The organism is Aquincola sp. J276 (assembly GCF_024700035.1).
In the GTDB taxonomy this organism is placed as follows: domain Bacteria; phylum Pseudomonadota; class Gammaproteobacteria; order Burkholderiales; family Burkholderiaceae_C; genus Aquincola; species Aquincola tertiaricarbonis.
In genome coordinates this window covers 3,103,257-3,214,044 of record NZ_JAJONC010000001.1, presented here as the reverse complement: position 1 = coordinate 3,214,044, position 110,788 = coordinate 3,103,257, and the positions used below count along the sequence as shown (strand labels likewise).

110 protein-coding genes, 5 tRNA genes and 4 pseudogenes (2 of these 119 only partly in view) are annotated in these 110,788 nt (G+C 68.6%); 24 read left to right on the top strand and 95 right to left on the bottom strand.

Going from position 1 to position 110,788, the window contains the following annotated elements:
- On the bottom strand, positions 1-870 hold the 5' portion of the coding sequence (locus LRS14_RS14875; RefSeq protein ID WP_046110805.1) for a DUF6279 family lipoprotein. Its footprint begins 15 nt before the window's first position; the window shows 870 of its 885 coding nt (coding positions 1-870); the start codon lies at positions 868-870; the stop codon falls past the left edge of the window.
- Between the two features lie 19 nt (positions 871-889).
- Here LRS14_RS14875 and glmU point away from each other — a divergent pair, with 19 nt between their 5' ends.
- A complete protein-coding gene (gene glmU / locus LRS14_RS14870) occupies positions 890-2,260 on the top strand; it encodes a bifunctional UDP-N-acetylglucosamine diphosphorylase/glucosamine-1-phosphate N-acetyltransferase GlmU (RefSeq protein ID WP_046110804.1) in 1,371 nt (456 codons plus the stop codon).
- Between the two features lie 55 nt (positions 2,261-2,315).
- Here glmU and LRS14_RS14865 read toward each other — a convergent pair whose 3' ends face one another.
- Genes LRS14_RS14865 through tsaB form a run of 3 tightly spaced genes read right to left on the bottom strand, consistent with a single transcriptional unit; the run spans position 2,316 to position 4,369 of the window.
- The gene (locus LRS14_RS14865) at positions 2,316-3,122 is read right to left on the bottom strand and encodes a uracil-DNA glycosylase family protein (RefSeq protein WP_257800005.1); all 807 of its coding nucleotides are present in this window, start codon (positions 3,120-3,122) and stop codon (positions 2,316-2,318) included.
- Positions 3,112-3,612, bottom strand: a complete 501-nt coding sequence (gene rimI / locus LRS14_RS14860; RefSeq protein WP_046110802.1) for a ribosomal protein S18-alanine N-acetyltransferase — start codon at positions 3,610-3,612, stop codon at positions 3,112-3,114. The genes LRS14_RS14865 and rimI overlap by 11 nt, the downstream gene beginning before the upstream one ends.
- A gap of 13 nt (positions 3,613-3,625) precedes the next feature.
- The gene (gene tsaB, locus LRS14_RS14855) at positions 3,626-4,369 is read right to left on the bottom strand and encodes a tRNA (adenosine(37)-N6)-threonylcarbamoyltransferase complex dimerization subunit type 1 TsaB (RefSeq protein ID WP_257800004.1); all 744 of its coding nucleotides are present in this window, start codon (positions 4,367-4,369) and stop codon (positions 3,626-3,628) included.
- Between the two features lie 100 nt (positions 4,370-4,469).
- On the opposite strand from tsaB, the gene dacB reads away from it, so the two are divergent.
- Positions 4,470-5,948, top strand: a complete 1,479-nt coding sequence (dacB, locus tag LRS14_RS14850; RefSeq protein WP_257800003.1) for a D-alanyl-D-alanine carboxypeptidase/D-alanyl-D-alanine-endopeptidase — start codon at positions 4,470-4,472, stop codon at positions 5,946-5,948.
- 45 nt (positions 5,949-5,993) lie between these two features.
- On the opposite strand, the gene LRS14_RS14845 is transcribed toward dacB, so the two are convergent.
- Genes LRS14_RS14845 through purE form a run of 4 tightly spaced genes read right to left on the bottom strand, consistent with a single transcriptional unit; the run spans position 5,994 to position 9,618 of the window.
- Positions 5,994-6,944, bottom strand: a complete 951-nt coding sequence (locus LRS14_RS14845; RefSeq protein ID WP_257800002.1) for an SGNH/GDSL hydrolase family protein — start codon at positions 6,942-6,944, stop codon at positions 5,994-5,996.
- 28 nt (positions 6,945-6,972) lie between these two features.
- Entirely contained in the window at positions 6,973-7,980 is a 1,008-nt protein-coding gene (locus LRS14_RS14840; protein WP_257800001.1) for an L-threonylcarbamoyladenylate synthase, read from the bottom strand.
- 10 nt (positions 7,981-7,990) lie between these two features.
- Positions 7,991-9,157 carry a 5-(carboxyamino)imidazole ribonucleotide synthase gene (locus tag LRS14_RS14835; protein ID WP_257800000.1) on the bottom strand — a complete coding sequence of 389 codons (1,167 nt, stop codon included), beginning with the start codon at positions 9,155-9,157 and terminating at the stop codon, positions 7,991-7,993.
- Positions 9,154-9,618: a 5-(carboxyamino)imidazole ribonucleotide mutase gene (purE, locus tag LRS14_RS14830; RefSeq protein ID WP_046111182.1), complete on the bottom strand. Its 465-nt coding sequence runs from the start codon at positions 9,616-9,618 to the stop codon at positions 9,154-9,156. The genes LRS14_RS14835 and purE overlap by 4 nt, the downstream gene beginning before the upstream one ends.
- A 98-nt stretch (positions 9,619-9,716) precedes the next feature.
- Here purE and LRS14_RS14825 point away from each other — a divergent pair, with 98 nt between their 5' ends.
- Positions 9,717-10,658: a tetratricopeptide repeat protein gene (locus LRS14_RS14825; RefSeq protein ID WP_046110799.1), complete on the top strand. Its 942-nt coding sequence runs from the start codon at positions 9,717-9,719 to the stop codon at positions 10,656-10,658.
- 22 nt (positions 10,659-10,680) lie between these two features.
- Here LRS14_RS14825 and LRS14_RS14820 read toward each other — a convergent pair whose 3' ends face one another.
- The 3 genes from LRS14_RS14820 to fba form a co-directional block, all read right to left on the bottom strand.
- The gene (locus tag LRS14_RS14820; RefSeq protein ID WP_257799999.1) at positions 10,681-11,793 is read right to left on the bottom strand and encodes a hypothetical protein; all 1,113 of its coding nucleotides are present in this window, start codon (positions 11,791-11,793) and stop codon (positions 10,681-10,683) included.
- A 19-nt stretch (positions 11,794-11,812) separates the two neighbouring features.
- Positions 11,813-12,715, bottom strand: a complete 903-nt coding sequence (locus LRS14_RS14815; RefSeq protein ID WP_257799998.1) for a phosphoribosylaminoimidazolesuccinocarboxamide synthase — start codon at positions 12,713-12,715, stop codon at positions 11,813-11,815.
- A gap of 76 nt (positions 12,716-12,791) precedes the next feature.
- Complete coding sequence (gene fba, locus LRS14_RS14810; RefSeq protein ID WP_046110796.1) at positions 12,792-13,856, bottom strand: class II fructose-bisphosphate aldolase; 1,065 nt, start codon at positions 13,854-13,856, stop codon at positions 12,792-12,794.
- A gap of 207 nt (positions 13,857-14,063) precedes the next feature.
- Here fba and LRS14_RS14805 point away from each other — a divergent pair, with 207 nt between their 5' ends.
- Complete coding sequence (locus LRS14_RS14805; RefSeq protein ID WP_198156826.1) at positions 14,064-14,825, top strand: YdiY family protein; 762 nt, start codon at positions 14,064-14,066, stop codon at positions 14,823-14,825.
- Positions 14,826-14,921: 96 nt separating this feature from the next.
- Here the strand turns inward: LRS14_RS14805 and pyk are convergent, their stop codons facing one another.
- From pyk to def, 9 genes and pseudogenes are all read right to left on the bottom strand, one after another.
- Positions 14,922-16,352, bottom strand: coding sequence for a pyruvate kinase (pyk, locus tag LRS14_RS14800; RefSeq protein ID WP_198156825.1), 1,431 nt, complete (start codon positions 16,350-16,352; stop codon positions 14,922-14,924).
- Between the two features lie 41 nt (positions 16,353-16,393).
- On the bottom strand, positions 16,394-18,721 hold the full coding sequence (locus LRS14_RS14795; RefSeq protein ID WP_257799997.1) for an NADP-dependent malic enzyme: 2,328 nt from the start codon (positions 18,719-18,721) through the stop codon (positions 16,394-16,396).
- A gap of 162 nt (positions 18,722-18,883) precedes the next feature.
- A pseudogene (locus LRS14_RS14790) lies at positions 18,884-20,069 on the bottom strand (phosphoglycerate kinase).
- A 63-nt stretch (positions 20,070-20,132) separates the two neighbouring features.
- Positions 20,133-20,462: an AzlD domain-containing protein gene (locus LRS14_RS14785; RefSeq protein ID WP_046110791.1), complete on the bottom strand. Its 330-nt coding sequence runs from the start codon at positions 20,460-20,462 to the stop codon at positions 20,133-20,135.
- Positions 20,459-21,220: an AzlC family ABC transporter permease gene (locus tag LRS14_RS14780; protein ID WP_046110790.1), complete on the bottom strand. Its 762-nt coding sequence runs from the start codon at positions 21,218-21,220 to the stop codon at positions 20,459-20,461. The genes LRS14_RS14785 and LRS14_RS14780 overlap by 4 nt, the downstream gene beginning before the upstream one ends.
- Before the next feature lie 34 nt (positions 21,221-21,254).
- On the bottom strand, positions 21,255-21,638 hold the full coding sequence (locus LRS14_RS14775) for a hypothetical protein (RefSeq protein ID WP_257799996.1): 384 nt from the start codon (positions 21,636-21,638) through the stop codon (positions 21,255-21,257).
- A 108-nt stretch (positions 21,639-21,746) separates the two neighbouring features.
- Positions 21,747-22,589, bottom strand: coding sequence for a zinc metalloprotease HtpX (gene htpX, locus LRS14_RS14770; RefSeq protein WP_046110788.1), 843 nt, complete (start codon positions 22,587-22,589; stop codon positions 21,747-21,749).
- A 67-nt stretch (positions 22,590-22,656) separates the two neighbouring features.
- The gene (gene fmt / locus LRS14_RS14765) at positions 22,657-23,619 is read right to left on the bottom strand and encodes a methionyl-tRNA formyltransferase (protein WP_257800487.1); all 963 of its coding nucleotides are present in this window, start codon (positions 23,617-23,619) and stop codon (positions 22,657-22,659) included.
- Positions 23,620-23,630: 11 nt separating this feature from the next.
- Positions 23,631-24,140, bottom strand: a complete 510-nt coding sequence (def, locus tag LRS14_RS14760; protein ID WP_046110787.1) for a peptide deformylase — start codon at positions 24,138-24,140, stop codon at positions 23,631-23,633.
- Positions 24,141-24,384: 244 nt separating this feature from the next.
- Between def and LRS14_RS30700 the strand changes: the two are divergent.
- The 3 genes and pseudogenes from LRS14_RS30700 (at position 24,385) to LRS14_RS14745 (ending at position 27,245) form a co-directional block, all read left to right on the top strand.
- Positions 24,385-25,562, top strand: a pseudogene (locus tag LRS14_RS30700) (LysM peptidoglycan-binding domain-containing protein).
- Positions 25,563-25,572: 10 nt separating this feature from the next.
- Positions 25,573-26,703: a DNA-processing protein DprA gene (gene dprA / locus LRS14_RS14750; protein ID WP_257799995.1), complete on the top strand. Its 1,131-nt coding sequence runs from the start codon at positions 25,573-25,575 to the stop codon at positions 26,701-26,703.
- Positions 26,704-26,792: 89 nt separating this feature from the next.
- The gene (locus LRS14_RS14745) at positions 26,793-27,245 is read left to right on the top strand and encodes a DUF494 family protein (protein WP_046110784.1); all 453 of its coding nucleotides are present in this window, start codon (positions 26,793-26,795) and stop codon (positions 27,243-27,245) included.
- A 24-nt stretch (positions 27,246-27,269) separates the two neighbouring features.
- Here the strand turns inward: LRS14_RS14745 and LRS14_RS14740 are convergent, their stop codons facing one another.
- From LRS14_RS14740 to rpsL, 39 genes are all read right to left on the bottom strand, one after another.
- A complete protein-coding gene (locus LRS14_RS14740) occupies positions 27,270-29,642 on the bottom strand; it encodes a DUF1631 family protein (protein WP_046110783.1) in 2,373 nt (790 codons plus the stop codon).
- A gap of 39 nt (positions 29,643-29,681) precedes the next feature.
- A complete protein-coding gene (gene secF, locus LRS14_RS14735; protein WP_046110782.1) occupies positions 29,682-30,713 on the bottom strand; it encodes a protein translocase subunit SecF in 1,032 nt (343 codons plus the stop codon).
- Between the two features lie 11 nt (positions 30,714-30,724).
- On the bottom strand, positions 30,725-32,611 hold the full coding sequence (secD, locus tag LRS14_RS14730) for a protein translocase subunit SecD (RefSeq protein WP_046110781.1): 1,887 nt from the start codon (positions 32,609-32,611) through the stop codon (positions 30,725-30,727).
- 56 nt (positions 32,612-32,667) lie between these two features.
- Positions 32,668-32,994 carry a preprotein translocase subunit YajC gene (gene yajC, locus LRS14_RS14725; protein ID WP_046110780.1) on the bottom strand — a complete coding sequence of 109 codons (327 nt, stop codon included), beginning with the start codon at positions 32,992-32,994 and terminating at the stop codon, positions 32,668-32,670.
- 123 nt (positions 32,995-33,117) lie between these two features.
- Positions 33,118-33,194 (bottom strand) — tRNA-Met (locus LRS14_RS14720).
- 90 nt (positions 33,195-33,284) lie between these two features.
- Entirely contained in the window at positions 33,285-33,683 is a 399-nt protein-coding gene (gene rplQ / locus LRS14_RS14715; protein WP_046110779.1) for a 50S ribosomal protein L17, read from the bottom strand.
- Between the two features lie 68 nt (positions 33,684-33,751).
- Positions 33,752-34,744 carry a DNA-directed RNA polymerase subunit alpha gene (locus LRS14_RS14710; protein WP_046110778.1) on the bottom strand — a complete coding sequence of 331 codons (993 nt, stop codon included), beginning with the start codon at positions 34,742-34,744 and terminating at the stop codon, positions 33,752-33,754.
- Between the two features lie 157 nt (positions 34,745-34,901).
- Complete coding sequence (gene rpsD, locus LRS14_RS14705; protein WP_046110777.1) at positions 34,902-35,525, bottom strand: 30S ribosomal protein S4; 624 nt, start codon at positions 35,523-35,525, stop codon at positions 34,902-34,904.
- Between the two features lie 135 nt (positions 35,526-35,660).
- A complete protein-coding gene (gene rpsK, locus LRS14_RS14700; RefSeq protein WP_046110776.1) occupies positions 35,661-36,065 on the bottom strand; it encodes a 30S ribosomal protein S11 in 405 nt (134 codons plus the stop codon).
- 35 nt (positions 36,066-36,100) lie between these two features.
- The gene (gene rpsM, locus LRS14_RS14695; protein ID WP_046110775.1) at positions 36,101-36,466 is read right to left on the bottom strand and encodes a 30S ribosomal protein S13; all 366 of its coding nucleotides are present in this window, start codon (positions 36,464-36,466) and stop codon (positions 36,101-36,103) included.
- A gap of 29 nt (positions 36,467-36,495) precedes the next feature.
- Complete coding sequence (gene rpmJ / locus LRS14_RS14690) at positions 36,496-36,609, bottom strand: 50S ribosomal protein L36 (protein WP_009548427.1); 114 nt, start codon at positions 36,607-36,609, stop codon at positions 36,496-36,498.
- A gap of 10 nt (positions 36,610-36,619) precedes the next feature.
- Positions 36,620-36,838 (bottom strand): translation initiation factor IF-1, encoded by a 219-nt coding sequence (infA, locus tag LRS14_RS14685; RefSeq protein ID WP_009855680.1) that lies wholly within the window; start codon positions 36,836-36,838, stop codon positions 36,620-36,622.
- Between the two features lie 13 nt (positions 36,839-36,851).
- On the bottom strand, positions 36,852-38,162 hold the full coding sequence (secY, locus tag LRS14_RS14680; RefSeq protein WP_046110774.1) for a preprotein translocase subunit SecY: 1,311 nt from the start codon (positions 38,160-38,162) through the stop codon (positions 36,852-36,854).
- Between the two features lie 27 nt (positions 38,163-38,189).
- Positions 38,190-38,621 carry a 50S ribosomal protein L15 gene (gene rplO, locus LRS14_RS14675; RefSeq protein WP_257799994.1) on the bottom strand — a complete coding sequence of 144 codons (432 nt, stop codon included), beginning with the start codon at positions 38,619-38,621 and terminating at the stop codon, positions 38,190-38,192.
- Positions 38,621-38,803, bottom strand: coding sequence for a 50S ribosomal protein L30 (gene rpmD, locus LRS14_RS14670; protein ID WP_046110772.1), 183 nt, complete (start codon positions 38,801-38,803; stop codon positions 38,621-38,623). Before rpmD ends, rplO begins: the two co-directional genes overlap by 1 nt.
- Positions 38,804-38,825: 22 nt before the next feature.
- Positions 38,826-39,344 (bottom strand): 30S ribosomal protein S5, encoded by a 519-nt coding sequence (rpsE, locus tag LRS14_RS14665; RefSeq protein WP_046110771.1) that lies wholly within the window; start codon positions 39,342-39,344, stop codon positions 38,826-38,828.
- 19 nt (positions 39,345-39,363) lie between these two features.
- On the bottom strand, positions 39,364-39,735 hold the full coding sequence (gene rplR / locus LRS14_RS14660; RefSeq protein ID WP_046110770.1) for a 50S ribosomal protein L18: 372 nt from the start codon (positions 39,733-39,735) through the stop codon (positions 39,364-39,366).
- A gap of 14 nt (positions 39,736-39,749) precedes the next feature.
- Complete coding sequence (rplF, locus tag LRS14_RS14655) at positions 39,750-40,283, bottom strand: 50S ribosomal protein L6 (protein ID WP_046110769.1); 534 nt, start codon at positions 40,281-40,283, stop codon at positions 39,750-39,752.
- Between the two features lie 12 nt (positions 40,284-40,295).
- Positions 40,296-40,688 carry a 30S ribosomal protein S8 gene (rpsH, locus tag LRS14_RS14650; RefSeq protein ID WP_046110768.1) on the bottom strand — a complete coding sequence of 131 codons (393 nt, stop codon included), beginning with the start codon at positions 40,686-40,688 and terminating at the stop codon, positions 40,296-40,298.
- 24 nt (positions 40,689-40,712) lie between these two features.
- The gene (gene rpsN, locus LRS14_RS14645; RefSeq protein ID WP_046110767.1) at positions 40,713-41,018 is read right to left on the bottom strand and encodes a 30S ribosomal protein S14; all 306 of its coding nucleotides are present in this window, start codon (positions 41,016-41,018) and stop codon (positions 40,713-40,715) included.
- An 8-nt stretch (positions 41,019-41,026) separates the two neighbouring features.
- A complete protein-coding gene (rplE, locus tag LRS14_RS14640) occupies positions 41,027-41,596 on the bottom strand; it encodes a 50S ribosomal protein L5 (RefSeq protein ID WP_046111180.1) in 570 nt (189 codons plus the stop codon).
- A gap of 69 nt (positions 41,597-41,665) precedes the next feature.
- The gene (gene rplX, locus LRS14_RS14635) at positions 41,666-41,983 is read right to left on the bottom strand and encodes a 50S ribosomal protein L24 (RefSeq protein WP_046110766.1); all 318 of its coding nucleotides are present in this window, start codon (positions 41,981-41,983) and stop codon (positions 41,666-41,668) included.
- 26 nt (positions 41,984-42,009) lie between these two features.
- Positions 42,010-42,378, bottom strand: coding sequence for a 50S ribosomal protein L14 (gene rplN / locus LRS14_RS14630; RefSeq protein WP_011831006.1), 369 nt, complete (start codon positions 42,376-42,378; stop codon positions 42,010-42,012).
- Positions 42,379-42,601: 223 nt separating this feature from the next.
- The gene (locus tag LRS14_RS14625) at positions 42,602-43,123 is read right to left on the bottom strand and encodes a peroxiredoxin (protein WP_257799993.1); all 522 of its coding nucleotides are present in this window, start codon (positions 43,121-43,123) and stop codon (positions 42,602-42,604) included.
- Positions 43,124-43,212: 89 nt separating this feature from the next.
- On the bottom strand, positions 43,213-43,512 hold the full coding sequence (gene rpsQ, locus LRS14_RS14620; RefSeq protein WP_046110764.1) for a 30S ribosomal protein S17: 300 nt from the start codon (positions 43,510-43,512) through the stop codon (positions 43,213-43,215).
- A complete protein-coding gene (gene rpmC / locus LRS14_RS14615) occupies positions 43,509-43,709 on the bottom strand; it encodes a 50S ribosomal protein L29 (protein WP_046110763.1) in 201 nt (66 codons plus the stop codon). The genes rpsQ and rpmC overlap by 4 nt, the downstream gene beginning before the upstream one ends.
- A 14-nt stretch (positions 43,710-43,723) precedes the next feature.
- Positions 43,724-44,140, bottom strand: coding sequence for a 50S ribosomal protein L16 (gene rplP / locus LRS14_RS14610; protein WP_046110762.1), 417 nt, complete (start codon positions 44,138-44,140; stop codon positions 43,724-43,726).
- A 2-nt stretch (positions 44,141-44,142) separates the two neighbouring features.
- Complete coding sequence (gene rpsC, locus LRS14_RS14605; protein WP_046110761.1) at positions 44,143-44,979, bottom strand: 30S ribosomal protein S3; 837 nt, start codon at positions 44,977-44,979, stop codon at positions 44,143-44,145.
- A 9-nt stretch (positions 44,980-44,988) separates the two neighbouring features.
- The gene (gene rplV, locus LRS14_RS14600) at positions 44,989-45,318 is read right to left on the bottom strand and encodes a 50S ribosomal protein L22 (RefSeq protein WP_046110760.1); all 330 of its coding nucleotides are present in this window, start codon (positions 45,316-45,318) and stop codon (positions 44,989-44,991) included.
- A 12-nt stretch (positions 45,319-45,330) separates the two neighbouring features.
- Positions 45,331-45,606 (bottom strand): 30S ribosomal protein S19, encoded by a 276-nt coding sequence (gene rpsS, locus LRS14_RS14595; RefSeq protein ID WP_046110759.1) that lies wholly within the window; start codon positions 45,604-45,606, stop codon positions 45,331-45,333.
- Positions 45,607-45,623: 17 nt separating this feature from the next.
- Complete coding sequence (gene rplB, locus LRS14_RS14590) at positions 45,624-46,448, bottom strand: 50S ribosomal protein L2 (protein ID WP_046110758.1); 825 nt, start codon at positions 46,446-46,448, stop codon at positions 45,624-45,626.
- The gene (rplW, locus tag LRS14_RS14585; RefSeq protein WP_257799992.1) at positions 46,448-46,768 is read right to left on the bottom strand and encodes a 50S ribosomal protein L23; all 321 of its coding nucleotides are present in this window, start codon (positions 46,766-46,768) and stop codon (positions 46,448-46,450) included. Before rplW ends, rplB begins: the two co-directional genes overlap by 1 nt.
- Positions 46,765-47,385 carry a 50S ribosomal protein L4 gene (gene rplD, locus LRS14_RS14580; RefSeq protein WP_257799991.1) on the bottom strand — a complete coding sequence of 207 codons (621 nt, stop codon included), beginning with the start codon at positions 47,383-47,385 and terminating at the stop codon, positions 46,765-46,767. Before rplD ends, rplW begins: the two co-directional genes overlap by 4 nt.
- Positions 47,385-48,065 carry a 50S ribosomal protein L3 gene (gene rplC, locus LRS14_RS14575; protein WP_046110755.1) on the bottom strand — a complete coding sequence of 227 codons (681 nt, stop codon included), beginning with the start codon at positions 48,063-48,065 and terminating at the stop codon, positions 47,385-47,387. The genes rplD and rplC overlap by 1 nt, the downstream gene beginning before the upstream one ends.
- Positions 48,066-48,250: 185 nt before the next feature.
- Complete coding sequence (gene rpsJ, locus LRS14_RS14570; RefSeq protein WP_046110754.1) at positions 48,251-48,562, bottom strand: 30S ribosomal protein S10; 312 nt, start codon at positions 48,560-48,562, stop codon at positions 48,251-48,253.
- Positions 48,563-48,645: 83 nt separating this feature from the next.
- Positions 48,646-49,836 (bottom strand): elongation factor Tu, encoded by a 1,191-nt coding sequence (tuf, locus tag LRS14_RS14565; RefSeq protein ID WP_046116152.1) that lies wholly within the window; start codon positions 49,834-49,836, stop codon positions 48,646-48,648.
- A 116-nt stretch (positions 49,837-49,952) separates the two neighbouring features.
- Positions 49,953-52,055: an elongation factor G gene (gene fusA, locus LRS14_RS14560; protein WP_046116049.1), complete on the bottom strand. Its 2,103-nt coding sequence runs from the start codon at positions 52,053-52,055 to the stop codon at positions 49,953-49,955.
- Between the two features lie 81 nt (positions 52,056-52,136).
- Complete coding sequence (gene rpsG / locus LRS14_RS14555) at positions 52,137-52,607, bottom strand: 30S ribosomal protein S7 (protein ID WP_046116048.1); 471 nt, start codon at positions 52,605-52,607, stop codon at positions 52,137-52,139.
- A gap of 163 nt (positions 52,608-52,770) precedes the next feature.
- Positions 52,771-53,148: a 30S ribosomal protein S12 gene (gene rpsL, locus LRS14_RS14550; protein WP_046116047.1), complete on the bottom strand. Its 378-nt coding sequence runs from the start codon at positions 53,146-53,148 to the stop codon at positions 52,771-52,773.
- Positions 53,149-53,339: 191 nt separating this feature from the next.
- Between rpsL and LRS14_RS14545 the strand changes: the two genes are divergently transcribed.
- Positions 53,340-53,768 (top strand): putative toxin-antitoxin system toxin component, PIN family, encoded by a 429-nt coding sequence (locus tag LRS14_RS14545; protein WP_257799990.1) that lies wholly within the window; start codon positions 53,340-53,342, stop codon positions 53,766-53,768.
- Between the two features lie 69 nt (positions 53,769-53,837).
- Here the strand turns inward: LRS14_RS14545 and rpoC are convergent, their stop codons facing one another.
- From rpoC to trpE, 19 genes are all read right to left on the bottom strand, one after another.
- Entirely contained in the window at positions 53,838-58,064 is a 4,227-nt protein-coding gene (rpoC, locus tag LRS14_RS14540) for a DNA-directed RNA polymerase subunit beta' (protein ID WP_046116045.1), read from the bottom strand.
- Positions 58,065-58,082: 18 nt separating this feature from the next.
- The gene (gene rpoB / locus LRS14_RS14535) at positions 58,083-62,207 is read right to left on the bottom strand and encodes a DNA-directed RNA polymerase subunit beta (RefSeq protein ID WP_257799989.1); all 4,125 of its coding nucleotides are present in this window, start codon (positions 62,205-62,207) and stop codon (positions 58,083-58,085) included.
- Positions 62,208-62,510: 303 nt separating this feature from the next.
- The gene (gene rplL / locus LRS14_RS14530; RefSeq protein ID WP_046116043.1) at positions 62,511-62,888 is read right to left on the bottom strand and encodes a 50S ribosomal protein L7/L12; all 378 of its coding nucleotides are present in this window, start codon (positions 62,886-62,888) and stop codon (positions 62,511-62,513) included.
- 42 nt (positions 62,889-62,930) lie between these two features.
- On the bottom strand, positions 62,931-63,461 hold the full coding sequence (gene rplJ / locus LRS14_RS14525; RefSeq protein WP_046116042.1) for a 50S ribosomal protein L10: 531 nt from the start codon (positions 63,459-63,461) through the stop codon (positions 62,931-62,933).
- Positions 63,462-63,729: 268 nt separating this feature from the next.
- Positions 63,730-64,437 (bottom strand): 50S ribosomal protein L1, encoded by a 708-nt coding sequence (gene rplA, locus LRS14_RS14520; RefSeq protein ID WP_257799988.1) that lies wholly within the window; start codon positions 64,435-64,437, stop codon positions 63,730-63,732.
- A 1-nt stretch (position 64,438) separates the two neighbouring features.
- A complete protein-coding gene (gene rplK / locus LRS14_RS14515; RefSeq protein WP_046116040.1) occupies positions 64,439-64,870 on the bottom strand; it encodes a 50S ribosomal protein L11 in 432 nt (143 codons plus the stop codon).
- 127 nt (positions 64,871-64,997) lie between these two features.
- Positions 64,998-65,579: a transcription termination/antitermination protein NusG gene (gene nusG, locus LRS14_RS14510; RefSeq protein ID WP_257799987.1), complete on the bottom strand. Its 582-nt coding sequence runs from the start codon at positions 65,577-65,579 to the stop codon at positions 64,998-65,000.
- A gap of 16 nt (positions 65,580-65,595) precedes the next feature.
- On the bottom strand, positions 65,596-65,982 hold the full coding sequence (gene secE, locus LRS14_RS14505) for a preprotein translocase subunit SecE (protein ID WP_257799986.1): 387 nt from the start codon (positions 65,980-65,982) through the stop codon (positions 65,596-65,598).
- 149 nt (positions 65,983-66,131) lie between these two features.
- Positions 66,132-66,207 (bottom strand) — tRNA-Trp (locus LRS14_RS14500).
- 13 nt (positions 66,208-66,220) lie between these two features.
- Positions 66,221-67,411: an elongation factor Tu gene (gene tuf / locus LRS14_RS14495; RefSeq protein ID WP_046116152.1), complete on the bottom strand. Its 1,191-nt coding sequence runs from the start codon at positions 67,409-67,411 to the stop codon at positions 66,221-66,223.
- A 44-nt stretch (positions 67,412-67,455) separates the two neighbouring features.
- A tRNA-Thr gene (locus tag LRS14_RS14490) sits at positions 67,456-67,530 on the bottom strand.
- A 54-nt stretch (positions 67,531-67,584) separates the two neighbouring features.
- A tRNA-Gly gene (locus LRS14_RS14485) sits at positions 67,585-67,658 on the bottom strand.
- A 48-nt stretch (positions 67,659-67,706) separates the two neighbouring features.
- A tRNA-Tyr gene (locus LRS14_RS14480) sits at positions 67,707-67,792 on the bottom strand.
- Between the two features lie 15 nt (positions 67,793-67,807).
- Positions 67,808-68,494, bottom strand: coding sequence for a uracil-DNA glycosylase (locus tag LRS14_RS14475; RefSeq protein WP_257800486.1), 687 nt, complete (start codon positions 68,492-68,494; stop codon positions 67,808-67,810).
- A 44-nt stretch (positions 68,495-68,538) separates the two neighbouring features.
- Complete coding sequence (gene trpC, locus LRS14_RS14470) at positions 68,539-69,327, bottom strand: indole-3-glycerol phosphate synthase TrpC (RefSeq protein WP_257799985.1); 789 nt, start codon at positions 69,325-69,327, stop codon at positions 68,539-68,541.
- A gap of 1 nt (position 69,328) precedes the next feature.
- Entirely contained in the window at positions 69,329-70,363 is a 1,035-nt protein-coding gene (gene trpD / locus LRS14_RS14465) for an anthranilate phosphoribosyltransferase (protein ID WP_257799984.1), read from the bottom strand.
- Positions 70,364-70,388: 25 nt separating this feature from the next.
- Entirely contained in the window at positions 70,389-71,396 is a 1,008-nt protein-coding gene (ltaE, locus tag LRS14_RS14460; protein ID WP_257799983.1) for a low-specificity L-threonine aldolase, read from the bottom strand.
- Positions 71,393-71,965, bottom strand: a complete 573-nt coding sequence (locus tag LRS14_RS14455) for an aminodeoxychorismate/anthranilate synthase component II (RefSeq protein ID WP_046113379.1) — start codon at positions 71,963-71,965, stop codon at positions 71,393-71,395. Before LRS14_RS14455 ends, ltaE begins: the two co-directional genes overlap by 4 nt.
- Position 71,966: 1 nt before the next feature.
- A complete protein-coding gene (gene trpE / locus LRS14_RS14450) occupies positions 71,967-73,442 on the bottom strand; it encodes an anthranilate synthase component I (protein ID WP_046113378.1) in 1,476 nt (491 codons plus the stop codon).
- A 299-nt stretch (positions 73,443-73,741) separates the two neighbouring features.
- On the opposite strand from trpE, the gene LRS14_RS14445 reads away from it, so the two are divergent.
- On the top strand, positions 73,742-75,805 hold the full coding sequence (locus LRS14_RS14445) for an ATP-dependent helicase (protein ID WP_257799982.1): 2,064 nt from the start codon (positions 73,742-73,744) through the stop codon (positions 75,803-75,805).
- A 3-nt stretch (positions 75,806-75,808) separates the two neighbouring features.
- On the opposite strand, the gene LRS14_RS14440 is transcribed toward LRS14_RS14445, so the two are convergent.
- Complete coding sequence (locus tag LRS14_RS14440) at positions 75,809-76,810, bottom strand: questin oxidase family protein (protein WP_257799981.1); 1,002 nt, start codon at positions 76,808-76,810, stop codon at positions 75,809-75,811.
- A gap of 81 nt (positions 76,811-76,891) precedes the next feature.
- Between LRS14_RS14440 and soxR the strand changes: the two genes are divergently transcribed.
- A complete protein-coding gene (gene soxR, locus LRS14_RS14435) occupies positions 76,892-77,377 on the top strand; it encodes a redox-sensitive transcriptional activator SoxR (RefSeq protein WP_046113375.1) in 486 nt (161 codons plus the stop codon).
- Here the strand turns inward: soxR and LRS14_RS14430 are convergent.
- The 6 genes from LRS14_RS14430 to LRS14_RS14405 all read right to left on the bottom strand — a co-directional run bounded on the left by LRS14_RS14430 (position 77,364) and on the right by LRS14_RS14405 (position 82,650).
- Positions 77,364-78,215, bottom strand: coding sequence for a LytTR family DNA-binding domain-containing protein (locus tag LRS14_RS14430; RefSeq protein ID WP_257799980.1), 852 nt, complete (start codon positions 78,213-78,215; stop codon positions 77,364-77,366). The genes soxR and LRS14_RS14430 overlap by 14 nt on opposite strands.
- Positions 78,212-79,594 (bottom strand): sensor histidine kinase, encoded by a 1,383-nt coding sequence (locus LRS14_RS14425; RefSeq protein ID WP_257799979.1) that lies wholly within the window; start codon positions 79,592-79,594, stop codon positions 78,212-78,214. The genes LRS14_RS14430 and LRS14_RS14425 overlap by 4 nt, the downstream gene beginning before the upstream one ends.
- A gap of 334 nt (positions 79,595-79,928) precedes the next feature.
- Entirely contained in the window at positions 79,929-80,504 is a 576-nt protein-coding gene (locus LRS14_RS14420; RefSeq protein WP_046113373.1) for a YceI family protein, read from the bottom strand.
- A gap of 53 nt (positions 80,505-80,557) precedes the next feature.
- Positions 80,558-81,139 (bottom strand): YceI family protein, encoded by a 582-nt coding sequence (locus tag LRS14_RS14415; protein ID WP_257799978.1) that lies wholly within the window; start codon positions 81,137-81,139, stop codon positions 80,558-80,560.
- 12 nt (positions 81,140-81,151) lie between these two features.
- Entirely contained in the window at positions 81,152-81,697 is a 546-nt protein-coding gene (locus LRS14_RS14410) for a cytochrome b (RefSeq protein WP_257799977.1), read from the bottom strand.
- Between the two features lie 59 nt (positions 81,698-81,756).
- Positions 81,757-82,650 (bottom strand): NUDIX hydrolase family protein, encoded by an 894-nt coding sequence (locus LRS14_RS14405; RefSeq protein ID WP_257799976.1) that lies wholly within the window; start codon positions 82,648-82,650, stop codon positions 81,757-81,759.
- A gap of 119 nt (positions 82,651-82,769) precedes the next feature.
- Between LRS14_RS14405 and LRS14_RS14400 the strand changes: the two genes are divergently transcribed.
- Positions 82,770-82,973 carry a hypothetical protein gene (locus LRS14_RS14400; protein ID WP_257799975.1) on the top strand — a complete coding sequence of 68 codons (204 nt, stop codon included), beginning with the start codon at positions 82,770-82,772 and terminating at the stop codon, positions 82,971-82,973.
- Positions 82,974-83,092: 119 nt separating this feature from the next.
- Entirely contained in the window at positions 83,093-83,956 is an 864-nt protein-coding gene (locus tag LRS14_RS14395) for a DMT family transporter (protein WP_310740833.1), read from the top strand.
- 20 nt (positions 83,957-83,976) lie between these two features.
- Here the strand turns inward: LRS14_RS14395 and putA are convergent, their stop codons facing one another.
- A complete protein-coding gene (gene putA / locus LRS14_RS14390; RefSeq protein WP_257799973.1) occupies positions 83,977-87,717 on the bottom strand; it encodes a trifunctional transcriptional regulator/proline dehydrogenase/L-glutamate gamma-semialdehyde dehydrogenase in 3,741 nt (1,246 codons plus the stop codon).
- A gap of 119 nt (positions 87,718-87,836) precedes the next feature.
- Between putA and LRS14_RS14385 the strand changes: the two genes are divergently transcribed.
- A complete protein-coding gene (locus LRS14_RS14385; RefSeq protein ID WP_046113368.1) occupies positions 87,837-88,766 on the top strand; it encodes a LysR family transcriptional regulator in 930 nt (309 codons plus the stop codon).
- Between the two features lie 24 nt (positions 88,767-88,790).
- On the opposite strand, the gene LRS14_RS14380 is transcribed toward LRS14_RS14385, so the two are convergent.
- Together LRS14_RS14380 and LRS14_RS14375 are read right to left on the bottom strand one after the other, a co-directional pair.
- Positions 88,791-89,966 carry a branched-chain amino acid ABC transporter substrate-binding protein gene (locus LRS14_RS14380; RefSeq protein ID WP_257799972.1) on the bottom strand — a complete coding sequence of 392 codons (1,176 nt, stop codon included), beginning with the start codon at positions 89,964-89,966 and terminating at the stop codon, positions 88,791-88,793.
- Between the two features lie 51 nt (positions 89,967-90,017).
- Positions 90,018-93,583, bottom strand: a pseudogene (locus tag LRS14_RS14375) (indolepyruvate ferredoxin oxidoreductase family protein).
- 176 nt (positions 93,584-93,759) lie between these two features.
- On the opposite strand from LRS14_RS14375, the gene LRS14_RS14370 reads away from it, so the two are divergent.
- From LRS14_RS14370 to LRS14_RS14360, 3 genes are all read left to right on the top strand, one after another.
- Complete coding sequence (locus LRS14_RS14370) at positions 93,760-94,314, top strand: Lrp/AsnC family transcriptional regulator (protein WP_046113366.1); 555 nt, start codon at positions 93,760-93,762, stop codon at positions 94,312-94,314.
- A gap of 31 nt (positions 94,315-94,345) precedes the next feature.
- A complete protein-coding gene (locus tag LRS14_RS14365) occupies positions 94,346-95,221 on the top strand; it encodes an EamA family transporter (protein WP_257800485.1) in 876 nt (291 codons plus the stop codon).
- Between the two features lie 143 nt (positions 95,222-95,364).
- On the top strand, positions 95,365-95,787 hold the full coding sequence (locus LRS14_RS14360; protein ID WP_046113364.1) for a globin domain-containing protein: 423 nt from the start codon (positions 95,365-95,367) through the stop codon (positions 95,785-95,787).
- 7 nt (positions 95,788-95,794) lie between these two features.
- Here the strand turns inward: LRS14_RS14360 and LRS14_RS14355 are convergent, their stop codons facing one another.
- The 3 genes from LRS14_RS14355 to apaG form a co-directional block, all read right to left on the bottom strand.
- A complete protein-coding gene (locus LRS14_RS14355) occupies positions 95,795-96,970 on the bottom strand; it encodes a murein transglycosylase A (RefSeq protein ID WP_257799970.1) in 1,176 nt (391 codons plus the stop codon).
- Positions 96,971-97,457: 487 nt separating this feature from the next.
- Positions 97,458-99,569 carry a site-specific recombinase gene (locus LRS14_RS14350; protein ID WP_046113362.1) on the bottom strand — a complete coding sequence of 704 codons (2,112 nt, stop codon included), beginning with the start codon at positions 99,567-99,569 and terminating at the stop codon, positions 97,458-97,460.
- A 16-nt stretch (positions 99,570-99,585) separates the two neighbouring features.
- Positions 99,586-99,954: a Co2+/Mg2+ efflux protein ApaG gene (gene apaG / locus LRS14_RS14345; protein WP_046113361.1), complete on the bottom strand. Its 369-nt coding sequence runs from the start codon at positions 99,952-99,954 to the stop codon at positions 99,586-99,588.
- 141 nt (positions 99,955-100,095) lie between these two features.
- On the opposite strand from apaG, the gene LRS14_RS14340 reads away from it, so the two are divergent.
- The 6 genes from LRS14_RS14340 to LRS14_RS14315 all read left to right on the top strand — a co-directional run bounded on the left by LRS14_RS14340 (position 100,096) and on the right by LRS14_RS14315 (position 106,234).
- On the top strand, positions 100,096-101,244 hold the full coding sequence (locus LRS14_RS14340) for a hypothetical protein (RefSeq protein ID WP_257799969.1): 1,149 nt from the start codon (positions 100,096-100,098) through the stop codon (positions 101,242-101,244).
- Positions 101,220-102,935: an XrtA/PEP-CTERM system TPR-repeat protein PrsT gene (gene prsT / locus LRS14_RS14335; RefSeq protein ID WP_257799968.1), complete on the top strand. Its 1,716-nt coding sequence runs from the start codon at positions 101,220-101,222 to the stop codon at positions 102,933-102,935. The genes LRS14_RS14340 and prsT overlap by 25 nt, the downstream gene beginning before the upstream one ends.
- 138 nt (positions 102,936-103,073) lie before the next feature.
- Positions 103,074-103,904 carry an exosortase-dependent surface protein XDP1 gene (xdp1, locus tag LRS14_RS14330; protein ID WP_257799967.1) on the top strand — a complete coding sequence of 277 codons (831 nt, stop codon included), beginning with the start codon at positions 103,074-103,076 and terminating at the stop codon, positions 103,902-103,904.
- Between the two features lie 92 nt (positions 103,905-103,996).
- Positions 103,997-104,677, top strand: a complete 681-nt coding sequence (rpe, locus tag LRS14_RS14325) for a ribulose-phosphate 3-epimerase (protein WP_257799966.1) — start codon at positions 103,997-103,999, stop codon at positions 104,675-104,677.
- 128 nt (positions 104,678-104,805) lie between these two features.
- Positions 104,806-105,516, top strand: a complete 711-nt coding sequence (locus LRS14_RS14320) for a sulfite exporter TauE/SafE family protein (RefSeq protein WP_257799965.1) — start codon at positions 104,806-104,808, stop codon at positions 105,514-105,516.
- Between the two features lie 13 nt (positions 105,517-105,529).
- Complete coding sequence (locus tag LRS14_RS14315) at positions 105,530-106,234, top strand: helix-turn-helix transcriptional regulator (protein WP_046113358.1); 705 nt, start codon at positions 105,530-105,532, stop codon at positions 106,232-106,234.
- Between the two features lie 12 nt (positions 106,235-106,246).
- On the opposite strand, the gene LRS14_RS14310 is transcribed toward LRS14_RS14315, so the two are convergent.
- The gene (locus LRS14_RS14310; RefSeq protein WP_257799964.1) at positions 106,247-106,741 is read right to left on the bottom strand and encodes a hypothetical protein; all 495 of its coding nucleotides are present in this window, start codon (positions 106,739-106,741) and stop codon (positions 106,247-106,249) included.
- Positions 106,742-106,894: 153 nt separating this feature from the next.
- On the opposite strand from LRS14_RS14310, the gene gph reads away from it, so the two are divergent.
- Together gph and LRS14_RS14300 are read left to right on the top strand one after the other, a co-directional pair.
- Positions 106,895-107,572 (top strand): phosphoglycolate phosphatase, encoded by a 678-nt coding sequence (gph, locus tag LRS14_RS14305; protein ID WP_257799963.1) that lies wholly within the window; start codon positions 106,895-106,897, stop codon positions 107,570-107,572.
- A 15-nt stretch (positions 107,573-107,587) separates the two neighbouring features.
- On the top strand, positions 107,588-108,529 hold the full coding sequence (locus LRS14_RS14300; RefSeq protein WP_257799962.1) for a LysR family transcriptional regulator: 942 nt from the start codon (positions 107,588-107,590) through the stop codon (positions 108,527-108,529).
- Here LRS14_RS14300 and LRS14_RS14295 read toward each other — a convergent pair.
- From LRS14_RS14295 to LRS14_RS14285, 3 genes and pseudogenes are all read right to left on the bottom strand, one after another.
- Positions 108,501-109,475, bottom strand: coding sequence for a tripartite tricarboxylate transporter substrate-binding protein (locus tag LRS14_RS14295; RefSeq protein WP_257799961.1), 975 nt, complete (start codon positions 109,473-109,475; stop codon positions 108,501-108,503). The genes LRS14_RS14300 and LRS14_RS14295 overlap by 29 nt on opposite strands.
- Before the next feature lie 28 nt (positions 109,476-109,503).
- Positions 109,504-110,305, bottom strand: a pseudogene (locus LRS14_RS14290) (HpcH/HpaI aldolase/citrate lyase family protein).
- On the bottom strand, positions 110,302-110,788 hold the end of the coding sequence (locus tag LRS14_RS14285) for an MmgE/PrpD family protein (protein WP_046113354.1). 872 nt of this gene lie beyond the right edge of the window; only the last 487 of its 1,359 coding nucleotides appear in the window; its start codon lies beyond the right edge, outside the window; its stop codon occupies positions 110,302-110,304. The pseudogene LRS14_RS14290 and the gene LRS14_RS14285 overlap by 4 nt, the downstream one beginning before the upstream one ends.

Below are 110,788 nucleotides of genomic sequence, written 5' to 3'. Positions count from 1 at the left end.
CGCGGCCGCCAGCGCCCGCGCATCCGACTCCCAGCCACGCAGCTTGTCGCGGGCATGGCGTCGCTGCTCGGGCGTGGTGCTGTTGTGCAGCTCGGCCATCCAGGCGCAGTTGTAGTCGACCAGCTTGCGCTGGTAGGCCGCATAGGCCGGGCGCGGCGAGCGCATCCAGCGGCCCATCAAGGCCTTGACCTCGGCCTGCGCGGCCGCTGCCGGCTGGGTGCGGCCCTCGGCGGTGAGGGTGCGCAGCGTCTGCAGCGTGTCGCGCTGGCGGGCCAGGCGTTCCTGCTGCCACAGCTCCGCGTCGTAGGGTGAAGCGGCCAGGGCCTTGGCCACGCGCTCGCGCTGGGCGGCATCCAGCCGGCCATAGAGCTTTTCCAGCCGCTCGACGGTGCGCTCCTGCAGCTCTTCCAGGCGCTCGGCCGGATCGGGCTGCAGGTATTCCTCGCGAAATTCCTTGTTGTTGCGCTCGTAGCGCTTCTCGATGTGGCGCAGCTGTTGCGGCCGCAGCGTCACGGCCAGCTCCGCAGCGGGTGCCACCGCCTGCATCAGCGCGGCCTCGGCGCGCTGGCGCAGCTCCGGCTCCCAGCGGCAGAGCGCGGCGCCGGTGGTGTTGTCCATCGCCTGCGCCTGCATGCGGGCCAGCATGCCCGCGTACTCCGGCAGCTGCGTGCTGCGATGCCAGCGGAACCAAGCGTCGATGGCGTCACGGGTGCGCGGGCCCTGCTCGTCGTCCAGGTCGGCATAGCTGTTGATCCACCAGGAGGTCCAGCCCGGCGCCTGGTTGTAGGCCAACTGCACCACGGCGCAGCCGGTGAGGGCGAGTGCCAGCAGGCTGGCACCGATAATCCGCGACCACTTACGCCACGGCATCACAGAGCACGGTTCACGCATGACTCTCCACATCGTCATCATGGCTGCGGGCAAGGGCACCCGCATGAAATCCGATCGGCCCAAGGTATTGCACACCCTGGCCGGACGCAGCCTGCTGCAGCGCGTGCTCGACACCACCGCCACGCTGCAGGCCGAACATACGCTCGTGATCGTCGGTCATGGCGCCGACCAGGTGCAAAAGGCAATTGATGTGCCCGCCGTGCGCATGGTCAAGCAGGAACCGCAGCTGGGCACCGGCCACGCCATCCAGCAGGTGGTGCCCGAGCTGCCCGACGAAGGCACCACGCTGATCCTCAACGGCGACGTGCCGCTGATCCGCGCCGAGACAGCCCGCGCGCTGGCGGAGGCCTGCGGCGGCCAGCGGCTGGCGCTGCTGACGGTGACGCTGGCCGACGCCACCGGCTATGGCCGCATCGTGCGGTCGGCCGATGGCGGCAGCGTGCAGGCCATCGTCGAGCACAAGGACGCCACGCCCGCGCAGCGCGAGATCCGCGAGGTGTACACCGGCATGATGGCCGCGCCCACCGCCTGGCTGAAGCGTGCGGTGATGGCGCTGGACAACCAGAACGCGCAGCGCGAGTACTACCTGACCGACATCGTGAAGATGGCCGTAGCGCAGGGCGTGCCGGTGGTGGCGTCGGCCGCGGCGGCCGAGATCGAGGTGCGCGGCATCAACAGCCCGCGAGAGCTGGCGCAGCTGGAGCGGCTGCACCAGGCGGCGCAGGCCGATGCGCTGATGGAAGCCGGTGTGCGCCTGGCCGACCCCGCGCGCATCGACGTGCGCGGCACGCTGCACTGCGGCCGCGATGTGGAGATCGACGTCAACTGCATCTTCGAGGGCGAGGTGACGCTGGGCGACGGCGTGCGCATCGGCGCGAACTGCGTGATCCGCAGCGCCCGCATCGAGGCCGACGCGGTGATCCACCCCTTCACGCACGTCGAGCAGGCCCAGGTGGGTCCGGGCTCACTGATCGGCCCCTATGCGCGGCTGCGGCCGGGCGCGGTGCTGGGCACCGAGGTGCACATCGGCAACTTCGTGGAAGTGAAGAACTCGACGCTGGCCCATGGCGCCAAGGCCAACCACCTGGCCTACCTGGGCGACAGCACCGTGGGCGAGCGGGTGAACTTCGGCGCCGGCTCCATCACCGCCAACTATGACGGCGTGAACAAGCACCGCACCGTCATCGGCAACGACGTGCACGTGGGCAGCAACTGCGTGCTGGTGGCCCCGGTGACCCTGGGCGACGGCGCCACCATCGGCGGCGGCTCCACCATCGCCAAGGACGCGCCGGCCGGGCAGCTGAGCGTCTCGCGCGCGCGTCAGCTCACGGTGCCGGGCTGGAAGCGCCCGGCCAAGCTGCCGAAATAGGCCGCCGGCGGCCGGGCGGCAGCGGCGAACGCGCCCCCTTGCGGGGCCGCGAGCGTCAGCGAGCTTGGGGGCCCCGTTCCATCACCTCGGCGGCCAGGCAAAGGTCGTCCCAGGAGCGCGCCTTGTCCATCGGCTGGCGCAGCAGGTAGGCCGGGTGATAGGTGACCACCAGCGGCACGCCCTGGTACTGGTGCACCTGCCCGCGCAGCTTGCCGATGGGCTCGTTGCTGCGCAGCAGCGACTGCACCGCGAAGCGCCCCATCGCCAGGATGACCTTGGGCTGCACCAGGGCGATCTGGCGCTGCAGGTAGGGCTCGCAGCGGGCGAGTTCCTCCGGCTCCGGGTTGCGGTTGCGCGGCGGCCGGCACTTCAGCGTGTTGGCGATGAACACCTGGCGTTCGGGCGGCGCCTCCTCGCGCGTGAGGCCCAGGGCCATCAGCATGCTGTCGAGCAGCTGGCCGGCCGGTCCGACGAAGGGTTCGCCGCGCAGGTCCTCCTGCTCGCCGGGCGCCTCGCCGATGATCATCCAGTGCGCCCGCGTGTGGCCCACGCCGAAGACGGTGTGGCGCCGCGATTCGCACAGCGCGCAGGCGGTGCAGCCGGCCACCATCTCGCGCAGCGGCTCCCAGTCGAGCGTGTCGATGGCGGACGGCATGCGCATCGGTGGCTCGGCGGATGCCGGGCGTGGCGGGCGGGCGATGGCCGGCACGGGCGGGGGCGCGTCGGCCACCGGCGACTGCGGCGGGTCCGATGCCATGGGCTCGTCCTGCAGCAGCACATCCGCCGGCGCGGCCTGCGGCGGCTGCACGAACACGCGCACGCCCATTTCGGCCAGCATGGCCCGCTGGCGTTCAGTCCACATCGCGCGGCTCCACGGCCAGGGCCATGACGAAGGCGTCCTCCCGCTGGCCATGCGGCGCGGGGTAGTAGCCCTTGCGCTGGCCGATGTGCAGGAAGCCGGCGCGCTCGTACATCAGCCGCGCCCCGTCGTTGCTGGTGCGCACCTCCAGCAGCAGCGTGGGCAGGCCGGCGGCACGCACCTGGGCCACCACCTCGTCGAGCAGCGCCTGGCCATGGCCGCGGCGCTGCCAGCGCGGCGCCACGGTGATGTTGAGCAGGTGCACCTCGTCCACGCCCTGCATGGCCACGCTGTAGCCGATCAGCTCGCCATCGGCCGCCTGCAGCACGGTGGCGCTGTAGCCGGCGGCCAGCGAGTCGATGAAGTTGCCGCGCGACCACGGGAAGGCGTAGGCCTGCTGCTCGATGGCGGCCACGGCGTCCAGCAGGGGCACCGTCATCGGGCGGAACTGCAGCGGTGCTTGCGGCTCGGCGGCCTGGAGGCGTGCGCTCATCGCGGGGCTTTCCTCATGCCAGGGCGGCCTTGGCGGCCTCGCGCTCGGCCGTGGTCTGCGCCACCTTGTCGCGCAGGTACAGCGGCAGGGCCAGCGCCGGGTCGATGGCCTCGCCGGCATGCCAGGCCTGCTGTGCCAGCCGCAGCAGCGCAGCGGCGCGGTCGCGTTCGGCCGGCACGCAGGTGGCGCCGGTGGTGGGCAGCTGGTCGGCGAAAGCTACTAGCGCCGAGCCGGCGATGCAGGCGGGCGGCTGGTCCCGCCACTGCGCGGCCAGCAGCGCCAGCGGCCACAAGGCGGGCGGCTGCACCGTGTGCCAGCGGCCATCGGCCCAGCGGTAGGTGGCGGCGTATACCTCGTTCATGCGCGCATCCATCGCCACGGTGATGGTGTCGGGCGCGCTGCTGCCGAGCTGCGCGCGGGCGTCGTCGGCCACGATGGCCAGGCTGTCGATCGGCAGCACCGGCCTGGCCGCACCCAGCGCCAGGCCCTGCGCCACCGCGCAGGCGGTGCGCAGGCCGGTGAAGGCGCCGGGGCCGCGGCCGAAGGCGATGGCATCCATCGCACCGATGCGCGTGCCCAGCCGCGCCAGCAGCACCTGCACTGCCGGCAGCAGCCGGGCGGAGGCGAGCGCGCCGCCCGGCTCGTCCAGCCCGGACTGGCGGCCGGCGGCCTGCGCGGCCACGGCCAGGCGTTCGGTGGAGGTGTCGATGGCCAGCAGGGCAGGCGAGGCGGCGGTGGCCTCGGCGTGCGGGGGCACGCGGTGATGGGCGACGACGACATGGCGCCCAGTGTAGGTGAACCCCCGTGGCGCCCGGCACCGCGGGGGCACTCGCCGGGGTGCGTGCGATGATCCCCGCATGCCTTCCCAAACGCCCTGCCCGCGCCGATCCGCAGCGCCCGCGCGGGCCTGGCTGGTAGCCTGCTGGCTCGTGCTGGGGGCGCCGGCCCTGGCGCAGTCTTCGGCCGTGCTGCCACCCGAAGCCGCTGCCGTGCTGCAGCGTGAACGCATTCCGGCCGAGGCGCTGTCGGTGGTCATCGAGGAGGTGGGTCCGCCGCCCACGCCGCAGCCACGCCTGCGCTGGCAGGCGGAGCGGGCGGTGAACCCGGCCTCGCTCACCAAGCTGCTTACCACCTACGCCGCGCTGGACCTGCTGGGCCCGGCCTGGGCCTGGCAGACGCCGGTGTGGATCAACGGCGAGGTGCAGGACGGCGTCCTGACGGGCTCGCTCATCCTGCAGGGCCGAGGTGACCCCAAGCTGGTGCTGGAACGCCTGTGGCTGCTGCTGCGGCGGGTGCAGCAAGCCGGCGTGCGCGAGATCCGCGGCGACATCGTGCTGGACAACGAAGCCTTCGCGCCGCCGCGCATGCAGCCGGCCGACTTCGACAACGAGCCGCTGCGACCCTACAACGTCCGGGCCGATGCGCTGCTGCTGAACCAGAAGACGGTGAACTACCGCTTCGTGCCCGACCTGCCGCGCGGCGTGGTGCGCATCACCGCCGAGCCCGCGCTGGCGGGCACCCGCGTGCAGGCCGAGGCGCCGCTGGCCGCCACCGGCGCCTGCGGCGACTGGCGCGCCGCCCTCAAGCCGCGCTTCGACGAGCCGGCGCAGGTGCGCTTCGAGGGCCGCTACCCCGCGGCCTGCGGCGAGCGCCAGTGGCCGGTGGCCGACCCCGCGCCCGAGACGTATGCGGCCCGGCTGGTCGCCCAGCTGTGGGCCGAGGCGGGTGGCCGCCTGACCGGCAGCGTGCGCCATGGCCCGGCGCCCAGCGCCACGCCGCCCTCCTTCGTGTTCGAGTCGCCGCCGCTGGCCGAGGTGGTGCGCGACATCAACAAGTTCAGCAACAACACGATGGCGCAGCAGCTCTTCCTCACGCTGGGGCTGGAGCGCGGCGGCCAGGGCACGCCCGAGGCCGCGCGGCTGGTGCTGCAGCGCTGGATGGCCGAGCGCCTGCGGGTGGACGCCACGCCGATGGGCGAGCTGCTGATCGACAACGGCTCGGGCCTCTCTCGCGAGACACGGCTGACGGCGGATGTCCTTGCGCGGCTGCTGCAGGCCGCCTGGCGCAGCCCGGTGATGCCTGACCTGGTGGCCTCGCTGCCGGCCTCGGCCACCGACGGCACGCTGCGCCGCTCCCAGGTGGCGGCCGGTCGCGCGCACCTGAAGACCGGTTCGCTGCGCGACGTGGCCGGCGTGGCCGGTTACGTGCTGGGCGACAGCGGCCGGCGCTACCTGCTGGTGGCCATCGTCAACCATCCGAACGCCGCCGCCGCGCGGCCCGCCTTCGATGCGCTGGTGCAGTGGACGCTGCGCGACGCCTCCGCGGCCACGCCATGAAAAAGGGCCGCTGACGCGGCCCTCTTGATCCAGCCGGCGTGCCGGTCAGAACGGGTTGTTGTTCGAGCGGTAGTAGGCCAGGTCGCCCAGGCGGTCGTGGAACTCGATGCCGGGGCGGATGCTGTCGGCCCACAGGAATTCGGTCACCGGGTCGCCCGAGGTCACCTCGGGGATGACGGTGGTGCTGGTGCAGTTCGGCAAGTCCACGGCGCACACGCCCTTGACCACGTTGCTCAGGCGGTAGCTGCCGGGGTAGCGCACCATCTGCTGGGTCTCGATCTCGCCGAACACCAGGCCGATCATGCGGCCGTCCTGGATCAGGGCCAGGCGCATCGCCAGGTTGTAGGCGGCCACCAGCTCGGTGAGCAATGCCTGGCGGTCCGGCGACTCGGCGCCGGCGGCCGTGGCCGCCGCCTTCTCGGCGATGGCGAACGGCGTCAGGCCCAGGTCGGGGATCGTCACCACCTGCACCCGCGGGCCGGCCTCGGCGATGGAGTTCACCAGTTCGCCCCAGCGCGTGCCGCGCGTGCGCAGCTCGGCCAGGATGGCTTCCTTGCTCTTGGCCGGGTACAGCGCGTACTGCTCCAGCACGTCGTGCGTTCCCACCATCACGGTGGTCAGGTCGTCGTCGGTGAAGGTGCTGCTGATCTCGCTGATCTGCCGGGCGAAGTCTTCCACCTTGGCGTTGACGGTGGCCTTCATCACGCCGTTGTCGGCCGCACCGGCTGTGCGGCAGCCGGGGAACGACAAGCCGAACTCGGCCGCCACGATCTGCGTCCACACCGGGTAGGTGCGGCATTCCTGGTCGGTGGTGTCGCTGGTGGTCGCCAGGTTCACGCTGTACTTCTTGCCGTCGGCGGTGACCAGGCTCTGCTCATCGCCAAAGGCGATGATGCGCTTGGGCTTGAACTCGTCCACCTGACCACCACCGCACGCGGACAGCAGCGCGGCCACGGCCAGGGCAGCAGCGCCGCGCCATACAAACTTGAAATTCATCGGTTCTCCGTTGAGAAGGGTGCGGGGTTCATTCGGCCGCGGCCCGTTGCAGGCGGTCGCGCACGCCGTCCCATTCGGGCCCGGGTGGCGGTTGTTCCACCCAGATCAGCGAGACGCCGGCGGCGTCCAGTTCGCGCAGCGTCGCAAACAGCTGCTGCGCGGCGCGGGCGGCGTCGTCCGGCATGCGCCGGTGAAGCACGGCAGCGGTGCCGGCGGGCACGGTGCGGGAATATACCGCCAGCGTTTTGCCGCCCGGTGTGCGGGTGTTGCCGGCCTTGGCGGCCTGGCCGAACACCTGCAGCGCATCGCGCAGCGCCGCCGCCGGCATGAGCCGAACCTTGGCCTGCGGTGCGTAGTGCGATGCCAGCGTGCCCGAGGCGCGCGGCGCCGCCGCATCAGGCGCATGAAGGCGCTGGCCGGCAGCCGCCTCGATCTCCGCCGCCGTGAGCATGCCGGGGCGCAGCAGCACCGGCATGCCGCGGGAGCAATCGACGATGGCCGACTCGATGCCCACGCCGCAGGCGCCGCCGTCCAGCACCGTCATGTCGTCGCCGAACTCCGCAAGCACATGCTCGGCCGTGGTGGGGCTGACGCGGCCGAAGCGGTTGGCGCTGGGCGCGGCCACGCCACGCACGCCCTGCTCCGCCGCGGCCCGCAAAAGCGCCTGGGCCACCGGATGCGCCGGGCAGCGCAGGCCCACCGTGGGCTGGCCGCCCGCGGCCGTGGCGGCGATGCCCTCGGCACGCGGCACGATCACCGTCAGCGGCCCGGGCCAGAAGCGCTCGGCCAGGCGCTGCGCCAGCGGCGGCCAGTGCCCTGCAAAGGCGGCGGCGCCGGCCACGTCGGCCACATGCACGATCAGCGGATGGCCGGTGGGCCGGCCCTTGGCCGCGAAGATGCGCGCGGCAGCCTCGTCCACGTCGGCCCGGGCACCCAGGCCGTACACCGTCTCGGTGGGAAAGGCCACCAGCTCGCCAGCGGCCAGTCGCTGCGCCGCGGCCTCGATGGCCCCTGGTGCCTGCGCGTCCAGTCGCATCACGTGGCCATCAGAAGGGCGCCAGGCCCAGCACGGCGGAGGCCTGCAGCGCCACGCGGCGTGCCTCGTCCGCGGTGGCGGCGGTCACCGTCAGGTGGCCCATCTTGCGGGCGCGGCGGGGCTCGGCCTTGCCGTACAAGTGCAGGTGCACGCCGGGCAGGGCCAGCACCTCGGCCCAGGCCGGCTCACGCTGCGCGCCGGCGGCGTCGAACCACAGGTCGCCCAGCAGGTTGAGCATGATGGCCGGCGAATGCAGGCGCGGCGTGGCCAGCGGCAGGCCGCACAGCGTGCGCACCTGCAGCTCGAACTGGGACAGGTCGCAGGCGTCGATGCTGTAGTGGCCCGAGTTGTGCGGCCGCGGCGCCATCTCGTTGGCCACCAGCCGGCCATCGGCCAGCACGAAGAACTCGACGCACAGCACGCCGACATAGTCCAGCGAGGCCGCCACGGCCTGCGCGCATTCGATGGCCTGCTGCTGCAGCGCGGCCGGCACCTCGGGCGCCGGCACCTGCGTCACCGCCAGGATGCCGTCGCGGTGCAGGTTCTGCTGCACCGGCAGCTGCACGCAGGCACCGTCCGCACCGCGCGCCAGCACGACGCTGATCTCCCGGTGCAGCGGCAGCATCTGCTCCAGCACGCAGGGCGCATGCTTCATCGCGGCCCAGGCGGCGGCCAGCTCGGTACGGTTGGCCACGCGCGCCTGGCCCTTGCCGTCATAGCCCAGCCGCGCGGTCTTGAGAATGCCGGGCAGCAGTTCGTCGGTCACCGCCGCCAGCTGCTCGGCCGATTCGATCACCGCATACGGCGCGCAGGGCACGCCGCAACGCTGGAAGTGCGCCTTCTCGGCCGCACGGTCCTGGCACACGGCGACGGCCGCCGCAGCAGGTGCAACGAAGCGCTGCGCGGCCAAGGTCTGCAGTGCCTGCGCTGGCACGTTCTCGAACTCGGTGGTGATGGCAGCCGACAGCGCCGCCAGCTGCGCCAGGCCTTGTTCGTCGGTGTAGGCGGCCAGCACATGGTGTTGCGACGCCTGGCCGGCGGGGCTGCTGGCGTCGGCCTCCAGCACCGCGGTGGCATAACCCATGGCCTGCGCGGCATGCACGAACATGCGGCCCAGCTGGCCGCCGCCCATCACGCCCAGCGTGGCGCCGGGCAGCACCTGCGTGGCAGCGGTCACTTCAGCTCCTGCGTCATCGCGCGGGCGGCTTCGGTCTGGCGTGCCCGGAAGGCCTCCAGCCTGGTGCGCAGCGCGTCGTCGCGGGTGGCCAGCATGGCCACCGCGAACAGCGCCGCATTGGCCGCGCCGGCGGTGCCGATGGCGAAGGTGGCGACGGGGATGCCCTTGGGCATCTGCACGATGGAATGCAGCGAATCGACGCCCTGCAGATGGCGGCTGGCCACCGGCACGCCGAGCACCGGCACCACCGTCTTGGCGGCGAGCATGCCAGGCAGGTGGGCGGCGCCACCGGCCCCGGCGATGATGGCCTGCAGCCCGCGCGCCTGGGCGCCTTCGGCGTAGGCGAACATGTCGTCGGGCATGCGGTGGGCCGAGACGACCCGTGCTTCGTGGGGAACGCCGAACTCGGCGAGAATCGCGGCCGCGTGTTGCAGGGTTTCCCAGTCGCTGCTGGAACCCATCACCACACCGACCACGGGCGCTGCGCTGTTCAAGGGCCGCTCCGTGGATTGCAGGAAGCCTTGAATTGTAGGCGTGCGCATTCACCTCTCCCGTTGCCATGATCGACATCACGCTCCAGAACTTCGAGGCCGACCTCATCCAGGCATCCATGCAGCAGCCCGTGCTGTTGGACATCTGGGCGCCGTGGTGCGGCCCCTGCCGCACGCTCGGCCCCCTGCTCGAGAAGCTGGAAGTCGCCTATGCCGGCCGCTTCACGCTGGCCAAGCTCAACAGCGATGACCAGCCCGAGATCGCCGGCCAGCTGAGCCAGGCCTTCGGGGTGCGCTCCATTCCCTTTTGCGTCATGTTCCACCAGGGCCAGCCGGTGGACGGCTTCGTGGGCGCGCTGCCCGAAGCGCAGATCCGCGAGTTCCTCGACAAGCACGTGCCCTCGGTGGACGCGCTGGAAGCCGAGCAGGAGACCGAGGAAGCCGAGGAACTGGCCGCCGAGGGCGACACCGATGCCGCGCTGGCCAAGCTGCAGCATGCGGTGGCCATCGACCCCGGCAACGACGCGGTGCGCGCCGACTATGTGAAGCTGCTGCTGGAGAACGGCCTGGTGCCGCAGGCCCGCGCCGCGCTGGAGCCGGTGGCCAGCAAGGCCATGGTCGATGCACGCATCGCCGCGCTGGGCCACTGGCTGGCCGCCGCCGAGAAGGCACCGCAGGCGCGTGGTGCCGATGCCCTGGCCGCGGCCATCCAGGCCAACAAGCGCGACTTCGAGGCCCGCTTCGAGCTGGCGCAGACGCACTTCGCCGCCGGCCGCTTCACCGCGGCGATGGACGAGCTGCTCGAGATCATCATGCGCGACAAGGCGTGGTCGGACGAGCTGGCGCGCAAGAACTACGTGGCCATCCTGGAGCTGATGACCAAGCCCGCGCCCAAGCCGGCCGCGGCCGAAGCCAAGGGCACGCTAGAAGTCACCGGCAAGATCGCCGCGGCGCCCTCCGATCCGGTGGTGGACCAGTACCGCCGCAAGCTGAGCATGGCGCTGTTCTGACGGCGCCGCGCCCTGCCACTGCTCATGCAGTGGCGGGGTCGATGTCCTTCAGGCCCTCATCCAGCAGCGCCACCAGGCGCTCCTGCTCACCGCGGTGGGCCTGCAGGTCGCTGCGGGCGCGCTCGCGCAACAGCGCGGCCTCGCGCGCCTGGCCCAACCGTTCCATCACCTGCGCCAGCCTCGCCTGCGCCAGCGCGCGGTCGTCCAGGTCGCAGGGTTGGCGCAGGCTGGCCTCGGCGGCCTGGGCATCGGCCGCGGCCAGCCTGGCATCGCCCAGCTGCAGCCGGCACCACGCACGGTCGGCCAGGAAGCAGGGCTTCATGCGCTCCAGGCCCTCGGCCATCGCCGCATCGAAATGCAGCTCGAACAGCGCCAGCGCCTGCGGCCAGCGCTGGTCGTGCGTCAGTAGCTGCGCCTGCATCATCGGCACCAACGACACCAGCGCCGCGGTGCCGATGCCGGCATCGAAGCGGGTGATGGATTCGCTGCTGAGCAAGGCCTGCCGCGTGGCCTCGGGCGACGGCTCGCCGAACATGGCCGTCAGGCGCGCCTGGTTGCCCCGCAGCGAAGCCTGGTTGTGCATCAAGGCCGAGAGATGGGCCTCGTCGCCGTCGGCGGTGGCATGGAAGTGCGAGCGGGCATACCAGGGCAACGCCCGCGATTCGTCGCCCGCGAAGTGGTAGGCATAGGCCACCACCAGGCAGGCCCGCGATCGGGCCGAGTGATGGTCGGGCGCGGCACCGGCCAGGGCCTCGTGCACATGCTGCACCATGCGGCCCATGTCGTGGTTGGCGACGTCCATGTGGGCCAGCCAGGCGGCACTGAGCGCACGCAACGGCGCCAGGTGCGCCGCGCCGGACAGCGCATGCGCACGCATTACCCGGTCGCGCGCGGAGGTGGACAGGTGGCTGTAGTAGTCGTTCAGGCCTTCGGCCAGGCTGAGCCAGGCGCTCACCGCCGCATGCGGCCGCCACGCGAACTGCGTGTGCAGCGCATCGACCAGCACGCGCGCCTGCGCCAGATGGCCCTGGCGCGCGAGGAAGCAGGCGCGCTCGGCCTTCAGGCAGGCCACCTCCACCGGATTGCGCGCCTTCGCGATGGCGGTGTCGAGCCGGGTGAGGAGGCGGGAGCGCATGACGGCCACGCGCTTCGCCTCAGCCGGCGTCGACGAGACGCCGATAGGCTTCCTGGTACTTGTCGGCGGTCCTGGCCACCACATCGGCCGGCAGCGCCGGCGCCGGCGCAGTCTTGCCCCAGGGCTGGCCGTCCACTTGCGCCTGCTCCAGCCAGTCGCGCACGAACTGCTTGTCGTAGCTGGGCGGGTTGATGCCCTCGGCGTAGCTTTCCACCGGCCAGTAGCGCGACGAATCGGGCGTCAGCACCTCGTCCATCAGCGTCAGCGTGCCGTGTTCGTCCAGGCCGAACTCGAACTTGGTGTCCGCGATGATGATGCCCTTGGTGAGCGCATAGGCCGCTGCCTCCGTGTACAGCTGGATGGCGACGCGGCGCACCGCCTCGGCGCGATCGCGGCCGATGACGTCGATCATCTTCTCGAACGAGATGTTCTCGTCGTGCGTGCCCATCTCGGCCTTGGTGGCCGGCGTGAAGATGGGCTCGGGCAGGCGGCTGGCGTTCTTCAGCCCGGCGGGCAGCTTCACGCCGCACACCTCGCCGGTCTTCTGGTATTCGGCCCAGCCGCTGCCGGCCAGGTAGCCCCGCACCACCGCTTCGATGGGCAGCGGCGTCAGGCGCTTGACCAGCATCGAGCGGCCCTGGACCTGTGGCACTTCTTCCGGCGACACCACGCTTTCCGGCGCCTCGCCGGTGAGGTGGTTGGGCACGATGTCCTTGAGCCGCTCGAACCAGAACAGGGCCATTCGCGTGAGCAGCTCGCCCTTGCCGGGAATCGGCTCGCCCATGATGACGTCGAAGGCCGAGAGGCGGTCGCTCGCCACCATCAGCAGCCGGTCGTCGCCCACCGCGTAGTTGTCTCGCACCTTGCCCCGGGCAAGCAAGGGCAGCGAGGTGATCGACGACGTGTGGAGAGCGGCTGTCATGGCACGGCAGGCCCTTGTAAGGGCCGGTGAAAAGGAACCGCTGATTCTATTCGGCGGCCCCTGGGGTGCAGCCGGTTCAGACCACCGTCTGCGCCAGCTTGCCGGTGGCGTAGGCGGCGGCCATGTCGGTGAGCGAGCGGCCCTTGATCTTGCCGGCCTGGCCTTCGCATCCGAACTCGACGTAACGCTGCCGGCAGATCTGCTTGGCCGCTTCGCGGGCCGGCTTCAGCCACTCGCGAGCGTCGAACTTGTCCGGGTTCTCGGCCATGAACTTGCGCACCGCACCGGTCATCGCCAGGCGGATGTCGGTGTCGATGTTGATCTTGCGCACGCCGAACTTGATGGCCTCCTGGATTTCCTCGACAGGCACGCCGTAGGTCTCCTTCATCTTGCCGCCGTACTGGTTGATGATGGCCAGCAGGTCTTCCGGCACCGAGGAAGAGCCGTGCATCACCAGGTGGGTGTTGGGGATGCGGGCGTGGATTTCCTTGACGCGGCTGATCGCCAGGATGTCGCCCGTGGGCTTGCGCGAGAACTTGTAGGCGCCGTGGCTGGTGCCGATGGCGATCGCCAGCGCATCCAGCTGCGTGCCCTTGACGAAGACGGCGGCTTCTTCCGGATCGGTGAGCATCTGGCTGTGGTCGAGCTTGCCTTCCGCGCCGATGCCGTCTTCCTCGCCGGCTTCCCCCGTTTCCAGGTTGCCGAGGCAGCCCAGCTCGCCTTCAACCGTCACGCCCACCTTGTGCGCCATGTCGACCACGCGGCGCGTGACGTCCAGGTTGTAGTCGAAGGAAGCCGGAGTCTTGCCGTCCTCCATCAGCGAGCCGTCCATCATCACCGAGCCGAAGCCCAGCTGGATGGCGCCTTCGCAGACCTTGACGCTGGTGCCGTGGTCCTGGTGCATGACCAGCGGGAGGTGCGGATACATCTCGGCGGCAGCCTGGATCAGGTGCTTGATGAAGGGCTCGCCGGCGTACTTGCGGGCGCCTGCACTGGCCTGGAGGATGACCGGCGCATTCACTTCGTCCGCGGCCGACATCACGGCCTGCACCTGCTCGAGGTTGTTGACGTTGAAGGCCGGGATGCCGTAGCCGTTTTCGGCGGCGTGATCCAACAGCTGGCGCATCGAGACGAGAGGCATGGCGAACTTCCTGGGGAGAGTGAGTAATGCATTTGGGGCGCGCGCGGCATGGCGGCCGGCGCCCGATGTGACGGATTTTACGGTCCAGCGGCAGCCATGTACCCCCTTCGTAACCGGGGCGAGCCGCAAGCAAATGCTGCAGTGCGGGATCGGCGGTTGCCAACGAGGCCAGACCCTTCATCCACTCCGTCACCGAAAGGACTTCCCGTGCCGCCTTTGCGCCTCACCCTCGCCGCCGCCTGCCTGGCCGCCGCGCCGATCGCCACCCTGGCCCAGGTCACCGTCAAGAACGACGGCCAATGGCGCGCGCTGGTCACCGCCGGTGCCAGCATCTCGTCGGGCAACAGCGACTCGACCAGCATCAACCTCAACGGCGAAGCCGTAAAGGCCACGCAGATCGACAAGATCACGCTCAACGCCAAGGCGCTGTACGTGAACAACGATGGTGCGGAATCGGAGAACCGCATGGCCGCCGGTGGCCACTACCAGCGCGACTTGAACCAGCGCATCTTCGGCTTCGCGCAGCTGGATGCGTTGCGCGACGAGCCGGCCAACCTGTCGTCGCGCACCTCGGTGGGCGCGGGCGTGGGCTACCACGTCATCCGCCGCGACGACCTCACCTTTGACCTGTCGACCGGCCTGGGTTATTCCCGCGAGCGTTACGTGGAGCCGGAAGTGGTGGACGGCAGCTCGCGGGATTCCTACAACAACCTCGAGCTGATCCTGGCCGAGGAATCGAGCCACCGCCTGACCGACACCACCACCTTCCGCCAGAAGCTGACGCTGCTGCCCAACCTGCGCAACAACGACCAGATGCGCGCCATCTTCGACGCCAGCCTGTCGGTGGCGATGACCAGCCGGCTGGCGCTGACGGCCAGCGTGTCACACCGCTACGACAGCGATCCCGGTCCCGGCCTGAAAAAGGGCGACACGCTGTTCATCACCGGCGTGACCTTCCGCATCGATTGAGCGAAGCGCCCGCGGCCGCCGCCCGGCCGCTCCGAAGGCGGCCGCGCAACCCGCCCGGCGGGTGGGCCTGCGTACCCGCAGGACCGGGTGCCCCCTTCAGCCGACCCGGCACACCTTCAGCATGTTGGTGCCGCCGGGGTAGCCCATCGGCTCGCCGCAGGTGATGGCGTAGGTGTCGCCGGGCATCAGCACGCCGCGCTCGATGAGCAGGGCCTCGGCCTTCTCGAGCGCGGCGTCGCGGTCGGTGAAGGTGGGCATGATCATCGGCTGCACGTTGCGGTAGAGCGCCATGCGACGCTCGCTGGCGGGCTGGCTGGTCAGGCCGTAGATCGGCGTGTGCAGCCGGTGGCGGCTCATCCACAGCGCGGTGGAGCCGCTTTCGGTCAGCGCCAGGATCGCCTTGCAGCCCAGGTGGTGCGCGGTGAACAGCGCGCCCATCGCGATCGACTGGTCGATGCGGCCGAAGCGCTTGTTGGTGAAGTCGGCGTCCAGCCGCACGTCCTCGGCGCGCTCGGCCTCAAAGGCGATGGCGGCCATCTGCTCGATGGTTTCCACCGGGTACTTGCCGGCGGCCGTCTCGGCGCTGAGCATCACCGCGTCGGTGCCGTCCAGCACGGCGTTGGCCACGTCGCTCACCTCGGCGCGGGTGGGCACCGGGTTGACGATCATGCTCTCCATCATCTGGGTCGCGGTGATGGCCACCTTGTCCATCTCGCGGGCCATCTTGATCATCTTCTTCTGCAGCGCCGGCACCGCGGCGTTGCCCACTTCCACCGCCAGGTCGCCGCGCGCGACCATGATGCCGTCGCTGGCCTTGAGGATCTGCTCCAGCACCGGGATGGCCTCGCTGCGCTCGATCTTGGCGATCATCGCGGGCTTGTGGCGCCACGGCTCGCCGGCCATGTTGGCCAGTTGGCGCGCCATCTCCATGTCGGTGGCGTTCTTGGGGAAGCTCACCGCCACGTACTCGCACTGGAAGCTCATCGCGGTCTTGATGTCCTCCATGTCCTTGCCGGTGAGCGCCGGCGCCGTGAGGCCGCCGCCCTGCTTGTTGATGCCCTTGTTGTTGGACAGCTCGCCGCCGATGCGCACGATGGTGTGCACCTGGTCGCCGTGCACGCCCTCCACGTCCAGCACCAGCAGGCCGTCGTTGAGCAGCAGCACGTCGCCGGGCTTCACGTCGCGCGGCAGTTCCTTGTAGTCCAGGCCCACGCGCTCGTTGGTGCCCAGCTCGGTGGTGCCGCCGTCCAGCACGAAGCGCTGGCCCGGCGTCAACTCCGTCTTGCCACCTTCGAACTTGCCCACGCGGATCTTCGGGCCCTGCAGGTCGGCCATGACGGCCACGGCCTTGCCCACCCGCTTGGCCACTTCACGCACCATGGCGGCACGGTCGATGTGGTCCTGCGCCTTGCCGTGCGAGAAGTTCAGCCGCACGACGTCAACCCCCGCGCGGATCATGCGCTCCAGCACTTCGGGTGAAGAAGACGCGGGGCCCAGCGTGGCGACGATCTTGGTTTGACGGTTCATGGAGATGGGTCAGCTCGGTTCAGGAGGCTTGGTTCAAGGGGTCAGGCGGCGTTGGCGGCGTCGGCCGCCTGGGCGGCCACCTCGGCCACCGCCAGCGCCGTCATGTTGACCAGGCGGCGCACGGTGGCCGAAGGGGTGAGGATGTGCACGGGCCGCGCCGCGCCCAGCAGCACCGGGCCCACGGTCACGCCATTGCCGCTGGTGACCTTGAGCACGTTGAACAGGATGTGCGCGGCGTCGATGTTGGGCAGCAGCAGCAGGTTGGCTTCGCCGGTCAGCTGGTTGTCGGGCAGGAAGCGGCCACGGATGTCTTCCGACAGCGCGGCGTCGCCATGCACCTCGCCTTCGCACTCGATGTCCGGATGCTTGCCGCGGAACAGCGCCGCGGCCCGGCGCATGCGCTTGGCCGAGGCGCGGCTGCTGGAGCCGAACATCGAATGCGACAGGAAGGCCGCCTTGGGCTGCACGCCGAAGCGGCGCAGCTCGTCGGCCGCCATCGAGGCGATCTCGGCCAGTTCCTCGCTGCTGGGCTCCTCGTTCACGAAGGTGTCGGCGATGAACAGCATGCGGTTTTCCAGCAGCACCGCGTTCATCGTGGCGAAGGTGTTGGCGCCCGGGGCACGGCCGATCAGGTCGCGCACATGGTCCAGGTGGTGCTCGAAGCGGCCCACCAGGCCACAGAGCATGGAATCGGCGTCGCCACGGCGCACCATCATCGCGGCGATCAGCGTGTTGGAGCGGCGCACCGCGGCCTTGGCCATGTCGGGCGTGACGCCCTCGCGGCCCATCAGGCGCTGGTAATCCTCCCAGTAGGCGCGGTAGCGGTTGTCGTTCTCGGGGTCGACCACCTCGACGTTGACGCCGGGCTTGAGGCGCAGGCCCGCGCGCTCGATGCGCATGGCGATCACCGCCGGCCGTCCGATCAGGATGGGCTTGGCCAGGCCTTCGTCCAGCACGATCTGCACCGCGCGCAGCGTGCGCTCGTCCTCGCCTTCGGCATAGGCCACGCGGGCCGGCAGGGCCTTGGCGGCGGCGAACACCGGGCGCATCACCATGCCGGTCTGGTAGACGAAACGGGTCAGGGACTGGCGGTAGGCCTCGATGTCGGCGATGGGCCGCGTGGCCACGCCGCTGGCGGCAGCGGCTTCGGCCACCGCGGGTGCGATGCGCAGGATCAGCCGCGAATCGAAGGGCTTGGGAATGATGTATTCGGGGCCGAAGTGCAGCTCCTGGCCGGGATACGCGGCCGCCACCTCGTCGCTGATCTCCGCCTTGGCCAGCGCCGCGATCTCGCGCACGCAGGCGAGCTTCATCTCCTCGGTGATGCGGGTGGCGCCGCAATCCAGCGCGCCGCGGAAGATGTAGGGGAAGCACAGCACGTTGTTGACCTGGTTCGGATAGTCCGACCGGCCGGTGGCGATGATGCAGTCGGGCCGCGCGGCCAGCGCCAGCTCGGGGCGGATCTCCGGCTCGGGGTTGGCCAGCGCCAGGATCAGCGGCTGCGGGCCCATGGTGGCCACCATCTCGGGCGTCAGCACGCCAGCGGCCGAGCAGCCCAGGAACACGTCGCAGCCCTTGACCACGTCGGCCAGCGTGCGGGCGCTGGTCTTCTGGCAGTAGCGCTGCTTGCTTTCGTCCAGCTTGCCGCTGCGGGCGTCGTCGCGCTCGAACTGGATGACCCCGCGCGAATCGACCACGAAGATGTTCTCGCGGCGGATGCCCAGGCCCACCATCACGTCCAGGCAGGCGATGGCGGCAGCGCCGGCGCCGGAGGCCACCAGCTTCACGTCAGCCAACTGCTTGCCCACCAGCTCCAGGCCGTTGAGCAGCGCCGCGCCCGAAATGATGGCCGTGCCGTGCTGGTCGTCGTGGAAGACCGGGATCTTCATGCGCTCCTTCAGCGCACGCTCGATGTAGAAGCACTCGGGCGCCTTGATGTCCTCGAGGTTGACGCCGCCGAGCGTGGGCTCCAGCGCGGCGATGATCTCGATCAGCTTGTCCGGGTCCTTCTCGGCGAGCTCGATGTCGAACACGTCGATCCCGGCGAACTTCTTGAACAGGCAGCCCTTGCCCTCCATCACCGGCTTGGCCGCCAGCGGACCGATGTCGCCCAGGCCCAGCACCGCGGTGCCGTTGGTCACCACGCCCACCAGGTTGCCGCGCGAGGTGTATTCGGCGGCGGCGTTCGGGTCTTCCTCGATGGCCAGGCAGGGATAGGCGACGCCGGGCGAATAGGCCAGCGACAGGTCGCGCTGGTTCATCAGGGGCTTGGTCGGCGTGACCGAGATCTTGCCGCGCGAGGGCGAGCGGTGGTATTCGAACGCGGCCTCGCGCAGGGCCTGCTCGGCAGGGGAAAGTTCTTGTGCCATGGGGTCTCCTCGGATCACTGCGCGAAGTGTTGAAAGCTTCACGCAAGGTTCGCAGGGTACTGCGGAACACCAGGCACCCGCCCGCATTCCCCCCGCGAATTTGTCTTATGCAACCCGGGCCGCGCCAAGAACCGCTGCGACCCACCCCGGGTCACGCTTGCTTCAGCCTGCAGCGCGCTTCTGCAGGATCTCGAACGCGGGCAGCGTCTTGCCTTCCAGCACTTCGAGGAAGGCGCCGCCGCCGGTGGAGATGTAGCCCACCTTCACGTCGTACTTGGCGATGGCCGCCAGGGTGTCGCCGCCGCCGGCGATGCTGAAGGCGCTGCTCTCGCTGATGGCCTTGGCCACCGTCTCGGTGCCCTTGGCGAAGGCGTCGAACTCGAAGACGCCCACCGGGCCGTTCCACAATGGTGCCGGCGGCCTTGAGTTGCTGCGCCAGGATCTCGGCGGTCTTGGGGCCGATGTCCAGGATCAGGTCGTCGTCGGCCACGTCGGCCGCGTCCTTCACCGTGGCGGGCGCGTCGGCCGCAAAGGCCTTCGCCGTCACCACATCCACCGGAATCGGCACAGCCGCGCCGCGCGCCTTCATCGACTCGATCACCGCCTTGGCCTCGCTCACCAGGTCGGGCTCGGCCAGGCTCTTGCCGATCTTCAGGCCGGCGGCCAGCATGAAGGTGTTGGCGATGCCGCCGCCCACGATCAGGCCGTCCACGTTCTTCGACAGCGCCTGCAGGATGGTGAGCTTGGTGCTCACCTTGGAGCCGGCCACGATGGCCAGCAAGGGGCGCTTCGGGTTGGCCAGCGCCTTGGTGATGGCGTCGATCTCGGCGGCCAGCAGCGGGCCGGCGCAGGCCACCTTGGCGTACTGCGCGATGCCGTAGGTGCTGGCCTCGGCCCGGTGCGCGGTGCCGAAGGCGTCGTGCACGAAGATGTCGCACAAAGCGGCCATCTTGCGCGCCAGTTCCTCGCTGTTCTTCTTCTCGCCCTTGTTGACGCGGCAGTTCTCCAGCAGCACCACGCTGCCGGGCTTCACATCCACGCCGTCCACCCAGTCCGCCACCAGCGGAACGTCGCGGCCCAGCAGCTCGCCCAGGCGCTGGGCGACGGGCGCCAGCGAATCCTCTGGCTTGAAGGCGCCTTCGGTCGGGCGGCCCAGGTGCGAGGTGACCATCACCGCCGCGCCGGCGTCGAGCGCCATCTGGATGCAGGGCACCGAGGCGCGCACGCGCGTGTCTTCGGTGATGCGGCCGTCGTCGTCCTGCGGGACGTTGAGATCGGCGCGGATGAAAACCCGTTGGCCGGCGACGCGGCCTTGCGCGATGAGATCGGAGAAGCGGATGACGTTCATGGGGCCCTCTGACTGAAGGCCGCGATTCTAGGAGCGGCAATGCGCCCCGCCCCGCGCCGCGCGTTACCAGCCGAGAACGAAACGCAGCACCAGCATCACCGCCGTGCCGATGAGGATGGTGCCCAGCATGCCGCGCCGCCACCAGAAGTAGAGGCCGCCGGCCGCCGCGCCGAACAGCCGTGCATCGCGCCAGGTGCCGATGAGCTCACCCTGCGTCATCACCAACTCGGGCACCACCACCGCGACCAGCGCGGCCAGCGGCGCATAACGCAGGCCCTCGCGCAGCCAGCCGGGAATGGGCACTTCCTTGTCGGGGATGAGGAAGAACGAGCGCGTGAGCACCGTGATGGCACCCAGGCCGATGATGGTCAGGATGGTTTCCCAGGTGCTCATCGCCCGTCTCCGGTGGCCTGCCGGGGCTGTAGGTGCTCCAGCATCACGCCCATGGCCACCGCCGCGGCGATGGCGATCACGATGTTCAGCTTCAGCGGCAGCGCATAGGCCGCCACCGTGGCCAGGCCCGCCACCGCCGCTGCCACCCAGGTGCTGAAGCTGCCCAGCAGCGTGCCGGTGAGCGCCACCAGCGCCATGGTGCCGGCGAAGGCCAGGCCCCATTGCGTGGGAATCTGGTCGGCCAGCACGATGCCGATGATCGACGGCACCTGCCAGGTGATCCAGTTGCAGGCCACGCCGCCCCAGAAGTACGGCAGCTGGTCGGGCCGCGACTTCTGCGGGTCGGGAAACTGCCGCATGAACACCACGTAGTTGAGGTCGGCGGTGAAGTAGCTCAGCGTGACCCGTAGCCGCCGCGGCAGGTGGCCGAAGTACGGCCGCCATTGCGTGCTGAAGACGACGAAGCGCAGGTTGATGCACAGCGCCGTGGCCCACACCACCCAGATCGGCGCACCGGCGGCGATCAGCGGCAACGAGGCCAGCTGCGCGCTGCCGGCGAAGACCACCAGCGACATCAGGATGGCCAGTGGCACGCCCAGTCCGCTCTTGGCCATGGCCACCCCGGCCACCAGGCCCCAGGCGGCCAGGCCGGGGGCGATCTCCAGCATCTCGACGAGCCCGCGGCGGAAGGCCGGATGTCGCCAGGTAGGCAGCTGCGGCGTGCTGCTGCGCGCGCTGCCGTTTGTTTCGGAAGTCATTCGCGCCATTGTCGGCGCTCGCTGCGCCAGGGCGTCAGGTCTCGCTCTTGTGACCCTTCGCGGGCTTGGCAGCGGGCTTCTCGGCAGCGTCGTCTGCCGCGGCCTCCTCGGCGCCGGAAGCCGGCTTGGCGGGCGGATCGGCGCGGGCGATCTGCGGGGCCACCGGCTCGATCTGGTTCTCGCGCATGTAGTCGTTCATCTCGCGCCAGCCGGCGAACACGGCGGCCTTGTCGGCCTTCTTGTTCAGCGTGTAGCAGTCCTCGATGGCGCGGGCCGCGTGGCGGCAGGCGGCGCCGATGGCCTTGCCCTCGGCCTCCTTGCGCTGGGCCAGCAGTTCCGGCGTCTCGATGCCCAGGCGCTCGCAGCCGGACAGGGCCAGCGCCATCAGCACGAGCAAGGGAGCAGAGGGGCGGAACATCGGAGGGTGGGAGGGTGGGGCGACCCTCCCGTTTTTCGGCCCCCGGCGCAACGACTTGAACGCCGCCAGGGGCCGGATCACGGCGCTTTTCGGCCGGCCGTGCCGGCGTCAGCGCGCCATGGCCAGCAGCCGAGCCACCCGTTCCTCGGTCGACGGGTGGGTGCTGAACAGGCCGCGCAGGCCGCCGCCGGACAGCGGATTCATGATCATCATCTGCGCGGTCGCCGGATTGCGCTCGGTGGTCTCGAACGGAATGCCGCGGGCGTAGTTGTGGATCTTCTGCAGCGCGCTGGCCAGCGCCTGCGGGTCGCCGGAGATCTCGGCACCGCCACGATCGGCCTCGAACTCGCGGGCGCGGCTGATCGCCATCTGGATCAGGCTGGCAGCCAGCGGCGCCAGCAGCATCACCAGCAGCCCGGCGATGGGATTGGCCGGCCGGCCCTCGCTGTCGCGGCCGCCAAAGAACATCGCGAAGTTGGCCAGCATCGAGATCGCACCGGCCATCGTGGCGCTGATGGTGCTGATGAGGATGTCACGGTGCTTCACGTGCGCCAGCTCGTGCGCCATCACGCCGCGCAGCTCGCGGTCGCTGAGCACGCGCAGGATGCCCGTGGTGGCCGCGACCGCGGCGTTGTCCGGGTTGCGCCCGGTGGCGAAGGCATTGGGCGCGTCTTCCTGGATCAGGTAGACCTTGGGCATGGGCAGCTGCGCGCGCTGGGCCAGCTCGGCCACCATGCGGTAGAACTGCGGCGCGGTGGTCTCGTCCACCTCGCGGGCGTTGTACATCTTCAGCACCAGCTTGTCGCTGAACCAGTAGCTGAAGAAGTTCATGCCCAGCGCCACGGCCAGCGCGATCAGCATGCCGCTGCGGCCGCCAAGGAGGCCGCCGATGGCCACGAAGAGCGCCGTGATCGCCGCCATCAGGACGGCGGTTTTCAGCAAATTGAACATGTGATGCGTCCTTTCATCGTGCCGCGTGGCACCTTGGCTGCGATAGATGCGGCCCCGGGCCGGGAGTTCAATCGGCAGCCGGTGCGAGCACGCTACCCACGGCCACCGGCCGCGCCTGCAGCAGCGCCGCAACCGGCTGCCGCTTGCCGCCCGGGCGCTGCACCACCTGCAGGGCCAGCGCGCCTTGGCCGCAGGCCACCAGCCACTCTCCGGGCCCGGCCGCCAGCACCGTGCCGGGCGTGCCCGCCGGGCCGGGCCGGGCCTGGGCTTGCCAGAGCTTCAGCGTTTCGCCCGCGCATTCGAAGCTGGCGCCGGGAAAGGGATCGAAGGCGCGCACCCGGCGGGCGATGGCCTCGGCCGGCAGCCGCCAGTCGATGGCGGCCTCGGCCTTCTCGATCTTGTGCGCATAGGTCACGCCCTCCGCTGGCTGCGGCGTGCGCTGCAGGCTACCGTGGGCCGCGTCTTCCAGCGCCTGGACGATGAGGTGGCCTCCGAGCGCAGCCAAGCGGTCGTGCAGCGTGGCGGTGGTGTCGTCGGGCGCGATGTCGATGCGCTCGACCAGCAACATGTCGCCGGTGTCCAGGCCGGCATCCATCTGCATGATGGTGATGCCGGTGTGAGAGTCACCCGCCTGGATGGCGCGATGGATAGGCGCCGCACCCCGCCAGCGCGGCAACAGCGATGCATGGATGTTCAGACAACCCAGGCGGGGCAGGTCCAGCACCCACTGCGGCAGGATGAGGCCATAGGCCGCAACCACCAGCACGTCGAGCGCGGCCGCCTCGAGCGCCTGGCGGCCAGCCTGCGCTTCGTCAGGGTACTTGCCATCCAGGCGCAGGCTGCGCGGCTGCGCCACCGGGATGCCATGCGCCAAAGCGAACTGCTTCACCGGCGACGCCTGCAGCTTCATGCCCCGGCCGGCGGGCCGGTCGGGTTGCGTCAGCACCAGCGGCAGCTCGTGGCCTGCCCCGTGCAGCCGGGCCAGAGCCACCTCGGCAAATTCCGGCGTGCCGGCAAACCCGACGCGCAAGGGCGCGGCGGTCACTTCTCGTCTTCCCGCGCCTTCTTCAGCATCTTGCTCTTGATGCGGTTGCGCTTGAGCGGGCTCAGGTACTCCACGAACACCTTGCCCATCAGGTGATCCATCTCGTGCTGCACGCACACGGCGGTCAGGCCCTCCGCCTCGAATTCATAAGGCTGGCCATCGCGGCCCAGCGCGCGCACCTTCACGCGGGCATGCCGCTCCACCTTGTCGTAGATGCTGGGCACCGACAGGCAGCCCTCGTCGCCGACCATCATCTCCTCGCTGCGCTCGATGATCTCGGGGTTGATCAGCACACGCGGCTGGTCGTGCGTCTCGGAGGTGTCCATCACGATCAGCCGCTCATGCACATCCACCTGCGTGGCGGCCAGGCCCACGCCGTCGGCCTCGCGCATCGTCTCAAGCATGTCGTCGGCCAGCTGGCGGATGCGGTCGTCCACCTCCTTCACCGGTTTGGCGACGGTGTGCAGGCGGGGGTCGGGATAACGAAGGATGGGAAGCAGGGCCATGGCTGATGCGTGTACGCCGGCAGGACGGCAACCACGGTGCCGCGGCTGCGTTTGCGGAAGGTGCCACAAATGGGCACTTTCGTTGCGATATCAAGGGTCTATGGGCACAATCTGCGGCAACATGTGAGCATTTCCGCGGCCCGGTCAAGGCCACGTTCGCTGGTGCAGTCGCAGACCGTTCGGCAACCCGTGATTTTGCACCGTCGGTTTCGGTCGTGATGCAAGCCCCCGGAGATCCCCACTCATGATTCGTCGCCCCCTGCGCCCGCGTCCTGCCGGCTTCCTTCGTGCAGGCGCCGGCTTGCTGGCACTGGCTGCCGCGGCTGCGGCGATGGCGCAGCCCGCCACGCTGCCTGTCACCCCGGCCCAGCGCAGCACCGCGCAACAGGTGGCCCAGCAAGGCGTGCCCTTCGACGAACTGGCCGCCGACGCGCCCGACTCGTACACCGTGAAGACCGGCGACACGCTGTGGCGCATCTCCGGCCTGTTCCTGCGCAAGCCGTGGCGCTGGCCCGAGCTGTGGGGCATGAACCTGAGCGAGATCCGCAACCCGCACCTGATCTATCCCGGCCAGGTGGTCTACCTGGACCGCAGCGGCGAACGCGCGCGCCTGCGCCTGGGCCAACCCAGGGTCGCACCGATGGCACCGTCAAGCTCTCGCCGCGGGTGCGCAGCGGCCCGGTGCAAGGCGACGCCATCTCCTCGGTGCCGCTGCACCTGATCGCACCCTTCCTCAATGAAGCGGTGGTGTTCTCCGGCGACGAACTCGGCACGGCGCCGCGCGTGGTGGCCGCCCCGGAAGGCCGCGTGCTGATGGCCCGTGGCGACCTCGCCTACGTGCGTGGCGAGATGGGCGGCATGCGCGATTGGCGCGTGTTCCGCGAAGCCTAGCCGCTGCGCGACCCGGAAACGCAGCAGGTGCTGGGCTACGAGGCACGTTTTGTGGGCACGGCCGAGTACGTGCGGGCCGGCGACACCATCGCCACCCCCGACGGCAAGGCCCAGGTGGTGCCTGCCACGGTGCGCGTGATGAGCAACCGCGAGGAAGTGGGAATCGGCGACCGGCTGGTGCCGGTGCCCGCCCAGGACTTCAGCAGCTATGCACCGCATGCACCGGCCACGCCGATGAGCGGTCGCATCATCTCGGTGTACGGCGATGCGTTGAGCGCCGGCCAGAACCAGATCGTCTCGCTCAACCGCGGCTCGGCCGACGGCCTCGAGCGCGGCCATGTGCTGGCGCTCTGGCAGCGCGGCGACACCGTGGTGGACCGCAGCGACCCGCAGCGCGCAGTGATGAAACTGCCCGACGAGCGCAACGGGCTGCTGTTCGTGTTCAGCGTGTTCGAGCGCGTGTCGTATGCGCTCATCCTCCAGGTGCAGGCGCCCGTCCGGGCCAGCGACCGCTTCACCCAACCCGACTAGGCGGCGCGCCATGTCCGACCCTCGGGAAGTGGGGGCATGGCTGAGGTTGACTGCCGGGTCCGGGCTCGGACGCGCCAAGGCGCGGCGGCTGCTCGCGGCCTTCGGCAGCGCGCCTGCGGTGCTGGATGCAAGCGAGGCCGCGCTGGCCCAGGTCGCCGGGCCGGCCGCCGCCGCTCTGCTCACCGCGGAGCCTGACGACTTCCACCGCCGCCTGCTGGCCGACACCCTGGCCTGGCTGGATCGGAGCGAGGGCCGGACGCTGCTGATGCTGGGCGACGCCGCCTACCCGCCGGCATTGCTGCACACCGCCGATCCGCCGCTGATGCTGTGGGCACACGGCCGGCTGGAGCTGCTGCACCGCCAGGCCATCGCCATCGTGGGCAGCCGCCATCCCACCGCGCAGGGCACCGACAACGCCCGCGCCTTCGGCACCGCGCTCAGCCACGCCGGCTGGACGGTCGTCTCCGGCCTGGCGCTCGGCATCGACGGTGCGGCCCACCAGGGCGCCCTCACCGGGCCGGGCAGCACCATCGGCGTGGTCGGCACCGGGCTGGACCGCATCTATCCCAGCCACCACAAGGCGCTGACCCACCGCATCGCGCAGGAGGGCTTGCTGCTCTCCGAGTTCGCGCTCGGCACGCCGCCGCTGGCCGAGCACTTCCCGATGCGCAACCGCATCATCGCCGGCCTGTCGCGCGGCACGCTGGTGGTGGAGGCCGCGCTGCGCTCCGGGTCGCTTATCACTGCGCGCATGGCACTCGAAGCAGGACGCGATGTCTTCGCCATCCCCGGCTCCATCCATGCGGTGCAGTCCCGCGGCTGCCATGCACTGCTCAAGCAGGGCGCGAAGCTGGTGGAACAGGTGGAGGACGTGCTGGAGGAATTGGCCGGCCTGGCGCCCTTGCCTGCGCGGGAAACCGACCTGCCCGACGATCTCCAGGCGCCGGACGACGACCCGCCGCCGGCCGAGTCCGACCCGGTGCTGGCTGCCCTGGGCCATGACCCGGCCACGCTGGACGCGCTCATCGCGCGCTGCGGCTGGCCGGCGCCGGCGCTCAATGCGCGCCTGCTGGAGCTGGAACTGGATGGCCTGGTGGTGCGGCTGCCCGGTGGGTTGTTCCAGCGCCGCGCACTGGCCTGAAATTCCGCCGTCGGCCGGCTCCAGACAGCCTCGAAAAGGCCGGATTGTTTCAGCCGAACGGGCTGAAACCCCTGGGGTATAGTCAATTCATGTTCGACGTCCTCGTCTATCTGTACGAAAACTACTGGCGTCCGGACGCCTGCCCGGACCACGACCAGTTGGCGCGGAAACTGTCGTCGGCCGGCTTTGAATCGGATGAGATCCAGGAAGCGCTTTCCTGGCTGGACGGCCTCGCCACCGTGGCCGAGTGCTACAGCGGCGAGCAACGCCAGACGAGCATCCGCGTCTACACGCCCGCCGAGCAGGACCTGCTGGGCGAGGAATCCATCGGCTTCATCAGCTTCCTGGAGTCGGCCGGCGTGCTGCCGCCGCCGATGCGCGAGATGGTGGTGGACCGCGCCAGTGCCATCGGCGTGGCGCCGATCGAGCTGGACGACATCAAGATCATCGTGCTGATGGTCTTCTGGAGCCTGGGCAAGGAGCCCGACACGCTGGTGCTGGACGAACTGTTCGTCGCACCGGAGGACCGCCTGATCCACTGACGGCGGCTGCCGGCCGCCGCTGCCTCAATTCAGCAAGCGGGCCGGGTCCACGTCCAGCCGCGCCAGCGCATTGCGCGTGGCACGCACCGTCAGCGCCTCGTCCTGCGCCGGCAGCAACAGCCCGGCCTGCAGGAACGCCGCCAGCCGCTGCTGCTGGAACAGCACGCAGCGCCCGCTGGGCGTGACGAACAAGCTCAACTGCCGACGCAGCCCCTGCCAAGCGAGCTGCACCGGTTCGTTCCGCCCGCGGAAGTCCAGCATGAACCAGCTGCCCACCTGCAGCTCCCGCGCCCAGGCCAGCATGGCAGGCGTGGGCACCGAGCCGCCTTCGGTCGCCACTTCCAGCTCCGAAGTCTCGTGGCCCGAGAGGTCCAGCACCGTCGATTCGTCGATCTGCACGTCCTCGGTGTCGGGCAGCAGTTCTTCCAGCGTTTCCAGCCGCTCCATCAGCTCTTCGAAGCGGTCGTGGGGAATCGCCGCGGCCTTGGCGGTGAAGGCGGCGGCCAGCGAGTTGTTCAGCGCACGCACCTGCTCGTCCTGCTTGTCCGGCGTGACCCCGGCCGAAGCCATGCCCTCGCGCAGCGTCTTCAGCAGCGGCGGCAGGCGGCGGATCACCTCTGCGCGGTCCTCGCGCGACACCTTGGCGCTGGCCGACCAGATGAGGTCGGCGGCCGCGCGCTTCATGGCCTTGGTCTCATCGCTCTGCACGCCGAACTTCACGGCGGTCATCGCCAGCACGTCGGCCCACACCTGGAACAGGAATTGGCGCACGCCCTCCTGCACCGGCACCTCGTTGAGCATCTTGCGCAGCTCGATGGTGTACTGGATGGCCAGCGTCTCGCGCTGCTCCACCTGCTGAGCGAGCGACACGCCCTTGCGAGTGGCCTCGTTCTCGTTGCGGAAGTAGTGCTCCAGGAACTTCTCGAACTCGGTCAGCACCGTCTGGAACACGCGGCGGCCGGTATCGGGATAAGCCTCCACCACCTGCACCACCCGCTTGATCTCACGCTCCAGCGCGTCGCCTACCGCGCGCGACGACGCATCGAAGCCCATCACGCAGGCGCCCATCCGGTCGATCAGCTTGCGCGCCGGATGGTCGGTGGTGGCAAAGAAGTCGGGCTCGGTCACCGCCACCCGCAGCACCGGCATCTGCAGCCGCGCGAACCACACGCGCACGCTGGCCGGAATGCTCTCCTCCGTGAGGATGGCCTGGAACAGCAGCGCGACGATCTCGATGGTGGCGCGCTCGACCGGCGTCTCGGCGGCCTTCTTCAGCACCTGCTTGCGCTGCTGCAGGTCCTCCAGCAGCGTGGGCGCGCTCACCGTGCCCGCTGCACCACCCGCCACGCCCACCTGCGACGCGCTGAAGCGCCGCTGGATGCCCTGTTGCGCCAGCCCGATGGCCGCCGTCAGGCCCGGCGAGGCCGTGCGCGCGGTGCTGCGCTGCGTGCTGCCGGCAAATTCCGGCAGCTGACGGCCCACCAGGCGGTTCAGCCGGCCGAGCACGGCTTCCGCATGCTCGCCACCGCGCGGCAGCGGCGCCGCGGAGGTGAGCATGCGGGTCTCGTCCGAGTTGCCCAGGCCGGGTCCGCCCGATGGCAGGCGTGCCTGCTGGGTGCGCCCACCCGAGAAGCCGGTGCGCGCGGTGACCGAGGCGTCGGCCTGACCCGGCAGTGCGCCGGGCACGGTGCCGCCGCTGCGCTGCGGCAGGCTTCCGTAGCCGGTGGCGCCTTGTGGGCTGCGGCGGATCATCGGCCGCAGATCAACCTGGGGCAGCACCTGCTGGCTCGCCAGCCACTGGTTGCATTGGTGATAGGCCGCCTGGCCCAGCGCCGCCAGTTCCTCGTGCAGCACGGGCTGCAGGTCTCGCCACGAAGCCACGGACAGGCCGGCGCTGCACCAGGCGTCCACCGTGATGCGGGCCAGCACATGCGCCCGCAGCATGTCGTTGGCATCGAGCTCCTCGCGCCGCTCCAGCAGCGCTACCCGCGAGCGCAGGTCGGTGAACTCCCAGGAGGCACGGTCCATGATGGCCAGCGCCAGGCGCGAGCCAAGGATCTCGCGCTCGATCGTGTCGTCATCCACCAGCGACAGCTTCTGTTCGCTGTCGCGCGGCGCCCGTGGCAGGTCGCCGGGGCGCGACGCCGAGACGCCGTACAGCATCGCGTTGCGCAGCGCGCCGACGGTGGCCTGGTGCCAGGCGCCGCCGCGCTGCTGCAGCGCCGCGACGGTATCGCGTCGGCGTTGCGTGGTGGTGTAGTCGGCCGGCTTGTCCTGCTGCTGGCGGGCCAGCGCCTCCACCGCCGTCAACACACCGACGAAGCCCTTGACCAGCTCTTCCGTATAGAGACGCCGAACCTGGTTCGCGAGTGCGGAGTAGTCGGCTGCGGTCGCCATGCGTGGGTGCGTAGGTTCGCTTGTGGGGGCGAACTGACTCTACACCACCGCCCCGGCGTTCGGGTCGTCGGGGTCGGAGGCCTTGGCGGGGCCGCCCTTGACCAGGTCTTCGCGCTTGATGCCCAGCCACATGGCGATGGCCGCGGCGACGAACACGGACGAGTAGATACCGAAGCAGATGCCGATCGTCAACGCCACCGCGAAGTAGTGCAGCGAAGGGCCGCCGAACAGCAGCATCGACAGCACCATCAGCTGCGTGGAGCCGTGGGTGATGATGGTGCGGCTGATGGTGCTGGTGATCGCGTGGTCGATCACTTCCGCGGTGTTGAGCTTGCGGTACTTGCGGAAAGCCTCGCGCACCCGGTCGAAGATCACCACCGACTCGTTCACCGAGTAGCCCAGCACCGCCAGGATCGCTGCCAGCACGGTGAGCGAGAACTCCCACTGGAAGAAGGCGAAGAAGCCCAGGATGATCACCACGTCGTGCAGGTTGGCAATGATGCCGGCCACGCCGAACTTCCATTCGAAGCGGATGGCCAGGTAGATCACGATGCCGATGATCACGAAGGCCAGCGCCTTGGCGCCATCGATGGCCAGCTCGCGACCCACCTGCGGCCCCACCACCTCGCTGCGCGACAGCTCCAGCGGCCGCGCCTCGCCGGCGGCGCACTGCTGACGGGTGGCCGGGTCGCCGGCCACTGTGACGGCGATCGATTGGACGGTGCCCCCCTCGGCCTTGCACAAGCCTTGGAACACCCGGTCGACCACCTCGGTCTGCTTGACGTCGCCACGCAGCGGCAGGCGGATCAACACGTCGCGCGAGGTGCCGAAGTTCTGCACCTGAACCTCGCCGAAGCCCATGCCTTCGACCGTCTCACGCACCTTGTTGATGTCGGCCGGCTGGGCGTAGGCGACTTCGACAACAGTGCCGCCAGTGAACTCGATCGACAGGTGCAGCCCCCGCGTGACGAGGAAGAACACGGCCGCCACGAACATGATCAACGACACCGCATTCAGCACCAGTGCATGGCGCATGAACGGGATGTCGCGGCGAATGCGGAAAAACTCCATCTGTCGCTCCTTCAGGCCTGCGCCGCTTTGCCGGGTTCAGCGCTGGGGCGCCAAACCTGGCCAATGGACACCGACTTGAGCTTCTTCTTGCGGCCATACCAGAGATTGACCAGCGCACGCGAGAACACCACGGCCGAGAACATCGAGGTGAGGATGCCCAGGCAATGCACCACCGCGAAGCCGCGCACCGGTCCCGAGCCGAAGGCCAGGAGCGCGACGCCGGCGATCAGCGTGGTCACGTTGGAGTCGAGGATGGTGCCCCAGGCGCGTTCATAGCCGACCAGGATCGCCGTCTGCGGCGCGCTGCCGTTGCGCAGCTCCTCGCGTACACGTTCGTTGATCAGCACGTTGGCGTCGATCGCCATGCCCAGCGTCAGCGCAATGGCCGCCATGCCGGGCAGCGTCAGCGTGGCCTGCAGCATCGACAGGATCGCCACCAGCAGCAGCAGATTGAACGCCAGCGCCACGGTAGAGAACACGCCGAACAGCAGGTAGTAGCAGCACATGAACACCGCGATGGCGATGAAGCCGTACAGCACGCTGTCGAAACCCTTGGCGATGTTCTCGGCGCCCAGGCTCGGGCCGATGGTGCGCTCTTCCACAATCTCCATCGGCGCGGCCAGCGAGCCCGCGCGCAGCAGCAGTGCGGTGTCGTTCGCTTCCTGGGTCGTCATGCGCCCGCTGATCTGCACGCGCCCGCCGCCGATCTCGCTGCGGATCACCGGCGCGGTCACGACCTCGCCCTTGCCCTTCTCGAACAACAGGATGGCCATGCGCTTGCCCACGTTCTCCCGCGTGATGTCGCGGAAGATCCGTGCGCCCTTGGCGTCCAGCGTCAGGTGCACCGCCGGCTCCTGGTTCTGGCCGTCGAATCCGGCCTGCGCATCCGTCAGGTTCTCGCCGGTGAGGATCACCTGGCGCTTGACGATCAACGGGGCGCCGCCGCGCTCGACGTAGCGTTCGGTGCCGAACGGCACCGGCGCCGAACCGATGGCGGCCGCAGCCGCTTCCGTGCTGTCATCCACCAGACGCACTTCCAGCGTGGCGGTGCGGCCGATGATGTCCTTGGCCTTCGCCGTGTCCTGCACGCCCGGCAACTGCACCACCACGCGGTCGGCACCCTGCTGCTGGATCACGGGCTCGGCCACGCCCAGCTCGTTCACGCGGTTGTGCAACGTGGTGATGTTCTGCTTGAGCGCCGCCTGCTGCACCGCGGTGGCGGCTTGCGGCTTCAGCGAACCGGTCAGCTGCAGATCGCCACTGCCAGCGGTGCCCTGCGTCCACTGCAGGTCCGGCAGTGAGGCCGTCAGCTCGGCAAGCGCCGAGTTCAGCGTGGGCGCATCGCGGAACGACACTCGCACGACGTTGCCGTCGCGCACGATGCCTGTGTGGCGGATGTTCTTCTCGCGCAGCAGCGAGCGGATGTCGCCGGTCAGCGCCTCGGCACGCTTCGTCAGCGCCGCCTTCATGTCCACCTGCATGAGGAAGTAGACGCCCCCGCGCAGGTCCAGGCCGAGGTACATCGGCAAGGCGCGCATGGAGGTGAGCCATGCAGGAGAACGGCTCACCAAGTTGAGTGCGACGATGTAGGCCGGATCGTTGGCGTCGGGGTTCAGCGCGCGAGACAACACGTCCTTCGCGCGGATCTGCGTGTCAGTGTCCCGGAAGCGGGCGCGCACCGAATTGCCGTCGAACTGAACGAAGTCCGGCGTCAGCTGTGCGTCCGCCAGCGCCCGCTCCACTCGCTGCACCAGCGAGCTGTCCACCTTCAGCGTGACCTTGCCGCTAGACACCTGCACCGCAGGTGCCTCGCCGAAGAAATTGGGCAGCGTGTACAGCAGCCCGATCACGAATGCGATGGCGAGCATCGCGTACTTCCACCACGGATAGCGGTTCATCGACAGACTCCCCTGGCGCGGGAGCCCGCGCCGGGTTTAAACGAACGGTGGCGGGTTTACTTGATCGTGCCCTTGGGCAGCACCTGGGTGATGGCGGTGCGCTGCAGCTGCACCTCGACGCCGCTGGCCAGTTCCACGTGCACGAAGCTCTCGCCCACTTTGTTGATGCGGCCGAGCAGACCACCCGCCGTCACCACTTCATCGCCCTTGGCGATGGCATCGATCATCGCCTTGTGTTCCTTCTGCCGCTTCATCTGGGGACGGATCATGATGAAGTACAGCACCACGAACATCAGCACCAGCGGCAGCATGCTCAGCAGGCTGGAACCCGCGCCTTCGGCGGCGGCAGGTGCGGTTTGGGCAAAGGCTTCGGAAATGAACACGGCGGTCGGTCCTTGAGACAAAGGCCCGTTCGATGCGGGCCCGATCGAAAAAATCCATCCGAAGCAAAAAGCTTCGAACAAAAAAACAGGCCCCGCACTTACGTGGGGGCCTGTCTCGGATTCTGGTTGCGGGGGCAGGATTTGAACCTGCGACCTTTGGGTTATGAGCCCAACGAGCTACCAGACTGCTCCACCCCGCGACGGAAGCTGACAGTATAGCGTGCTTTCGGCGTCTTGCCAGCCCCTATCGAACAAAGTTCGAAAATAGTGGGCTGCAACGCCGAAGTGACTTACTCGGCAGCGTCGGTGGCTTCTTCAGCCACGGCGACGTCGGGACGATCCACCAGCTCGACGAAGGCCATCGGCGCGTTGTCGCCGACACGGAAGCCCATCTTCAGGATACGGGTGTAGCCGCCCGGGCGCGCCTTGTAGCGCGGGCCGAGTTCGTTGAACAGCTTGGTGACGATATCGCGGTCACGGGTGCGCGAAAAAGCCAGGCGGCGGTTGGCCAGCGTGGGTTCCTTGGCCAGCGTGATCAGCGGCTCGACGACGCGGCGCAGTTCCTTGGCCTTGGGGACCGTGGTCTTGATGGCTTCGTGCTGCAGCAGCGAGTTGGCCATGTTGCGCAGCATCGCCAGGCGGTGGGAGCTGGTGCGGTTGAGTTTGCGAAGTCCGTTGCGGTGGCGCATGGTGCGTTCCTTTACTTATTGAACCCCGGCCGGATCAGGTACCGGGGGTTGCACATGACAGCGTTTGATTAACGCTTGTCCAGGCCCTGGGGCGGCCAGTTCTCGAGGCGCGCGCCGAGCGTGAGCCCGCGCGATGCCAGCACTTCCTTGATCTCGTTCAGCGACTTGCGGCCGAGGTTCGGCGTCTTCAGCAGCTCGGTCTCGGTGCGCTGGATCAGGTCGCCGATGTAGTAGATGTTTTCGGCCTTCAGGCAGTTGGCCGAACGCACCGTCAGCTCGAGCTCGTCGACCGGGCGCAGCAGGATCGGATCGAAGTTGCCACCGGCTCGCGGTGCCGAAGGCGCCTGGAAGATCTCGCCGTCTTCGTGCGGCAGCTGAGCGAACACCACCAGCTGCTCGACCAGGATCTTGGCCGAAGCACGGATGGCTTCCTCGGGGCTGATCGCACCGTTGGTCTCGATCTCCATCACGAGCTTGTCCAGGTCGGTACGCTGCTCGACGCGGGCGTTCTCGACGGCATAGCTCACGCGGCGCACCGGCGAGAACGAAGCGTCCAGCACGATGCGGCCGATCGACTTCGTGGGCTCGTCACCGAAGCGGCGCAGGTTGCCCGGCACGTAACCACGGCCCTTTTCGACCTTGATCTGCATGTCGAGCTTGCCGCCCTTGGCCAGGTGCGCGATCACGTGGTCGGGGTTGATGACCTCGACGTCGTGCGGCGTCTGGATGTCGCCGGCGGTCACGGGGCCTTCGCCCTCCTTGCGCAGCACCAGGGTCACTTCGTCGCGGTTGTGCAGACGGAACGTCACGCCCTTCAGGTTCAGCATGATGTGGACCACATCTTCCTGAACGCCGTCGACAGTCGAGTACTCGTGCAGCACGCCGGCGATGGTGACTTCCGTCGGCGCGTAACCCACCATCGACGACAGCAGCACACGGCGCAGGGCATTGCCCAGCGTGTGCCCGTAGCCCCGCTCGAACGGCTCGAGCGTCACCTTGGCACGGCGATCGCCCAGCGGCTCGACTTGGATGGCTTTGGGTTTCAGCAGATTGGTTTGCATTGAGTGGTGTTCCTGTCAATACCCTCGGCTCGTTACACCGATAAGGCTGATGGACATGTCGGGCCATGCGAGGCCGCTGCGTGCCCGGCAAACACAGCGGCCGAAAACAAAACGCGCGCGCGCGGCCACACGGCCGCACGCGCGTCAGTCGCCTGGATCAGCGCGAGTAGAGTTCCACGATCAGCGCTTCCTTGATCTCGGCGCCGAATTCGTCGCGGTCCGGGGTCTTCTTGAAGACGCCTTCCAGCTTCGACTCGTTCACTTCGACCCAGGCCGGCATGCCGATCGACTGAGCCAGCTTCAGCGACTCGGTCACACGCAGCTGCTTCTTGGCCTTTTCACGCACGGCGACCACGTCGCCCGCCTTGACCATGTACGAAGCGATGTTCACGACCTGGCCGTTGACGGTGATCGACTTGTGCGACACCAGCTGGCGAGCTTCGGCGCGGGTCGAGCCGAAGCCCATGCGGTACACCACGTTGTCGAGGCGCGATTCCAGCAGCGTCAGCAGGTTGGTACCGGTGTTGCCGCGGCGGCGTTCAGCCTCCTCGAAGTAGCGGCGGAACTGGCGTTCCAGCACGCCGTACATGCGCTTGACCTTCTGCTTCTCGCGCAGCTGCAGGCCGAAGTCGCTGGTACGCGAACCGCTGGTGCGGCCGTGCTGACCCGGCTTGCTGTCGAACTTCGCCTTGTCGCCGATGGGGCGACGCGCGCTCTTCAGGTAGAGGTCGGTGCCTTCACGGCGCGAGAGTTTGGCCTTGGGGCCGAGGTAACGTGCCACTTGGTTTTCCTTGTTTATCTGACGCGACCGATGTTTGTCGCGTGAGTCCGCGCCGACGTCACGGCACGAACGGTGGGCTGAAGGACAAACGTCGGCAGCGCCCTGGAGACGCTACCGACGTCCTTGGAACGTCGCTTAGATGCGGCGACGCTTCTGCGGACGGCAACCGTTGTGCGGCACCGGCGTCACGTCGGAGATCGACGTGATGCGGATGCCCAGCGATGCCAGTGCACGCACCGACGACTCACGGCCCGGGCCGGGGCCCTTGATCCGCACGTCGAGGTTCTTGATACCTTGTTCCTGCGCTGCACGGCCTGCGGTTTCCGCAGCCACCTGGGCCGCGAACGGGGTGCTCTTGCGCGAACCCTTGAAGCCCTGGCCGCCGCTCGAGGCCCACGACAGCGCGCCGCCCTGGCGGTCCGTGATCGTGATGATGGTGTTGTTGAACGACGCGTGCACGTGAGCGATGCCGTCCGCAATGTTCTTGCGGACCTTCTTGCTCACACGACGTGCTGCGCTGTTGTTGGGTGCCTTGGCCATGTCTTAATCCTTCAATCCGTTGCCGACCGCGTCGATCACTTCTTGACCAGCGCGCCGGACTTGCGCGGACCCTTGCGGGTGCGGGCGTTCGTCTTCGTGCGTTGACCACGCACCGGCAGGCCACGGCGATGACGCATGCCGCGGTAGCAGCCGAGGTCCATCAGGCGCTTGATGTTGATCGACTGCTCGCGACGCAGGTCGCCTTCGATCGTCATGCGGCCGATCTCGTCCCGGATCTTCTCCAGGTCGGCGTCGGTCAGGTCCTTGACCTTCTTGTTGAACTCGATGCCAGCAGCGACGCAGATCTTCTGCGCGGTCGTGCGACCGATGCCGTAGATCGACGTCAGGCCGATCTCGGTGTGCTTGTGCTGCGGAATGTTGATACCAGCAATGCGTGCCATGGTGTCCTCTTAATCTGGTTCGGCGCTGATCAACCCTGGCGCTGCTTATGGCGCGGGTCGGTACAGATCACACGCACCACGCCCTTGCGGCGGATGATCTTGCAATTGCGACACATCTTCTTGACCGATGCTGCAACTTTCATGGTCTTCTCCTTATTTCGCGCGGAACACAATGCGTGCCCGGCTCAAGTCATACGGGGTGAGCTCCACGGTGACCTTGTCGCCGGGAAGAATGCGGATGTAATGCATGCGCATCTTTCCGGAGATATGTCCGAGAACCACGTGGCCGTTCTCGAGCTTCACACGGAAGGTTGCGTTGGGGAGGTTTTCGAGAATCTCCCCCTGCATCTGGATGACATCGTCTTTTGCCATACGGTCTCGCGCTTCAGCTTGCCTTGAAGTTGGCCTTCTTCAGCAACGACTCATACTGCTGACTCATCACATAGCTCTGGACTTGCGCCCAGAAGTCCATGGTCACCACTACGATGATCAGCAACGACGTTCCACCGAAATAGAACGGCACGTTGTACTTCAGCACCAGGAATTCGGGCAGCAGGCACACCGCCGTGATGTACACCGCACCGGCCAGCGTCAGCCGCGACAGGATGCGATCGATGTACCTCGCGGTCTGGTCACCCGGCCGGATGCCCGGGATGAAAGCGCCACTCTTCTTCAGGTTGTCAGCGGTCTCGCGGCTGTTGAACACCAGGGCGGTGTAGAAGAAGCAGAAGAACACGATCATCGCGGCATACAGCATCACGTAGATCGGCTGCCCCGGCGACAGCGCCCCGGAGATGTCCTTCAGCCACTGCAGACCCTCGCCGGTCGCAAACCAACCCACCACCGTCGCCGGCAACAGGATGATCGACGACGCGAAGATCGGCGGGATCACGCCGGACATGTTCAGCTTGAGCGGCAGGTGCGACGACTGGCCGCCATACACCTTGTTCCCGACCTGCCGCTTGGCATAGTTGACCAGGATCTTGCGTTGACCGCGCTCCACGAACACCACCGCGAAGGTCACCAGGATGATGACGGCGATGATGAACAACGAAGCGATGATGCTCATCGCACCGGTGCGCACCAGCTCGAACAAGCCGCCCACAGCGCTCGGCAGGCCCGCGGCGATGCCCGCAAAGATCAGGATCGAGATGCCGTTGCCCAGCCCACGCTCGGTGATCTGCTCACCCAGCCACATCAGGAACATCGTTCCGGCCACCAGGCTCACCACCGTCGTCATCCGGAAGCCGAAGCCGGGCGCGAGCACCAAGCCGGGCGAACCTTCCAACGCCAGCGCAATGCCCAGGGACTGGAAGATGGCCAGTCCCAACGTGCCGTAGCGCGTGTACTGGGTGATCTTCCGGCGGCCCGACTCGCCTTCCTTCTTCAGCGCTTCGAGCGTGGGCACGACGTAGGTCATCAACTGCATGATGATCGACGCCGAGATGTACGGCATGATGCCCAACGCGAACACGGTGAAGCGCGACAGCGCCCCGCCCGAGAACATGTTGAACAGGTTCAGGATGCCGCCGCTCTGGCTCTTGAACAGCTGCTGCAGCTGCACCGGATCGATGCCCGGCACCGGCACGTGAGCGCCGATGCGGTAGACGACCAGTGCCAGAAGCAGGAACACAAGCCGGCGACGCAAGTCACCGAACTTGCCGCTCTTGGCCAGCTGATTGGCGTTGGTTGACACTCGAGGTTGTCCTTGCAGCTCGCGCTATCAGGCCAGCGAACCGCCTGCGGCTTCGATGGCAGCCTTGGCGCCGGCAGTCGCGCCGATGCCCTGCAGCGAAACCTTCTTGGTCAGCTCGCCCGACTTGATGACCTTGACCACCTTCGCCAGCTCGCCCACCAGGCCGGCTTGCTTCAGCATCACCAGCGTGACCTCGTCGGCGCCCAGCGCTTCCAGATCGGCCAGCGTGATTTCGGCGTTGTACTTCAGCGAATGCGACTTGAAGCCACGCTTCGGCAGGCGGCGCTGCAGAGGCATCTGGCCGCCTTCGAAGCCGACCTTGTGGTAGCCGCCCGCACGGGACTTCTGACCCTTGTGGCCGCGACCAGCGGTCTTGCCCAGACCGGAGCCGATACCACGGCCGACCCGGCGCTTCGCATGCTTGGAGCCGCTTCCCGGCTTGATCGTGTTGAGTTGCATCACAGCACCTTCACGAGGTAGGCGACCTTGTTGATCATGCCGCGCACGGCCGGCGTGTCTTCCAGCTGGCGCTCACTGTTGAGTTTGCGCAGGCCGAGGCCGCGCACCGTATCGCGGTGCGACTGGCGGGTACCCGCGACGCTCTTGACCAACTTCACGGTCAGGGTTTTCTTGTCGGACATGAAAGTTCTCCGGTCCGCAGGCTCAGTTGAAGATTTCTTCGACCGTCTTGCCACGCTTTGCAGCGACCGAGGCAGGCGTCGTCGAGTTCTTCAGCGCGTCGAGCGTTGCACGAACCATGTTGTAGGGGTTGGTCGAACCGAAGCTCTTGGCCACGATGTCGGTCACGCCCATCACTTCGAACACGGCGCGCATCGGGCCGCCGGCGATGATGCCGTCACCCGGCTTGGCCGGGCCCATCATGACCTTGGCTGCGCCGTGAACACCACGCACCGTGTGGTGGATGGTGCCGTTCTTCAGCGAGACCTTGACCATGTTGCGGCGGGCCGAGTCCATGGCCTTCTGCACCGCGACCGGCACTTCCTTGGCCTTGCCCTTGCCCATGCCGATGCGGCCGTCGCCGTCACCGACCACGGTCAGCGCAGCGAAACTCAGCGTGCGGCCGCCCTTGACCACCTTGGTGACGCGGTTCACCGCAATCATCTTTTCCTTCAGACCGTCGTCGTTCGCTTCGGTCTGGGCGCGAGGTTGAAACTTCGCCATGTTTAGTTCCTCAATTCAATCAGAACTGCAGGCCGGCTTCGCGCGCAGCGTCAGCCAGTGCCTTCACGCGGCCGTGGTAGGCAAAGCCAGCCCGGTCGAAAGCCACCTTCTCGATGCCCGCGGCCTTCGCCTTCTCGGCGATGCGCTTGCCCACGATCGAGGCTGCTGCAGCGTTGCCACCCTTGCCGGCGGCGCCCAGCTGCTCGCGGACTTCCTTCTCGGCGGTCGAAGCGCTGGCCAGCACCTTGGTGCCGTCGTCGGACAGCACGTTGGCGTAGATGTGCAGGTTGGAGCGGAACACCGTCAGGCGTGCAACGCGTTGGATCGCGATGCGGACACGCGTCTGCCGCGAGCGGCGCAGGCGTTGTTCCTTCTTGGTCGTCGTCGTCATGATGTGGCCGCTCCTTACTTCTTCTTGGTCTCTTTGAGGACCACACGCTCATCGCTGTAGCGGATCCCCTTGCCCTTGTAAGGCTCGGGCGGACGGAAGGCGCGCACTTCTGCCGCGACCTGGCCGACCACCTGGCGGTCTGCACCCTTGATCAGGATCTCGGTCTGCGTCGGGCAGGTCACGGTGATGCCAGCCGGCATTTCCTTGACCACCGGATGCGAGAACCCGATCTGCAGGTTCAGCTTCTGGCCCGTGGCCTGGGCACGGAAGCCCACGCCGACCAGGTTCAGCTTGCGCTCGAAGCCCTTGCTGACGCCCGTCACCATGTTCGCCACCAGGGCGCGCACGGTACCGCTCATCGCATTGGCAGCCGCCGACTCGTCGGCGGGCGCGACCAGCAGGGCACCGCCCTCGGTCTTCACCTTGACCAGACCGTGCACCGGGCGGGACAGCGAGCCCAACGCGCCCTTCACGACGATCTGCTCGTCCTTAATGGCCACGTCCACGCCTTGCGGGACGACGACCGGCATTTTTCCTACGCGGGACATTTCAGACTCCCCTTACGCGACGTAGCAGAGCACTTCGCCGCCGATACCGGCTTGGCGCGCCTTGCGATCGGTCATCACGCCACGCGGCGTTGTCACGATGGCAACACCCAGGCCGTTCATGACCTGGGGGATGTCGTGGCGGCCACGGTAGACACGCAGACCAGGGCGGCTCACACGCTCGATGCGCTCGATCACCGGGCGGCCGGCGTAGTACTTCAGCGCCACTTCGAGTTCGGCCTTGCCGTCGCCCTTGACGGCGAAGTTCTCGATGTAGCCCTCGTCCTTCAGGACTTGGGCAATGGCCACCTTCAGCTTCGAAGAAGGCATCGTCACCGTGGCTTTCTCGACCATCTGCGCGTTGCGGATGCGAGTCAGCATGTCGGCGATCGGATCACTCATGCTCATTTCTGGATCTCCTTCGAGTGCCGATTACCAGCTGGCCTTGATGACGCCAGGGATGTCACCCTTGAACGCCAGGTCACGGATCTTGCTGCGGGCGAGGCCGAACTTGCGGAACGTGCCGCGCGGGCGGCCGGTCAGCTCGCAACGGTTGCGCTGGCGGGTCGGGTACGCATTGCGGGGCAGCTGCTGCAGCTCAAGGCGGGCGGCGTAGCGCTCTTCCTCAGTACGCTTGAAGTCGTTGATGATCGCCTTCAGGTCGTTGTACTTCTTGGAATACTTGGCGGCGAGTTGCTCGCGCTTCAGCTCGCGTTGGATCAGGGAAACTTTAGCCACGGGGCACCTCAGTTCTTGAACGGGAAGCGGAAGGCGGTCAACAGGGCCTTGGCTTCGTCGTCGGTCTTGGCGGTGGTCGTGATGCTGATGTTCAGACCGCGCAGCGCATCCACCTTGTCGTAGTCGACTTCGGGGAAGATGATCTGTTCTTTGACGCCGATGTTGTAGTTGCCCCGGCCGTCGAAAGCGCGACCCGAGATACCACGGAAGTCGCGCACACGCGGCAGGGCCACGGTGACGAAACGGTCAAGGAATTCGTACATGCGGGTGCCACGCAGCGTCACCATGCAGCCGATGGGCACGCCGTCGCGGATCTTGAAGCCGGCGATGGCCTTCTTCGACTTGGTCACCACGGGCTTCTGGCCAGCGATCTTGGTCAGGTCGGCCACCGCGTGGTCCATCACCTTCTTGTCCGACACCGCCTCGCTCACGCCCATGTTCAGCGTGATCTTGGTGATGCGGGGCACCTGCATCGGCGACTTGTAGCCGAACTTCTCGACCAGGCTGGGGGCGATGGTTTCGCGGTAGATCGCCTGCAGGCGAGCGACGCCGACCGGCGACGATTCACCCGCCGGCACTGCCACCGACTTCTCGGCCTTCGGGGCCTTGCTCGCCTTTTTGGGCTGCTTTGTCTTGCGCCATGATGTTTAAGCCTTGATCTCTTCGCCGCTGGACTTGAAGACGCGGACCTTTTTGCCGTCATCCAGCAGCTTGACGCCCACGCGATCCGCCTTGCCCGTGGCCGCGTTGAAGATCGCGACGTTGGACTGGTGGATCGGCATCGTCTTGTCGACCACGCCGCCGGTGGTGCCCTTCATGGGGTTCGGCTTGACGTGCTTCTTCACCACGTTCACGCCTTCGACCACGATGTGGTCGGCGTCGACGCGCTGAGCGACGACGCCCCGCTTGCCCTTGTCGCGACCGGTCAGAACGACGACCTGGTCACCTTTGCGAATCTTGTTCATGGCTTGCTTGTCCTTGCTAGAAGGCGTCAGAGGACTTCCGGCGCGAGCGAGACGATCTTCATGAAGCGCTCGGTACGCAGTTCACGCGTCACGGGGCCGAAGATGCGGGTGCCGATGGGCTCCAGCTTGGCGTTCAGCAGGACGGCAGCGTTGCCGTCGAACTTCACCAGCGAGCCGTCCTGGCGACGCACGCCCTTGGCGGTACGCACGACCACGGCGCTGTAGACCTCGCCCTTCTTCACGCGACCACGCGGTGCAGCTTCCTTGATGCTGACCTTGATCACGTCGCCGATACCGGCATAGCGACGCTTGGAGCCACCAAGCACCTTGATGCACATGACGGACTTCGCGCCAGTGTTGTCCGCGACGTCAAGCCGCGATTGCATTTGGATCATGTTGTCATCCCAACTTGTCGGGCTGATGGCGCGCCGAGAACTTCAGCGCTGCCCGCCAGGCAGTCTTGGGCCCGTGGTGTGGGCGGATCCGCTCATTGGCTTGTTCGCTCGACCTGCTGCGCTGCGCATGACGCTGGCGGCGGGCTCGAAAACAAACCAGATTTGCGGCGAAGGCGCGATTATCGCGTCGAAGCGCCGGGCCTGTCAACAGGCCCGGCGAAAATCATTGGGCGACCGCCTGGGCGGTGGCGCGCTTGACCATGGTGTCGGCGTCGCTCACCTCGAACTTGCCGGGGGCCTCGAGGTCCAGCGACTTCACCACGCCGTCGACGACCAGCATCGAATAGCGCTGTGAGCGCACGCCCATGCCGCGCGCCGTGAGGTCCAGCGTCAGGCCCACAGCCTTGGTGAACTCGGCGCTGCCGTCGGCCAGCATGCGCACCTTGCCAGCGACGCCCTGCTCGCGGCCCCAGGCTCCCATGACGAAGGCGTCGTTGACCGAGATGCACCAGATTTCGTCCACGCCGGCGTCGCGCAGCGCATCGGCCTGCGCCACGTAGCCCGGCACATGCTTGGCCGAGCAGGTTGGCGTGTACGCGCCCGGCAAGGCGAAGATGGCCACGGTCTTGCCGGCCAGCGCCTTGTCCAGCTCCACGGGGTTGGGGCCGAGGGCGCAGCCTTCGGTTTCAGCGTCGATGAATTCCTGCAGCGTGACCGAGGGAAGCCGGTCTCCGATCTTCAGCATGGGATGTGCTCCGTCAAGTGAATGACACCATGGAAAACGGCCGGCCGCCATCGAGATAGCGAACCGGCCGTCGTGGGCAGCAGCAGCGCTTAAACCGCTTCCGCCTTCTTCACCAGGCGCGTGACGCGCCAGGACTTGGTCTTCGAGATCGGACGACCTTCGGTGATCTCGACCACGTCGCCCATCTTGTACTCGCCCGCTTCGTCGTGGGCGTGGTACTTGTTGGAACGCGCGACGATCTTGCCGTACAGCTCGTGCATATGACGACGCTCCACCAGCACGGTGACCGTCTTCGAGCGCTTGTCGCTGACGATCGTGCCGATGAACGAACGGGGCACGCGGTTCGGCGTGACCTTCTCTTGCGTCTGCTCGGTGGCTTGCTCGCTCATTTCGCGGCCTCCTTCTTCTTCTCGTTCAGCACCGTCTTGGCACGTGCGATGTCACGACGGGTCTTGCGGAGAACGGTGTGGTTGCTGAGCTGCTGGGTCGCCTTCTGCATGCGCAGGCCGAAATGGGCCTTCAGCAGGTCGGAGACTTCCTTCTCGAGCGCCGCCACGTCCTTGGTACGCAGTTCGGATGCTTTCATGGTGTTTCCTTCGATCAGGTGCCGACCTGGCGCACGACGAACGTGCAGCTCAGGGGCAGCTTGGCCGCTGCAAGCGTGAACGCTTCGCGGGCCAGGGCTTCGGGCACACCATTGATCTCGTACAACACCTTGCCGGGCTGGATCTCGGCGACGTAGTACTCGGGGTTGCCCTTGCCGTTGCCCATGCGGACTTCGGCAGGCTTTTGCGAGATCGGCTTGTCCGGAAAGATCCGGATGAAGATCCGACCGCCGCGCTTGATGTGACGCGAGATCGCGCGGCGAGCCGCTTCGATCTGGCGCGCCGTCAGGCGGCCGCGCTCGGTGGCCTTCAGGCCGAATTCGCCGAACGACACGGCAGCGCCGCGCGTGGCCACGCCGGTGTTGCGGCCCTTCTGTTCCTTGCGGAACTTACGACGGGAAGGTTGCAGCATTGTTATTCTCCTTTGGCACCAGGCACGGCCGTGGCCGTGCGCGGCACACGCTTCGCGCCGACCGGGCCGCGCGCGTCACCCGAAGGTGCGGCGCCGTCACGGCGTTCGCCAGGGCGGCCACGGCCACCCGGGGCACCACCAGGACGCGGGCCACGGCGCGGGCGACGATCGTCTTCCGGCACGTCCGACTTGAGTGCGGGCACTTCACCGTTGGCGAGGCGATCGCCGCGGTATACCCACACCTTCACGCCGATGACGCCGTAGGTCGTCTTGGCTTCGGAGAAGCCATAGTCGATGTCGGCCTTCAAGGTGTGAAGGGGCACGCGACCTTCGCGGTACCACTCGCAGCGGGCGATTTCGATGCCGTTCAGGCGGCCCGACGACATGATCTTGATGCCCTGCGCGCCCAGGCGCATCGCGTTCTGCATGGCGCGCTTCATGGCGCGGCGGAACATGATGCGCTTCTCGAGCTGCTGGGTGATCGAGTCGGCGATCAACTGAGCATCGACTTCAGGCTTGCGCACTTCTTCGATGTTCACCGCGACCGGCACGCCGAGGCGGCGGGTCAGTTCGGCCTTCAGGTTTTCGATGTCCTCGCCCTTCTTGCCGATCACCACGCCCGGACGCGCCGAGAAGATGGTGATGCGGGCGTTCTTGGCGGGGCGCTCGATCAGAACGCGCGACACCGCGGCGTTCTTCAGCTTCGCCTTCAGGTACTCACGAACATCCAGATCCTCGGCCAGCATCGTGGCGAAGTTCTTGTTGTTCGCGAACCAGCGCGAAGCCCAGGCACGGGTGACGGGCAGTCGGAAGCCGGTCGGATGGATCTTCTGTCCCATGGTCTTCCTTTAGTTGCCGACGGTCACGTAGATGTGCGCGGTCGGCTTGCTGATGCGGTTGCCGCGGCCCTTGGCCCGGGCGGAAAACCGCTTCAGCGTGGCGCCTTGCTCCACGTAGATCGACTTGACGCGCAGTTCGTCGATGTCGGCACCGTCGTTGTGCTCGGCGTTGGCGATGGCCGACTCGAGCGCCTTCTTGATGATGCCGGCGGCCTTCTTGGGCGTGAACGTCAGGATGTTGAGCGCCTGATCGACCTTCTTGCCGCGGATCAGGTCGGCCACCAGCCGACCCTTGTCGCAGGAAAGGCGCACGCCGCGAACGATTGCTTGGGTTTCCATCGTCGCTGTCCTTTACTTCTTGGCCTTCTTGTCTGCCGGGTGACCCTTGAAGGTCCGCGTCAGAGCGAATTCGCCAAGCTTGTGGCCGACCATCTGGTCGCTCACGTACACCGGCACGTGTTGCTTGCCGTTGTGCACGGCGATCGTCAGACCGATGAACTCGGGGAGGATCGTCGAGCGGCGCGACCAGGTCTTGATCGGCTTCTTGTCCTTGATGGCCACCGCCTTCTCGACCTTGGCCTGAAGGTGTTGGTCGACGAAGGGGCCCTTCTTGAGAGAACGTGTCATGGCTGTCCTCCGCCTGTTTACTTCTTGCGACGCGAGACGATGAACGTCTGCGTGCGCTTGTTGCTGCGGGTACGGTAGCCCTTGGTCATCGTGTTCCACGGCGACACAGGCACCTGGCCTTCGCCGGTACGACCTTCACCACCACCGTGCGGGTGATCCACCGGGTTCATCGCCACACCGCGGACGGTCGGGCGGATGCCCTTCCAGCGGATCGCACCGGCCTTGCCGTACTGGCGCAGGCTGTGCTCTTCGTTGCTCACTTCACCGATGGTGGCGCGGCAATCGATGTGGATGCGACGGACTTCACCCGAGCGCAGCCGAAGCTGGGCGTAGGCGCCTTCACGGGCCATCAGCGTCACCGAGGTGCCGGCCGAGCGCGCGATCTGCGCGCCCTTGCCGGGCAGCAGCTCGACGCAGTGGACGATCGAGCCCACCGGGATGTTGCGGATCGGCAGCGTGTTGCCGGCCTTGATCGGGGCCTCGGCACCGCTCATCAGCGTGGCGCCGACTTCCAGACCACGCGGGGCGATCACGTAGCGGCGCTCACCGTCGGCGTAGCACACCAGCGCGATGTGGGCGGTACGGTTCGGGTCGTATTCAATACGCTCGACCTTCGCCGGGATCCCGTCCTTGTTGCGACGGAAATCCACCACGCGGTAGTGATGCTTGTGGCCACCGCCCTTGTGGCGGATGGTGATGTGACCGTTGTTGTTGCGGCCGGCGTTCTGCTTCTGCGGCTCGAGCAGCGATGCTTCCGGCGCACCCTTGTGCAGGTGCTTGTGCACCACCTTCACCACGGCACGGCGGCCAGGCGAAGTCGGCTTGACCTTGACGACAGCCATTACGCGCTCTCCCCGGAGAAGTTCAGTTCCTGGCCGTCCTTCAGGCAGACATAGGCCTTCTTGACGTGGTCACGGCGACCGATCGAACGACCGAAACGCTTGACCTTGCCCTTCTGGTTCACGGTCTGGACGGAGTCCACTTCGACCTTGAACATCAGCTCGACGGCAGCCTTGATCTCCGGCTTGGTGGCGTTGCGCAGCACCTTGAACAACACCTGGTTGTTCTTCTCGCCGACGCTGGTGGCCTTTTCCGAGACGATCGGGGCGACCAGCACTTGAGCCAGGCGGCCCTCATCGAATTTTTGCGGAGCGGTGCTCATGCAAACATCTCCTTGAGCTGCTCGATGGCCGCCTTGGTCACCAGCACCTTCTTGTAGAAGACCAGCGACAGCGGATCAGCGTAGCGCGGCTCGACAACCAGCACGTTGGCCAGGTTGCGCGAAGCGAGCAGCAGGTTCTCGTCGACGCTGTCGGCGATGACCATGACCGAATCCAGGCCCATGCCCTTGAACTTCTGGGCGAGCTGCTTGGTCTTCGGCGTGTCGACGGTGAACGAGTCCACCACGGCCAGGCGACCGTCGCGCGCGAGCTTCGACAGGATCGACGCCATGCCGGCGCGGTACATCTTCTTGTTGACCTTCTGAGTGAAGTTCTCGTCCGGGCTGTTCGGGAAGATGCGACCACCGCCGCGCCACAGCGGCGACGAGGTCATGCCGGCGCGAGCGCGGCCGGTGCCCTTCTGGCGGAACGGCTTCTTCGTCGAGTGCTTGACGACGCCGCGGTCCTTCTGGGCACGGGTACCCTGGCGTGCATTGGCCTGGTAGGCCACGACGATCTGGTGCACCAGCGCTTCGTTGTAGTCACGCGCGAAGACGGTATCGGGCGCGTCCACCTTCTCGGTGGCCTGGCCTTGTTCGTTCAGGAGCTCGAGTTGCATCACTGGGCTCCCTTCGCAACCTTGGCCTTGATGGCCGGACGCACGACCACGTGGCCGTTCTTGGCACCCGGGACGGCACCCTTGACCAGCAGCAGCTGACGGGCTTCGTCAACGCGCACGATGTCGAGGTTCTGGGTCGTCACGGTCTCGTCGCCACGGTGGCCGGACATCTTCTTGCCCGGGAACACGCGGCCAGGATCCTGCGCCATCGAGATCGAGCCGGGCACGTTGTGCGAGCGGCTGTTACCGTGGGACGCGCGCTGCGAACCGAAGTTGTGGCGCTTGATGGTGCCCGTGAAGCCCTTACCGATCGAGGTGCCCTGCACGTCGACGATCTGGCCCGCGGCGAACAACGTGACGGGCACGGTGGCGCCCGGCTTGTATTCGGCCGCCACTTCGGCGGGCACGCGGAATTCCTTGAGCACTTCACCTGCCAGCACGCCCGCCTTGGCGAGGTGCCCTGCTTCAGGCTTGGTCACGCGCGAGGCGCGACGGGTGCCGAACGCCACCTGGATGGCGCTGTAGCCGTCGGTTTCGACGGTCTTGACCTGGGCGACGCGGTTGTTGGACACGTCGAGCACCGTCACGGGAACGGCGTCGCCGTCGTCCGTGAAGATGCGCATCATGCCCACCTTGCGGCCCAGCAATCCGAGCCGATGGCTCGCGCTTGCGGTCGTCATGGTTCTTCTCCAGCCCCTTGCCTGATGCAAGAAGCCCGGTTGCACAACACCCGACATCGATTGGCCGGGTTGACTTGTTTCCCGCGATCACGCCGTGGACGAGCCACGGAAGTCGCGAAAAGCCTGCGAGTGTAGCAGATCCGAAGATCTGCCACCTCGCACACCACGTCGAGCGTGGTTTTGGGTTACTGCAGCTTGATCTCGACGTCGACGCCGGCGGGCAGGTCGAGCTTCATCAGCGCATCGACCGTCTTGTCGGTCGGGTCGACGATGTCCATCAGGCGCTGGTGGGTGCGGATCTCAAACTGGTCGCGCGAGGTCTTGTTGACGTGCGGCGAACGCAGGATGTCGAAGCGCTGCATGCGCGTGGGCAGCGGCACGGGGCCACGGACGATGGCGCCGGTGCGCTTGGCGGTGTCGACGATTTCGAGGGCCGACTGGTCGATCAGCTTGTAATCGAATGCCTTCAGGCGGATGCGGATCTTTTGCTTTTGCATGACGGTTCCTTCAAAGAGCGTTGCGGCCCGCGGGCCGCGGAGTTGTGGAACCCGGGCTCGCCAGAGCCCGGGCCGTCACGCAATTACTCGATGATCTTGGCAACGACGCCGGCGCCGACGGTGCGGCCGCCTTCACGGATGGCGAAGCGCAGGCCTTCTTCCATCGCGATCGGGGCGATCAGCTTGACGGTGATGCTGACGTTGTCGCCCGGCATGACCATTTCCTTGTCCTTCGGCAGCTCCACCGCGCCGGTCACGTCCGTCGTGCGGAAGTAGAACTGCGGGCGATAGTTGTTGAAGAACGGGGTGTGGCGGCCGCCTTCTTCCTTGCTCAGCACGTACACCTCGGCGGTGAAGTGCGTGTGCGGCTTGATGGAGCCCGGCTTGCACAGCACCTGGCCGCGCTCGACGTCTTCACGCTTGGTGCCGCGCAGCAGGATGCCCACGTTGTCGCCGGCCTGACCTTGGTCCAGCAGCTTGCGGAACATTTCCACGCCGGTGCAGGTGGTCTTCTGGGTGGCGCGAATACCGACGATCTCGATTTCCTCACCGACCTTGACCACGCCACGCTCGACACGGCCCGTGACCACGGTGCCGCGGCCCGAGATCGAGAACACGTCTTCCACGGGCATCAGGAACGCACCGTCCACGGCGCGCTCGGGCGTCGGGATGTAGCTGTCCAAAGCGTCGGCCAGGGCCATGATGGCCTGCTCGCCCAGCTCGCCCTTGTCGCCTTCGAGCGCCAGCTTGGCCGAGCCCTTGACGATCGGGGTGTCGTCGCCGGGGAAGTCGTACTTCGACAGCAGCTCGCGCACTTCCATCTCGACGAGCTCGAGCAGCTCGGCGTCGTCGACCATGTCGCACTTGTTCAGGAAGACGATGATGTACGGCACGCCGACCTGGCGCGCCAGCAGGATGTGCTCACGCGTCTGGGGCATCGGGCCGTCGGCGGCCGAGCACACCAGGATCGCGCCGTCCATCTGCGCCGCGCCGGTGATCATGTTCTTCACGTAGTCGGCGTGCCCGGGGCAGTCGACGTGCGCGTAGTGGCGGTTGGCGGTCTCGTACTCGACGTGTGCGGTGTTGATGGTGATGCCGCGCGCCTTTTCTTCCGGCGCCGCGTCGATCTGGTCGTACGCCTTGGCTTCGCCGCCGAACTTGGCCGACAGGATCGTCGTGATCGCCGCCGTCAGCGTCGTCTTGCCATGGTCCACGTGGCCGATGGTGCCCACGTTGACGTGCGGCTTGGTCCGCTCGAACTTACCTTTTGCCATTTCGATTTCTCCGTATCAAAGAGCAGTTCCAGTGCAGGGTTTAAGGTTTCCGGCCGGATGCTGGTTCGCCCGCCACTGGCAGCAGGCGGCACCCGGCCGAAGACCGGCTTGATTGCTTACTTGCCGCGCGCGGTGATGATCGCGTCGGCGACGTTCTTCGGAGCTTCGCTGTAGTGCTTGAACTCCATCGTGTACGTCGCGCGGCCCTGGGACATCGAGCGCAGCGTGGTGGAGTAGCCGAACATTTCCGACAGCGGCACCTCGGCCTTGATGGTCTTGCCACCGCCCGGGATGTCGTCCATGCCCTGGACCATGCCACGGCGGGACGACAGGTCGCCCATCACCGAGCCAGCATAGTCCTCCGGCGTTTCCACTTCCACGGCCATCATCGGCTCGAGGATGACCGGGTTGGCGCGGCGGCAGCCTTCCTTGAAGCCCATCGACGCGGCCATCTTGAACGCGTTTTCGTTCGAGTCCACTTCGTGGTACGAGCCGAACGTCAGCGTGACCTTCACGTCCACGATCGGGAAGCCGGCCAGCACGCCGTTAGGCAGCGTGTCGATCAGGCCCTTTTCCACCGCAGGGATGAACTCGCGCGGCACCACGCCGCCCTTGATGGCGTCGACGAACTCGAAGCCCTTGCCCGGCTCCTGCGGCTCGACCTTCAGCACGACGTGGCCGTACTGGCCCTTGCCGCCCGACTGGCGCACGAACTTGCCTTCGACGTCCTCGACCGCCTTGCGGATGGTCTCGCGGTAAGCCACCTGCGGCTTGCCGACGTTGGCCTCGACACCGAACTCGCGCTTCATGCGGTCGACGATGATCTCGAGGTGCAGCTCGCCCATGCCCGAGATGATGGTCTGGCCCGACTCTTCGTCGGTGCGCACGCGGAACGACGGGTCTTCCTGGGCCAGGCGGCCCAGGGCGATACCCATCTTTTCCTGGTCGGCCTTGGTCTTCGGCTCGACGGCCTGCGAGATCACCGGCTCCGGGAAGACCATCTTCTCCAGCGTGATCATGGCGTCCGGATCGCACAGGGTTTCGCCCGTCGTCACGTCCTTCAGGCCCACGCAGGCGGCGATGTCGCCGGCCAGGATTTCCTTGATCTCTTCACGCTGGTTGGCGTGCATCTGCAGGATCCGGCCGATGCGCTCCTTCTTGCCGCGGATCGGGTTGTAGACCGAGTCGCCCGACTTCAGCACGCCCGAGTACACGCGCACGAAGGTCAGCTGGCCGACGTACGGGTCGGTCATCAGCTTGAACGCCAGCGCGGCGAATTTCTCGTTGTCGTCGGCCTTGCGGCTGGTTTCCTGCTCGTCGTCATCGGTGCCGGTGACCGGCGGGATGTCGATCGGCGAGGGCAGGAAGTCGATCACCGCGTCGAGCATGCGCTGCACGCCCTTGTTCTTGAAGGCGGTGCCGCACAGCATCGGCTGGATCTCGGTGGCGATCGTGCGGGTGCGCAGGCCGAGCTTGATCTCTTCCTCGGTCAGCTCGCCCGACTCGAGGTACTTGTTCATCAGCTCTTCGCTGGCTTCAGCGGCGGCTTCGATCATGCCTTCGCGCCACTTCTCGCAATCGGCCTGCAGCTCGGCGGGGATGTCCTCGTAGCTGAACTTCATGCCTTGCGAAGCCTCGTCCCAGATGATCGCCTTCATCTTGAACAGGTCCACCACGCCCTTGAAGTTTTCTTCCGAGCCGATGGGCACCACGATGGGCACCGGGTTGGCCTTCAGGCGGGTCTTCATCTGGTCATAGACCTTGAAGAAGTTGGCGCCGGTGCGGTCCATCTTGTTGACGAAGGCCAGACGCGGCACCTTGTACTTGTTGGCTTGGCGCCAGACGGTTTCCGACTGGGGCTGCACGCCGCCCACGGCGCAGTACACCATGCATGCGCCGTCGAGCACGCGCATCGAACGCTCCACCTCGATGGTGAAGTCGACGTGCCCCGGGGTGTCGATGATGTTGAAGCGATGCTCCGGGTAGGACATGTCCATGCCCTTCCAGAAGCAGGTCGTCGCTGCCGACGTGATGGTGATGCCCCGCTCCTGCTCCTGCTCCATCCAGTCCATCGTCGCGGCGCCATCGTGCACCTCGCCGATCTTGTGGTTCACGCCGGTGTAGTACAGGATGCGTTCGGTCGTGGTGGTCTTGCCGGCATCGATGTGCGCAGAGATACCGATGTTGCGGTAGCGCTCGATGGGGGTCTTGCGGGACATGGTGTTGCTCCAAATACAGGGGCCGCTCGCGGGTTGGTGCAAACCCGAAGAGCGGCCAGGGGAACGTTGGACTGAGGTGACTTAGAAGCGGAAGTGCGAGAAGGCCTTGTTGGCCTCTGCCATGCGGTGCACTTCGTCGCGCTTCTTCATCGCGCCGCCGCGGCCTTCCGAGGCCTCCAGCAGCTCATTGGCCAGGCGCGCAGCCATGGACTTCTCGCCACGCTTGCGGGCGGAATCCTTGAGCCAGCGCATCGCGAGGGCCATGCGGCGGACGGGGCGAACTTCCACGGGAACTTGGTAGTTCGCACCGCCGACGCGGCGGCTCTTCACTTCGACCATCGGCTTCACGTTGTTCAGCGCGGTCATGAAGATCTCGAGGGGATCCTTGTTGGCCTTCTTCTCGACCTGGTCCAGGGCACCGTAGATGATGCGCTCGGCCACGGCCTTCTTGCCGGATTCCATCACGACGTTCATGAACTTCGAGAGATCGACACTGCCGAACTTCGGGTCGGGCAGGATCTCGCGCTTGGGTACTTCGCGGCGACGCGGCATGGGAGTCTTCCTTTATCAGCTTCAGTTGGCTCGGGCTTCTCGTAGCGCCCTTGCCTTGGATGGCCATAGCCTGAAACGAACCATCCACTTACTCGGCGAGCCTGGGGCCCACCGCAACGTGCAACCGGCTTGCAGCCGATCGCGCTGGTAGCGCGGTGAAGGCTTAGGCCTTCTTCGGGCGCTTCGCGCCGTACTTGGAACGCGATTGCTTGCGGTCCTTGACGCCTTGCAGGTCAAGCGAACCGCGCACGATGTGGTAACGCACACCCGGCAGGTCCTTCACACGGCCGCCGCGTACGAGCACGACGCTGTGTTCCTGCAGGTTGTGGCCTTCACCGCCGATGTACGAGATCACCTCGAAACCGTTGGTCAGGCGCACCTTGGCCACCTTACGCAGAGCCGAGTTCGGCTTCTTCGGGGTGGTGGTGTACACGCGGGTGCAGACACCGCGGCGCTGGGGGCCGCCCTGCATGGCAGGCGACTTGGACTTCGTGGCTTCGACCTCACGGCCGTGGCGCACGAGCTGGTTGATGGTAGGCATGTGGACTTGTTCCCGTTTGAAGTCACGCAATTTTTTCTGTCGGGAGAAGCCACAGCGCTCTTGCGGGCGCCGCGCGGGGGCGCAGCAGGCGACAAAGAGCGCAGCAGAATCTGCCGAAGAACCCGGGAGTATATTCGGAGACGCCGCTCCCGTGCAAGCCGATGACGCCCGTTGCCCCTTTGCCTGACGCCGTGATCGTTGACACCAACGTTGCGCTCGACTGGCTCGTCTTCCGCAACCCGGCTGTCGCGCCGCTGTTTGACCGCATTTCGTCGGGTGGCCTGCGCTGGCTCGCCTGTGATCGCATGCGCGAGGAGCTGGCCCATGTGCTGTCACGCGGCGTCGGCGGCCGGCATGCGGCGGAAGATTCCGCCGTCCTGCTTGCCGCCTGGGACAGGCTGCCCACCCTGCGGCCGGCGCCCGCTGCGGGCGCCTCGCAGCGGCTGCACTGCAGCGACGCGGACGACCAGGTGTTCATCGATGCCGCCGTGGTGTGGCAGGCGCGCTGGCTGGTGACGCGGGACCGCGCGCTGTTGAAACTGGCCCGGCGGGCACGGCGCTTTGGCGTCGAGGTGCTGCCGCCGGAGCGCTGCATCGAGGCCTTGCAGGCGCCTGCCTGACAGAAAAAAGGGCAGCCGAAGCTGCCCTTTGCGAACCTGCGGACCGCTTGTGCGGCCCTAGCTGCTGCCTCACTCGGCCGCGTCGTCCGACGACGAATCGCTGCCGACCGCGGCCAGCTGCGCTGCAGCCAGCTCTTCGGCTTCCTGCAGTGCGATGGCGCGGCGCTCGCTCTCGTCCATGTCTTCCTTGACGCGGCGGGCCTCGTGGAAGGCCATGCCGGTGCCCGCGGGAATCAGGCGGCCAACGATGACGTTTTCCTTCAGGCCGCGCAGCTCGTCACGCTTGCCCATGATGGCCGCCTCGGTCAGCACCCGCGTGGTTTCCTGGAAGGAAGCCGCGGAGATGAACGAGTCGGTCGACAGCGAAGCCTTGGTGATGCCCAGCAGCACGTCGGCATGCGTGGCGGTGACCTTGCCTTCGCCGCGCAGGCGGTCGTTGGTGTCCAGCAGCTCCGAACGCTCGACCTGCTCGCCGGCGATGTAGCTGGACTCGCCCGGATTGACGATCTGCACGCGGCGCAGCATCTGGCGAACGATCACCTCGATGTGCTTGTCGTTGATCTTCACGCCTTGCAGCCGGTACACGTCCTGCACTTCGTCGACGATGTAGCGCGCCAGTTCCTCGATGCCCAGCAGGCGCAGGATGTCCTGCGGATCCGCCGCGCCGTCGACGATCAGCTCGCCGCGGTTCACCACCTGGCCTTCGTGCACCAGGATGTTCTTTTCCTTGGGCACCAGCTCTTCGTAGACCTTGCCGTCCGGATCGGTGATCTGCAGGCGGACCTTGCCCTTGGTCTCCTTGCCGAACGACACGGTACCCGTCTGCTCGGCCAGCGTGCCGACGTCCTTCGGCGAACGGGCTTCGAACAGCTCGGCCACCCGCGGCAGACCGCCGGTGATGTCGCGCGTCTTCTGGCCTTCGACCGGGATGCGCGCCAGCACTTCGCCGGGGGCGAGGTCCTGGCCGTCGCGGATCTGCACCAGCGAGCCCACCGGGAAGCCGATGGTCACCGAGTGGTCGGTGCCCGGGATCTTCACTTCCTGGCCGGCAGCGTCCAGCAGCTTGACCTGCGGGCGCACCACCTTCGTCGCACCGCGGCGCTTCGGGTCGATGACCACCAGCGTCGACAGGCCGGTGACCTCGTCCAGCTGCTTGGCGACCGTCACGCCCTCTTCCACGTTCTCGAACTTCGCCTTGCCGGCGAATTCCGTGATGATGGGTCGGGTCAGCGGGTCCCAGTTGGCCAGCACGGTGCCGGCCTTGATGGTCTGGTCGGCCTTGACGTTCAGCGTGGCGCCGTACGGCACCTTGTGGCGCTCGCGCTCGCGGCCGTGCGGGTCGAGGATGACGATTTCGCCCGAACGCGAGATGACGACCAGCTCGCCCTTGCCGTTGGTGACGTAGCGCATCGTGGCGTTGAAGCCGATGATGCCGTCGCTCTTGGCTTCGACGCTGTTGGCTACCGCCGCACGCGACGCCGCACCACCGATGTGGAACGTACGCATCGTCAGCTGGGTACCCGGCTCGCCGATGGATTGCGCGGCGATCACGCCCACCGCTTCGCCCACGTTCACCAAGCCGCCGCGGCCCAGGTCGCGGCCGTAGCACTTGGCGCACAGACCGAAGCGCGTGTCGCAGGTCAGCGGCGTGCGCACCTTCACCTCGTCGGCGCCGGCCGCTTCGAGCACTTCGAGCGTGTCCTCGTCCAGCATCTGGCCCGCGGGCACCAGCAGCTGCTGGTTCTCGGGGTGCAGCACCTCGACGGCAGCCACGCGGCCCAGGATGCGGTCGCGCAGCGATTCGATGACTTCACCACCTTCGACCAGCGCGCGCATGGCGATGCCGTTCTCGGTGTTGCAGTCGTTCTCGGTGACCACCAGGTCCTGCGTCACGTCCACCAGACGACGCGTCAGGTAGCCGGAGTTCGCGGTCTTCAGCGCCGTGTCCGCCAGGCCCTTACGGGCGCCGTGGGTGGAGATGAAGTACTGCAGAACGTTCAGGCCTTCGCGGAAGTTGGCCGTGATCGGCGTCTCGATGATCGAGCCGTCCGGCTTGGCCATCAGGCCCCGCATGCCCGCCAGCTGGCGGATCTGCGCGGCGGAACCGCGGGCGCCGGAGTCGGCCATCATGTAGATGGAGTTGAACGACTCCTGGTCCACCTCGTTGCCGTGGCGGTCCTGCACCTTCTGCTTGGAGAGCTGGGCCATCATGACCTTGCCCACCTCGTCACCGGTCTTGCCCCAGATGTCGACGACCTTGTTGTACCGCTCGCCGGCGGTCACCAGGCCCGAGACGTACTGCTGCTCGATCTCCTTGACTTCCTTCTCGGCGCGGTCGATCAGGCCCTGCTTCTCCTTCGGCACCAGCATGTCGTCGATGGCGATGGAGATGCCGGCGCGCGTGGCCAGGCGGAAGCCCGATTGCAGCAGCTTGTCCGCGAAGACCACCGTTTCCTTCAGGCCGCAGGTGCGGAAGGAGACGTTGATCAGCTTCGAGATCTCCTTCTTCTTCAGCGCCTTGTTGATGTTGCTGAAGGGCAGGCCCTTGGGCAGGATCTCGGACAGCAGCGCACGGCCGACCGTGGTGTCGACGAGCTTGGTCTCCGGCGTGAACTCGCCGGTTTCCTTGTTCTTCGTGTACTGGGTCAGGCGCACCGAGATCTTGGCGGTGATTTCAACGGCGCCGTTGTCCAGCGCGCGCTGCACTTCCACCACATCCGAGAAGATCAGGCCTTCGCCCTTGCCGTTGGTGCGCTCGCGGGTGGCGTAGTAAAGGCCCAGCACCACGTCCTGCGACGGCACGATCGACGGTTCGCCGTTGGCCGGGAACAGCACGTTGTTGGAGGCCAGCATCAGCGTGCGGGCTTCCATCTGCGCTTCGATCGACAGCGGCACGTGCACGGCCATCTGGTCGCCGTCGAAGTCGGCGTTGAACGCCGCGCACACCAGCGGGTGCAGCTGGATGGCCTTGCCTTCGATCAGCACCGGCTCGAACGCCTGGATGCCCAGGCGGTGGAGCGTCGGGGCGCGGTTCAGCAGGACCGGGTGTTCCTTGATGACTTCCTCGAGGATGTCCCAGACCACCGGCGTGCCGCTCTCGACTTCCTTCTTAGCGGCCTTGATGGTGGTGGCGATGCCCATCGCCTCCAGGCGCGAGAAGATGAAGGGCTTGAACAGCTCGAGCGCCATCAGCTTGGGCAGGCCGCACTGGTGCAGCTTGAGCGTCGGGCCCACCACGATGACCGAACGGCCCGAGTAGTCGACGCGCTTGCCCAGCAGGTTCTGGCGGAAGCGGCCGCTCTTGCCCTTGATCATGTCGGCCAGCGACTTCAGCGCACGCTTGTTGGCCCCGGTCATCGCCTTGCCGCGACGGCCGTTGTCCAGCAGCGAGTCCACCGCTTCCTGCAGCATGCGCTTCTCGTTGCGCACGATGATCTCGGGCGCCTTCAGCTCCAGCAGCCGCGCCAGGCGGTTGTTGCGGTTGATGACGCGGCGATACAGGTCGTTCAGGTCCGACGTGGCGAAGCGGCCGCCGTCCAGCGGCACCAGCGGGCGCAGGTCCGGCGGCAGCACGGGCAGCACTTCCAGCACCATCCAGCTCGGGCGGATGCCCGAGCGCTTGAAGGCTTCCATGACCTTCAGGCGCTTGCTGTTCTTCTTGATCTTGAGCTCGGAGCCGGTCATGTCGCCGCGGAGCTTCTCGATCTCGACGTCGAGATCCATCTCCTCCAGCAGCTTCTTGATGCCCTCGGCACCCATCAGCGCGACGAACTCTTCGCCGAACTCGATGCGCTTCGCGTCGTAGTCGTCCTCGCTCATGATCGAGAACTTCTTCAGCGGGGTCATGCCGGGGTCGACGACGACATACGCTTCGAAGTACAGCACGCGCTCGATGTCGCGCAGCGTCATGTCGAGCACCAGGCCCAGGCGCGACGGCAGCGACTTCAGAAACCAGATGTGCGCGCACGGCGCCGCCAGGTCGATGTGACCCATGCGGTCGCGACGGACCTTGGTCTGCGTGACTTCAACGCCGCACTTCTCGCAGATGACGCCACGGTGCTTCAGGCGCTTGTACTTGCCGCACAGGCACTCGTAGTCCTTGATCGGGCCAAAGATCTTGGCGCAGAACAAGCCATCGCGCTCCGGCTTGAACGTCCGGTAGTTGATCGTCTCGGGCTTCTTCACTTCGCCGAACGACCACGAGCGAATCTTTTCGGGCGATGCCAGCCCGATCTTGATCGCGTCGAAGTGTTCGTCGGGCGTGAATTGCTTGAAAAGGTCGAGTAGTCCCTTCATGCCTTTTCTCCTGTTCCCTTAGTTGCGCTCGAGCTCGATGTCGATGCCGAGCGAACGAATTTCCTTCACCAGCACGTTGAACGATTCCGGCATGCCGGCTTCGATCGAGTGCTCGCCCTTGACGATGTTCTCGTAGACCTTGGTGCGGCCGTTCACGTCGTCGGACTTCACGGTCAGCATCTCCTGCAGGATGTACGAGGCGCCATAGGCTTCCAGCGCCCACACTTCCATTTCGCCGAAGCGCTGGCCGCCGAACTGCGCCTTGCCGCCCAGCGGCTGCTGGGTGACGAGCGAGTAAGGGCCGGTGGAGCGGGCGTGCATCTTGTCGTCGACCAAGTGGTGCAGCTTCAGCACGTGCATGTAGCCCACCGTCACGGGGCGCTCGAAGGCGTCGCCGGTACGGCCGTCGTGCAGCGTGGCCTGGGTGCGCGTCTCGGTCAGGCCCTTGGCCTTGGCGATCTCGTCCGGATAGGCCAGCTTCAGCATGCCGCGGATCTCTTCCTCGGCCGCACCGTCGAACACCGGCGTCGCGAACGGCACGCCGTTCTCGAGGTTCTTCGCCATCTCGACGATGTCGTCATCGCTGAACGAGGACAGGTCCTCGGTCTTGCCGCCCGACTGGTTGTACAGCTGGTCGAAGAACTGGCGCAGCTCGGCCGCACGCGACTCGCGCTGCAGCATGTCGCCGATGCGCTGGCCGATGCCCTTGCCCGCCCAGCCCAGGTGCACTTCCAGCACCTGGCCCACGTTCATCCGCGAAGGCACGCCCAGGGGGTTCAGCACGATGTCGCACGGGGTGCCGTCGGCCATGTAGGGCATGTCTTCGATCGGAGTGATCTTGGACACGACACCCTTGTTGCCGTGGCGGCCGGCCATCTTGTCGCCAGGCTGCAGGCGGCGCTTGACGGCCAGGTACACCTTGACCATCTTCAGCACGCCGGCCGGCAGCTCGTCGCCCTGCGTGAGCTTCTTGCGCTTCTCTTCGAACGCGAGGTCGAAGCTGTGGCGCGTCTGCTCCAGCGAGTTCTTGATGCTTTCCAGCTGGTTGGCCACGTCGTCCTCGGCCGGGCGCACGTCGAACCAGTGGTACTTCTCGACCGAGGCCAGGTAGGCCTTGTCGATGGTCGTGCCCTTGGCCAGCTTCTGCGGGCCGCCGTTGGCGACCTTGCCGTTCAGCAGCTTCTCGATCCGGTCGAAGGCGTCGGCCTCGACGATGCGCAGCTGGTCGTTCAGGTCCAGGCGGAAGCGCTTCAGCTCGTCGTCGATGATCTGCTGGGCGCGCTTGTCGCGCTGGATGCCTTCACGGGTGAACACCTGCACGTCGATCACGGTGCCGTTGGTGCCCTGGTCCACGCGCAGCGACGTGTCCTTCACGTCCGAAGCCTTCTCGCCGAAGATGGCGCGCAGCAGCTTCTCTTCCGGCGTCAGCGTGGTCTCGCCCTTCGGCGTGACCTTGCCCACCAGCACGTCGCCCGGGTTCACCTCGGCGCCCACGTACACGATGCCCGATTCGTCGAGGCGAGCCAGCTGCTGCTCCGACAGGTTCGGGATGTCGCGCGTGATTTCCTCGGAGCCCAGCTTCGTGTCGCGGGCCATCACCACCAGTTCCTCGATGTGGATCGAGGTGTAGCGGTCTTCGGCCACGACACGTTCGCTGATCAGGATCGAGTCTTCGAAGTTGTAGCCGTTCCAGGGCATGAACGCGACCAGCATGTTCTGGCCGAGCGCGAGCTCGCCCAGGTCGGTCGATGCACCGTCAGCAATCACGTCGCCGGCGGCAACATGGTCACCACGGCGCACGATCGGGCGCTGGTGGATGTTCGTGTTCTGGTTGGAGCGGTGGTACTTGATCAGGTTGTAGATGTCGACGCCGACCTCACCCGCCACCGTCTCGTCGTCGTTCACGCGGATCACGATGCGGTTGGTATCGACGTAGTCGACGATGCCACCGCGGCGCGACGCCACGACCGTGCCCGAGTCCTTCGCGGCCACGCGTTCCACGCCGGTGCCCACCAGCGCCTTTTCGGGGCGCAGGGTCGGCACGGCCTGGCGCTGCATGTTCGCGCCCATCAGTGCGCGGTTCGCGTCGTCGTGCTCGAGGAACGGCACCAGCGAAGCAGCCACCGACACGATCTGCGTCGGCGCCACGTCCATGTACTGGATGCGTTCCGGCGAGGTCAGCACCGATTCGCCGTTTTCACGCGCCGACACCAGCTCGTCCACCAGGCGGCCTTCGCCGTCGAGCGAGGCGTTGGCCTGCGCAATGACGTACTTGCCTTCCTGGATGGCCGACAGGTAATCGATCTGGTCGGTCACCTGGCCGTCGTTCACGCGGCGATAAGGCGTTTCGAGGAAGCCGTACTCGTTGAGCTGTGCATACAGCGCCAGCGAGTTGATCAGGCCGATGTTCGGGCCTTCCGGCGTCTCGATCGGGCACACGCGGCCGTAGTGCGTCGGGTGCACGTCGCGCACCTCGAAGCCGGCGCGTTCACGCGTCAGACCACCCGGGCCCAGGGCCGAGACACGCCGCTTGTGCGTGATTTCGGACAGCGGGTTCGTCTGGTCCATGAACTGCGACAGCTGCGACGCACCGAAGAACTCCTTCAGCGCCGCGGAGATCGGCTTGGAGTTGATCAGGTCGTGCGGCATCAGGGCCTCGGTCTCGGCCTGGCCCAGACGCTCCTTCACGGCCTTCTCGATGCGTGCCAGGCCCGAGCGGTACTGGTTCTCGGCCAGCTCGCCGACGCAACGCACACGCCGGTTGCCCAGGTGGTCGATGTCGTCCACTTCGCCGCGGCCATTGCGCAGCTCGACGAGGATCTTCACCACGTCGAGGATGTCCTCGTTGGACAGCGTCATCGCGCCTTCGGCCGAGTCGCGGCCCACGCGGGCGTTGAACTTCATGCGGCCCACGCGCGACAGGTCGTACGTGTCGGCGCTGTAGAACAGGCGGTTGAACAGCGCTTCCACCGCGTCTTCGGTCGGCGGCTCGCCGGGGCGCATCATGCGGTAGATGGCCACGCGCGCGGCCAGCTGGTCGGCGGTCTCGTCGCTGGTCAGCGTCTGGCTGATGTAGGCGCCTTCGTCCAGCTCGTTCGTGTAGAGCGCCTGGATGTCCTTCACGCCCGACTGGCGCAGCTTCTTCAGCAGCGTGTCGGTCAGCTCCTCGTTGGCCTTGGCCACGATCTCGCCCGTGTCGGGGTCGACGATGTTGCGGGCCACGACGCGGCCGATCAGGAAGTCTTCCGGCACCGTGATGTGGTTGGTGCCCGACTGCTCCAGCGCGCGCACGTGGCGCGCGGTGATGCGCTTGTCCTTCTCGACGACCACTTCACCGTTCTTGTTGGTGATGTCGAAACGCGCGACCTCGCCACGCAGGCGGTCGGCCACGAACTCCATCTGCGCGCCCGATTCCATCAGGCGGAAGTTGTCGAAGACGAAGAAGTGCGCCAGGATCTGCTCGGGGTTCAGGCCGATGGCCTTGAGCAGGATCGTCACCGGCATCTTGCGGCGGCGGTCGACGCGGAAGTACAGGATGTCCTTCGGGTCGAACTCGAAGTCGAGCCACGAGCCGCGGTACGGAATGATCCGCGCGCTGAACAGCAGCTTGCCCGAGCTGTGGGTCTTGCCCTTGTCGTGCTCGAAGAACACGCCCGGCGAGCGGTGCAGCTGCGACACGATGACACGCTCGGTGCCGTTGACGATGAAGGAGCCGTAGTCGGTCATCAGGGGCACTTCGCCCATGTAGACCTCCTGCTCCTTGATCTCCTTGACCGTCTTGGCCTGCGCGGCTTCACGGTCATAGATGATCATCTGCAGCTTCGCCCGCACCGCAGCGGCGTACGTCAGACCGCGCTGCTGGCATTCGCGCGTGTCGAACGGCGGCTTCGCGATGTTGTACTCGATGAACTTCATCTCCACGTAACCGTTGTGCGAAACGATCGGGAACGCGGACAGGAAGGCGGCTTGCAGCCCCTCGGGCTTGCGCTTGGCGGGCGGCACGTCCTTCTGGAGGAACGCGACGTAGGATTCCCGCTGCATGGTCAGCAGATACGGGACGTTGAGAACGCTCTCGCGCTTACCGAAGCTCTTGCGGATCCGCTTGCGCTCGGTATAGCTGTAATTGGGGGATGCTTGCGCCATTGAACACTCCGTGTCGAAAACCCCCCGCCTGGCCGTGGCAGGAGTTTCGTCGGCGACTGGCAACTCGGGTGTTGCACCCGAGGCTTGGTGGTTGGCCACTACCAACCGCTGGCGGACAACCCCGGCGTTGCACCGGAGTCCGACCAAACCCGTTCTCTGCAGTCGGATCAGAGAACACTTGGAAAAGGAAGGGCGCGTATTGTGTCGCGCTTTCGCTTTCCGAGTGACCTCAAGCCGTGTAAACCCTGAAGCACGAAAGGCTGGGTGCCTGTAGAGCACCCAGCCTCGCTTCGGACAGGCCGATTACTTGATCTCGGCCTTGGCGCCGGCTTCCACCAGCTTCTTGACGGCGGCTTCCGCGTCGGCCTTGGGGATGGCTTCCTTGACGGGCTTCGGAGCGCCGTCCACCAGGTCCTTGGCTTCCTTCAGGCCCAGGCCCGTCAGTTCGCGCACGGCCTTGATGACGGAGACCTTCTGGGCGCCGGCTTCGAGCAGCACGACGTTGAATTCGGTCTTCTCTTCCACCGCAGCAGCGGCGGCGCCACCGCCACCGGCGGCCGGGGCGGCCACGGCAGCAGCCGAAACGCCGAACTTCTCTTCAATGGCCTTCACCAGGTCATTGAGTTCCATCACGGTCATGGTGTCCAGGCTGGACAGGAAAGCGTCTTTGTCGAATGCCATTTTGGATTCCTAGAAACAGTTGATTTGCTTGAATGCTGTGCGTCAGGCCGCGGCGGGTTCCGCTTCGGCAGGCGCGGCTTCGGCGCCGCCGCCCTTCTGTTCCGACACGGCAGCCACCGCACGCGCGAAGCGGGCGATCGGCGACTGCAGCAGGCCGGCCAGTTGGGTCAGCAGGACTTCGCGGCTGGGGATCGAGGCCAGGGCCTTGATGCCTTCGGCGTCGAGCGCCTTGCCACCAAATGCACCGCCCTTGACGACCAGCTTGTCGTTGGTCTTGGCAAAGTCCGACAGGACCTTGGCCGAGGCGACAGCGTCTTCCGAAAAACCGTAAATCAGCGGACCGGACATGGCTTCCGCAGCCACCTCGAACGGCGTACCGGCCACAGCGCGGCGGGCGAGCGTGTTCTTCAAAACATGAAGGTACACGCCCTTTTCCCGCGCGTCGCGGCGCAGCTTGTCGAGATGGGCAACGGTGAGGCCACGGTACTCGGCCAGCGTGAGGGTCTGCGAACGGGCTGCCTGGGCGGCCACGTCCGAGATCACGGTAGCTTTCTCGTTGCGATTGAGACTCAAGGTCTGCTCCTCACATCACGTGCCTTGGCGCCCTTGCGGGCACTTCCGGCACACCGGATTGCAGCGACCATCTGTTTCCAGGGAAAACAGCGGGACGCCATCTGCGCTGGCTTCCGGTCGGGCGCGAGCCCTTCCTTCGATTACGGCGCCCCGTGCAGGCACGGCACACCACCAGCGGTCTTGGATGACCCGCCGCAACCCGCGAAGGCTGCGGCGGCCCACCAATGCTCAAACAGCGCGCCAGACTCGCGCGCCGCCTTCATTCAGTTCAGGACTGGGCGGCCAGCGTGATCGACGAAGCGTCGACCCGCACACCAACGCCCATCGTCGAGCTGACGGCCACCTTGCGCAGGTAGACGCCCTTGCTCGACGCCGGCTTTGCCTTGTTCAGGGCCTCCAGCAGCGCAGCCAGGTTGCCCACCAGCTTGTCCGACTCGAACGAGCGACGGCCGATGGTCGTGTGGATGATGCCGGCCTTGTCAACACGGAACTGCACCTGGCCTGCCTTGGCGTTCTTCACGGCGGTGGCGACGTCCGGCGTCACGGTGCCGACCTTCGGGTTCGGCATCAGGCCGCGGGGACCCAGCACCTGACCCAGCGTACCGACGATGCGCATGGTGTCCGGCGAAGCGATCACCACGTCGAAGTTCAGGTTGCCGCCCTTGATCTGCTCGGCCAGGTCTTCCATGCCGACGATGTCGGCGCCGGCGGCGCGGGCCTCTTCAGCCTTGGCACCTTGGGCAAACACGGCCACGCGCTTGGTCTTGCCGGTGCCGTTGGGCAGGACAACGGCGCCACGCACCACCTGGTCCGACTTCTTGGCGTCGATGCCGAGCTGCACCGAGACGTCGATCGATTCGTCGAACTTGGCGGTCGCGCATTCCTTGACCAGCACCAGCGCGTCATCGATCGGGTACAGCTTCAGGCTGTCGACCTTGCCCTGCAGGGCCTTGGCTTTCTTCGTGAGCTTGGCCATGTCAGGCTCCTTCCACGGTCACGCCCATCGAGCGGGCGGAACCGGCAATCGTTTTCACCGCGGCTTCCAGGTCGGCAGCCGTCAGGTCCTTCTGCTTGGTCTTGGCGATCTCTTCGATCTGCGCACGGGTCAGCTTGCCAACCTTCTCGATGTGCGGACGGCCAGAACCCTTGTCGAGCTTCAGCGCCTTCTTGATCAGCACCGTGGCCGGCGGCGTCTTCAGGATGAAGGTGAACGACTTGTCGGCGAACGCGGTGATGACCACCGGCAGCATCAGGCCGGGTTCCATGCCCTGGGTCTGCGCGTTGAACGCCTTGCAGAACTCCATGATGTTCAGGCCGCGCTGGCCCAGTGCCGGACCGACCGGCGGCGACGGGTTGGCCTTGCCGGCCGGGATCTGCAGCTTGATGAAGCCGACGATTTTCTTTGCCATGAATGGCTCCTATCGAGTTCAAGCGCCCGCTCCGCTTTTCACGGCAGGACGGGCTCCTCGTCCAGTGCGACCCTGTTGCGAAGTCGGCAGGGGGCGCCGGGTCGCGCCACAGCCCCTGCCCGAAATGTCAGACCTTCTCGACCTGCGAGAAATCGAGCTCGACCGGCGTGGCGCGGCCGAAGATGGTGACGGACACGCGCACCTTCGACTTTTCGTAGTTCACGTCTTCCACGGCGCCGTTGAAGTCGGTGAACGGGCCTTCCTTGACCCGCACCGTCTCGCCCACCGTCCACTCGACCTTGGGCTTCGGCTTCTCGACGCCCTCTTGCATCTGGTTGACGATCTTCATCACCTCGGCTTCCGAGATGGGTACCGGGCGGTTCTTGGCGCCGCCGACGAAGCCGGTGACCTTGCTGGTGTGCTTCACCAGGTGCCAGCTCTCGTCGTCCATCAACATCTCGACCAGCACGTAGCCGGGGAAGAAGCGGCGCTCGGTCACGGCCTTCTTGCCGTTCTTCAGCTCGACGACTTCTTCGGTTGGCACCAGGATGCGGCCGAACTTGCTGTTCATGCCGGCGCGCTCGATGCGCTCACGCAAATTGCGCTCAACGGCCTTTTCCATGCCCGAGTAGGCATGGACGACGTACCAGCGCAGCGGCAACGGCGCCGGGGCGGCCGTGTCGGTGGGGGTCAGATCGGATTCGCTCATGCTTTCTCGCTTGTCGTCAACGCCAGCCCAGGATCAGGTCGTACAAGGCCCACTCGAGTGTCTTGTCGGTCAGCCAGAGGAACAGGGCCATCACCAGCACGAAGGCGAACACGTAGGCAGTCATCTGCATGGCCTCCTTGCGGGCGGGCCAGACGACCTTCTTCGTTTCGTTGACCGAATCCTGGCCGAAGGCGATGAGCTGCTTGCCCATCTCGGAGACGAAGAACACGCCTACCGCGGCTGCCAGCAGCACGAGCAGCACTGCCACGCGCATCCACAGCGGCTGGGCCGCAAGCAGGTAGAAAGCCGCCACCGCGCCAACCACCAGCACGCCGGCAAAGGCCAGCTTGGCCTTGTCCGCGCCACTGGAGACGGTTTCGACTTGAGGATTGGTGGTGGCCATCGCTTTCAATTCACATTCGGATCGTGGGCCGCACGCGCCAGCAAAGGTCAGGCGCACTAGCAGCAAAGCCCGCCGGGCCGGCGCAGAGATTGCGCACCACCCGCGGGCTGATTCGGCTTCACCGAACGGGACGCCTCAGCGTCTGTCGGTGGCAGGGGCAGAGGGTCTCGAACCCCCAACCTTCGGTTTTGGAGACCGACGCTCTGCCAATTGAGCTATGCCCCTGCAGCCTTACTTCTTACTCGATGATCTTGGCAACGACGCCGGCGCCGACGGTGCGGCCGCCTTCACGGATGGCGAAGCGCAGGCCTTCTTCCATCGCGATCGGGGCGATCAGCTTGACGGTGATGCTGACGTTGTCGCCCGGCATGACCATTTCCTTGTCCTTCGGCAGCTCCACCGCGCCGGTCACGTCCGTCGTGCGGAAGTAGAACTGCGGGCGATAGTTGTTGAAGAACGGGGTGTGGCGGCCGCCTTCTTCCTTGCTCAGCACGTACACCTCGGCGGTGAAGTGCGTGTGCGGCTTGATGGAGCCCGGCTTGCACAGCACCTGGCCGCGCTCGACGTCTTCACGCTTGGTGCCGCGCAGCAGGATGCCCACGTTGTCGCCGGCCTGACCTTGGTCCAGCAGCTTGCGGAACATTTCCACGCCGGTGCAGGTGGTCTTCTGGGTGGCGCGGATACCGACGATCTCGATTTCCTCACCGACCTTGACCACGCCACGCTCGACACGGCCCGTGACCACGGTGCCGCGGCCCGAGATCGAGAACACGTCTTCCACGGGCATCAGGAACGCACCGTCCACGGCGCGCTCGGGCGTCGGGATGTAGCTGTCCAAGGCGTCGGCCAGGGCCATGATGGCCTGCTCGCCCAGCTCGCCCTTGTCGCCTTCGAGCGCCAGCTTGGCCGAGCCCTTGACGATCGGGGTGTCGTCGCCGGGGAAGTCGTACTTCGACAGCAGCTCGCGCACTTCCATCTCGACGAGCTCGAGCAGCTCGGCGTCGTCGACCATGTCGCACTTGTTCAGGAAGACGATGATGTACGGCACGCCGACCTGGCGCGCCAGCAGGATGTGCTCACGCGTCTGGGGCATCGGGCCGTCGGCGGCCGAGCACACCAGGATCGCGCCGTCCATCTGCGCCGCGCCCGTGATCATGTTCTTCACATAGTCAGCGTGGCCCGGGCAGTCAACGTGCGCGTAGTGGCGGTTGGCGGTCTCGTACTCGACGTGCGCGGTGTTGATCGTGATGCCGCGCGCCTTTTCTTCCGGCGCCGCGTCGATCTGGTCGTACGCCTTGGCTTCGCCGCCGAACTTGGCCGACAGGATCGTCGTGATCGCCGCCGTCAGCGTCGTCTTGCCATGGTCCACGTGGCCAATGGTGCCCACGTTGACGTGCGGCTTGGTCCGCTCGAACTTACCTTTTGCCATGTTGCGCGCTCCTGGCTGAGAAACGATTTCTTACGATTGGCGGGTGGTGCCCATGGCGCGGATCGAACGCGCGACCTCTCCCTTACCAAGGGAGTGCTCTACCACTGAGCCACATGGGCATCGACACGGCTTTGGGTCGCTGAACAACGGCACAAAGCGGTGTCGACACAGACTGGAGCGGGAGACGGGAATCGAACCCGCGTCATCAGCTTGGAAGGCTGGGGTTCTACCATTGAACTACTCCCGCTCGGGAGTCAGCACCAAATCACTGCACTACTGAAAAACAAGCTCGCTTTGGTGGAGGAGGCTGGATTCGAACCAGCGTAGGCGTAAGCCAACAGATTTACAGTCTGCCCCCTTTAGCCACTCGGGCACCCCTCCTGGGCGAGCCGATGACTATAGCACGGTTTGCGGAAGTGTCCAATCAAGCGCGCCGAATGTTGCATCGGGCCCCAAAAACTCCTGGGCACGGCGGAAGTGGCCGCAGCCGATGAACGGTACCGGCGGGCGCTGCGCCGAGAGTGGCGAGGGGTGATTGGAGGCCAGTACCAGGTGCTGCGGATGCGCCGCCGCGATCGGCTGGCCGAAGGCCTGCGCGTGGTTGCCCCACAACATGAACACGAGGGGCCGCGGCTCCTGCGCAACACGGGCCAGCAGCGCCCGTGTCAGCGATTCCCAGCCCCTGCTGGCATGCGCGCCGGCCTGGCCGTCTTCCACCGTCAGGCTGGTGTTGGTCAACATCACGCCGCGGCGCGCCCAGGCGCTCAGGTCGCCGGAGCGCGGCACCGGCAGGCCGAGGTCGCGCTGCAATTCCTTGAAAATGTTGCGCAGGCTGGGCGGCAGGCGCATGCCTTCGGGCACCGAGAATGCCAGCCCCTGCGCCTGGCCGGGGCCGTGGTACGGGTCCTGGCCGACGATGACGACCCGCACGCTGCGCAGCGGGGTAAGTTGCAGCATGCGCAACGGGTTGGCCGGGTACACCGCTACCCCGGCGGCCACGCGCGCGTCGACGTGGGCGATCAGGCGGCGCGCCTCGTCGGTGGTGCGCCAGGCGTCGATCACCGGCTGCCAGTCGCCGCCCACCTCGGTGAGCACTTCATCAAGCGGCCGGCACAGGCGGTTCGGCGTCACGAGAACAGGGTTGCCAGGGCGAGGCCCGGGTCGTCGGCGCGCATGAAGGCCTCACCGACGAGGAAAGCGTGCACGCCGGCATCGCGCATGCGTTGCACGTCGGGTTGGCCAAGGATGCCCGACTCGGTGACCAGCAGCCGGTCGGCCGGCACCCGGGCCAGCAGGCCCAGCGTGGTGTTGAGCGTGACCTCGAAGGTGCGCAGGTTGCGGTTGTTGATGCCGACCAACGGCGTCTTCAGGCGCAGCGCGCGGTCCAGCTCGGCGCCGTCGTGTACCTCCACCAGCACCGCCATGCCCAGGGCGTGGGCGGTGGCTTCCAGGTCGGCCATCTGCGCGTCGTCCAGGCAGGCGGCGATCAGCAGGATGCAGTCGGCGCCCATCGCGCGGGCCTCGAACACCTGGTAGGCGTCGATCATGAAGTCCTTGCGCAGCACCGGCAGCGCGCAGGCGGCGCGGGCCTGCTGCAGGTACTCAGACGCGCCCTGGAAGAAGGAGCGGTCGGTGAGCACCGACAGGCAGGCCGCGCCGCCGCGTTCGTAGCTGGCGGCGATCTCGGCCGGCACGAAGTGCTCGCGCAGCACGCCCTTGCTGGGGCTGGCCTTCTTCACCTCGGCGATGACGGCTGCCCGGCCGGCGGCGATCTTGGCACGCAGCGCGGCCTCGAAACCACGCACGTCGGTGCGGGCTTCGGCATCGCGCCGCACCGCAGCCAGATCGCGCTGCCGGCGCAGCACGGCCAGCTCTTCATGCTTGACCGCCACGATGCGGTTGAGAATGTCGCTCATGTCAGGCCGCCTTCAGCCTGCAGGTAGCCGCCACGAACTGCTGCAGCTTGGCCCGGGCCGCGCCGCTGGCCACGGCCTCGCGGGCCAGCTTCACGCCGTCGACGATGGAGGCGGCCACGTTGGCGCAGTACAGCGCGGCGCCGGCGTTCAGCAGCACGATGTCGCGCACCGGGCCGTCCTCGTTGGCCAGCGCCTTCTGGATGCAGACCACCGACTCCTCCTTGTTGGCCACGCGCAGCACGCGCGAGTCGTAGACCGGCAGGCCGAAGTCGCTGGGGTGCACCACGTACTCGCGCACCGCGCCGTCCTTCAGTTCGCCGACCATCGATTCGCCCGACAGCGACAGCTCGTCCATACCGTTCATGCCGTGCACGATCATCACGTGCTCGCTGCCCAGGCGCTGCAGCACGCGCACCTGGATGCCGACCAGGTCGGGGTGGAACACGCCCATCAGCTGATTGGGCGCGTTGGCCGGGTTGGTCAGCGGGCCCAGGATGTTGAAGATGGTGCGCACGCCCAGCTCCTTGCGGACGGGCGCGGCATGCTTCATCGACGCATGGTGGTTGGGCGCGAACATGAAGCCGATGCCGGTTTCGGCCAGGCAGGCGGCCACCTGCTCGGGCGTGAGGTCGATGCAGGCGCCCAGCGCCTCCAGCACGTCGGCGCTGCCGGAGCTGGACGACACGCTGCGCCCGCCATGCTTGGCCACCCGTGCGCCAGCGGCTGCGGCCACGAGCATCGCGGCGGTGGAGATGTTGAAGCTGTGCGCCGCGTCGCCGCCGGTGCCGCACAGGTCGACCAGGTGCGTGCGGTCGGCCACCGCCACCGGCGTGGCGAACTCGCGCATCACCTGCGCGGCGGCCGCAATCTCACCGATGGTTTCCTTCTTCACCCGCAGGCCGACGGCCAGCGCGGCGATCATCACCGGCGACATCTCGCCCATCATGATGCGGCGCATCAGCGCCAGCATCTCGTCATGGAAGATCTCGCGGTGCTGGATGACGCGGGTCAGCGCGTCGGTGTTGCTGATGCTCATGCGGGGCTCCTCTCGGGCGGCCGGCTCAGCCGGCCAGCAGCTCGCGCAGCACCGGCAGCGCGCGGTCGATGTCGTCGGTGCTCACGTCCAGGTGGGTGACGAAGCGCAGCTTGTACAGGCCGGTGGCCAGCACGCCGCGTTCGGCCAGGCGCTGCACCAGCCCCTCGCCGCGCTCGGGCGGCACGTCGACGAAGACGATGTTGGTCTGCGGGGCCTGCACCTGCACGCCGGACAGGCCCTGCAGGCCTTCGGCCAGGCGGCGGGCGTTGGCATGGTCTTCGGCCAGGCGGTCCACATGGTGCTCGATCGCATGCAGCGCACCGGCCGCGATCACGCCAGCCTGCCGCATGCCGCCGCCCACCATCTTGCGCCAGCGGTGCGCGCGCTGGATGAAGTCCTTCGAGCCGCACAGGGCCGAGCCCACCGGTGCGCCCAGCCCCTTGCTGAAGCACACCGACACGCTGTCGAACGGACGCGCCAGCTCCGCCGCGCTGCGGCCGGAGGCCACCACGGCATTGAAGAAGCGCGCGCCGTCCAGGTGGCAGGCCAGGCCCTTGCTGCGCGCCAGCGCGGTGGCCTCTTCCACATAGGCCTGCGGCAGCACGTTGCCACCCCAGGTGTTTTCCAGGCAGAAGAGCCGGCTGCGCGCGAAGTGCGAGTCGTCGGGCTTGATGTTGGCCGCGATGTCGGCCAGCGCAATGGTGCCGTCGGGCTGGTTGGGCAACGGCTGCGGCTGGATGCTGCCCAGCACCGCAGCGCCGCCAGCCTCCCAGCGGTAGCAGTGGGCATGCTGGCCGACGAGGTACTCGTCGCCGCGGCCGCAATGCGTCATCAGCGCCACCAGGTTGCTCTGCGTGCCGGTGGGCACGTACAGCGCCGCCTCGAAGCCCAGCATCTCGGCGATGCGCTGCTGCAGGCGGTTGACGGTGGGGTCGTCGCCGAAGACGTCGTCGCCCACCTCGGCGCGGGCCATCGCCTCGCGCATCGCAGCCGTCGGCCGGGTGACGGTGTCGCTGCGCAGGTCGATGGTCATGCTTTGCTCTGCTCCAGGAAGTTGCGCAGCATGGCGTGGCCGTGCTCGCTGAGGATGGATTCGGGATGGAACTGCACGCCTTCCATCATCACCTCCTTGTGGCGAACGCCCATGATCTCGCCGTCCTCCGAGGTGGCGGTGACGACGAGTTCGGCGGGCAGCGTCTGCCGCTCGATGGCCAGCGAGTGGTAGCGCACCACGTCGAACTGCTCGGGTAGGTTGGCGAACACGCCCTGGCGGTCGGTGCTGATGCGGCTCACCTTGCCGTGCATCTGGACTTGCGCGCGGATGACCTTGCCGCCCAGCGCGGCGCCAATGGCCTGGTGGCCCAGGCACACGCCCAGCAGCGGCAGCCGGCCCTTGAAGTGGCGGATGGCCTCCACGCAGATGCCGGCCTCGGCCGGCGAACACGGCCCGGGCGAAAGCACCAGCTGGTCGGGCTTCAGCGCCTCGATGCCGGCGATGTCGATCTCGTCGTTGCGGAAGACCTTCACCTCCTCGCCCAGCTCGCCGAAGTACTGCACCAGGTTGAAGGTGAAGCTGTCGTAGTTGTCGATCATCAGCAGCATGTCAGAACCCCTCTTCCACGAGTTCGGCGGCGCGGATGAGCGCCCGGGCCTTGGCCTCGGTCTCCTTCCATTCCAGCTCGGGCACTGAATCGGCCACCACGCCGGCCGCCGCCTGCACGTACAGCGTCTGGTCCTTGATGATGCCGGTGCGGATGGCGATGGCCACGTCCATGTCGCCGGCAAAGCTTAGGTAGCCGCAGGCGCCGCCGTAGATGCCGCGCTTGACCGGCTCCAGCTCGTCGATGATTTCCATCGCGCGGATCTTGGGCGCGCCAGTCAGCGTGCCGGCCGGGAAGGTGGCCTTCAGCACGTCGAGGTTGGTGGTGCCTTCCAGCAGCGTGGCTTCGACGTTGCTGACGATGTGCATCACGTGCGAATAACGCTCCACCACGAAGGCCTCGGTCACCTTGACGCTGCCGGTCTGCGCGATGCGGCCCAGGTCGTTGCGCGCCAGGTCGATCAGCATCAGGTGCTCGGCGCGCTCCTTGGGGTCGGCCTTGAGCTCGGCTTCCATCGCCAGGTCCTGCTCCGGCGTGGCGCCACGCGGGCGGGTACCGGCCAGCGGGCGGATCGTCACCTTCTGGCCTTCGGGCGTGCTCTCCTGCCGCACCAGGATCTCGGGCGAGGCGCCGACGATCTGGAAGTCGCCCATGTCGTAGAAGTACATGTACGGCGACGGGTTGAGCGAACGCAGCGCCCGGTACAGCGTCAGCGGCGACTCGGTGTAGCGCTTCTTCAGCCGCTGGCCCACCTGCACCTGCATCATGTCGCCGGCGGCGATGTACTCCTTGGCCACGGCCACGGCCTTGAGGTAGTCGGCCTTGTCGAACTCCCGTTCCACCGCGTAGCTGGCGCCGCGGCGCACCGGGGGCGCGGTGACGCTGAACTTGAGCTTGTCCGCCAGTTCCGACAGGCGGCGCTTGCCTGAGAAGTAGGCCTCCGGCCGCGACGGGTCGGCATAGACGATCAGGTACAGCCGGCCCGACAGGTTGTCGATGACCGCAAGCTCCTCGCACTGCAGCAGCTGGATGTCCGGCGTGCCGATGCCGCCGGGCTTCTCCACCTTCGCGAGTTTGGGCTCCATGTAACGCACCGCGTCGTAGCCGAAGTAGCCGGCCAGCCCGCCGCAGAAACGCGGCATGCCCGGGCGCAGCGCCACCTTGAAACGCTGCTGGTAGGCCTCGATGAAGTCGAGCGGATTGCCTTCGTGGGTCTCCACCACCTGGCCGTCGGTCACCACTTCGGTCAGCGGGCCGGTGGTGCGCAGCAGCGTGCGCGCCGGCAGGCCGATGAAGGAATAGCGGCCGAAGCGCTCGCCGCCGACGACGGACTCCAGCAGGAAGCTGTACTTCTGGCCGCCGGCCAGCTTGAGGTACAGCGACAGCGGCGTTTCCAGGTCGGCGAAGGCCTCCGCGATCAGCGGGATGCGGTTGTAGCCCTGCGAGGCGAGGCTCTTGAATTCGAGTTCGGTGATCATGTGTTCAGCCCTCCGGGACCCCGTGCACGCATGGCGCGGCCGAGGTCGAGATACGGAATTGCGGGGAAGCGGTGGCGGTATCAGTCGCTAGGCAAGGCCGGCCGGAAGATGGCGGCATGCACAGGCCGAGCCCGCAGCAAACTAGACGGCAGCGGAAGCAGGCTGGCGACGCCAGGGCCAGGCTCCCCGGTCGTTCGACCTCGTCGTGAGTTTGCGTGGCATGAACATGGGCGGCGACTATAGCAGCGGCGTGGGGTGAATACCCCCGGAAGGGGGCGCCCGTATGATCGCCCGCTCCCATGGCAGACACCCTCAATCCCGCCCAGCTCGAAGCGGTTTATCACCTGGACGGCCCCTGCCTCGTGCTGGCCGGCGCCGGCTCGGGCAAGACCCGCGTCATCACCCACAAGATCGCACGGCTGCTGCAGGCCGGGCTGGCGCCGAAGGAGATCGCGGCCATCACCTTCACCAACAAGGCTTCGCAGGAGATGCGCGAACGGGCCAAGTCGCTGGTGGGCCCGCGCGCCGCGAAGGACCTGGTGGTGAGCACCTTCCACTCGCTGGGCGTGCGCATGCTGCGCGAGAGCGGCACCCGTCTGGGCCTGAAGGAGCAGTTCTCCATCCTGGACAGCGACGACGTGCTGGGTGTGCTGCGCGACGCCGGCGGCACGACCGACGCCGCCACCGCCCGCCGCTGGCAATGGACGATCAGCCTGTGGAAGAACCAGGGCCTGACCAGCGACACCGCGATGGCCGCCGCCAAGGACGCCGACGAGCAGGTGGCCGCGCGGGTGATGAAGCTCTACGAGGAGCGCCTGTCGGCCTACCAGGCGGTGGACTTCGACGACCTGATCAGCCTGCCGCTGAAGCTGCTGAATACCGACGAGGAAGCACGCGCCGAATGGCAGGGCCGCTTCCGCCACGTGCTGGTGGACGAATACCAGGACACCAACGCGGTGCAGTACGAACTGCTGAAGGCGCTGGTCAGCCATCCCGACGACCGGCGCGCCGGCCGCTTCACCGCGGTGGGCGACGACGACCAGAGCATCTACGGCTGGCGCGGCGCCACTATCGACAACCTGCGCCGGCTGCCGCAGGACTTCCCGAAGCTGAAGGTGATTCCGCTGGAGCAGAACTACCGCTCCACCGGCGCCATCCTGCGGGCGGCCAACAACGTGATCGCCGGCAACCCCAAGCTGTTCGAGAAGAAGCTGTGGAGCGACTTCGGCGATGGCGAGCCGGTGCACCTGATGGAGTGCGACGGCGAGGAACACGAGGCCGAGCGCGCGGTGTCGCGCATCCAGTCGCTGCGCTCGCAGGGCGGGCAGGTGAAGTTCAGCGACTTCGCGGTGCTGTACCGGGCCAACCACCAGGCGCGTGTGTTCGAGCAGAAGCTGCGCGCGGCGCAGATCCCCTACAAGGTGTCCGGCGGCCAGAGCTTCTTCGACCGCGCCGAGATCAAGGACCTGTGCGCCTGGCTGCGGCTGCTGGTCAACCAGGACGACGACCCGGCCTTCCTGCGCGCGGTGACCACGCCCAAGCGCGGCATCGGCCACCAGACGCTGGGCAAGCTGGGCGAGTTTGCGGGCAAGTGGAAGCTCAGCCTGTTCGAGGCGCTTTTTTCCGAAAGCCTGGGCGTGTCGCTGAATGCCAAGGCCATCGGCGGGCTGCACGAGTTCGGCCGCTACATCAACGATTTCGAGCACAAGGCGCGGCACACCGTGGGCGGCGAGGACGCCAAGGTGCTGCTGCTGGAATGGCTGAAGGACATCGGCTACGAGCAGCACCTGTACGACAGCGAGGAGAGCGAGAAACTGGCCGCCTCGCGCTGGTCGAACGTGATGGACTTCATCGACTGGATCGCCAAGCGCTGCGGCGGGCAGATCACGCAGGAAGGCGGCACCTTCGAGAGCGAACGCAAGAGCGTGCTGGAGGTGGCGCAGACGATCAGCGTGATCATCAGCCTGGCCGAGCGCGGCGACGAGCAGGACGTGGTGACGCTGTCGACCCTGCATGCGTCCAAGGGCCTGGAATGGCCGCACGTGGTGCTGGCCGGCGTGAACGAAGGGCTGCTGCCCTTCCGCAGCGACAGCGAGGAGATGACGCCCGAGCGGCTGGAAGAAGAACGCCGGCTGATGTACGTGGGCATCACCCGGGCGCGCACCACGCTGGCGGTGAGCACGCTGCGCCGGCGCAAGAAGGGCCGCGAGACGATCCAGGGCATCCCCAGCCGCTTCATCCTCGAGATGAAGCTGCACGAGTCGTCCAGCAAGGAAGACCCGAAGGAGCGGCTGAAGAAGATCCGCGAGGCGCTGGCGGCCAAGGCGGCAGCGGCCGCGGCGGCTGCGGCGCCGCCGGGCTGAAGCTCAGCCGCCCACCGCGCGGCCCGCGGCCCAGCGGAACTCGGGCGCGCCCGTGGCCGCCTCGTGCAGCCGGCAGGCCTGCACCAGCTTGACCACGTGCTCGTCGTCGCTGGCGATGGCCCGCTGGATGATCTGCGGCCAGGCCAGGTCGGTGGCGCGCGCCGGCGGCAGTTCGGGCGGCACGTCGCTGGCGCGCAGCGCGGCCGCCGCGGCGATGCTGAAGTGCCGCATCGCCAGCGCCTCGTCGCCCCACCAGGGCTGCAGCTGCCGCATCGCCTGGCAGGCGGTGACCATGTGCAGCACGGTGAAGTCCTCAGTGGCGGCATAGAGGCCGGCGGCGGTGCGAGCCAGCGCGTCCAGCGTGCCGGGCTGCAGCAACAGGCGCGGCGCCACGTCGCCAAAGCCTTCGGTGCGCGACCAGGCCTGCATGCGGCGGGTGATGCTCCAGGCATCGGCATCGGCATGCTGCGGGCGCGGCAGCCACTGCACCTGCGCCAGCCAGTCGGCCAGCGGCAGGTCGGCGGCGGCCTGCTCGTTCGGTGCGGCCAGCGGCGCATGTCGGGCCGCCCAGTAGGCCAGGCCCATCGACAGCTCGCCTTCGTGTCGCGCCGCCACCGCATGCGCGGTGCGGATCAGGCCGTGGAAGGCCCCGCCGGCCACGCCATCCAGCAGCGCCGGCACGGTTTCGGCCAGCACCGTGTCGGGCTCTTCCTGCTGCAACCGCAGGGCGAACATTGCCTGCAGCGGCTCGAAGGCATCGCCCTGCCCGCGCAAGGCGTGCCAGCTGTGCGGCTCGGCGGCGGCCGCGGGCACCGGCCGGGCATGCAGCTCGGCGACGTGCTGCTGCGCGAAGTCATGCAGCCGCGGCGCCGTCGCGCCCAGCGCATGCAAAGCCTGCAGCGCCATCGGCAGGTGGGTGCTGAAGCCGGGGCCGTATTCGGGCGCCCGGTCCAGGCCGGCATCGAGCAGCCGGTACAGCATGCGGGTGGCGGCGGATTTGTCCATCGTGCGGGTCCGGTGATGAAGGAGGCGCCTACGATGGAAGTTGAAGTGAACTTCAAGTCAAGCACCGACAGGAGCCCCGACATGGCCACCCGCAGCATCCCGGCCGACACCACCCGCTGGCTGCCCATCGGCGAGCTGGCCCGGCGCGCCGGCATCGCCGCCAGCGCGCTGCGCTTCTACGAGGCGCAGGGCCTGATCGCCGGCGGCCGCAGCGCGGGCGGCCACCGGCAGTACCCGCGGCATGTGCTGCGGCGCGTGGCCTTCATCCGCGCCGCGCAGGCGGTGGGGCTGGAGCTGACGCAGATCCGCAAGGCACTGGCGGGCCTGCCCGAGGGCCGCACACCCACCAAGGCCGACTGGCAGCGGCTGGCCAGCGCCTGGCAGCCGCTGCTGGATGAACGCATCGCCGCGCTGCAGCGGCTGCGCAACCAGCTCGCGGGCTGCATCGGCTGCGGCTGCCTCTCGCTCAAGGCCTGCGCGCTGTACAACCCGCAGGACACCGCGGCCGCTCGCGGGCCTGGCGCACGCTACCTCGCCGGCGACAGGCCGCCGGTCACATCCCCTTGAAGAGGTGCGTGTAGCTGCGGCTGACTTCCAGCTTCTCCGGCCGGTCCTTGATGGCCACCAGCTGCCGGCCGCGGAAGTCGCGCGAGACGCCGGCGATGGCGTTCACGTTGACCAGCGTCGATCGGTGGATCTGCCAGAAGCGCTTGGGGTCCAGCTCGTCCACCAGCTCCTTGATGGGCTTGCGGATCAGCGCTTCCACCTGCGGCGTCTGCACCCGGGTGTACTTCTCGTCGCTGACGAAGAACAGCACCTCGTCCACCGGGATCATCTGGATGCTCTGGCCCACGCTGGCCTGGATCCACTGCAGGTAGCTGGGCGGCTGGCCCATCTGGGCGGCCAGGCGGTGCAGCAGCTGCTGCAGCGGCTGGGCGGCGCGGCTGGCGGAGGTGCTGCCAGCCGGGTCCGCGGTCGCCTCGTCGCCGCGGCGCTGCGCCAGCCGCTTGCGGATGCGCTCCACCGTCACCGCCAGCCGCTCGCGCTCGGCGGGCTTGAGCACGTAGTCGGCCACGCCTTGCTCGAAGGCCTCCACCGCGTATTCGTCGTAGGCGGTAATGAACACGATCTCGCAGCCGTCCCAGTCGTCGCCGGTGGGCAGCTGGGCGATCTGGCGGGCCGCGTCGACACCGGTCAGGCCGGGCATGCGGATGTCGAGGAACACGAGGTCGGGCCGGTGCTGCGCCACCAGCTCGACCGCTTCCTGGCCGTTGCGGGCCTCGGCCACGATCTCGAGCGCCGGCCACACCTCGGCCAGCCGGGCGCGCAGCTGCTCGCGCATCAGCCGCTCGTCATCGGCGATGACGCAGCGGACGAGTGTGGTCGAAGGGGCGGGAGTGCTCATGCGCGTGCTTCCTGCCCGTCGGCGCCGGTGCGTGCTGCATAGGGCACGGTGATCGTCACCACCGTGCCGCTGGGGGTGTTCTCCGCCACGGTGAGGCTGGCCTTGCCGCCGTACAGCAGCTGCAGCCGCTCGCGGATGTTGGCCAGGCCCACGCCGGTGCCGGCGGTGGCCGCCTTGCCGAAGCCCAGGCCGGTGTCGGCCACGGTGACGGCCAGCTTGCCATGCAGGATCTCGGCCCGCACGCTGAGCTGCCCGCCTTCGGGCTTGGGCTCCAGCCCGTGCTTGATCGCGTTTTCCACCAGGCCCTGGATCATCATGGGCGGAAACTCCGCCGAGTGCAGGCCCTCGGGCACGTCGATGACGGTCTGCAGGCGCTCTTCCATCCGTACCTTGAGGATCTCGAGGTAGGGCCGTATCACCGCCAGCTCGCGGCCCAGCTCGCGCACGCCGCCGGTGCTGGCCTCGCGCATCGTCGGCATGCTGGCGCGCAGCAGCGCGATCAGGTTCTTCTGCATGCGGCTGGCGCGCGAGGGATCGGTCTCGATCAGGTGGTCGATGGAGGCCAGCGTGTTGAACAGGAAGTGCGGCTCCACCTGCGCCTGCATGGCGGCCATGCGCGCCTCCACCACCTGGCGCTTCAACGATTCCGCCTCGGCCACCTCGGTGGCCTGCGCGGCCTTGGTCTCGGCCTGCAGGCGGCCGCTGTAGGTGATCTTGATGATGGCCGACGCGATGATCCACAGCACCGCCAGGTCGGTGAGAAAGCCGCCCACCTGCACCGTGCGCGTGCGGGTGCCGGGCGAAGGCTCGTCGGCCGCCTCCTGCGCCGCGTCGGTGGCCTCGCGGATGGCGTCGGCAATCTCGCGGCTGGCTTCCTCGATGGCTTCGCGCACCGCCTCGCCGTTGGCACCCTCGGGCACCGAGGCGTTGACGGCCGGCAGCCGCGCCACGATGGCATCGGCGGCCGCCCGGGCGGCGTCTGCCGCCGACGCGGCGCTGGCGGCTGATGCAGCCGATGCCGCCTCGGCCGCGCGCCGCTGCACCCGCACGCCGTCGGCGCCGATGGTGATGTCCACCGTCGGCTCGCTGGCGTTGCCGGGCTTTTCGATGCGCACGCGCGGCATCGGCGGTGGCGCCGGCGGCTTGGGCACGCTGGGGCCGCGCTCCACCTCCTCGGTGATGCGCCAGCTGAACGGCGGTAGCCGCTGCACGATGCTGACCAGCACCAGCAGCAGCACGGACAGCACCGCAAAGCGCTTCCAGCTGATGCTGACCAGCCAGGCGGCATAGGACCGGAAGGCCGGCACCCACGCCGCTACCCAGCCTTGCCAGGTACCGGGCTTGCCGATGGATGTCGCTCGGAAATCTTGGGCGGACATGAGGCACTGACGGAATGTCGATGCCTCACTGTACGCAGTGGCCTGCAGTCCACGCGCGGGGCGCGCGACACACTGCAGGCGGGTGGGCACAGGCGGTCGCCTGGCCCGACCGGTGGCGTGTCGTTACTGGATGCCCTGGAATGCAACCAGGAACAGAAGCACGACAACCATGGCCATTTGTACGGCTCGCTGTTGGTTCATAGTGCGGGTTCTCCCTAATGACCTGCAGCCTACAGGCATTGAGTGACCGGCACCACCACCCTCTTGAGCCGAAGCTGTAACAAGATTTGTGCAGCGCAGCACGCAGGCCGGTCGAGGGCCTGCGATTGTTGTTTTATTGCTTCACCGCTTCCACCTGCACCACCAGGCGCATGGTGTCGCTGAAGCCGTAGTTCAGGCCGTAGTTGACGCCGAACAGGCTGCGGGTGATGGTGGTTTCGAAGTCGCCGCCGCACACCTCGCGCTTGAGCATCGGGTTCTGGTAGCAGTTGAACTTGTTGGCCTTCAGCGTCACCGGCTGGGTCTTGCCCAGCAGCGTCAGGGTGCCGGCCACTTCGGTGACCTTGTCGCCGCTGAAGGTGAACTTGTCGCCCACGAACTTGGCGGTCGGGAATTCGGCCGTGTTCAGGATGTCCTTGCTCTGCAGGTGCTTGTCGAAGGCGGCGGTGCCGCTGTTGACCGAGGTGGTGTCGATGGTGATTTCCACCTTGCCGGTCTTGGCGGCGCGGTCGAAGCTGACGGTGCCTTCCTTCTTGTCGAAGCGCGCGCGGTTGGTCGAGGTGCCGAAGTGGTCGATCTCGAAGGTGACGAAGGTGTGCGTCGGGTCCACCGCGTAGTCGGCGGCATGCGCCGGAACGGCAAAGGCGGCAGCCAGGGCGAGGGCGGCGAGGGTCGTGGTCTTCTTGATCATGGGGCAGTCCTGTGGGGGTTGCAGGGCGGGTTGGGAGGAATCAGTCGGGGGAATCAGAGCGCGCCGATGCCGGTGAGTTGCAGCTTGAACTTCACCTGCACGTCGTTGGCCACCATCGAGGTGTCGGCCCATTCGCCTTCGCCGATCTTGAAGTCGGCGCGCTTGAGCACGAAGCCGCCGGTGGCGGTGGTGGCGCCGCCGGCCTGCGTGAGCACCACCGGCACGGTCATGTCGCGCACGTTGCCCTTGATGTTGAGCTTGCCGGTCACGTCGAACTTGCCGGGGCCGGTGGCCTTCACCCCGGTGGAGGTGAAGCTGGCCTGCGGGAACTTGGCGACGTTGAACCACAGCGGCTTGACCACCTCGGCCTCGCTCTCGGGCGCGCCCAGGTTGATGCTGGCCAGGTCGATGGACAGGGCGATGCGCGCCGTCTCGGGCTTCTTCGGGTCGAAGTCCACCTGGGCGTCGAACTTGCGGAACTTGCCGTCCACCGGCACGCCCATCTGGCGGCTGGTGAACTGGATCTCGCTCTGCGCGGGCACCAGCTTGGCGGGTTGGGCCCAGGCCGGCGCGGCGGCCACCAGGGCGGCGGCCAGCAACGGGCCGGTGAGTAAGGAAGCGGCAGGAAACGTCATGGTGGTGAACCTTCAGGAGCGGCCGGGCAGCATGCGGCGCAGCAGGCCGTCGCGGTCGATGAAATGGTGTTTGAGGGCGCCGGCCACGTGCAGCAGCACCAGCGCGGCGAGGGTGTAGGCGAGCCAGGCGTGCCAGGGCTTGATGGCCGCGGCCAGCGCCTTGTCCACCGGCACGAAATCTGGCAGCGGCAGCAGGCCGAACACCACGATAGGAAAGCCCGCGGCCGAGCTGTAGGCCCAGCCCACCAGCGGCACCGCGAAGAACAGCAGGTACAGCAGCTGGTGCGTGGCATGCGCCGCGCGCTGCTGCCAGCGGGGCATCGGCAGGTCGGGCGGCGGCCGGTGCGTCAGCCGCCACAGCAGCCGCAGCGCCGACAGCGCGAGGATGACGACCCCCGCCCACTTGTGCCAGTTGTAGAGCTTGAGCCGCTGCGGCGAGAACGGCATGCCGGTCATCGCATAGCCCACGACCAGGCTGCCCAGGATGAGCAGGGCCAACAGCCAGTGCAGCAGCATGGCCGGCGCGGTGTAACGGTGGGAGAAATGGGCGGTCGACATGGAGCGGCAGTGTGCCCAGCGCCGGTCGGAGGCCGGTTCAGCAGGCTTCACGTCTCGCTTCAGATGGTTTGAATGGCCGGTGGTTCCCACCACAGGTGCGCGGCGGCCTGCGCCTGGGCCTGGAGCACCGGTTCCGGCAGCAGCCGGTGGCGCAGGCAGAAGTCCAGCGTCACCAGCGCCGCATCCACCGTCATGTCGCCCGCCTGCGCCACAGCGGCGGCCTCGGCCACCGGCACGCAGTGAAAGCCGGCGACCTCGCCGTCCTGGTTGCACGGCTCCAGGCCGGGCGGCAACTGCAGGTCGAAAGCGAACAGGTGCTCGAACTGCAGGCCTTCGGGCACGTCGCGCGCCAGCCGCATCACCCGGCCGCGGCGGGCCGCCTGCATCACTTCAGCACCCAGGCCTGCTTCCTCCCAGCCTTCGCGTACAAGCGTTTCGAATGGTGTCTGGTCCAGCGGCACGCCGCCGCCCACGAGGTTGTCGAGCAGCCCGGGGTCGGTGGGCTTGGTGGCGCTGCGCCGGCCCAGCCACAGATGGGTAGGCCGGCCTTGTGGATCGGCCAGGTAGCCGTTGGCGTGCGCGCCGAGCGTCAGCGTGCCCCAGAAGCGCGCGGCGGCGCGCTCGATGACGGCCAACGGCGGTGCGTCGGCCGGCCCGGCCGGGTCCGTCACCGGCAGCCACTCGTGCCGCCAGCCGCGCACCCAGCCCTGGGCCTGCAGCCGCAGGTTGAGCGGCGTGAACCAGGCCGTGGCCTGCTCGGCATTTGCCAGCGCCGCCGGCGCATGCAGGCCGTCGGCTGCCAGATGCAGCGCGGGGTCCAGCGCCTGCAGACCGGGCAACAGCGCGCTGGCCACGCTGCCCACCCGGCGGCCGGCAAGGAAGAAGGGCTGGCGCGGCAGGCGGCGCATGCGGGCTTGGGCGATGCAAGGCCAGGGGCGGAGGGCGTCGGTCACGGCCGGATGGTAGGCGGCCCGCCAAGCGCCGGGATGGCGTCTGACACGCGCCGCCGCCGGGCGCCGACTGCGCGGGCGCGGCGCGCTTCGTACATTGAAATCAACCCCAGGAGCCCACCATGCACCGCCGCCGCCGCCACCCCTCTGCCAGCCAATGCCCCCAGAACCACAAGGCGCCGCCCGGATTCCGGCTGTCGGTGGCCACCTTCGCGGCCGGCATCGCTGCTGCGCTGGTGATGATCGGTGCCAATGCCGACGAGTCGCACGCTGCAGCGCCGCAGGAGATCGGCACCGCGCATGTTGCGCTGACCATCGGGCGCTGACCCGCGCCCCCGGTCGGTTACTGCCCGGGCAGCTCCGGGTAAACCATGAAGGCGGGTGACAATCCGCCCATGCCTCCTTGCAGTTTGGCGGGCCGGCCTTGAGCCCGGTCCAGCGGCCCTTGCAGGCCATATGTTTCGTCGTCCTGGCCGTGGCCTGCTTCGCAGGCCTGGATACCGGCACCAAGATGGTCAGCGCCACCGTGCCGGTGGTGATGGCGGTGTGGTTCCGCTACCTGTTCCAGGCCCTGGCCACCGCGCTGGCCATGTTGCCCCGCCGCGGCATGCGGCTGCTGCACACCCGCCAGCCGGGGTTGCAGGTGGCCCGCGGCGCGCTGCTCACTGCGTCCAGCGTGTTCTCGTACCTCAGCCTGATGCACATGCCGATCGGCGAATTCACCGCCATCGTCATGCTGACGCCGCTGATCATCACCCTGATGGCCGCCACCTCGCTGGGCGAGCGCATCTCGCCGCTGCGCTGGCTGTGCGTGGCCGGCGGCTTCATCGGCGCCATCACCGTCATACGCCCCGGCACCGAGGTGTTCAGCCTCGCCAGCCTGATGCCGCTGGGCCTGGTGGCCACGAACGCGGCCTACCAGGTGCTGACCAGCCGGCTGGCCCGCACCGAGGAAGCATCGACCATGCACTTCTACACCGGCTGCGTGGGTGCCGGGCTGCTGACGGTGCTGCTGCCCTTCGTGTGGACGGCGCTGTCGCCGGCGGTGTGGCTGGCACTGATCGGCATGGGCCTGTGCAGCACGCTGGGCCATTACCTGCTGATCCTGGCGTACGGCAAGGCGCCGGTGGCCGTGCTGACGCCCTACCTGTACCTGCAGATCGTGTTCGCGACGCTGGCCGGCTGGCTGGCCTTCGCGCACATGCCGGATGGCTGGGCCATCACCGGCATCCTGACCATCGGCGTGTGCGGTGCCTTCGGCACCTGGCTGACGGCGCGGGACAAGGCGCGGGTGGCGGTGGCGGCCTGACGCGACCGCGCCCGGACTGATCAGTCCAGCGTCATCAGGCTGGCATTGCCGCCCGCCGCGGCGGTGTTGATCGACACGCTGCGTTCCAGCAGCAGGCGTTCCAGTGCGAAGACGCCGGGCCGGTGCTGGCCGGGTGCGGCCACCTGCAGGCCAACGATGGCGCCTTCCCGCTGGGCCAGCGCCCGGCTGGCGGCACGGGCAGCCTCGGCGTCGCCGTGCAGCAGCATCGCGTCGATGGGGGCGACGGTGGCCGCCTGCGTCCAATCCCCCGGCACCGTGCTGACCCGGCCGCGCAGCGCGGCGGGCAGGGTTTCCAGCGCCTGCCGGCTGGCCGCGCCCTCCACCCACACGGCCGACGAACCCGCGGCCAGCACATGCGCCAGCTGGCACAGCAGGTCGTCGGCATCGCCCGTCGCGGCCACGCACAGCACCGCATGGCGCGGCAGAAGCCGGTAGACGTTGCGCTCGCCGGTGGGCCCCGGCAGCAGCGCCTGCATGCCGACGGGTGACTGACGGGCGAGCGCCTCGCACAGCGCGCCCAGCCACGGCGCCGATGGCCGGCTGGCGGCCAGCGCCTGCAGCGGCGCCTGCAGCACCGCACGGGCGCCGGGTTCCAGCACCGGCAGCGGCGACTGCACCGGCCCGGCCACCAGCCGGCGCAGGTACAGGGGCCCGCCGGCCTTGGGCCCGGTGCCGGACAGGCCTTCGCCGCCGAACGGCTGCACGCCCACCACGGCGCCCACGATGTTGCGGTTGACGTAGTGGTTGCCGGCCTGCACCCGCTCCGTCACCAGCGCAATGGTCTCGTCGATGCGGGTGTGCAGGCCCAGCGTCAGGCCGTAGCCGCTGGCGTTGATCTCATCGATCAGCGCCGGCAGCGCCTCGCGCCGGTAGCGCAGCACGTGCAGCACCGGGCCGAACACCTCGCGCTGCAGCTCGGCCAGCGCGCCGATCTCGATCACCGCCGGCGGCACGAAGCTGCCACGCGCCAGTTGCTGCGCATCGCCGGCCAGCCGCTGCACCGCGCGGCCGCGCTGCTGGAAGGCGGCGATGTGACGCTCGATGCCCTCGCGGGCGTCCTCGTCGATCACCGGGCCGACGTCGGTGCTCAGTTCGTCAGGCCGGGCCAGCTTCAGCTCGCGCAGCGCGCCGTGCAGCATGGTCAGCACATGGTCGGCCACGTCGTCCTGCAGGCACAGCACGCGCAAAGCGGAGCAGCGCTGGCCGGCGCTGTCGAAGGCGGAGGTCACCACGTCGGCCACCACCTGCTCGGCCAGCGCGGAGGAGTCCACGATCATCGCGTTCTGCCCGCCGGTCTCGGCGATCAGCAGCGGCGGCTGGCCGCGCTCATCCAGCCGACCGGCCAGGCTGCGCTGCAGCAGCCGCGCCACCTCGGTGGAGCCGGTGAACATCACGCCGCGGATGCGCTCCTCGGCCACCAGCGCGGCGCCCACGGTCTCGCCGCGGCCGGGCAGCAGCTGCAGCGCGCCGCCGGGTACGCCGGCCGCATGTAGCAGCGCCACCGCCTGCGCGGCGATCAGCGGCGTCTGCTCTGCCGGCTTGGCCAGCACGGTGTTGCCGGCGGCCAGTGCCGCGGCCACCTGGCCGGTGAAGATGGCCAGCGGGAAATTCCAGGGGCTGATGCAGACGATGGGGCCCAGCGGGCGGGTGTCGTTCGTGAGCTCCGCGCGGGCCTGGGCCGCGTAGTAGCGCAGGAAGTCCACCGCCTCGCGCACCTCGCCGATGGCGTTGCCCAGCGTCTTGCCGGCCTCGCGCACGATCAGGCCGAGCAGCGGCTGCATCTGCGCTTCCATGGTGTCGGCGGCACGTTCCAGCAGCGCGGCGCGGTCAGCCGGTGGCGTGGCGGCCCAAGCGGGCGCGGCGGCCACCGCGGCGGACACGGCGTCGCGGGCGTCGTCGGCCGTGGCTTCGATCACCTCGCCCACGACGTCGCGGCGGTCGGCGGGGTTGGTCACGGGCTGCGCCTCGCCGGCTTCGCGCGGTTGCCCGTCGACCAGCGGCACCGCGCGCCAGGCCGCGCCAGGCCGCAGCAGCGCACCGGCCAGCGAGGCCAGCCGATGCTCGTTGGACAGGTCGATGCCCGCGCTGTTGGCACGCGCCGGCCCGAACAGCTCGCGCGGCAGCACGATGCCGGGATGCGGCAGGCCGGCCTGGCCCTCGGCGGCGGCCGCGGCGTCCACCACCGCCACCGGGTCGGCCACCAGCTGCTCGATCGGCACGGCCTCGTCGGCGATGCGGTTGACGAAGGAGCTGTTGGCGCCGTTCTCCAGCAGCCGGCGCACCAGGTAGGCCAGCAGCGTCTCGTGCGTGCCCACCGGTGCGTAGATGCGGCAGGGCCGGGCCAGGCCGCCTTCGGCGCGCGCGCCCACCACCTGGGCGTACAAGGGCTCGCCCATGCCGTGCAGGCACTGGAACTCGTACTGGCCGGCGTAGTAGTTCTGGCCGGCCAGGTGGTAGATGGCCGCCAGGGTGTGCGCGTTGTGCGTGGCGAATTGCGGGTACACCGCCTCGGGCGCGGCCAGCAGCTTGCGGGCGCAGGCCAGGTAGCTCACGTCGGTGTGCACCTTGCGCGTGTACACCGGGTAGCCCTCCAGGCCGTCGACCTGGGCGCGCTTGATCTCGCTGTCCCAGTAGGCGCCCTTGACCAGCCGCACCATCAGCCGCCGCCGCGTGCGGCGGGCCAGGTCGATCACGAAATCCAGCACATGCGGGCAGCGCTTCTGGTAGGCCTGCACCACGAAGCCGATGCCGTGCCAGCCTTCCAGGCCGGGGTCGGCGCACAGCTGCTCCAGCAGGTCGAGCGAGAGCTCCAGTCGGTCGGCCTCCTCGGCGTCGATGTTGAGGCCGACGTCATGGCTGCGCGCCAGCAGCGCCAGCTTCAGCAGCCGCGGATACAGCTCGGTGAGCGTGCGACCGACCTGCGCGCGGCTGTAGCGCGGGTGCAGCGCCGACAGCTTGATGGAGATGCCCGGCCCTTCGTAGATGCCGCGCCCGGCCGACGCACGGCCGATGGCATGGATGGCCGCCTCGTAAGAAGCGAGGTAGCGCTGGGCATCGGCCTCGGTCAGCGCGGCTTCGCCCAGCATGTCGTACGAATAGCGGAAGCCCTCGGCCTCGCGCCGACGGGCGTTCGACAACGCCTCGTCGATCGTCTGGCCGGTGACGAACTGCTCGCCCATCAGGCGCATGGCCATGTCCACGCCCTTGCGGATCAGCGGCTCGCCGCTCTTGGCCACCACGCGGGCCAGCGCGCTGGCCAGGCCGGTCTCGGTGTGGGTGGTGACCAGCTTGCCGGTGACCACCAGGCCCCAGGTGGCTGCATTGACGAACAGCGAGCCGCTGCGGCCCAGGTGCGCGGCCCAGTTGCCGTCGCCGATCTTGTCGCGGATGAGCGCATCGCGCGTGGCGGCGTCAGGGATGCGCAGCAGCGCCTCGGCCAGGCACATCAGCGCCACGCCTTCCTGCGACGACAGCGAGAACTCCTGCACCAGGCCCTGCACCAGGCCTTCCCGCCCGCCGGCGGCCTTGCGCTCGCGCAGCCGTGTGGCCAGCTGGCCGGCCAGCGCCTGCACCGCGGCCGCCTGGCCGGCCGGCAACCGGGCCTGCTCCAGCAGCACCGCCACCGCCTCCGGCTCCGGCCGGCGATAGGCAGACGTGATCGCCGCGCGCAGCACGCTCTGCGGGCGCAGCTGGGAGGCGAATTCGGCGAAAGGACGGACGGTGACTTCAGCGGTGTGCATGGTGCTTCCTGGGTGTGCGGCCACTATAGGAATCGCCCCGGGCCAAGGCAACGGTCGGGCCAGACGGCTTGCCGATGCAGCCATAGGCAAAAGTGCTGGCTGCCGCCGATACTGGTGCGATGGACCTGCGACAGCTCAAGTACTTCACCCGCATCGTGGAGCTGGAAAGCCTGACGGCGGCCGCGCAATCGCTGCACGTGGCGCAGCCTTCGCTGAGCCAGCATGTGGCCAAGCTGGAGGCGGTGCTGGGCGTGAAGCTGCTGGAGCGCGGCGCCCGCGGCGTGCGCAGCACGGCCGCCGGCCAGCGCCTGTACGAGCAGGCCAAGGCCCTGCTGCGGCAGGCGCAGGAGGTGGCGGCGCACGTGCGCCAGGAAGCGGCGGGCGACGTGGTGGGCCTGGTGCGGCTGGGCCTGCCGGCCAGCACCTCGCGCCGGGTGGCGGTGGCACTGCTGCGGGCGCTGCGGCAGGCGCATCCGGGCGTCACGCTGGAGATCGTCGAGGGCTCCACCGCCTACATCGCCGAGATGGTGCAGCGTCATCTGCTGGACCTGGGCGTGACGGTGCAGGCCGCCGATGCGGGCCGCATCGACAGCCTGCCGCTGGTGACCGAGGAACTGCTGCTGGTGGGTCCGCCCGGCAGCGCGCTGGCCGGGCCCGTGGCGGTGGAGCAGCTGTGCACCCTGCCGCTGCTGCTGCCGGCCTTCCCGAATGCCATCCGCGTGCGCATCGAGCAGCTGTGCAACGCCGCCGGCCTGCGCTACCAGCTGGTGGCCGAAAGCGCCGCCGCACCGGTGATGACTGCCGCCGCGCAAGCCGGCCTGGCCTGGACGATCCTGCCCTGGTCGGCGGTGGAGCGCGAGGATCCGGCCAGCCTCACCTGCCTGCCCATCGCCGGCCGGGCCTTCATGCGAACGCTGGCGGTGTGCACCGCGCCGTCTGCCACCGGCCAGCCGGCCTGTGAAGCCGTGAAGGGGCAACTGGCCGCGGTGGTGTCGCAGATGGTGGCCGGCGGCGACTGGCGGCATGCCGAAGTGCCGGGGCGGCGGTGATTCAGCAGGCGCGCGGTCGGGCGCTCAGTACGACGTCACCGCGCTCGGCTGCCCGCCCTTGAACGTGAACACCGTCACCGGCGACGACTTCAGGTCGCGCTTGTCGTCGAAGGCATAGGTGCCGGCGGCGCCCTTGTAGCTGCCCTTCTGCAGGGCCTCGGCCACCTTGGCGGGATCGGCGCTGCCCGCGCTCTGCATGGCTTGGGCCATGAGGTGCACGGCGTCGTAGAAGTTCACCGCATAGGTCAGCGGATCGCGTTGGCCGTTGGCAGCGCGGTAGGCGGCCACGAAGGCCTGGCCTTCGGCCGCGCGCTGGATCATCGCGCCGCCCTGGGTGCACCAGACGTTCTCGCCGACGGCGTCGCCGCCGGCCAGCTTGGCGGTCTCGCTGGAGCACAGGCCGTCGCCGCCCAGCAGCCGGGCGGTGATGCCGAGCTGCTTCATCTGCCGCGCCATCGGGCCGGCCTGGGCCGAATAGCCGCCGAAGAAGATGGCGTCGGGCTTGGCCGCCTTGATGCTGGTAAGCACCGGCGTGAAGTCGGTGGCCTGGCCCGAGACGTATTCGGTCTTCACCACTTCCAGGCCGTTGGCCTTGCCGGCCGCGCTGAACTCCTGCGCCAGGCCCTGCCCGTAGGCGCTGCGGTCGTCGATCACGGCCACGCGCTTGACCTTCAGTTCCTTGGCGGCGTACACGGCCATCTTCACGCCCAGCGCGGTGTCGGCCGCGCCCACGCGGAACAGCCGCGAGAAACCCTGCTGCGTGATCTTCGGGTTGGACGACACGGTGGCCACCACCACGCCGGCCTGGTCGTACACACGCGATGCCGGCATCGTCACGCCCGAGTTGTACGGGCCGACGACGAAGCGCACGCCGCCGTCCACCAGCTTCTGTGCCACGGCCACGCCCTGCCGCGGGTCGGCCTGGTCGTCTTCGGCCTTGAGCACCAGGCGCAGCGGCCGGCCGCCCACGCTGGGCTTGCGGGCATTGACCTCGTCCACCGCCAGCTTGGCGCCGGCCAGATTGTCCTGCCCGTTGCCGCTCTGCGGTCCGGACAAGGGGCTGCTGAGGCCGATCGGCACCACCAGTTCCTGCGCCTGGGCCGTGGCCCAGGGCGAGGACGACAACACGGCGGTGGCCACGGCGGCTTTCAGGGAGATCGACAGGGCCGCACGGCAGGCGGCGTTCAGGCAAAGAGGCATCGTCAAGGGTCGAAATGAAGACTGCGGTTCAGGAAAGGAAGGAGAGCGGCTTCAAGCCACCCGCCGTGCCGCCGACTGGCCGGCGCGCCACTGCGCCATCAGCCCCTCCCACTTCGGCCGCGCGGTGGCCAGGTGGCGGGCCTTCACATGGCCATAGCCGCGGATGTCCTCGGGGATGCTGGCGATCTCCACCGCCAGCGGCAGGCGCTCGGCGCTCAGGCCCTGCAGCAGCTCGTCGATGCAGGCCTTGTAGTCGACGATCAACGCGCGCTCCATGCGGCGCTCCTCGGTGCGGCCGAACACGTCGAAGGCGGTGCCGCGCAGGCCCTTGAACTTGGCCAGCACGCCGAAGGCCTTGTGCATCCACGGGCCGAAGGGGCGCTTGACCAGCTCGCCGCGTTCGTTGGTCTTGGCCGTCATCGGCGGGGCCAGGTGGTGCACCAGCTTGTAGTCGCCCTCGAACATGGAGGCGATCTTCTCGTCGAAGCCGGTCTGCGTGTGCAGCCGCGCCACCTCGTACTCGTCCTTGTAGGCCATCAGCTTGAACAGGTAGCGCGCCACGGCCTCCGAAAGCCGCGTGCCGCCCAGCGCGGCCTCGGCCTTGCGCACCTTTTCGACGAAGGCGCGGTACTGCTCGGCATAGGCCGCGTCCTGGTAGTCGGTGAGGAAGGTCACGCGCTTGCCCACCAGCTCGTCGATCGACGGCTTCTTCACGAACTGGATCACCTGCGCGGCCTTGAACAGCGCCTGCACCGCGGCCAGGTCGTGGGCGCAGCGGCGGCCCCACTCGAACGCCGCCTTGTTGTTGTCCACCTGCACGTTGTTCAGCTCGATGGCGCGCATCAGCGCGGCATGGCTCAGCGGCACGCGGCCCTTCTGCCAGGCGTAGCCCAGCATCAGCGGGTTGGTGTAGATCGAGTCGCCGATCAGCTGCACCGCCACCTGCTCGGCATCGAAGGCACCCAGCTCGCCGGGGCCGACGGACTTGGCCAGCGTCGTCTCGCAATGGCCGGCCGGGAACTGCCAGTCGGGGTTCTGCACGAAGGCCGCGGTGGGCGCGCCGTGGGTGTTCATCGCCACGAAGGTGCGGCCCGGCTTGAGCACCGCCATCGTGGCCTTGTTGGCGCCGACGATGGGGTCGCAGGCGATCACCAGGTCGGCCTTGGCGGTGTCCACCTTGGTGGTGAAGATGGCGTCGGCGCGGTTGGCGATCTGGATGTGGCTCCATGTGGCGCCACCCTTCTGCGCCAGGCCGGCCGCGTCCTGCGTGACCACGCCCTTGCCTTCCAGGTGGGCGGCCATGCCCAGCAGCTGGCCGATGGTGATGACACCGGTGCCGCCCACGCCGGCTACCACGATGCCCCAAGCCTGCTCGGCCAGCGGCAGCGCGGGTTCGGGCAGCGGCGGCAGGGTGCTCAGGTCGCCCTTCTTCTCTTTTTCGGCTTCTTCAGCGTGCCGCCTTCCACCGTGACGAAGCTGGGGCAGAAGCCCTTCAGGCACGAATAGTCCTTGTTGCAGCTGTTCTGGTTGATGCGGCGCTTGCGGCCGAACTCGGTTTCCACCGGCTCCACGCTCAGGCAGTTGCTCTGCACGCTGCAGTCGCCGCAGCCCTCGCACACCAGCTCGTTGATCACCACCGTCTTGTCGGGCGTGGCCAGCTTGCCGCGCTTGCGGCGGCGGCGCTTCTCGGTGGCGCAGGTCTGGTCGTAGATGATGGCGGTGGTGCCCTTCAGCTCGCGGAACTGGCGCTGGAGGGTGTCCAGCTCGTCGCGGTGGTGCACCGTCACGCCGGGCAGCAGGCTCACGCCGTCGTACTTCTGCGGCTCGTCGCTGACGACTACGGTCCTGGCCACGCCCTCGGCGTCCAGGCTCTTCATGATCTGCAGCACCGAGTGGCCCTCGGGCCGCTCGCCCACCTGCTGGCCGCCGGTCATGGCCACCGCGTCGTTGTAGAGGATCTTGTAGGTGATGTTCACGCCCGAGGCGATGCTCTGGCGGATGGCCAGCAGCCCGCTGTGGAAGTAGGTGCCGTCGCCCAGGTTGGCGAACACGTGTGCATCGGTGGTGAACGGCGCCTGGCCGGTCCAGGCCACGCCCTCGCCGCCCATCTGGCTGAAGGTGACGGTGCTGCGGTCCATCCAGGTGGCCATGTAGTGGCAGCCGATGCCGGCCAGCGCGCGGCTGCCTTCGGGCACGCGGGTGCTGGTGTTGTGCGGGCAGCCCGAGCAGAACCACGGCGCGCGGTCGCCGGTGCTGGCGGTGTCCACCGTCAGCAGCGTGCGTTCGGCGGCCTCGATCACGGCCAGGCGCGCATCCATGCGGGCGGTGATGTCCGCCGGCACGCCCAGCTTCTTCAGCCGCTTGGCAATCGCCTTGGCGATGATGGCGGGCGTGAGGTCGGCCTTGGCGCGCAGCAGCCAGTTCTCGCTGGGGTTGGGCATGGCCCATTCGCCGCCGGTGAGGTCGCCCTCCGGCTCGTCGAACTTGCCCAGCACGTTGGGCCGCACGTCGGCGCGCCAGTTGTACAGCTCTTCCTTCAGCTGGTATTCGATGACCTGGCGCTTCTCCTCCACCACCAGGATCTCCTGCAGGCCCTGCGCGAAGTCGCGGGTGATGGTGGCTTCCAGCGGCCACACCACGTTGACCTTGTGCAGCCGCACGCCCAGCGCGCGGCAGGTGTCGTCGTCCAGGCCCAGGTCGGCCAGCGCCTGGCGGGTGTCGTTGTAGGCCTTGCCGCTGGCGATCAGGCCGAAGCGGTCGTTCGGACCGGCGATCACGTTGTAGTTCAGCTTGTTGGCCCGCACGTAGGCCAGCGCGGCGTACCACTTGTAGTCCATCAGCCGCGCTTCCTGCTCCAGCGGCGCGTCGGGCCAGCGGATGTGCAGGCCGCCGGGCGGCATGGTGAAGTCCTCGGGCAGCACGATGCGCACGCGGTCGGGGTCGACCGAGACAGAGGCCGACGACTCCACCACCTCCTGGATGGTCTTCATGCCCGACCACACGCCGGAGAAGCGGCTCATCGCGAAGGCATGCAGGCCCATGTCCAGGATGTCCTGCACGCTGGACGGGAAGAACACCGGCAGGCCGCAGGCCTTGAAGATGTGGTCGCTCTGGTGCGGCGCGGTGCTGCTCTTGCTGATGTGGTCGTCGCCCGCGATGGCGATGACGCCGCCGTGCTTGGAGGTGCCGGCCATGTTGGCGTGCTTGAACACGTCGGAGCAGCGGTCCACGCCCGGGCCCTTGCCGTACCAGATGCCGAACACGCCGTCGAACTTGCGGCTCCCGGGGAACAGGTCGAGCTGCTGCGTGCCCCACACCGCGGTGGCGCCCAGTTCTTCATTGACGCCGGGCTGGAACACGATGTGGTGCTCGGCCAGGTGCTTGCGCGCGGCCCACAGCGCCTGGTCATAGCCACCCAGCGGCGAGCCGCGGTAGCCGCTGATGAAGCCCGCGGTGTTCAGGCCGGCGGACAGGTCGCGCGCGCGCTGCAGCATGGGCAGCCGCACCAGCGCCTGCACGCCGCTCATGAAGGCCCGGCCACTGGCCAGCGCGTACTTGTCGTCGAGGCTGACGGTCTCGAGGGCGCGGCGGACCGACTCGGGCAGGGGTGCATTCATGCGGCAGGACTCCAGTGGCGACGGCTTGGCTTGAAGGCACTGCCCGGCTCGTGACCCGGCACACCCCCGTATGGCTGCCAGTGTAGATTTCACGGCCCGCGAAGTCTTTTCGTTGTTTGCTCGGCTACCATGGTTTTGAGCAAGCTTCTTTCGCCAACTGCCTCTTGCGCAGCCAAATGCCATCGCGAATCGCCAAATCAGGGAAAACCCCAGCAGCCGCCGAGACCACCGCCCCGGAGCCGGAGAAGCACGGCAGCGGCCTCGACCGCTACGACGTCGCCATCCTCGAAGCGCTGCAGCGCGACGCCCGGCTGTCCAACGCCGAACTGGCCTCGCGCATCGGCCTGTCGGCCGCGCCCACCTGGCGCCGGGTGAAGTGGCTGGAGGCGCAGGGCTACATCACCGGCTACCGGGCCGAGCTGGACCGCCGGCGCATCGGCCTGGGCGTGCTGGCCTTCGTGCGGGTGGACACGGAGCGCAGCAGCGGTGCGGCCACCAAGCAGCTGGAACAGGCGCTGCGCGAGCTGCCTGAGGTCACCGCCTGCCACTACATCAGCGGCGCCGGCACCTTCGAGCTGCAGGTGATGGCGGCCGACCTGGATGCGTTCTCGCGCTTTGCCACCGACACGCTGCTCAACCTGCCCAATGTGAAGGACATCCACACCAGCTTCTCGCTGGGTGAGGTGAAGTCGGGCGCGGCGCTGCCGCTGGCCCACCTGAAGAAGACCTAGGGACGCCATGCCGACCGAAGTACGACGCGGCCTGCCGCTGATGCACCTGCTGCTCGCCCTGGCCGTGGTGGCCGTGTGGGGCACCAACTTCGTCATCATCAAGCAGGCGCTGGTGCGCATGCCGCCACTGCTGCTGGGCACGCTGCGCTTCGTGTTCGCGGTGCTGCCGGCGGTGTTCTTCCTGCCGCGGCCCAACGTGCCGTGGAAGCAGCTGGCGGCGTATGGCGTGCTGATCGGCGCCGGGCAGTTCGGGCTGCTGTTCATCGCGATGCGCGCCGACATCACGCCCGGCCTGGCCTCGCTGGTGGTGCAGACGCAGGTGTTCTTCACCATCGGCATGGCGATGTTCATCCACCGCGAGCGGCTGCGCGGCTTCCAGTGGCTGGCGCTGCTGCTGGCCGCCGGCGGGCTGGGCGTAATCGCCGCGCACACCGATGCCCACACCACGCTGCTGGGCCTGGCGCTGGTGCTGGGCGCGGCGCTGTGCTGGTCGGCCGGCAACCTGGTGGCCAAGGCCGCCGGCCCGGTGAACATGCTGGCCTACGTGGTGTGGGCCAGCCTTTTCTCGGTGCCGCCGCTGCTGGTGCTGTCGCTGGTGGTGGAAGGCCCGGCGCTCATTGCCCACAGCCTGCGCCATGCCGATGCGGTGGCCTGGGGCGCCGTGCTGTGGCAGTCGGTGGGCAACACCCTGTTCGGCTACGTGGCCTGGGCCTGGCTGCTGGCGCGCCATCCGGCGGCCACGGTGTCGCCGATGGCGCTGCTGGTGCCGCTGTTCGGCATGGGCGCCTCGGCGCTGGTGCTGGGCGAGCCGCTGCAGGGCTGGAAGCTGGGCGCGGCCGCGCTGGTGATGGGCGGGCTGGCGCTCAACCTGCTGGGGCCGCGGCTGCTGGGCCGGCGCGCGGCTTGACCGGCCGGGCACTGTCATCGGCCTGTCGCGCGGGCGCTTCAGGCTGGTGACCATTCACCCGCCGCACCGGCCCGGGGCGGCACTGCGCTTGCATGAAAACCCCGGCGGCGCCAGGCCGCGCACCTTTTCGGGAGCCCCTTGCCATGAACGACTACACGATCCAGCTGGTCAACGAAAGCTTCGATCTCGTGGAGCCGATGGCTCCGCAGGCGGCGGCGCTGTTCAGGCAGAACCTGTCGCAGGTCTCCCCCACCCTGCGCACGCTGCTCGACGAGGGTGCCGACGTGCCCGGCGAGCGGCTGGTGATGGCCGTGGGCCAGGCGGTGCGCCAGCTGCGCGAACCGCAGGAATTGCTGCCCGCGGTGCAGGGGCTGGGCCAGCGCCACGCCGGCCTGATGGGCCTGCGCGACGAGGACTACGACGCCGTGGGCGGCGCGTTGCTCAAGACGCTGGAACAGGGCCTGGGCCCGGCCTTCGATGAAGAAACGCGCGCCGCCTGGATCGACGTCTACGGCGCGATGGCCGGGATCATGAAGCAGGTGGGGCGCGACCGCCTCCCGTCCTGAGCCCGGCCTACTTTGGCGCCAGCGCCCACATGCGCAGGCGCTGCTTCATGCGGCCGGCCTGCTGCTCGGCGATCTCGCCGGGGCCCCAGAAGTAGTCGGCCCGCACCGCGCCCACGATGGCGGTGCCGGTGTCCTGCGCCAGCACCAGCCGGCGCAGCGGCGTGTTGGACAGCGGCTCCGTCGTGTCCAGCCACACCGGGGTGCCGTAGGGCACGCTGCGCGGGTCGACCGCGATCGAGCGTTCGGGCGTCAGCGGCACGCCCTGCGCGCCGCGCGGGCCGGCGGTGGGGTCGGGCAACGGCTCCTCGCGGAAGAACACCGTGCGCGGGTTGCTCCACAGCATCTCGTTCACACGGCGCGGATTGCGCCGCGCCCAGTCGCGGATGGCGGGCCACGAGGCGGTGTCGGCGGTCAGCTCGCGCTGCTCGATCAGCCAGCGACCGACCGACTTGTAGGGCTGGTCGTTGTGGCCGGCAAAGGCCACCCGCACCGTCTGCAACCGGCCGTCGGGCTCGGTGATGCGCAGCCGGCCGGAACCCTGGATCTGCAGGACAAGCGCATCCAGCGGATCGGCCACGTAGGCGATCTCGCGGCCCTTGAGCGCCGCCTGCGCGGCCGGCAGGGTGTCGATCTGCTGCCGCGTGAACCAGGGCTTGCGCTGCTGCAGGTCGGCCGGCGCGCGGTGCAGCGGCACCTTGAAGGCACCGCGCGGCAGGCGGCTGGCCTCGACCAGCGGCTCGAAGTAGCCGGTGATCAAGCCTTCGGGGTCGGGGCGGTCCAGCGCCTCGATGCGGTAGGGCTGCAGGCGCTGCATGAACCACTGGCGGGTGCCATGGTCGTCGGCGGGCGTGCTGAACACGGCCTCGGCGCACAGGCGGCTCCAGCCCGGCGCCGGGCGCTCGCAGCCGCGCAGGAAGGCGCTCCAGGCCTCGGCGGCGCGGTCGGCGTCCCAGCCGGGCAGCTCAGCCCAGGTCACGGGAATCCAGCGGGAGGCGGCGCGGTCGATGGTGCCGGGCGGCAGGCCGGGCGGCCCGGGCACCGAAGGCGCGGTGGCTGCGGGCGGCGTGAGTGGCGGCGGCGCGGCGGCTTCGTCGTCGGGCAGCGGCGTGGTGGAGCAGGCGGCCAGCACGGCGGCGGCGCACGTGGCCAGGGCGGCGCGCAGGGTTCGGTAAGCTCGCTGCATGTGGCTACTCTTGCTGGAAGCGCTCGGAGCGCTGGCGATTCTCATCTTCATCGTCTGGTGGACCATGTTCTCCGGCCGCCGCAAGGGCGAGCGCCGCGACGACGAGTAGGCTCGGCCGGTGGGATGTCCGCCCCTCGCCCGGCGGGTACGCCGGGCGGTCCCCGAGGGGACGCCGGCCGGCTTGGGGCGGCCCGGCGCTCGGCAGGCGGGATGTCCGCCCCTCGCCCGGCGGGTACGCCGGTCGGTCCCCCGAGGGGACGCCGGCCGGCTTGGGGCGGCCCGGCGCTCGGCAGGCGGGATGTCCGCCCCTCGCCCGGCGGGTACGCCGGTCGGTCCCCCGAGGGGACGCCGACCGGCTTGGGGCGGCCCGGCGCTCGGCCGGTGGAATGTCCGCCCCTCGCCCGGCGGGTACGCCGGTCGGTCCCCCGAGGGGACGCCGGCCGGCTTGGGGCGGCCCGGCGCTCGGCCGGTGGGGTGGGGCCATCCGTCACTTCGGTGGCACCAGGAAGCTCATCGGCTGCCGCAGCAGCCGCTGCCGGATGGCTGCGTGGATGTGCTTGCGCTCGCGCACGCGGATGCCGCGCGAGCGCATCGCCACCTTGAAAGCCAGCCAGAAGCTCACCGTCACGTTGAGCATGCCGGTGAGCACGATGCCGGCGATGCACCACCAGAAGGCCGCGGTCTGCAGCAGGCCCAGGCCGTGCGCGCCCACCGCCGCCGCCAGCTGGCCGGTGGACAGCGTGACGTGCCGCACCTCGATGGGCAGGCCGAAGAACGCGAACACCACCGGCACCACGCCCAGCATCATGCCCAGCGACACATTCGCCGCCAGGCCCGAGATGTTGTTGCGCCACCAGATGGCCCAGCGCCGCGCCCGCGCCGCGCCCAGCCGCGCCACGATGCGCGGGTTCCAGGCAATGGCGCCGTCCAGCCGGTGGAAGACGAACCAGTTCTCGGTCCAGCCCGCGATCAACGAACTGGCGAACAGCAGCACGCCAGTGAACGCGGCATACAGCGGCGTGGGCCCCAGCAGGGTGATGGCATGCAGCACATGGTCGGCCTCCGCCGGGCCCACCAGCGGCCGGCCGAAGGCCGCCTGGCAGATGAACTGCACCGCCAGCACCACCGGTGCGCACACCGCCAGGTTCCCCACGATGCCCGCCACCTGCGAACGGATCAGGTGCGCCACCTGGTCGACGAAACCTTCCACCGCCGCCACGTCGTCCGCCTGGCCGGTGGTGCCGGCGGCCTCGCGCACCTCGGCCAGCTTGGCGGCCATGGCGGGCGCCGTCATCGCCGGCTGCTTGGTGGCCACCGTCCAGTGCAGCAGCATGATGAGCACGAAGCTGGCGGCATAGTTGGCGCCGGCCCAGAAGCCGCCCCAGAAGGCCGACAGCCCCAGCGCCGCCACGCCGAACTTGGCGTAGGTGGTGCCCGCGATCACCAGGCCGCCGCCGCCGGCGCGGCGCAGCATGTCGGCGTACTGCGCGCGGGTGCGGGTGATGTAGTGGTCGCCGGTCTCGGCGCTCCGCTCGGCCACCTGCCGCGCCAGCTGGGAGTAGTGCCGCGCCATCAGGTTGCGTACGCCGCGGCGCTGGCCGGCCACCTGCACCAGCGTCACCAGCAGGTGGCGCACGTCGGCTGCTGGCTGCTCCGACAGCACGCAGCCCAGCAGCTGGTCCACCCGGTGGCAGCGCTCATGCAGCTGGTCGATCTCGAAGACGATGTCCACCGAGACGCCGAACTCCTCCAGGTGGTCGACGATGCTGTCGGTCGCCCGGCGGCAGGCGTCCAGCAGCGCGCGAAGGTACACGGTGGCCTGCAGCGCCACCTCGCGCTCGCCCGACAGCACCGCGCTGCGCACCTGCTCGGCCGCCAGCGGCAGCTGCCGGAAGGGCTCGGAGACCAGCAGCGCGCGGCTCATGCGCTGGCGCAGCGGCGGCGAGAAGCCCGCCGCCTGCACCGCGCTCACCAGGATGGAGATGGCGTCCAGCAGCGTCTGCCGCCACTGCTGCGGCCGCGCACCGGCCGAGCCGGTGGCCTCCTCCAGCGGCGGCGGCGTGGCCAACTCCACCGCGGGCTGCTGCTGCGGCACCACCAGCGCGGCCACGCGGCCCAGCGTCTCCTCGTCCAGCTGGGCGAGCCAGGTGGCATCGCCGCCGCGGAACAGCAGCGGGAACAGGCTGGCCAGGTCGTGCGTGGCCGGCGAGCCAGGCAGCACCTCGGCGCGCAGGCGCTGCCACAGCTCGCTGCCCAGCGCCCGGCGGCTGGAGAAGCCGAAGTCGGCCATCAGCGCCACGGCGTCGATCTCGCGCCAGAAGGCGTGGAACATGCCCTGCACCTGCACGCGGTGCTCTGGGCTTTGCTCCAGCACCCGCAGCAAGTGGCGCAGCCGCAGCACCGCCATCGGCGTGACGCGCTCGGGCCGGGCCGTGGCGGCGTCGGTGCCCACGGCGACTTCCCGGCGGGTGGGAACGTGGCGCAGCCATTCCATCAGCCGCACCATCCACATGTGGCGCTCGGGCTGCGCGGCCCGTGCATCGGCGCCGTTGAGCAGCGCCGTCAGGTCCCAGGCGATCGTGGGTTTGGCAGCCGGCACGGCGTGCGGCCCCCGGTCAGTGGAGCTGCTGTGGCTGCGCGAGCATGAACTCGGGTATGTCGGCCTCGAACGGGTAGGCCTGCTCCGTCATGCAGAAGAAGGTGCCGCGCATGGTGCCCTGCGCGGTGGGAATGCGGGTCCAGCTGGTGTATTCGAAGCTCTGCCCCGGGGCCAGCAGCGGCTGCTTGCCCACCACGGCCAGGCCGCGCACCTCCTCGGTGTGGCCGTTGGCGTCGGTGATGACCCAGTGGCGGGCCACCAGCTGCGCCGCGACGTCCCCGCTGTTGACGATGTGGATGGTGTACGCGAAGGCGTGTTGTCCGTCCTGGGACTGCTCCGGCAGGTACTGGAGCTTGACGGTGCAGCGGAACTCGGGGTTTGCCATCCGCGGCATTTTAGGAGCCCCCCGAGCTGAAGGGGTGCTGCCGGATTAGTGCACACCGCGCAGCCTGTTCGCGGGGGTGGTGCCCTCCAAAGGGGGTTGCCGATCGTTACAGTTCCCCGGCAGTTACAAATCCCCTCCGTCATGACCTCCCTGCTGTACCGCGCCGCCGTGCGCTGGGTGCTGCCGCTGGCGCTGGCCGCCGGACTGGCGCACGGATGGCCCGCCTGGGCCACGGCCCCGGTGGCCGCCCCGGGCAACACCCAGGCCGCCCGCTATTACGAGGACGCGCTGTCGCGCTATGACAGGCGCGACCTGGCCGGCGCCATCCTCCAGCTGAAGAACGCGCTGCAGATCGACCGCAACCTGCTGCAGGTGCATGTGCTGCTGGGCCAGGCGCTGCTGGCGCAGGGCGATGCCGCTGCGGCCGAGGTCTCCTTCACCGAGGCGCTGCGCCTGGGCGTGGACCGTGCGGAGGTGGTGGTGCCGCTGGCGCAGGCGCTGATGGCCCAGGGCAAGCAGGCCGACGTGCTGAACCAGCCGCGGCTGGCGCTGGCCGGCCTGCGGCCGCCGGTGCAGGCTGCCCTGCTGCTGCAGCGCGCGGCCGCCGCCTCCGACCTGGGGGACGGCGTGCAGGCGCTGCGCGCGATCGAACAGTCGCGCGCGCTCGTGCCATCGGCCGATGCCTGGGTGGCCGAGGTGGCGGTGCGCCTGCGCGCCCGCCAGCTTGCCGAGGCCGGTGCCGCCGCCGACCGCGCCCTGGCACTGGCGCCCACCGCCGCCGCGGCCCACTACCAGAAGGGCGCGGTGCTGCAGCTGCAGGGCGACCTGGCCGGCGCGCTGGCCGCCCATGAGCGCGCGCTGCAGCTGGATCCTGCGCACATCGAGGCGCGCGTGGCGCGCATCGGCCTGCGGCTGGACCAGCAGCGCGATGCCGATGCCCGTGCCGACCTGGTCGAGCTGCAGCGCCTGTCGCCCCGGGAGCCGCGCGGTGCCTACCTGCGCGCGCTGCTGGCCGAGCGTGCCGGCGACTTGCCGGCGGCCCACACCGCGCTGCGCCAGGTGACGGACCTGATCGACCCGGTGCCGCTGGACTACATCCGCCACCGGCCGCAGCTGCTGATGCTCAACGGCCTGGCCCACTTCGGCCTGGGCGAGCGCGAGAAGGCCAAGCCCTACCTGGAGCTTCTGCAGCGGCTGCAGGGCGCCAGCCCGGCCTCAAGCTGCTGGCGCAGATCCACCTCGACGAAGGCAACACCGACCGGGCGGTGCTGCTGCTGGAAGCCCACCTGAAGGCACAGCCCGCCGACGCCCAGGCGATGACGCTGCTGGCCGGCGCGCAGATGGCGCGTGGCCAGCACGCCCGCGCCGCCGAGCTGATGCAGGCCGCGCTGGCGGTGCAGGACAACGCCGAGGTGCGCACCGCGCTGGGCCTGAGCCTGCTCGGCAGCGGCCAGCCGGCCGGGGCCGTGGCCGAGCTGGAAGCGGCGCTGAAGAAGGACCCGCGGCAGCTGCGGGCGGCGGTGTCCCTGGTGGGCCTGTACCTGCGCGAACGGCAGGACGCCAAGGCGCTGGCGCTGGCGGAAAGCCTGGTGCGCCAGCAGCCGCGCCAGGCCGGGCTGCTGAACCTGCTGGGCACCGCCCGCCTGCGCAGCGGCCAGGCCGACGCCGCGCGGCAGGCTTTCGAGCAGGCGGTGCAGCTCGATGCGCGGCTGATGCCGGCACAGATCAACCTGGCGCGGCTGGATGCGCAGGCCGGCCGTCTGGACGCCGCTGCCAAGCGCCTGGCCGAGCTGATCGGCCGCGAGGAGCGCAACGTGGACGCCATGCTGGAGATGGCCGCCCTGGCGCGCCGCCAGCAGCGACCGGCCGAGGTGCAGCGCTGGCTGGAGAAAGCCGCCGCCGCCGCACCCGCCGCGGAAGTGCGCCCGGGCCTGGCGCTGGTGGACCTGCACCTGCAGGCGGGCCGGCCCGATGCTGCACTGGAGCCGCTGCGCAAGCTGGGCGCCAAGGCGCCGCAGAACCTCGCGGTGCTGCTGGCGGACGCCCGCGTGCGCCTGCTGCTGGCCGATACCGCCGCCGCGCGCAACACGCTGGCCACCGCCACCCGCGTGGCCAACTTCGACGCGCCGGTGCAGGTGGAGATCGCCAGCCTGCAGCTGGCGGCCGGCCATCCCGAAGGCGCGGACTACAGCCTGCAGAAGGCCCTGTCCGGTCAGCCCGACCACCTGCCCGCGCTGGCGCTGCAGGCCGAGCTGTCGCTGCGCCGCGGCGAGCTGGCCCAGGCCGAGCAGCAGGCCCGCGCCATCACGCAGATGGCCCCGCGCCGCGCGATCGGCTACAGCCTGCAGGCCGACGTGGCGATGGCACGGCGCCAGCCCGCGGCCGCCATCGAGCTGTACCGCAGGGCGCACCAGACCGAGCCGTCCACCGATACCGCCATCCGCCTGTTCAGCGCACTGGGCAGCCAGCCTGACGGCGCCCGGCTGGCGCTGCCGGTGCTGGAGCAATGGGTGAAGGTGCAGCCGCAGGACCTGGCCGCCCGCCGTGCGCTGGCCGATGGCCAGGCGCGGGCCGGCCGTTATGCCGCCGCCCGCGCCAGCTACGAATCGCTGGTGCAGCAGGCGCCCGCGGATGGCCGCGCATTGAACAACCTGGCCAACGTGCTGCTGAAGCTGAACGACCCCGGCGCGCTGGCGGTGGCCGAGCGGGCGCTGGCGCTGCGGCCGACAGACGCGGACGTGATCGACACCGCGGGCTGGGCCGCCTTCCGCGCTGGCCAGGCCGACCGCGCGCTGCAGCTGCTGCGCGATGCCCGGCTGCGTGCGCCCGACAACCCGGACATCCGCTTCCACCTGGCCACCGTGCTGGCGCAGGGCGGCCGGCGCGCGGAGGCCCGGGACGAGGTGGAGGCTGCACTGAAGACCCATGCCGCCTTCGACAGCGTCGCGCAGGCGCAGGCGCTGCGGGAGTCGCTGCAATGAACTGTCCTGCTGTCGACCGGCTTTACACATGCTGGCCAGCTGCTGACGGACCCGCTTGCAAGTGCTTGATTTGCAAAGAAGTCTCATGCGCGGCACGCTAATTGCGCACCGGTGTAACAAAAAACCTTGGGGAAGTTCATGACCATCGTTCGTCACTCTCTTGTGGCCGCCGCCTTCGTCGGTTGCGCCACCCTCAGTGCACCGGCCTTCGCGGCCATGACCTGGGGCTTCCAGCAACCCGGCGTGTGCAGCCAGAACGCCGGCAACGCCAACAACTACGGCAACAGCTGGGCATGCGGCGGGGGCAACCCGGCGCTGACCGTCAGCGGCTATTCGTCCAACGGCGCGGGCAGCACCTTCGTCTCGGCCTTCACCGACGACAACGGCGGCTCCGGCTTCGGCGTCAAGTCCTCGAGCGAAGGCCTGAACGCCACCTCGCCCCAGCACGCGATGGACAACGACGGCAGCACCGACGTGCTGCTGCTCAGCTTCACCAGCAGCGTCATCCTGCGGCAGCTGCAGCTGGGCTGGTGGAGCACCGATTCCGACGTGACCCTGCTGCGCTACACCGGCAGCACCAGCCCGCTGGCCAACAGCGACCTCACCGGCCTGACCACCGCGCAGCTGCTGAGCAACGGCTGGTCGCTGGTGGGCAACTACGGCACGCTGGACACCACGATGTCCAACGTGAACGCCGGCAGCGCCAGTTCCAGCTGGTGGCTGCTCTCGGCCTACAACTCCACGCTGGCCGGCAGCACCGCCAGCGCCAATGGCCGCAACCTGAGCGCTGGCGACGACTACGTGAAGGTGCTGGCCGTGGTGGCCGATGCCGTCACGCCGCCCCCGGTGGGCCGGGTGCCGGAGCCCGCCTCGCTGGCCCTGGCCGGCCTGGCGCTGGCCGGCGTGGTGGCCGCACGCCGCCGCACGGCCGGCGGCAACGCCGCGCTGCCGCGCCTGGCCGCCGCCTGACTTCCGTCGTCACGCAGGCCAGCAGCCGGCCCACGGGCCGGCTTTTTCTTGCCCGTCCCAGGCGTCGACGGGCCGCATAAGACAATCCCGCCATGGCTACCTACCGCATTGCCCCCAGCATCCTGTCGGCCGACTTCGCCCGCCTTGGCGAAGAGGTGCGCAACGTCATCCACGCCGGCGCCGACTGGATCCACTTCGACGTGATGGACAACCATTACGTGCCCAACCTCACCTTCGGCCCGATGGTGTGCCAGGCGCTGCGCAAGCATGCGGCCCGGGCCGACGGCACGCCGGTGCCCATCGACGTTCACCTGATGGTGCAGCCGGTGGACAGCCTGGCCCAGGCCTTCGCCAAGGCCGGCGCCGACCTGGTGAGCTTCCACCCCGAGGCCAGCGCGCACGTGGACCGCACGCTGCAGCTGATCCGCGCCGAGGGCTGCCAGGCCGGGCTGGTGTTCAACCCCGCCACGCCGCTGGACGTGCTGGAGTGGGTGATCGACAAGGTGGACCTGGTGCTCATCATGAGCGTGAACCCGGGCTTCGGCGGCCAGAGCTTCATCGACAGCGCCCTGCGCAAGACCGAGCAGGCGCGCAAGCTGATCGACGCCAGCGGCCGCGACGTCCGGCTGGAAGTGGATGGCGGCATCAAGGTGGACAACATCCGCCGCGTGGCCGATGCCGGCGCCGACACCTTCGTGGCCGGCAGCGCCATCTTCGGCCAGCCCGACTACAAGGCGGTGATCGACGCGATGCGCGCCCAACTGGCCGGCTGACCTGCCGCCAGCACGCTTCGACACGCGCCGAAGCATTCAACACCCGGGGCCGGCGAGCATGGCCGCCATGACTGCCGACCTCCTCTCCTCCCCCCACCCTGCTCCTGCTGCTGCTGTTCACTGGCGCCGTGTTCGCGCTGGCGGGCTTCGTCAAGGGCGTGATCGGCCTCGGCCTGCCCACCATCGCCATGGGCTTGCTGAGCCTGCAGCTGGCCCCCTCGCAGGCCGCGGCGCTGCTGGTGGTGCCTTCCTTCATCAGCAACGTGTGGCAGCTGGTGGGCCATCCAGGCCTGCGCGCATTGCTGCGGCGCCTGGCCACGATGCTGGGCGGCGTGTGCATCGGCACCTGGCTGGGCGCGGGCTGGCTCACGGGCGGCCCCAGCCGCTGGGCCGGCGCGGCGCTGGGCCTGGCGCTGGTGGCCTATGCGCTGATGGGCCTGCTGATGAAGCCCTGGCGGCTGCCGCCCGGGCAGGAGCGGCTGTGGTCGCCGCTGGTGGGCCTGGCCACCGGGCTGGTGACGGCGGCCACCGGCGTGTTCGTCATTCCCGCGGTGCCCTACCTGCAGGCGCTGGGCCTGGAGAAGGAATCGCTGGTGCAGGCGCTGGGCCTGTCGTTCCTGGTTTCCACGCTGGCGCTGGCGGCCACGCTGGGCGGCGGCGGCGCCCTGCCGCTGCCGGTGCTGGCGGCCTCGGTGGCTGCACTGCTGCCCACGCTGGCCGGCATGGCGCTGGGCCAACGGCTGCGCCGCAGCACCCGGCCGGAACGCTTCAAGCGCTGGTTCTTCCTCGGTCTGCTTGGGCTGGGCCTCACGCTGGCGCTGCGCGCGCTGGCGGCCTGACGGACTCCCGGCCATGACGGCGCCCGAACCGCGCTTCGCGAAGGTGGCGGCGATGATCGCCGACCCCACCCGCGCCCGCATGCTGGCATTGCTGATGGGCGGCCAGGCCCACACCGCGGGTGAGCTGGCAGCGGGCGCCGGCGTCACCGCGGCCACTGCCAGCGGCCACCTGTCGAAGCTGGTGGAAGCGGAGCTGCTGTGCCTGCGGCCGCAGGGCCGCCACCGCTATTACCGGCTGGCGGACGAGCGCATCGCGCATGCGCTGGAGGCGCTCTCGCTGGTGGCCGAACGCTCCGCGGGCGACGGCAAGTGGCTGCAGCCGGGCTACCGCTCGCTCAAGCATGCACGCACCTGCTACTGCCACCTGGCCGGCGAGCTGGGCGTCGCCTGGCTGCAAGGCCTGCTGCGGCAGGCGCACCTGCGGCCGGAGGACGGCCACTTCGTGCTGACCGAGGGCGGCCGGCAGGCGCTGGCCGCCAGCGGCCTGCAGCTGACTGCGCCGACGCCCACCGCACCCACGGCCCGGCGCCGCTTCGCCTACCCCTGCCTGGACTGGTCGGAACGGCGCGACCACCTGGCCGGCACGCTGGGTACCGCCTTGCTCAGCCATGCGATGGCCAGCGACTGGCTGCGAAGGCAGGGCGAAGGCCGCGCGCTCCAGCTCACGCCCACCGGGCGCCAGGCCTTGGCGCCTTGGCTGGGCGATGCGGCGCGCTGAGCGCCTCGGCCGTCAGCGCACGGCCGGCGCCGGCGGATCGGAAGCTGGCGACGACGCGGCCGATGCGGCCTGCGCCACCGGCGGCGTGCCCACGGTGCGGGTCACGGTTTCCTTGATGAGCCCGCCGCCCTTCACGCTGCCGCTCTGCTGGCCCAGGCCGTTGGCGCGCTTGACGCAATCGGCCTGCTCGGCCGCGGGCAGGCCCTGGCAGCGCTGCAGCGCGTTCTGCTGGTAGCGGTCGGCCTGGCCATCGTCCAGCGTGCCGCGCCGGCGTTCGTCCTGCGCCGCGCCGGCTTCCTTCAGGCAGGTGGCACGGTCCTGATGGGAGGTGCCGTTGAGGCACGCGGCGCGTTCCGCTTCGGCGCGTGAAGCGGCACTGCCCGCGGCGGTCTGGGCCTGGGCTGGCGCCATCTGCGTGGCCAGGCCCAGCAGGCAGGCAGCCGCCAATGCGGCCAGGCGCTGGCGGGAAGCCGGCGCGGGCGAAAGGTTCAGGGCACGGGCGGTCATCGTCATCTCCATGCGGTTCTAGGAATACCAGGAGACTAGGCGCCGCCGCGCCCGGTGCGTGCAGGCCTTGTGCCAGCGCCTGCCCAAGCCAAGGGCGGCCACCACCGTAGGATGTGTCCTGCATGGCCGCGCAGCGGTTATGGTGCGCACCCTATGCCGCTCGACACCTCCCACCTGCAAGCCGCCATCGTCGACCTCGACGGCACGATGGTGGACACGCTGGGCGACTTCATGGTCGCCCTCACCCACATGCTCGACGACCTCGGCCTGCCGCATGCGGAGCGCGCCTTCGTCGAGCGCACCATCGGCAAGGGCAGCGAGCACCTGCTGCGCAGCACGCTGCAGCATGCGGCCGGCGAGCCGCCTTCGCAGGCCATGTTCGAGCATGCCTGGCAGCGCTACCAGCAGCACTACCTGGCCATCAACGGCCAGCATGCCGACGTGTTTCCCGGCGTGGCCGAAGGGCTGGAACTGCTGCGGGCCGCCGGCCTCCGGCTGGCCTGCCTGACCAACAAGCCGCTGTCCTTCGCGCAGCCGCTGCTGGCGGCCAAGGGCCTGGCCGGGCACTTCGCCTTCGTGTTCGGCGGCGACAGCTTCGAGCGCAAGAAGCCCGACCCCCTGCCGCTGCTCAAGACCTGCCAGGCACTGGGCACGGCGCCGGCCCGCACGCTGATGCTGGGCGACTCCGCCAACGACGCGCAGGCCGCGCGCGCGGCCGGCTGCCCGGTGGTGCTGGTGACCTACGGCTACAACCATGGCGAGCCGGTGCAGGCGGTGGATGCCGACAGCTTCCTCGACCGGCTCGACCAGCTGGCGCTGCCCCGCCGCTGAAGCACCGGCTGCGCCATGGCCCTGCACTTCGACCTGACCGACCTGCGGCTGATGCTGCGGGTGGCCGAGACCGGCAGCCTCACGCGCGCGGCCGAGGCGGTGCACCTCTCGTTGCCCGCGGCCAGCACCCGCATCAAGCACCTGGAGGAAGGCGCGGGCGCCAAGCTGCTGCTGCGCACGCCACAGGGCGTGTCGCTGACGCCGCCCGGCGAGGCCCTGGTGCACCATGCCCGCGTGGTGCTGGCGCAGATCGAGCACCTGCGCGACGACCTGCAGGAATATGCCGAAGGCATCAAGGGCCACCTGCGCGTGTATGCCAACACGACGGCGCTGGGCGAATACCTGCCGCCGGTGCTGCACCGGTACCTGCAGCGCCACCCGGACGTGAGCGTCGACCTGCGCGAACGGCTCAGCCACGACATCGTGCGCGCGGTGCAGGAAGGCCAGACCGACATCGGCATCGTGGCCGGCAACGTGCGTACCGACCGGCTGCAGGTGCTGCCCTACCGCAGCGACCGGCTGGTGCTGGTGGTGCCTGCCGGCCATGCAATGGCCAATGCCGCCGAGGTGGACTTCGCCGACACGCTGGCGCTGCCGCACGTCGGACTGACGGAAGCCAGTGCGCTGCACAGCTTCCTGCGGCAGATCTGCGAAGGGCTGCAGCGCCACCTGCGCGTGCGCATCGAGGTGGGCAACTTCGAGGCCGCCTGCCGCATGATCGAAGCGGGCATCGGCGTGGGCGTGCTGCCCGATTCCGCCGCCCGCCGCCATGCGGCCACGATGGCCATCCACCGCGTGCCGCTGCGCGACGCCTGGGCGCTGCGCGAGATGCAGGTGTGCGTGCGCAGCCTGGAGGCGCTGCCGCCCTTCGCGCGCGACCTCGTCACGCTGCTACAGGAGGATGCGCGGGCGGACGCCGCGCCGCCCCTCAGTCCGCGTACACCCCAGCGGCCTTGATCATCGGCGCGTAGCGCTCGGTCTCGGCCTTCAGCCAGGTGCGCAGGGCTTCGGGCGTCTGCTTGCTCTCGGACACCACCTCGGCGCCCAGCTCGGCCATGCGGGCGGTGACGCCGGGGTCCTTCAGCGCGGCACGCAGCGCGGCATTGAGCTTGTCCAGCGCTTCCTTGGGCGTGCCCTTGGGCGCATACACGCCATGCCACACCACCACCTCCACGCCCTTCAGCCCGGCCTCGGCCAGCGTGGGCGCATCCGGCAGCGCCTTGATGCGCTGCGCGGTGGTGGTGCCGTACATCTTCACGGTGCCGGCCTTGATGTGCTGCACCGTCTGCGTGGTCTGGTCGCACAGCACGTCCACCTGGCCGCCGAGCAGCGCCGTCATCGCCGGCGCGGTGCCCTGATAGGGCACGGTCTGCAGCTCCACGCCCACCGCCTGCCGCAGCACCATGCTGCACAGGTGCGACACCGCGCCCAGGCCGGCATGCGCCAGGTTCACCTTGGCGGCGTTGGCCTTCAGCCAGGCGGCCAGTTCCTGCGCGTTGTTGGCCGGCAGGTCCTTGCGGCCCAGCAGCGTCATCGGCACGTCGACCACCTGGCCGACGTACTCGAAGTCGGTCTGCGCGTTGAAGCTCAGCTTGCGGTACAGCGAAGGCGCGGTGGCCATGCCGTTGTGGTGGATGAGCACGGTGTAGCCGTCGGGCGCGGCCTTGGCCACGTAGCCCGCCGCCAGCGTGCCGCCGGCGCCCAGCTTGTTCTCGATCACCACCGACTGGCCCAGCGTCTTGGCCATCGCGGCGCCCACCGAGCGGGCCACCACGTCGGTGGGTCCGCCGGCCGCAAAGGGCACCACCAGCGTGATCGGCTTGTTCGGGTAGCCCTGGGCCCAGGCGCCCAGGCCGAAGGCGAGCGCCGCGGCGCCAGCCAGGAGGTGTCGGATCGAGGTCATGCGGTTGTCTCCGTTGGTGGTGTCTTTGTCAGGCGCCGACGCGCGCCAGGATGGCCCGCGCACGCAGGATCACGGGCTTGTCGATCATCTTGCCTTCCAGTGCCACGGCCGCGCCCCCCGAGGTTTCCGCCATCTGCAGCACCCGGCGCGCCCATTGCACGGCCTGCTCGGTGGGGGGTGAAGGCGGCGTTCACCGCGGCCACCTGGCGCGGGTGGATGCACAGCTTGGCGCCGAAGCCCAGGCGGCGCGCGCGGTCGCTGTCGTGCTGCAGCTGCGCGGCGTCGTCGATGGCGACGCTCACGCCGTCCACCGGTGGCTGCAGCTGCGCCAGCCGCGAGGCCAGCACGATCTGCGAGCGGAAGAACAGCAGCTCCTCGCCTTCGCCGTCGATGCCCAGGTCGAGCTGGAAATCGACGCTGCCGAACACCAGCCGCTGCACGCCGGGCACCGCGGCCACCGCACGCAGCTGGTCGATGCCGGCGGCCGTCTCCACCAGCGGCAGCACCGGTCGGCCGAGGGCGGCCACGCGCTGCACGTCGGCCATGCGCTCGGCCTTGGGCAGCATGACCGCCGCCACGAGCGCATGGGTGCACAGCGCCAGGTCGGCCGCGAACCATGCGGTATCCGCCGCGTTGACGCGCACGACCACGGGCCGCGCATCGGCACCTGCGAGCCACGCCTGCAACTGCGTGCGGGCGGTGTCTTTGGCATCGGGGGCCACCGCGTCTTCCAGGTCCACGATCACCGCATCGGCACCGCTGCCCAGCGCCTTGGCGATGCGCTCGGGCCGGTCGGCCGGCACGAAGAGGTAGGAACGGGCCGCGCTCACGGCAGCAACCGCCCCACCACCGGGGCCTCGGCCAGCGACCAGATGCGGGCGATCGCCTCCCGCATCTCGGCCTCGGTGGCGCCGCCGCGGTACGTGGCCAGGCGCACGGCCTTGTCCTCCAGCTCCGCGCGGCTCAGGGTGTTGCCGGGGTCGCCCTTGGGCTCGTCCACCCGCGCGGCCAGCACCCGGCCGTCGGCGGTGGTGACCTCCACCTTGCCGATCCAGCGCGCCGGATAGGCGCCGTCCACCTCGTCGTCGAGCTGCATGCGCACCTTGTCGCGGAAGGCGGCCACCGCCGGCGCGCGGTAGAAAGCGTCGAACTCGGTGAGGCCGGCCTGGCCGTGCACCGCGATCAGGCCCAGCACCGTGCCCATCGAGAACTTGCCCTGGTGCACCGTCTGCGGGTCGGTCACCGGGCCCAGCACGTCGATCGCGCCCTGGTGCACCTGCGCGGTGACGCTGGCGACGTCGCCCGCCGTCAGC

Bases quoted from the DNA above. Each gene is read 5' to 3' on its own strand.
- rpsQ (WP_046110764.1), bottom strand. From the start codon at position 43,512: ATGAGCGAGCAAGCCACCGAGCAGACGCAAGAGAAGGTCACGCCGAAC.
- LRS14_RS14780 (WP_046110790.1), bottom strand. From the start codon at position 21,220: ATGACTTCCGAAACAAACGGCAGCGCGCGCAGCAGCACGCCGCAGCTG.
- pyk (WP_198156825.1), bottom strand. From the start codon at position 16,352: ATGAACCGTCAAACCAAGATCGTCGCCACGCTGGGCCCCGCGTCTTCT.
- rpsC (WP_046110761.1), bottom strand. From the start codon at position 44,979: ATGGGACAGAAGATCCATCCGACCGGCTTCCGACTGCCCGTCACCCGT.
- secD (WP_046110781.1), bottom strand. From the start codon at position 32,611: ATGAACCGCTATCCGTGGTGGAAGTACGCGATGCTCGCCATCGCATTC.
- LRS14_RS14445 (WP_257799982.1), top strand. From the start codon at position 73,742: ATGGCAGACACCCTCAATCCCGCCCAGCTCGAAGCGGTTTATCACCTG.
- rpsS (WP_046110759.1), bottom strand. From the start codon at position 45,606: ATGACACGTTCTCTCAAGAAGGGCCCCTTCGTCGACCAACACCTTCAG.
- purE (WP_046111182.1), bottom strand. From the start codon at position 9,618: ATGGGTTCCAGCAGCGACTGGGAAACCCTGCAACACGCGGCCGCGATT.
- LRS14_RS14415 (WP_257799978.1), bottom strand. From the start codon at position 81,139: ATGACGTTTCCTGCCGCTTCCTTACTCACCGGCCCGTTGCTGGCCGCC.
- LRS14_RS14430 (WP_257799980.1), bottom strand. From the start codon at position 78,215: ATGAGCACTCCCGCCCCTTCGACCACACTCGTCCGCTGCGTCATCGCC.
- LRS14_RS14865 (WP_257800005.1), bottom strand. From the start codon at position 3,122: ATGTGGACTGAACGCCAGCGGGCCATGCTGGCCGAAATGGGCGTGCGC.
- rpmD (WP_046110772.1), bottom strand. From the start codon at position 38,803: ATGTCCGACAAGAAAACCCTGACCGTGAAGTTGGTCAAGAGCGTCGCG.
- LRS14_RS14785 (WP_046110791.1), bottom strand. From the start codon at position 20,462: ATGAGCACCTGGGAAACCATCCTGACCATCATCGGCCTGGGTGCCATC.
- LRS14_RS14420 (WP_046113373.1), bottom strand. From the start codon at position 80,504: ATGATCAAGAAGACCACGACCCTCGCCGCCCTCGCCCTGGCTGCCGCC.
- trpC (WP_257799985.1), bottom strand. From the start codon at position 69,327: ATGAGCGACATTCTCAACCGCATCGTGGCGGTCAAGCATGAAGAGCTG.
- rpsG (WP_046116048.1), bottom strand. From the start codon at position 52,607: ATGCCGCGTCGCCGCGAAGTACCCAAGCGCGAGATCCTGCCCGACCCG.
- LRS14_RS14825 (WP_046110799.1), top strand. From the start codon at position 9,717: ATGATCGACATCACGCTCCAGAACTTCGAGGCCGACCTCATCCAGGCA.
- LRS14_RS14400 (WP_257799975.1), top strand. From the start codon at position 82,770: ATGCACCGCCGCCGCCGCCACCCCTCTGCCAGCCAATGCCCCCAGAAC.
- trpE (WP_046113378.1), bottom strand. From the start codon at position 73,442: ATGATCACCGAACTCGAATTCAAGAGCCTCGCCTCGCAGGGCTACAAC.
- LRS14_RS14625 (WP_257799993.1), bottom strand. From the start codon at position 43,123: ATGCTGAAGATCGGAGACCGGCTTCCCTCGGTCACGCTGCAGGAATTC.
- infA (WP_009855680.1), bottom strand. From the start codon at position 36,838: ATGGCAAAAGACGATGTCATCCAGATGCAGGGGGAGATTCTCGAAAAC.
- soxR (WP_046113375.1), top strand. From the start codon at position 76,892: ATGGCCACCCGCAGCATCCCGGCCGACACCACCCGCTGGCTGCCCATC.
- rplQ (WP_046110779.1), bottom strand. From the start codon at position 33,683: ATGCGCCACCGCAACGGACTTCGCAAACTCAACCGCACCAGCTCCCAC.
- LRS14_RS14340 (WP_257799969.1), top strand. From the start codon at position 100,096: ATGACCTCCCTGCTGTACCGCGCCGCCGTGCGCTGGGTGCTGCCGCTG.
- LRS14_RS14455 (WP_046113379.1), bottom strand. From the start codon at position 71,965: ATGCTGCTGATGATCGACAACTACGACAGCTTCACCTTCAACCTGGTG.
- dprA (WP_257799995.1), top strand. From the start codon at position 25,573: ATGTCCGACCCTCGGGAAGTGGGGGCATGGCTGAGGTTGACTGCCGGG.
- LRS14_RS14740 (WP_046110783.1), bottom strand. From the start codon at position 29,642: ATGGCGACCGCAGCCGACTACTCCGCACTCGCGAACCAGGTTCGGCGT.
- rplO (WP_257799994.1), bottom strand. From the start codon at position 38,621: ATGCAACTCAACACGATCAAGCCGGGAAGCGGCTCCAAGCATGCGAAG.
- rpsL (WP_046116047.1), bottom strand. From the start codon at position 53,148: ATGCCTACCATCAACCAGCTCGTGCGCCACGGCCGTGAGGTCGAAGCC.
- rpmJ (WP_009548427.1), bottom strand. From the start codon at position 36,609: ATGAAAGTTGCAGCATCGGTCAAGAAGATGTGTCGCAATTGCAAGATC.
- rplN (WP_011831006.1), bottom strand. From the start codon at position 42,378: ATGATCCAAATGCAATCGCGGCTTGACGTCGCGGACAACACTGGCGCG.
- rplB (WP_046110758.1), bottom strand. From the start codon at position 46,448: ATGGCTGTCGTCAAGGTCAAGCCGACTTCGCCTGGCCGCCGTGCCGTG.
- glmU (WP_046110804.1), top strand. From the start codon at position 890: ATGACTCTCCACATCGTCATCATGGCTGCGGGCAAGGGCACCCGCATG.
- rplK (WP_046116040.1), bottom strand. From the start codon at position 64,870: ATGGCAAAGAAAATCGTCGGCTTCATCAAGCTGCAGATCCCGGCCGGC.
- rplF (WP_046110769.1), bottom strand. From the start codon at position 40,283: ATGTCCCGCGTAGGAAAAATGCCGGTCGTCGTCCCGCAAGGCGTGGAC.
- LRS14_RS14355 (WP_257799970.1), bottom strand. From the start codon at position 96,970: ATGCAGCGAGCTTACCGAACCCTGCGCGCCGCCCTGGCCACGTGCGCC.
- rplV (WP_046110760.1), bottom strand. From the start codon at position 45,318: ATGGAAACCCAAGCAATCGTTCGCGGCGTGCGCCTTTCCTGCGACAAG.
- LRS14_RS14425 (WP_257799979.1), bottom strand. From the start codon at position 79,594: ATGTCCGCCCAAGATTTCCGAGCGACATCCATCGGCAAGCCCGGTACC.
- tuf (WP_046116152.1), bottom strand. From the start codon at position 67,411: ATGGCAAAAGGTAAGTTCGAGCGGACCAAGCCGCACGTCAACGTGGGC.
- LRS14_RS14380 (WP_257799972.1), bottom strand. From the start codon at position 89,966: ATGCCTCTTTGCCTGAACGCCGCCTGCCGTGCGGCCCTGTCGATCTCC.
- rpoB (WP_257799989.1), bottom strand. From the start codon at position 62,207: ATGGCGCAAGCATCCCCCAATTACAGCTATACCGAGCGCAAGCGGATC.
- rpsK (WP_046110776.1), bottom strand. From the start codon at position 36,065: ATGGCCAAGGCACCCAACAACAGCGCAGCACGTCGTGTGAGCAAGAAG.
- def (WP_046110787.1), bottom strand. From the start codon at position 24,140: ATGGCCCTGCTTCCCATCCTTCGTTATCCCGACCCCCGCCTGCACACC.
- ltaE (WP_257799983.1), bottom strand. From the start codon at position 71,396: ATGACCATCGACCTGCGCAGCGACACCGTCACCCGGCCGACGGCTGCG.
- LRS14_RS14745 (WP_046110784.1), top strand. From the start codon at position 26,793: ATGTTCGACGTCCTCGTCTATCTGTACGAAAACTACTGGCGTCCGGAC.
- LRS14_RS14310 (WP_257799964.1), bottom strand. From the start codon at position 106,741: ATGACCGCCCGTGCCCTGAACCTTTCGCCCGCGCCGGCTTCCCGCCAG.
- rplA (WP_257799988.1), bottom strand. From the start codon at position 64,437: ATGGCCAAGCTCACGAAGAAAGCCAAGGCCCTGCAGGGCAAGGTCGAC.
- LRS14_RS14815 (WP_257799998.1), bottom strand. From the start codon at position 12,715: ATGACAGCCGCTCTCCACACGTCGTCGATCACCTCGCTGCCCTTGCTT.
- rplX (WP_046110766.1), bottom strand. From the start codon at position 41,983: ATGAACAAGATTCGCAAAGGTGACCAGGTCGTCGTTCTGACCGGTCGC.
- rplW (WP_257799992.1), bottom strand. From the start codon at position 46,768: ATGAGCACCGCTCCGCAAAAATTCGATGAGGGCCGCCTGGCTCAAGTG.
- LRS14_RS14385 (WP_046113368.1), top strand. From the start codon at position 87,837: ATGGACCTGCGACAGCTCAAGTACTTCACCCGCATCGTGGAGCTGGAA.
- fusA (WP_046116049.1), bottom strand. From the start codon at position 52,055: ATGTCCCGCAAGACCCCCATCGAGCGCTACCGCAACATCGGTATCTCT.
- tuf (WP_046116152.1), bottom strand. From the start codon at position 49,836: ATGGCAAAAGGTAAGTTCGAGCGGACCAAGCCGCACGTCAACGTGGGC.
- fba (WP_046110796.1), bottom strand. From the start codon at position 13,856: ATGCCTCTCGTCTCGATGCGCCAGCTGTTGGATCACGCCGCCGAAAAC.
- rpsH (WP_046110768.1), bottom strand. From the start codon at position 40,688: ATGAGCATGAGTGATCCGATCGCCGACATGCTGACTCGCATCCGCAAC.
- secF (WP_046110782.1), bottom strand. From the start codon at position 30,713: ATGGAGTTTTTCCGCATTCGCCGCGACATCCCGTTCATGCGCCATGCA.
- LRS14_RS14300 (WP_257799962.1), top strand. From the start codon at position 107,588: ATGGCCCTGCACTTCGACCTGACCGACCTGCGGCTGATGCTGCGGGTG.
- rpe (WP_257799966.1), top strand. From the start codon at position 103,997: ATGGCTACCTACCGCATTGCCCCCAGCATCCTGTCGGCCGACTTCGCC.
- LRS14_RS14820 (WP_257799999.1), bottom strand. From the start codon at position 11,793: ATGCGCTCCCGCCTCCTCACCCGGCTCGACACCGCCATCGCGAAGGCG.
- trpD (WP_257799984.1), bottom strand. From the start codon at position 70,363: ATGAGCATCAGCAACACCGACGCGCTGACCCGCGTCATCCAGCACCGC.
- rpsE (WP_046110771.1), bottom strand. From the start codon at position 39,344: ATGGCGAAGTTTCAACCTCGCGCCCAGACCGAAGCGAACGACGACGGT.
- htpX (WP_046110788.1), bottom strand. From the start codon at position 22,589: ATGTTCAATTTGCTGAAAACCGCCGTCCTGATGGCGGCGATCACGGCG.
- nusG (WP_257799987.1), bottom strand. From the start codon at position 65,579: ATGAGCGAATCCGATCTGACCCCCACCGACACGGCCGCCCCGGCGCCG.
- rplC (WP_046110755.1), bottom strand. From the start codon at position 48,065: ATGACGACCGCAAGCGCGAGCCATCGGCTCGGATTGCTGGGCCGCAAG.
- LRS14_RS14360 (WP_046113364.1), top strand. From the start codon at position 95,365: ATGAACGACTACACGATCCAGCTGGTCAACGAAAGCTTCGATCTCGTG.
- LRS14_RS14775 (WP_257799996.1), bottom strand. From the start codon at position 21,638: ATGTTCCGCCCCTCTGCTCCCTTGCTCGTGCTGATGGCGCTGGCCCTG.
- rpmC (WP_046110763.1), bottom strand. From the start codon at position 43,709: ATGAAAGCATCCGAACTGCGTACCAAGGACGTGGCGGCGCTCGAGAAG.
- rplL (WP_046116043.1), bottom strand. From the start codon at position 62,888: ATGGCATTCGACAAAGACGCTTTCCTGTCCAGCCTGGACACCATGACC.
- rpsJ (WP_046110754.1), bottom strand. From the start codon at position 48,562: ATGCAAAAGCAAAAGATCCGCATCCGCCTGAAGGCATTCGATTACAAG.
- gph (WP_257799963.1), top strand. From the start codon at position 106,895: ATGCCGCTCGACACCTCCCACCTGCAAGCCGCCATCGTCGACCTCGAC.
- rpsM (WP_046110775.1), bottom strand. From the start codon at position 36,466: ATGGCACGCATTGCTGGTATCAACATTCCGCAGCACAAGCACACCGAG.
- secE (WP_257799986.1), bottom strand. From the start codon at position 65,982: ATGGCCACCACCAATCCTCAAGTCGAAACCGTCTCCAGTGGCGCGGAC.
- rpoC (WP_046116045.1), bottom strand. From the start codon at position 58,064: ATGAAGGGACTACTCGACCTTTTCAAGCAATTCACGCCCGACGAACAC.
- xdp1 (WP_257799967.1), top strand. From the start codon at position 103,074: ATGACCATCGTTCGTCACTCTCTTGTGGCCGCCGCCTTCGTCGGTTGC.
- rplP (WP_046110762.1), bottom strand. From the start codon at position 44,140: ATGCTGCAACCTTCCCGTCGTAAGTTCCGCAAGGAACAGAAGGGCCGC.
- LRS14_RS14710 (WP_046110778.1), bottom strand. From the start codon at position 34,744: ATGCAAACCAATCTGCTGAAACCCAAAGCCATCCAAGTCGAGCCGCTG.
- LRS14_RS14315 (WP_046113358.1), top strand. From the start codon at position 105,530: ATGACGGCGCCCGAACCGCGCTTCGCGAAGGTGGCGGCGATGATCGCC.
- LRS14_RS14795 (WP_257799997.1), bottom strand. From the start codon at position 18,721: ATGGCACAAGAACTTTCCCCTGCCGAGCAGGCCCTGCGCGAGGCCGCG.
- rplD (WP_257799991.1), bottom strand. From the start codon at position 47,385: ATGCAACTCGAGCTCCTGAACGAACAAGGCCAGGCCACCGAGAAGGTG.
- putA (WP_257799973.1), bottom strand. From the start codon at position 87,717: ATGCACACCGCTGAAGTCACCGTCCGTCCTTTCGCCGAATTCGCCTCC.
- rplR (WP_046110770.1), bottom strand. From the start codon at position 39,735: ATGACGACGACGACCAAGAAGGAACAACGCCTGCGCCGCTCGCGGCAG.
- dacB (WP_257800003.1), top strand. From the start codon at position 4,470: ATGCCTTCCCAAACGCCCTGCCCGCGCCGATCCGCAGCGCCCGCGCGG.
- LRS14_RS14845 (WP_257800002.1), bottom strand. From the start codon at position 6,944: ATGAATTTCAAGTTTGTATGGCGCGGCGCTGCTGCCCTGGCCGTGGCC.
- LRS14_RS14295 (WP_257799961.1), bottom strand. From the start codon at position 109,475: ATGACCTCGATCCGACACCTCCTGGCTGGCGCCGCGGCGCTCGCCTTC.
- apaG (WP_046113361.1), bottom strand. From the start codon at position 99,954: ATGGCAAACCCCGAGTTCCGCTGCACCGTCAAGCTCCAGTACCTGCCG.
- LRS14_RS14410 (WP_257799977.1), bottom strand. From the start codon at position 81,697: ATGTCGACCGCCCATTTCTCCCACCGTTACACCGCGCCGGCCATGCTG.
- rimI (WP_046110802.1), bottom strand. From the start codon at position 3,612: ATGAGCGCACGCCTCCAGGCCGCCGAGCCGCAAGCACCGCTGCAGTTC.
- LRS14_RS14840 (WP_257800001.1), bottom strand. From the start codon at position 7,980: ATGCGACTGGACGCGCAGGCACCAGGGGCCATCGAGGCCGCGGCGCAG.
- LRS14_RS14370 (WP_046113366.1), top strand. From the start codon at position 93,760: ATGCCATCGCGAATCGCCAAATCAGGGAAAACCCCAGCAGCCGCCGAG.
- LRS14_RS14440 (WP_257799981.1), bottom strand. From the start codon at position 76,810: ATGGACAAATCCGCCGCCACCCGCATGCTGTACCGGCTGCTCGATGCC.